Source organism: [Mycobacterium] manitobense (assembly GCF_025821665.1).
Lineage (GTDB): Bacteria > Actinomycetota > Actinomycetes > Mycobacteriales > Mycobacteriaceae > Mycobacterium > Mycobacterium arseniciresistens.
Window position 1 is genome coordinate 110533 of sequence record NZ_JACKSJ010000148.1, and the last position, 115343, is coordinate 225875.

General features: G+C 67.5%; 106 protein-coding genes and 1 tRNA gene (1 of these 107 running past the window's edge). 45 read left to right on the forward strand and 62 right to left on the reverse strand.

The genetic code is table 11. From position 1 onward, the window contains the following. Position 1: 1 nt before the first annotated feature. Positions 2–1447, reverse strand: a complete 1446-nt coding sequence (locus H7I41_RS18200) for a sensor histidine kinase (RefSeq protein WP_372503767.1) — start codon at positions 1445–1447, stop codon at positions 2–4. Between the two features lie 16 nt (positions 1448–1463). Further along, a complete protein-coding gene (locus H7I41_RS18205; protein ID WP_264014001.1) occupies positions 1464–2189 on the reverse strand; it encodes a response regulator transcription factor in 726 nt (241 codons plus the stop codon). An 88-nt stretch (positions 2190–2277) separates the two neighbouring features. On the opposite strand from H7I41_RS18205, the gene H7I41_RS18210 reads away from it, so the two are divergent. After that, the gene (locus H7I41_RS18210) at positions 2278–3018 is read left to right on the forward strand and encodes an MlaD family protein (RefSeq protein ID WP_264014002.1); all 741 of its coding nucleotides are present in this window, start codon (positions 2278–2280) and stop codon (positions 3016–3018) included. A 3-nt stretch (positions 3019–3021) separates the two neighbouring features. Here H7I41_RS18210 and H7I41_RS18215 read toward each other — a convergent pair whose 3' ends face one another. Continuing rightward, complete coding sequence (locus tag H7I41_RS18215) at positions 3022–3345, reverse strand: hypothetical protein (RefSeq protein WP_264014003.1); 324 nt, start codon at positions 3343–3345, stop codon at positions 3022–3024. 46 nt (positions 3346–3391) lie between these two features. Here H7I41_RS18215 and H7I41_RS18220 point away from each other — a divergent pair. Continuing rightward, a tRNA-Thr gene (locus tag H7I41_RS18220) sits at positions 3392–3463 on the forward strand. Between the two features lie 52 nt (positions 3464–3515). Continuing rightward, positions 3516–3920 carry an HNH endonuclease gene (locus H7I41_RS18225; RefSeq protein WP_264014004.1) on the forward strand — a complete coding sequence of 135 codons (405 nt, stop codon included), beginning with the start codon at positions 3516–3518 and terminating at the stop codon, positions 3918–3920. Between the two features lie 22 nt (positions 3921–3942). Here H7I41_RS18225 and H7I41_RS18230 read toward each other — a convergent pair whose 3' ends face one another. Next, entirely contained in the window at positions 3943–5115 is a 1173-nt protein-coding gene (locus H7I41_RS18230) for an aromatic ring-hydroxylating oxygenase subunit alpha (RefSeq protein ID WP_264014005.1), read from the reverse strand. A gap of 94 nt (positions 5116–5209) precedes the next feature. On the opposite strand from H7I41_RS18230, the gene H7I41_RS18235 reads away from it, so the two are divergent. From H7I41_RS18235 to H7I41_RS18250, 4 genes are all read left to right on the forward strand, one after another. After that, entirely contained in the window at positions 5210–5845 is a 636-nt protein-coding gene (locus H7I41_RS18235; protein ID WP_264014006.1) for a TetR/AcrR family transcriptional regulator, read from the forward strand. Between the two features lie 302 nt (positions 5846–6147). Further along, positions 6148–6468, forward strand: a complete 321-nt coding sequence (locus tag H7I41_RS18240; RefSeq protein ID WP_264014007.1) for a hypothetical protein — start codon at positions 6148–6150, stop codon at positions 6466–6468. Next, entirely contained in the window at positions 6465–6887 is a 423-nt protein-coding gene (locus H7I41_RS18245) for a heme-binding protein (RefSeq protein WP_264014008.1), read from the forward strand. Before H7I41_RS18240 ends, H7I41_RS18245 begins: the two co-directional genes overlap by 4 nt. 104 nt (positions 6888–6991) lie before the next feature. Next, positions 6992–8950: a serine/threonine-protein kinase gene (locus H7I41_RS18250; RefSeq protein WP_264014010.1), complete on the forward strand. Its 1959-nt coding sequence runs from the start codon at positions 6992–6994 to the stop codon at positions 8948–8950. Between the two features lie 30 nt (positions 8951–8980). Here the strand turns inward: H7I41_RS18250 and H7I41_RS18255 are convergent, their stop codons facing one another. Together H7I41_RS18255 and H7I41_RS18260 are read right to left on the reverse strand one after the other, a co-directional pair. Continuing rightward, a complete protein-coding gene (locus H7I41_RS18255) occupies positions 8981–9136 on the reverse strand; it encodes a hypothetical protein (protein ID WP_264014011.1) in 156 nt (51 codons plus the stop codon). A 5-nt stretch (positions 9137–9141) separates the two neighbouring features. After that, the gene (locus tag H7I41_RS18260) at positions 9142–9861 is read right to left on the reverse strand and encodes a cutinase family protein (RefSeq protein WP_372503768.1); all 720 of its coding nucleotides are present in this window, start codon (positions 9859–9861) and stop codon (positions 9142–9144) included. Between the two features lie 123 nt (positions 9862–9984). Here H7I41_RS18260 and H7I41_RS18265 point away from each other — a divergent pair, with 123 nt between their 5' ends. Together H7I41_RS18265 and H7I41_RS18270 are read left to right on the forward strand one after the other, a co-directional pair. Further along, positions 9985–10980, forward strand: a complete 996-nt coding sequence (locus tag H7I41_RS18265) for a TIGR03885 family FMN-dependent LLM class oxidoreductase (RefSeq protein ID WP_264014012.1) — start codon at positions 9985–9987, stop codon at positions 10978–10980. Next, positions 10977–12656 carry an alpha-amylase family protein gene (locus H7I41_RS18270; protein WP_264014013.1) on the forward strand — a complete coding sequence of 560 codons (1680 nt, stop codon included), beginning with the start codon at positions 10977–10979 and terminating at the stop codon, positions 12654–12656. The genes H7I41_RS18265 and H7I41_RS18270 overlap by 4 nt, the downstream gene beginning before the upstream one ends. On the opposite strand, the gene H7I41_RS18275 is transcribed toward H7I41_RS18270, so the two are convergent. From H7I41_RS18275 to H7I41_RS18285, 3 genes are read right to left on the reverse strand one after another with little or no spacing between them, the layout of a single operon-like run. Beyond that, positions 12653–13501 (reverse strand): EamA family transporter, encoded by an 849-nt coding sequence (locus H7I41_RS18275; RefSeq protein ID WP_264014014.1) that lies wholly within the window; start codon positions 13499–13501, stop codon positions 12653–12655. The genes H7I41_RS18270 and H7I41_RS18275 overlap by 4 nt on opposite strands. A 10-nt stretch (positions 13502–13511) precedes the next feature. After that, positions 13512–14768 (reverse strand): spinster family MFS transporter, encoded by a 1257-nt coding sequence (locus tag H7I41_RS18280; protein ID WP_264014015.1) that lies wholly within the window; start codon positions 14766–14768, stop codon positions 13512–13514. Further along, positions 14765–15637 carry a DKNYY domain-containing protein gene (locus tag H7I41_RS18285; protein ID WP_264014016.1) on the reverse strand — a complete coding sequence of 291 codons (873 nt, stop codon included), beginning with the start codon at positions 15635–15637 and terminating at the stop codon, positions 14765–14767. Before H7I41_RS18285 ends, H7I41_RS18280 begins: the two co-directional genes overlap by 4 nt. A gap of 787 nt (positions 15638–16424) precedes the next feature. On the opposite strand from H7I41_RS18285, the gene H7I41_RS18290 reads away from it, so the two are divergent. From H7I41_RS18290 to H7I41_RS18310, 5 genes are read left to right on the forward strand one after another with little or no spacing between them, the layout of a single operon-like run. Continuing rightward, positions 16425–18755, forward strand: a complete 2331-nt coding sequence (locus H7I41_RS18290) for a UDP-glucuronate decarboxylase (protein WP_264014017.1) — start codon at positions 16425–16427, stop codon at positions 18753–18755. A 54-nt stretch (positions 18756–18809) separates the two neighbouring features. Next, entirely contained in the window at positions 18810–20297 is a 1488-nt protein-coding gene (locus tag H7I41_RS18295) for a sugar transferase (RefSeq protein WP_264014018.1), read from the forward strand. Continuing rightward, positions 20298–22472 carry an acyltransferase family protein gene (locus H7I41_RS18300; RefSeq protein WP_264014020.1) on the forward strand — a complete coding sequence of 725 codons (2175 nt, stop codon included), beginning with the start codon at positions 20298–20300 and terminating at the stop codon, positions 22470–22472. Continuing rightward, on the forward strand, positions 22469–23413 hold the full coding sequence (locus H7I41_RS18305; protein WP_264014021.1) for a Gfo/Idh/MocA family protein: 945 nt from the start codon (positions 22469–22471) through the stop codon (positions 23411–23413). The genes H7I41_RS18300 and H7I41_RS18305 overlap by 4 nt, the downstream gene beginning before the upstream one ends. Next, entirely contained in the window at positions 23410–24519 is a 1110-nt protein-coding gene (locus H7I41_RS18310) for an FAD-dependent oxidoreductase (protein WP_264014023.1), read from the forward strand. Before H7I41_RS18305 ends, H7I41_RS18310 begins: the two co-directional genes overlap by 4 nt. Before the next feature lie 7 nt (positions 24520–24526). Here H7I41_RS18310 and H7I41_RS18315 read toward each other — a convergent pair whose 3' ends face one another. From H7I41_RS18315 to gmd, 9 genes are read right to left on the reverse strand one after another with little or no spacing between them, the layout of a single operon-like run. Next, positions 24527–25351 (reverse strand): polysaccharide lyase family 20 protein, encoded by an 825-nt coding sequence (locus tag H7I41_RS18315; protein WP_264014024.1) that lies wholly within the window; start codon positions 25349–25351, stop codon positions 24527–24529. A 1-nt stretch (position 25352) separates the two neighbouring features. Beyond that, positions 25353–26120 carry a polysaccharide lyase family 20 protein gene (locus H7I41_RS18320; RefSeq protein ID WP_264014025.1) on the reverse strand — a complete coding sequence of 256 codons (768 nt, stop codon included), beginning with the start codon at positions 26118–26120 and terminating at the stop codon, positions 25353–25355. A gap of 1 nt (position 26121) precedes the next feature. After that, positions 26122–26622 (reverse strand): acyltransferase, encoded by a 501-nt coding sequence (locus H7I41_RS18325; RefSeq protein WP_264014026.1) that lies wholly within the window; start codon positions 26620–26622, stop codon positions 26122–26124. Continuing rightward, the gene (locus H7I41_RS18330; RefSeq protein WP_264014027.1) at positions 26619–27755 is read right to left on the reverse strand and encodes a glycosyltransferase; all 1137 of its coding nucleotides are present in this window, start codon (positions 27753–27755) and stop codon (positions 26619–26621) included. The genes H7I41_RS18325 and H7I41_RS18330 overlap by 4 nt, the downstream gene beginning before the upstream one ends. A 16-nt stretch (positions 27756–27771) precedes the next feature. After that, positions 27772–29007, reverse strand: coding sequence for a lipopolysaccharide biosynthesis protein (locus tag H7I41_RS18335; RefSeq protein ID WP_264014028.1), 1236 nt, complete (start codon positions 29005–29007; stop codon positions 27772–27774). Beyond that, complete coding sequence (locus H7I41_RS18340) at positions 28965–30212, reverse strand: O-antigen ligase family protein (protein WP_264014029.1); 1248 nt, start codon at positions 30210–30212, stop codon at positions 28965–28967. The genes H7I41_RS18335 and H7I41_RS18340 overlap by 43 nt, the downstream gene beginning before the upstream one ends. Positions 30213–30241: 29 nt before the next feature. Next, the gene (locus tag H7I41_RS30345) at positions 30242–32446 is read right to left on the reverse strand and encodes an acyltransferase family protein (protein ID WP_264014030.1); all 2205 of its coding nucleotides are present in this window, start codon (positions 32444–32446) and stop codon (positions 30242–30244) included. Between the two features lie 27 nt (positions 32447–32473). After that, positions 32474–33502, reverse strand: coding sequence for a GDP-L-fucose synthase family protein (locus H7I41_RS18350; RefSeq protein ID WP_372503769.1), 1029 nt, complete (start codon positions 33500–33502; stop codon positions 32474–32476). After that, entirely contained in the window at positions 33456–34451 is a 996-nt protein-coding gene (gmd, locus tag H7I41_RS18355; protein ID WP_264014032.1) for a GDP-mannose 4,6-dehydratase, read from the reverse strand. The genes H7I41_RS18350 and gmd overlap by 47 nt, the downstream gene beginning before the upstream one ends. Positions 34452–34782: 331 nt before the next feature. Between gmd and H7I41_RS18360 the strand changes: the two genes are divergently transcribed. After that, complete coding sequence (locus tag H7I41_RS18360; protein WP_264014033.1) at positions 34783–36306, forward strand: tyrosine-protein kinase domain-containing protein; 1524 nt, start codon at positions 34783–34785, stop codon at positions 36304–36306. A 1-nt stretch (position 36307) separates the two neighbouring features. Next, the gene (locus tag H7I41_RS18365) at positions 36308–37549 is read left to right on the forward strand and encodes a glycosyltransferase (RefSeq protein ID WP_264014034.1); all 1242 of its coding nucleotides are present in this window, start codon (positions 36308–36310) and stop codon (positions 37547–37549) included. On the opposite strand, the gene H7I41_RS18370 is transcribed toward H7I41_RS18365, so the two are convergent. Both H7I41_RS18370 and H7I41_RS18375 read right to left on the reverse strand, forming a co-directional pair. Further along, positions 37538–38443, reverse strand: coding sequence for a CE1 family esterase (locus H7I41_RS18370; protein ID WP_264014035.1), 906 nt, complete (start codon positions 38441–38443; stop codon positions 37538–37540). The two genes, H7I41_RS18365 and H7I41_RS18370, sit on opposite strands and share 12 nt — an antisense overlap. Positions 38444–38614: 171 nt before the next feature. Then, a complete protein-coding gene (locus tag H7I41_RS18375; RefSeq protein WP_264014036.1) occupies positions 38615–39706 on the reverse strand; it encodes a DegT/DnrJ/EryC1/StrS family aminotransferase in 1092 nt (363 codons plus the stop codon). 332 nt (positions 39707–40038) lie between these two features. Here H7I41_RS18375 and H7I41_RS18380 point away from each other — a divergent pair, with 332 nt between their 5' ends. From H7I41_RS18380 to H7I41_RS18395, 4 genes are read left to right on the forward strand one after another with little or no spacing between them, the layout of a single operon-like run. Continuing rightward, positions 40039–42456 (forward strand): xanthine dehydrogenase family protein molybdopterin-binding subunit, encoded by a 2418-nt coding sequence (locus tag H7I41_RS18380; RefSeq protein WP_264014037.1) that lies wholly within the window; start codon positions 40039–40041, stop codon positions 42454–42456. Between the two features lie 2 nt (positions 42457–42458). Further along, entirely contained in the window at positions 42459–43172 is a 714-nt protein-coding gene (locus H7I41_RS18385; protein WP_264014038.1) for an SRPBCC family protein, read from the forward strand. Next, entirely contained in the window at positions 43169–44071 is a 903-nt protein-coding gene (locus H7I41_RS18390) for an FAD binding domain-containing protein (RefSeq protein ID WP_264014039.1), read from the forward strand. The genes H7I41_RS18385 and H7I41_RS18390 overlap by 4 nt, the downstream gene beginning before the upstream one ends. After that, a complete protein-coding gene (locus tag H7I41_RS18395; RefSeq protein WP_264014040.1) occupies positions 44064–44567 on the forward strand; it encodes a (2Fe-2S)-binding protein in 504 nt (167 codons plus the stop codon). The genes H7I41_RS18390 and H7I41_RS18395 overlap by 8 nt, the downstream gene beginning before the upstream one ends. Here the strand turns inward: H7I41_RS18395 and H7I41_RS18400 are convergent. From H7I41_RS18400 to H7I41_RS18410, 3 genes are read right to left on the reverse strand one after another with little or no spacing between them, the layout of a single operon-like run. After that, positions 44548–45003, reverse strand: a complete 456-nt coding sequence (locus tag H7I41_RS18400) for a YdeI/OmpD-associated family protein (protein WP_264014041.1) — start codon at positions 45001–45003, stop codon at positions 44548–44550. The two genes, H7I41_RS18395 and H7I41_RS18400, sit on opposite strands and share 20 nt — an antisense overlap. Further along, positions 45000–45599 (reverse strand): UbiX family flavin prenyltransferase, encoded by a 600-nt coding sequence (locus H7I41_RS18405; RefSeq protein ID WP_264014042.1) that lies wholly within the window; start codon positions 45597–45599, stop codon positions 45000–45002. Before H7I41_RS18405 ends, H7I41_RS18400 begins: the two co-directional genes overlap by 4 nt. Beyond that, the gene (locus tag H7I41_RS18410) at positions 45596–46090 is read right to left on the reverse strand and encodes a hypothetical protein (RefSeq protein WP_264014043.1); all 495 of its coding nucleotides are present in this window, start codon (positions 46088–46090) and stop codon (positions 45596–45598) included. The genes H7I41_RS18405 and H7I41_RS18410 overlap by 4 nt, the downstream gene beginning before the upstream one ends. A gap of 41 nt (positions 46091–46131) precedes the next feature. On the opposite strand from H7I41_RS18410, the gene H7I41_RS18415 reads away from it, so the two are divergent. From H7I41_RS18415 to H7I41_RS18435, 5 genes are all read left to right on the forward strand, one after another. Further along, the gene (locus H7I41_RS18415; protein ID WP_264014044.1) at positions 46132–47022 is read left to right on the forward strand and encodes an NAD(P)-dependent oxidoreductase; all 891 of its coding nucleotides are present in this window, start codon (positions 46132–46134) and stop codon (positions 47020–47022) included. 114 nt (positions 47023–47136) lie between these two features. Continuing rightward, positions 47137–48666 (forward strand): PucR family transcriptional regulator, encoded by a 1530-nt coding sequence (locus H7I41_RS18420; protein ID WP_264014045.1) that lies wholly within the window; start codon positions 47137–47139, stop codon positions 48664–48666. A 121-nt stretch (positions 48667–48787) separates the two neighbouring features. Then, on the forward strand, positions 48788–50050 hold the full coding sequence (locus tag H7I41_RS18425; protein ID WP_264014046.1) for an NAD(P)/FAD-dependent oxidoreductase: 1263 nt from the start codon (positions 48788–48790) through the stop codon (positions 50048–50050). Between the two features lie 122 nt (positions 50051–50172). Further along, on the forward strand, positions 50173–50637 hold the full coding sequence (locus H7I41_RS18430) for a GreA/GreB family elongation factor (RefSeq protein ID WP_264014047.1): 465 nt from the start codon (positions 50173–50175) through the stop codon (positions 50635–50637). Positions 50638–50992: 355 nt separating this feature from the next. Then, on the forward strand, positions 50993–51772 hold the full coding sequence (locus tag H7I41_RS18435) for an SPW repeat domain-containing protein (RefSeq protein ID WP_264014048.1): 780 nt from the start codon (positions 50993–50995) through the stop codon (positions 51770–51772). On the opposite strand, the gene H7I41_RS18440 is transcribed toward H7I41_RS18435, so the two are convergent. The 3 genes from H7I41_RS18440 to H7I41_RS18450 are packed head-to-tail and all read right to left on the reverse strand — an operon-like array spanning position 51773 to position 54192. Beyond that, positions 51773–52399, reverse strand: a complete 627-nt coding sequence (locus H7I41_RS18440; RefSeq protein ID WP_264014049.1) for a trimeric intracellular cation channel family protein — start codon at positions 52397–52399, stop codon at positions 51773–51775. It lies immediately after the preceding gene. A 25-nt stretch (positions 52400–52424) separates the two neighbouring features. Beyond that, complete coding sequence (locus H7I41_RS18445; protein WP_264014050.1) at positions 52425–53252, reverse strand: SDR family oxidoreductase; 828 nt, start codon at positions 53250–53252, stop codon at positions 52425–52427. 46 nt (positions 53253–53298) lie between these two features. Further along, a complete protein-coding gene (locus tag H7I41_RS18450) occupies positions 53299–54192 on the reverse strand; it encodes an enoyl-CoA hydratase (protein ID WP_264014051.1) in 894 nt (297 codons plus the stop codon). Positions 54193–54310: 118 nt separating this feature from the next. Between H7I41_RS18450 and H7I41_RS18455 the strand changes: the two genes are divergently transcribed. Together H7I41_RS18455 and H7I41_RS18460 are read left to right on the forward strand one after the other, a co-directional pair. Continuing rightward, entirely contained in the window at positions 54311–54475 is a 165-nt protein-coding gene (locus H7I41_RS18455) for a hypothetical protein (protein WP_264014052.1), read from the forward strand. Beyond that, a complete protein-coding gene (locus H7I41_RS18460) occupies positions 54476–55933 on the forward strand; it encodes an alpha,alpha-trehalose-phosphate synthase (UDP-forming) (protein ID WP_264014053.1) in 1458 nt (485 codons plus the stop codon). Here the strand turns inward: H7I41_RS18460 and H7I41_RS18465 are convergent. From H7I41_RS18465 to H7I41_RS18520, 12 genes are all read right to left on the reverse strand, one after another. After that, positions 55930–56418 carry a mammalian cell entry protein gene (locus H7I41_RS18465; RefSeq protein WP_264014054.1) on the reverse strand — a complete coding sequence of 163 codons (489 nt, stop codon included), beginning with the start codon at positions 56416–56418 and terminating at the stop codon, positions 55930–55932. The two genes, H7I41_RS18460 and H7I41_RS18465, sit on opposite strands and share 4 nt — an antisense overlap. Further along, positions 56418–57110: an Rv1363c family protein gene (locus H7I41_RS18470; protein ID WP_264014055.1), complete on the reverse strand. Its 693-nt coding sequence runs from the start codon at positions 57108–57110 to the stop codon at positions 56418–56420. Before H7I41_RS18470 ends, H7I41_RS18465 begins: the two co-directional genes overlap by 1 nt. Next, the gene (locus H7I41_RS18475; protein ID WP_264014056.1) at positions 57110–58891 is read right to left on the reverse strand and encodes an MCE family protein; all 1782 of its coding nucleotides are present in this window, start codon (positions 58889–58891) and stop codon (positions 57110–57112) included. The genes H7I41_RS18470 and H7I41_RS18475 overlap by 1 nt, the downstream gene beginning before the upstream one ends. Continuing rightward, positions 58891–60087 carry an MCE family protein gene (locus tag H7I41_RS18480; RefSeq protein WP_276009074.1) on the reverse strand — a complete coding sequence of 399 codons (1197 nt, stop codon included), beginning with the start codon at positions 60085–60087 and terminating at the stop codon, positions 58891–58893. Before H7I41_RS18480 ends, H7I41_RS18475 begins: the two co-directional genes overlap by 1 nt. Then, a complete protein-coding gene (locus H7I41_RS18485) occupies positions 60084–61541 on the reverse strand; it encodes an MCE family protein (protein ID WP_264014057.1) in 1458 nt (485 codons plus the stop codon). The genes H7I41_RS18480 and H7I41_RS18485 overlap by 4 nt, the downstream gene beginning before the upstream one ends. Then, a complete protein-coding gene (locus H7I41_RS18490; protein ID WP_264014121.1) occupies positions 61538–62584 on the reverse strand; it encodes an MCE family protein in 1047 nt (348 codons plus the stop codon). The genes H7I41_RS18485 and H7I41_RS18490 overlap by 4 nt, the downstream gene beginning before the upstream one ends. Then, positions 62577–63611, reverse strand: a complete 1035-nt coding sequence (locus H7I41_RS18495; RefSeq protein ID WP_264014058.1) for an MCE family protein — start codon at positions 63609–63611, stop codon at positions 62577–62579. Before H7I41_RS18495 ends, H7I41_RS18490 begins: the two co-directional genes overlap by 8 nt. After that, entirely contained in the window at positions 63611–64801 is a 1191-nt protein-coding gene (locus tag H7I41_RS18500) for an MCE family protein (protein WP_264014059.1), read from the reverse strand. Before H7I41_RS18500 ends, H7I41_RS18495 begins: the two co-directional genes overlap by 1 nt. Before the next feature lie 18 nt (positions 64802–64819). Beyond that, positions 64820–65674, reverse strand: coding sequence for an MlaE family ABC transporter permease (locus H7I41_RS18505; protein WP_264014060.1), 855 nt, complete (start codon positions 65672–65674; stop codon positions 64820–64822). Continuing rightward, positions 65671–66432 (reverse strand): MlaE family ABC transporter permease, encoded by a 762-nt coding sequence (locus tag H7I41_RS18510; protein ID WP_264014061.1) that lies wholly within the window; start codon positions 66430–66432, stop codon positions 65671–65673. Before H7I41_RS18510 ends, H7I41_RS18505 begins: the two co-directional genes overlap by 4 nt. A gap of 265 nt (positions 66433–66697) precedes the next feature. Further along, positions 66698–67600, reverse strand: a complete 903-nt coding sequence (locus H7I41_RS18515; protein ID WP_308214637.1) for a 3-oxoacyl-ACP reductase — start codon at positions 67598–67600, stop codon at positions 66698–66700. A 28-nt stretch (positions 67601–67628) separates the two neighbouring features. Further along, positions 67629–67820 carry a ferredoxin gene (locus H7I41_RS18520; RefSeq protein WP_264014062.1) on the reverse strand — a complete coding sequence of 64 codons (192 nt, stop codon included), beginning with the start codon at positions 67818–67820 and terminating at the stop codon, positions 67629–67631. 176 nt (positions 67821–67996) lie between these two features. Between H7I41_RS18520 and H7I41_RS18525 the strand changes: the two genes are divergently transcribed. Genes H7I41_RS18525 through fadD17 form a run of 3 tightly spaced genes read left to right on the forward strand, consistent with a single transcriptional unit; the run spans position 67997 to position 71798 of the window. Further along, positions 67997–69178, forward strand: a complete 1182-nt coding sequence (locus H7I41_RS18525) for an acyl-CoA dehydrogenase (protein ID WP_264014063.1) — start codon at positions 67997–67999, stop codon at positions 69176–69178. Positions 69179–69192: 14 nt separating this feature from the next. Continuing rightward, positions 69193–70284 (forward strand): acyl-CoA dehydrogenase family protein, encoded by a 1092-nt coding sequence (locus tag H7I41_RS18530; RefSeq protein ID WP_264014064.1) that lies wholly within the window; start codon positions 69193–69195, stop codon positions 70282–70284. 2 nt (positions 70285–70286) lie between these two features. Then, on the forward strand, positions 70287–71798 hold the full coding sequence (gene fadD17, locus H7I41_RS18535; RefSeq protein ID WP_264014065.1) for a long-chain-fatty-acid--CoA ligase FadD17: 1512 nt from the start codon (positions 70287–70289) through the stop codon (positions 71796–71798). Here the strand turns inward: fadD17 and H7I41_RS18540 are convergent. After that, the gene (locus tag H7I41_RS18540) at positions 71779–74046 is read right to left on the reverse strand and encodes a molybdopterin-dependent oxidoreductase (protein WP_264014066.1); all 2268 of its coding nucleotides are present in this window, start codon (positions 74044–74046) and stop codon (positions 71779–71781) included. The two genes, fadD17 and H7I41_RS18540, sit on opposite strands and share 20 nt — an antisense overlap. 34 nt (positions 74047–74080) lie before the next feature. Here H7I41_RS18540 and H7I41_RS18545 point away from each other — a divergent pair, with 34 nt between their 5' ends. Further along, on the forward strand, positions 74081–74836 hold the full coding sequence (locus H7I41_RS18545) for an AraC family transcriptional regulator (RefSeq protein WP_264014067.1): 756 nt from the start codon (positions 74081–74083) through the stop codon (positions 74834–74836). Here H7I41_RS18545 and H7I41_RS18550 read toward each other — a convergent pair. Then, positions 74773–75171, reverse strand: coding sequence for a VOC family protein (locus H7I41_RS18550; protein ID WP_264014068.1), 399 nt, complete (start codon positions 75169–75171; stop codon positions 74773–74775). The two genes, H7I41_RS18545 and H7I41_RS18550, sit on opposite strands and share 64 nt — an antisense overlap. 146 nt (positions 75172–75317) lie before the next feature. Between H7I41_RS18550 and lpqN the strand changes: the two genes are divergently transcribed. Beyond that, positions 75318–76043 carry an envelope biogenesis lipoprotein LpqN gene (gene lpqN / locus H7I41_RS18555; RefSeq protein ID WP_264014069.1) on the forward strand — a complete coding sequence of 242 codons (726 nt, stop codon included), beginning with the start codon at positions 75318–75320 and terminating at the stop codon, positions 76041–76043. 9 nt (positions 76044–76052) lie between these two features. Here the strand turns inward: lpqN and H7I41_RS18560 are convergent, their stop codons facing one another. Together H7I41_RS18560 and H7I41_RS18565 are read right to left on the reverse strand one after the other, a co-directional pair. Further along, positions 76053–77183 carry an NAD(P)H-dependent flavin oxidoreductase gene (locus H7I41_RS18560; protein ID WP_264014070.1) on the reverse strand — a complete coding sequence of 377 codons (1131 nt, stop codon included), beginning with the start codon at positions 77181–77183 and terminating at the stop codon, positions 76053–76055. Between the two features lie 36 nt (positions 77184–77219). Continuing rightward, the gene (locus H7I41_RS18565; protein ID WP_264014071.1) at positions 77220–78872 is read right to left on the reverse strand and encodes a medium/long-chain-fatty-acid--CoA/3-oxocholest-4-en-26-oate--CoA ligase; all 1653 of its coding nucleotides are present in this window, start codon (positions 78870–78872) and stop codon (positions 77220–77222) included. Positions 78873–78941: 69 nt separating this feature from the next. Here H7I41_RS18565 and H7I41_RS18570 point away from each other — a divergent pair, with 69 nt between their 5' ends. Both H7I41_RS18570 and H7I41_RS18575 read left to right on the forward strand, forming a co-directional pair. After that, the gene (locus H7I41_RS18570; protein ID WP_264014072.1) at positions 78942–79742 is read left to right on the forward strand and encodes a crotonase/enoyl-CoA hydratase family protein; all 801 of its coding nucleotides are present in this window, start codon (positions 78942–78944) and stop codon (positions 79740–79742) included. A gap of 130 nt (positions 79743–79872) precedes the next feature. Beyond that, positions 79873–80709 (forward strand): type IV toxin-antitoxin system AbiEi family antitoxin, encoded by an 837-nt coding sequence (locus H7I41_RS18575; protein ID WP_264014073.1) that lies wholly within the window; start codon positions 79873–79875, stop codon positions 80707–80709. Between the two features lie 69 nt (positions 80710–80778). On the opposite strand, the gene H7I41_RS18580 is transcribed toward H7I41_RS18575, so the two are convergent. The 3 genes from H7I41_RS18580 to H7I41_RS18590 form a co-directional block, all read right to left on the reverse strand. Further along, positions 80779–81990 carry a cytochrome P450 gene (locus H7I41_RS18580; protein WP_264014074.1) on the reverse strand — a complete coding sequence of 404 codons (1212 nt, stop codon included), beginning with the start codon at positions 81988–81990 and terminating at the stop codon, positions 80779–80781. Next, the gene (locus H7I41_RS18585) at positions 81987–82667 is read right to left on the reverse strand and encodes an acetoacetate decarboxylase family protein (RefSeq protein WP_264014123.1); all 681 of its coding nucleotides are present in this window, start codon (positions 82665–82667) and stop codon (positions 81987–81989) included. The genes H7I41_RS18580 and H7I41_RS18585 overlap by 4 nt, the downstream gene beginning before the upstream one ends. 113 nt (positions 82668–82780) lie before the next feature. Continuing rightward, a complete protein-coding gene (locus H7I41_RS18590; RefSeq protein WP_264014075.1) occupies positions 82781–83812 on the reverse strand; it encodes an LLM class F420-dependent oxidoreductase in 1032 nt (343 codons plus the stop codon). Positions 83813–83864: 52 nt separating this feature from the next. Here H7I41_RS18590 and H7I41_RS18595 point away from each other — a divergent pair, with 52 nt between their 5' ends. The 7 genes from H7I41_RS18595 (at position 83865) to H7I41_RS18625 (ending at position 90744) form a co-directional block, all read left to right on the forward strand. After that, positions 83865–84857, forward strand: coding sequence for a Zn-ribbon domain-containing OB-fold protein (locus tag H7I41_RS18595; RefSeq protein WP_264014076.1), 993 nt, complete (start codon positions 83865–83867; stop codon positions 84855–84857). Positions 84858–84869: 12 nt separating this feature from the next. Continuing rightward, positions 84870–85934, forward strand: a complete 1065-nt coding sequence (locus tag H7I41_RS18600; RefSeq protein ID WP_264014077.1) for a thiolase family protein — start codon at positions 84870–84872, stop codon at positions 85932–85934. 4 nt (positions 85935–85938) lie between these two features. Next, positions 85939–87111 carry a thiolase family protein gene (locus tag H7I41_RS18605; protein ID WP_264014078.1) on the forward strand — a complete coding sequence of 391 codons (1173 nt, stop codon included), beginning with the start codon at positions 85939–85941 and terminating at the stop codon, positions 87109–87111. A 109-nt stretch (positions 87112–87220) separates the two neighbouring features. Beyond that, positions 87221–88339, forward strand: coding sequence for a class C beta-lactamase (gene ampC / locus H7I41_RS18610; RefSeq protein WP_264014124.1), 1119 nt, complete (start codon positions 87221–87223; stop codon positions 88337–88339). A gap of 115 nt (positions 88340–88454) precedes the next feature. Beyond that, complete coding sequence (locus H7I41_RS18615; protein WP_264014079.1) at positions 88455–89630, forward strand: 3-ketosteroid-9-alpha-monooxygenase, oxygenase component; 1176 nt, start codon at positions 88455–88457, stop codon at positions 89628–89630. Then, positions 89627–90088: a hypothetical protein gene (locus H7I41_RS18620; RefSeq protein WP_264014080.1), complete on the forward strand. Its 462-nt coding sequence runs from the start codon at positions 89627–89629 to the stop codon at positions 90086–90088. Before H7I41_RS18615 ends, H7I41_RS18620 begins: the two co-directional genes overlap by 4 nt. 17 nt (positions 90089–90105) lie before the next feature. Continuing rightward, positions 90106–90744, forward strand: a complete 639-nt coding sequence (locus H7I41_RS18625; RefSeq protein ID WP_264014081.1) for a sensor domain-containing protein — start codon at positions 90106–90108, stop codon at positions 90742–90744. A gap of 4 nt (positions 90745–90748) precedes the next feature. On the opposite strand, the gene H7I41_RS18630 is transcribed toward H7I41_RS18625, so the two are convergent. The 3 genes from H7I41_RS18630 to H7I41_RS18640 all read right to left on the reverse strand — a co-directional run bounded on the left by H7I41_RS18630 (position 90749) and on the right by H7I41_RS18640 (position 93885). Further along, on the reverse strand, positions 90749–91894 hold the full coding sequence (locus H7I41_RS18630; RefSeq protein WP_264014082.1) for a sulfotransferase family protein: 1146 nt from the start codon (positions 91892–91894) through the stop codon (positions 90749–90751). Positions 91895–91970: 76 nt separating this feature from the next. Then, a complete protein-coding gene (locus tag H7I41_RS18635; protein WP_264014083.1) occupies positions 91971–92753 on the reverse strand; it encodes an SDR family oxidoreductase in 783 nt (260 codons plus the stop codon). 4 nt (positions 92754–92757) lie between these two features. After that, a complete protein-coding gene (locus H7I41_RS18640) occupies positions 92758–93885 on the reverse strand; it encodes a hypothetical protein (protein ID WP_264014084.1) in 1128 nt (375 codons plus the stop codon). Between the two features lie 89 nt (positions 93886–93974). Between H7I41_RS18640 and H7I41_RS18645 the strand changes: the two genes are divergently transcribed. After that, positions 93975–94883, forward strand: coding sequence for an IclR family transcriptional regulator (locus H7I41_RS18645; RefSeq protein WP_264014085.1), 909 nt, complete (start codon positions 93975–93977; stop codon positions 94881–94883). Here H7I41_RS18645 and H7I41_RS18650 read toward each other — a convergent pair. From H7I41_RS18650 to H7I41_RS18670, 5 genes are all read right to left on the reverse strand, one after another. Beyond that, on the reverse strand, positions 94876–96954 hold the full coding sequence (locus tag H7I41_RS18650) for a RecQ family ATP-dependent DNA helicase (RefSeq protein WP_264014086.1): 2079 nt from the start codon (positions 96952–96954) through the stop codon (positions 94876–94878). The genes H7I41_RS18645 and H7I41_RS18650 overlap by 8 nt on opposite strands. A gap of 41 nt (positions 96955–96995) precedes the next feature. After that, positions 96996–97694, reverse strand: coding sequence for a PAQR family membrane homeostasis protein TrhA (gene trhA / locus H7I41_RS18655; protein ID WP_264014087.1), 699 nt, complete (start codon positions 97692–97694; stop codon positions 96996–96998). Positions 97695–97842: 148 nt separating this feature from the next. After that, positions 97843–98901 (reverse strand): 4-hydroxy-2-oxovalerate aldolase, encoded by a 1059-nt coding sequence (gene dmpG / locus H7I41_RS18660; protein ID WP_264014088.1) that lies wholly within the window; start codon positions 98899–98901, stop codon positions 97843–97845. After that, positions 98898–99827, reverse strand: coding sequence for an acetaldehyde dehydrogenase (acetylating) (locus H7I41_RS18665; RefSeq protein WP_264014089.1), 930 nt, complete (start codon positions 99825–99827; stop codon positions 98898–98900). The genes dmpG and H7I41_RS18665 overlap by 4 nt, the downstream gene beginning before the upstream one ends. 15 nt (positions 99828–99842) lie before the next feature. Then, complete coding sequence (locus H7I41_RS18670) at positions 99843–100628, reverse strand: 2-keto-4-pentenoate hydratase (RefSeq protein ID WP_264014090.1); 786 nt, start codon at positions 100626–100628, stop codon at positions 99843–99845. Between the two features lie 73 nt (positions 100629–100701). Here H7I41_RS18670 and kstD point away from each other — a divergent pair, with 73 nt between their 5' ends. The 3 genes from kstD (at position 100702) to H7I41_RS18685 (ending at position 104577) form a co-directional block, all read left to right on the forward strand. Further along, on the forward strand, positions 100702–102408 hold the full coding sequence (kstD, locus tag H7I41_RS18675; protein WP_264014091.1) for a 3-oxosteroid 1-dehydrogenase: 1707 nt from the start codon (positions 100702–100704) through the stop codon (positions 102406–102408). Continuing rightward, positions 102408–103268 carry an enoyl-CoA hydratase ChsH3 gene (gene chsH3 / locus H7I41_RS18680; protein ID WP_264014092.1) on the forward strand — a complete coding sequence of 287 codons (861 nt, stop codon included), beginning with the start codon at positions 102408–102410 and terminating at the stop codon, positions 103266–103268. Before kstD ends, chsH3 begins: the two co-directional genes overlap by 1 nt. Before the next feature lie 169 nt (positions 103269–103437). Next, positions 103438–104577: a right-handed parallel beta-helix repeat-containing protein gene (locus tag H7I41_RS18685; RefSeq protein ID WP_264014093.1), complete on the forward strand. Its 1140-nt coding sequence runs from the start codon at positions 103438–103440 to the stop codon at positions 104575–104577. Between the two features lie 5 nt (positions 104578–104582). On the opposite strand, the gene H7I41_RS18690 is transcribed toward H7I41_RS18685, so the two are convergent. The 9 genes from H7I41_RS18690 to H7I41_RS18730 all read right to left on the reverse strand — a co-directional run. Further along, positions 104583–105614: a glycosyltransferase family 4 protein gene (locus tag H7I41_RS18690; RefSeq protein ID WP_264014094.1), complete on the reverse strand. Its 1032-nt coding sequence runs from the start codon at positions 105612–105614 to the stop codon at positions 104583–104585. Further along, positions 105611–106750: a glycosyltransferase gene (locus tag H7I41_RS18695; protein WP_264014095.1), complete on the reverse strand. Its 1140-nt coding sequence runs from the start codon at positions 106748–106750 to the stop codon at positions 105611–105613. Before H7I41_RS18695 ends, H7I41_RS18690 begins: the two co-directional genes overlap by 4 nt. 8 nt (positions 106751–106758) lie before the next feature. Further along, complete coding sequence (locus H7I41_RS18700; RefSeq protein WP_264014096.1) at positions 106759–107964, reverse strand: O-antigen polymerase; 1206 nt, start codon at positions 107962–107964, stop codon at positions 106759–106761. Positions 107965–108088: 124 nt separating this feature from the next. Beyond that, complete coding sequence (locus H7I41_RS18705; protein ID WP_264014097.1) at positions 108089–109174, reverse strand: hypothetical protein; 1086 nt, start codon at positions 109172–109174, stop codon at positions 108089–108091. A gap of 251 nt (positions 109175–109425) precedes the next feature. Continuing rightward, positions 109426–110868, reverse strand: a complete 1443-nt coding sequence (locus H7I41_RS18710; protein ID WP_264014098.1) for a lipopolysaccharide biosynthesis protein — start codon at positions 110866–110868, stop codon at positions 109426–109428. A 24-nt stretch (positions 110869–110892) separates the two neighbouring features. Next, positions 110893–112035, reverse strand: coding sequence for a glycosyltransferase family 2 protein (locus H7I41_RS18715; protein WP_308214638.1), 1143 nt, complete (start codon positions 112033–112035; stop codon positions 110893–110895). Continuing rightward, positions 112035–113630: a sugar transferase gene (locus H7I41_RS18720; RefSeq protein ID WP_264014099.1), complete on the reverse strand. Its 1596-nt coding sequence runs from the start codon at positions 113628–113630 to the stop codon at positions 112035–112037. Before H7I41_RS18720 ends, H7I41_RS18715 begins: the two co-directional genes overlap by 1 nt. Beyond that, positions 113627–114553, reverse strand: coding sequence for a hypothetical protein (locus tag H7I41_RS18725; protein ID WP_264014100.1), 927 nt, complete (start codon positions 114551–114553; stop codon positions 113627–113629). Before H7I41_RS18725 ends, H7I41_RS18720 begins: the two co-directional genes overlap by 4 nt. 37 nt (positions 114554–114590) lie before the next feature. Further along, positions 114591–115343 carry the 3' portion of a class I SAM-dependent methyltransferase gene (locus H7I41_RS18730; protein WP_264014101.1) on the reverse strand. The gene runs 522 nt beyond the window's last position, so the window shows 753 of its 1275 coding nt (coding positions 523–1275); its start codon lies off the right edge, out of view; it ends in the stop codon at positions 114591–114593.

A 115343-nucleotide genomic window follows, 5' to 3' on the forward strand; every position in this document is an offset into this window, starting at 1 on the left:
GTCACACCCGCGAGGAGTTGTCCGCCGAACTCGCCGCCACCGGCGTCTCCGAGATCCGCGGCAGCTGCACACGGAACCGGCAGCCTTCGCCGGGCGCGGTGGAGACGGTGACCGTCCCGCCGTGCGCGAACACCAGCGAGTCCACGATCGACAGCCCAAGGCCGGTGCCGCCGCTGGCCCGGGCCCGCGACGAATCTGTCCGGTAGAACCTCTCGAACACCCGCTGCGCGTCCTCCGGACTCATACCGGGACCCTCGTCGCACACCTCGAGCACCGCATCGTCGCCGTCGGTGCCGACCCGCAGCGCGATACCGGCGGTCTCCGGGGTGTGCTGCAGCGCGTTGGCGACGAGATTGCCGAGCACCTGACGCAGCCGGGCCTCGTCCCCGAGCACCTCGGGCGTGCCCGGACCGTCGAACACGTCCAGGGTGATCGAGCGCTTCGGCGCGATCGACCGCGCGTCGTGCACCGCGTCGGTGGCCATCGCCAGCAGATCGACCCGGCGCTGCTCGAGCGGGCGCTGCGCATCGAGACGCGCCAGCAACAGCAGATCCTCGACGAGCAGGCCCATCCGTCGCGACTCGCTCTCGATGCGGCTCATCAGCATCTCCACATCGCGGGCCGCGCCCTGGCGGTACAGCTCGGCGAACCCGCGGATCGTCGTCAACGGGGTGCGCAGTTCGTGGCTGGCATCGGTGATGAAGCGGCGCATCCGCTCCTCGGAGGTGCGGGCGTCCTCGGCCGACGACTCCGACGACGCCACCGCGCGCTGGATCTGGGCGAGCATGCCGTTGAGCGCCAGCGACAGTCGGCCCACCTCGGTGCGCGGGTCGCGCTGCGGGACCCGGCGGTCGAGCTGGCCCGCGGCGATGGCGGCCGCCGTCTCCTCCACTTCGGTCAGTGGCCGCAGGCTGCGGTGCACCACGGCATAGCCCAGTACTCCGAGCACCAGGAGCACCGCGGCGCCGATCCCGGCCTGCGACCAGACCAGCGCTCGGACCGTCGACTGCACGTCGGACAGATCGACGGCCACCGTGGTGACGGTGCCGTCGGGCCCGCGCACCGTCATCGCGCGCCAGGTCACGTTCGAGTGGTTGACCGAGTGGACGGTGACCGGTTCGGGGCCCACGTCGTTGTCGTCGGGCAGCACCGGTTCGGCGTCACGGTCGTTGACCGCCATCCACATCCGGCCGTCCGGGTCGACGCCACGGACGTAGAAGTTCGACGGCGGCCGGGCCGGGTTCGGCCCCTCCGCGGGCATCGACGACGACCGGGCGGGCGCCTGCGCCCATCCGCGCGACGCCTCGAGCAGCGTCTGGTCCACCCGGTTCTCCAGGCTGTGCCGCATGATCGTGGTGACGGCGATGCCCGAGGCCAGCAGGCCGCAGGCCACCAGTACCAGGGTGGCGGCCACCAGCCCCACCCGCAGCGGCACGCCCTGGCGCACTATCGGCGCCGCCGGCTCATCGCGGTTCGCGCAGGACGTAACCCACGCCGCGCAGCGTGTGCAGCAACCGCTTGTCGCCGGTGTCGATCTTGCGCCGGAGGTAGGAGACATAGGACTCGACGACGTTGACGTCGCCGCCGAAGTCGTACCGCCAGACGTGGTCGAGGATCTTCGGCTTCGACAGCACCGTGCCCGCGTTGATGATGAAGTACCGGAGCAAAGTGAACTCGGTCGGCGACAGCGACACCGGTTCGCCGGCCTTCCACACCTCGTGGGTGTCCTCGTCGAGCTCGATGTCGGCGAAGGTCAGGCGCGCGCTGCGCGGCTCCTCGACGCCGTGTCCGATGCGGCGCAGGATCACCCGCAGCCGCGCCACCACCTCTTCGAGGCTGAACGGCTTGGTGACGTAGTCGTCGCCGCCGAGCGTCAGGCCCGCGATCTTGTCCTGCAGTGAATCGCGCGCGGTGAGGAACAGCGCGGGCGCGTCGATGCCGTCGGCCCGCAGCCGGCGCAGCAGGCCGAAGCCGTCCATTCCGGGCATCATCACGTCGAGGATCACGGCGTCGGGATGGACCTCGCGGGCCTTATCCAGCGCCGCCGCGCCGTTGGACGCGGTGTGCACCTCGAAGCCCTGGAACTTCAGACTCACCGAGAGCAGTTCCACGATGTTGGCCTCGTCGTCGACGACGAGGACCCGCGCTTCCGGAACGGGCTCGGTCATTGCAGGCATCGCCATGGTCATCAGAGTCCTCCCTCCGCCTATCGTCATCCTGCGGGTCGGCTGTGGACTTCCTGTGAATCGACGCTTGCGCTGTTCATACACTGGTCAGATGAACCTGGCCAAGAACCTGGTCGACCTCGCGACCGCACCGGCACGGGTGGGACTCGCCGTCGCGGAGGTATCGTTGGGCGCCGCCACCGGCGCGGTGGGACTGGCGCAGCGCACCCTTGGCGAAGCAGGCACGCAGACGAGGACGGCCCCCAATTCGATGGCGCACCTACTGGGCATCGACGAGGCCGTGCAGCGTGCCAACCGCCTGGCCCGGCTGATGGACGACGACCAGCCGCTCGGGCGGGCCCTGACGCCGGGCGGGCCGATCGACCGGCTGCTGCAGCCCGGCGGCGTGGTGGACAAGCTGACCATGCCCGGCGGCGTGCTGGACCGGCTGACCAAGGAGGAAGGCGGCCTGATGCGGGCCATCGAGCCCGGCGGGCTGGTCGATCAGCTGCTCGACGAGGACGGCATCGTCGATCGGCTGCTGGCCGAGGACGGATTGGCCGACCGGCTGCTGGCCGAGGGTGGGCTGGTGGAGAGGCTGACCGCCCGCAACGGCCCGCTCGAGCAGTTGGCCGCCGTCGCGGACACCCTGAACCGATTGGCGCCCGGACTGGAGGCACTCGAACCGACCATCGAGGCCCTGCGCGACGCGGTGATCACGCTCAGCCAGGTCGTCAACCCGCTGAGCAACATCGCCGACCGCATCCCGTTCCCGGGCCGCCGGCCGCGCAACCGGCCCTCGCCGACGCCCACCGTGGTGCGCTCGCAGCGCATCGTCGAGGCCGACGAGTAGGGGTCAGTCCTCGGCTTCGAGGTCTCGCACCGCGGCGCTGACCGCGTCGGCGTCCGGCGGCTGACCATCCCACCTCTGGAGCAGCAACACGATCGCGCCGCGCAGGATGCGGACGTAGTCGTCGACGTCGTCGGAGCTCTTGTAGGACTTGATGCGACCGGCCACCTCGGGTGCGAGCGGCTCGAGCGAGGTGGCGATGGACGTCGCGAGAGTGCCCTCCGTCCCCGCGCTCTGGTCGAGCAGCGTCAGCAGCCGCTCGACCCTGTCCCGCGGTAGCGCGGGGTACACATGCGGGAAGTCGGCCAGCAGATCGTCCTTGACAGTCACGGGCAGCGGGTTCCCCGCGAGCGCAACCCGGTAAACTCTGGCCGTCGCCTCCTTAGCTCAGTGGTAGAGCGTTCGCCTTGTAAGCGGAATGTCATCGGTTCAATCCCGATAGGAGGCTCCGCGATCCGGCGACCGTTGGTCTGTCGGTGGCCCGTCGTAGCGTCCGACACGTGAGACAGTGCCGCGGCTGTGGTTCACCGCTCTCGAAGCGCAGCCAGAAGATCTACTGCAGCAATGCCTGTCAGGCGACGGTCCGGCGTGACACCGGTACGCGACGTTGGCTCGAATCCGGCGAGGCTTGGCCAGGCACCAGCCGCGGCCACTACATCCGGACGTACATCGCCGCCGCCCAGTCGGGTTGCTGTGCGATCTGCGGTGGCGCCAGCGTGTGGCTCGGTCTGCCGCTGGCCTTCGTGCTGGACCACATCGACGGCGACCCGACCAACAACCGACGGGAGAACCTTCGGCTCATCTGCCCGAACTGCGACTCGCAGCTCCCGACCTTCAAGAACCGCAACCGCGGCAAGGGGCGCCACTACCGCAGGCAGAGGTACGCCGACGGCCAGTCGTACTAGGCAGGGCGGCGCCGCCGCCGCTTCACTGCAGCGCGACGCCGAGTTCCTGGGCGAACACCTTGATCATGTGTTGGACGCCGATCTCGTTGCGCCCGATGATCATGTGGTCGTGCTGGCCGTGCCGCACGCCCTCCCCGCACTGGGGCAGCATCGCGAAGTCCTCGTCCCGCACGGCAGCGTGGACGTTCTCGTACACCTCGTCGTAGGCGGCGCGCATCGCATCGTCGACAGCCGGCACGCGACCCATCCAACTGTGCCGCACGGTGCACCTGGTCGGAGCGCCCGCCGGAAGGATGTCGATGATCTCGACGCCGACCGGGCTGTTGGCCAGGATGAGATTCGGATACACCCAGTAGATGATCCCCATGTTGAGGTGTGGCTCCCACGATCCGCTCGGGTCGGCATCCAGGGCGGCGATCCAATTGAAGGGGAATCCCATCCGGTGATGCTTGCCGTATTCATCGTAGAGCGACGTATTGGCCAGCGTGTTCTGGCCGATCACGCTCTGCCCGTGCACGAATGGGAAGTGATAGGCCTCTGCGAACGCCTCCAGCGCGCCCTTCCACGAGACGTTCGACTCGAATTCCCGCTCAGTGTGGTAGCCGTACGACGCGTAGTTCATCGACGCGAGTTCCGGGCCGAGCGGCCCGAGATGTGCGGCGACGTCGATGGACGCATCGGCGGTCAAGACTGCCCAGATGAAGCCGTGCCGCTCCTCGTTGGGTAATTCGACCAATCCGTAATCGGCCTTGGTCATCGAATCGAATCCGGCGCTGCCCGGAACGGTGATCAGTTCACCGGTGTTGCGGTACGTCCACGCGTGATACGGGCACGTGAACCGTGATGCGCTGCCGGTGCCGCAGGCGGGCATCGCCCCACGATGGCGGCAGTAATTGAGGAAGACATGGCCCTTGCCGTCGCGGTCGCGCGTCACCAACAGCGAATCACCCAGCACCGACCGGACCACGTAGTCGTTGGCGTCGGGAATCTGCGCCGAGGGCAGGATCGCCAACGGCACCCGTCGCAGGATCTGCGATTCCTCGATCTCGGTGATCTTGGCATCGCGGTAGTAGTGCAGCGGTACGCGCAACTCGCGGTCCGCCATGTCGGTCGTCTTGCCGAGCGCATGCCCGAGCGCGCGCCGCGTGAGTTCTACGTCCTGGTTGCCTGCCGGATTTCTGACGGTCCTCGTCATGGCCTCACCCCTTCGTTCCATGGTCGCCACCTGAACATACACATGCTCCTATCTGTATGGTCACAGTTCGACGCGGGGATGACACCATGCCTTGGTGCGCAGACACGGCTGGGCGGGAGACATCCCCGTCGACGACGAGGCGGCGGTGAATCGCATCCTCGACGCGGCGCGCGCCCGGATCGACGAGCAGGGCACGGTGAACGTGTCGGAGGTTGCGACCGCGCTCGGTGTCACGCGGCAGACGGTGTACCGCTACTTCCCGACTCTCGACGCGCTGCTGACGGCAACCGCGATCTCGGCGGTCGGCGGCTTCCTGGACCGACTGGCCGGCGACCTGCAGTCGATCACCGACCCCACCGCCGCCGTCGTCGAGGGAATCGCGTACACGCTGGAAACACTTCCGTACGACCGTTATCTCGGTCTGGTGATGCAACCGGGGAAGGCGAGCGCCTTCGCCGCGGGGGTAACCTCGGAGGTCGCGATCTCCTTCGGTCGCTCGATTCTGCAACGCTTCAACGTCGACTGGGTGGCCGCCGGCTTCAGCGGTGACCGCCTCGACGAACTCGTCGAGTTCATGCTGCGGACCCTGCAGTCATTCATCCTCGACCCCGGAGGCCCGACCCGCCACGGCGACGAGCTGCGGTCGTACCTCCACCGGTGGATAGCTCCCGCCGTTCAGGAGCGCTCACGTGCGGCTACCGCGACACCGTCGGGCAATGCCCCGAATTGAACGCAGAACGAGTGACTCGGGCGAATCAGCATCGTTGGTTGTACGGCAGGAACAATCGCAGCGCCGATTCTCGGATATCCAGAACACGACTTCTCTTCACCAACTGGAAATCGCTTCGTCTGCGACGAAACGCTAGCACTACGAACGTCTTTGCCGACGCTCAGTCGCTCTTCGAATGATCAACGAGCACCTCGGCTTCAGTTTCGGCTCGATTGGCGGATCACCACCCGCATTCGACTCAACGTCCTATGCTCCCGCTGTAAGGGCGCCTGCGCCCGCGCATCCGACGAACTGGAGCTGTCATGCGATCACAGCGGCGCTACCTGACGTGGGGGGTGGCCGCCGCGGCGGTCCCCATGGCGGTCATCGTCACCGCGCCGCCGGCGGAGGCGGACTGCACATACTCGGGCGGGACGACGATCTGCGCGCAGGGTGACGTGCGCGGCGCCAACGGCGTGCCCCGAGCAGCCACCCCGGTGGTCCCCTACCCGTGTGAGAACGACTGGTACTGCAACAGCGGCTGGGATCTCGACATCGCTTGGGATCCTGGGATCGATCGTCCGGATCGTCCCGACCGCCCGAATCGCCCCGGCGGCGGGGGTGGCGGCGGAAGAGGACGATGAGCCCCGACACGACCGGCCAACCCATCGATCAAGGAGACACGATGTTGCCTGCAACCCGCCCAGGACGCCGCACAGCGATGGGAGTGGCCGGTTTCGGCGCTCTGGCTTGCGCCTTCGCGATCGCCACTGGATCCGCTGGCGCACAGCCTCTTCCGCCGGCCCCGATCCCTCCTCCGTGCACCGCCGCCGAGCTGGCCCGGGTCATGTCCGGCGTCACGTTCGAGACGTCGAACTACCTCACCCTCAACCCGCCCGTCAACGACTTCTTCACCAGCCTCAAGGGCCAACCGAAGAACGAGATCGGCGAGAAGGTCCAGGTGTATCTCGACGCCAATCCCGCAGTCCGGCAGGAACTCCAGCGCATCCGGCAACCTTCGGTCGATTTCCGTCAGCGCTGCGGGGCGCCTGTCACACCCTGACCATCGAAACGTGGCGAGGGCGCGACCCATCACATCAGCGCGGCAAACTCGCAGGCTGGAGCCACCGCAGCCGCTAGGATCTAGGTGACCTGAACGAGGTTGCCATGACAGATCCGACTGCCGACTACCCGGCCGAGTTGACCCGCACTCAAGCGACGCCCTACTTCGGCGAAGAGACCGAAGGCCGCACCGGGACATTCGGTCCAGCGCCTGTCGTCGGCCCGTGCACCCATTTCACGGAGGTCGAAGTCGGCCAGCGGCTCGACGACTTCGACCTGCTCATCGAACTCGGCAGCGGCGCCTTCGCGCGTGTGTTCCTGGCCCGGCAACTCTCGCTGCAGCGGCTCGTGGCGGTCAAGATCTCCGAGAACCTGGGCCACGAACCACAAACCCTCGCCCAGCTCGACCACGACTACATCGTCCGGGTGTTCGACCAGCGGATTCTCCCCGATCGCGACTGGCGGCTGCTGTACATGCAGTATCTGCCCGGCGGAACGCTGCTCGACCTCGTCGAAGCGGTGCACCGTGCGGGCCGGCCACCTGACTCCGGTCAGGCGTTGATCGACGCGGTCGACAGCGCACTGGAGTCGCGCGGCGAGATCCGGCCCACCGAATCTGCCACCCGGGCAGAGCTCGCGGACCTCACGTGGCCGGAGACGGTCGCCTGGCTGGGGAAGAGACTCGCCGAGGCGGTGCACTACGCGACGTCACGCGGCGTCCTGCACCGCGACATCAAGCTCGCCAACGTCCTGCTCGCCCCCGACTGCACCCCGAAACTCGCGGACTTCAACATCAGCTTCGCCCGCAACGTCACCGGCGCAAGCCCGTTCGACTACTTCGGCGGCTCGCTGTCCTACATGTCGCCCGAGCAGCTGATGGCATGCCGGCCCGGACACACCCAGGACGCGGCAGATCTCGACACCCGCAGCGACAACTTCTCGCTGGCGGTCGTGTTGTGGGAGCTGCTGACCGGCGTGAAACCGTTCGACGACTCCACGGCGCAGGCCGCGAGGGCGGACTCCGGCGGGTCGATCGGCGACACCACCGCACTCGAACTCATGTTGACCGCCCGGGCGCAGGGGGTTTCGGCGTCCGCGCTCGCCGCACTCCCCGCGGACTGCCCCGCCGCGCTGCGTCGCGTGCTGTTGAAGGCACTCAGCAGCGATCGCGATCAGCGCTGGGCCTCGGGCGCCGAATTCGCCGAGCAACTGCAGTTGTGCCTCGATCCGCATGCTCGTGACCTGGTAGATCCCCCTGCGCAGAGTTGGCGGCTGCGGCTGCGGCCCTATTTCCTGCCGATCGCCACGCTGGCCATCCTCATTCCCAATGTGCTGGCCAGCGCGTACAACATCGGACACAATCAGCTGCTCATCGTCAGCCAGCTGTCCGAGCACGCCCAGGCCCGGTTCATGGTGGTCACCACACTGGTCAACCTGATCTTCTTTCCGCTGGGCGGCGCAGTGCTGATCTACTGGTTCCGCTACGTCATCTGGGTCCCGCGGCGCCTGCGACGTGGGCCGCCGCCGCCGGCGGAGGCCTTGGCCAGAGCGCGTCACGACTGCCTCGTCGCAGGTGACCGGGTGGTGTTCGTCGTGTTCGGCCTGTGGTTCCTGTCCGCGCTGGCGTTTCCGTTCACCATGCAGTTCGCCGCCGGTGGGATCCCGGGCAGGTCGGCGATCCACTTCTTCGGGTCGGTCACGGTGTGCGGCGCGATCGCAATTGCATATCCGTTCTTCCTGGTGACCTTCTACGTCGTTCGCAGCGTCTATCCGGAACTGGTGGCACACGGGCAGACGGACCCGCGGGAGGCCGAGCAGCTCCGCGCACTGAGCCGTCGGCTGCCCCGCTATCTGGCGGTTGCGGCCTCGGTGCCCCTGCTCGGCGTCGTGGCCGTGAGTTTCCTGACCGCCGCGGAGATCGCCGAAGTCATCGTGCCGATCAGGGTGCTCTGTATCGGGGGGATCGCCGCGTTCGTCCTCGTGTACTGGCTGTCGCGGCTGATCGAAACCGACATCCAGGCGCTCGAGCGGGTGATCCGACACCGACCGCCACATCAGCTCTGACGATCGTTCGATCGAGGCAGCGCAGCGCCCTCAGTTCTCGTCGGCGATTTGATGACGGCTCTCGTGCTGACCCGGCGCACTCGGGTCCTCACCCTGATGCTCGAACAGCTCCTGCTGTTCGCGTTGCTCGTCGGTGACCTCGGTGGCGTCCTTCGGCCGGGCCGACGGGTCGTTGGGTTCGGTCATCGGCGTCACAGCCGGCCGACGACGAACGACGCTGCCTGCGCGGTCATTCCGTTCACGCCGTAGAGCGCGTGGGAAAGAGACGGCTGACCGCCGGGAGTGCCGTCGCAGATCGTGTCGCCCTGGGCGCACAACTGGGTGGTCTTCGGAGCGTACAGCGGGCCGATCACGATGGGCGGTGCGCCGTAGCTGCGCAGGAACGGCTCCGACGGCGCGCCGAACAGCGTCACCGCCGCGACGTGTTCGGCGATCTCTGGTGCCAGCGGCTGCGGGATGTACGACGCGTATGCGGGCGGGATGTCAGCGGGAACCGACGCGGAGGTGGTGTAGCCGGCAACCGCCGCGCCCTGGGAGAAGCCACCGAGCACGATGCGGGTGTCCGGGCAGTTGGCGGCAGTCGCCTGGATGTGGCCGCCCGCGTCCCTGATGCCGTCGACGACCGTCCGCGCGAAGTCGACGCCGCCGGAGAAGTTGTTGCTGGCCGGGTAGTTGACGGCGTAGACGTTGACCGTCCTCGGCGCCGCCTGGTTGCGCAGCGCGTCGACGAAGGACTGGCCGACGCCTCCGACGCCGGGCGCCTCACCCGTGCCGCGGGCGAAGACGACCTCGACATCTGGACACGGCTGCGCCGTTGCCGCCGGGGCCGGCGCTCCCACCAGCATCGAGGCCACGAAGGCCACCGCGGCCATCACAGCCGCCGCGCGGCCGGCCATGTCTCTGCGCTCCATCGCACACTCCTTCTTCCGATCAGGAAGTGTCGTCATACCCCGAACTTTGCTGACGCAACCCGCGAACCCGCGGCCGTCACAACTACCTCGCAGCGACCTCGCAGAAACGGGTATGCCCCGACCATGACGGTCATCGGCTTCCACTGCTCCCACGAGCAGATCGACCCAGCCCAGCTACTGCGCGACGTCCAGCACGCCGAACAGGCCGGCTTCACCGCCGGCATGTCCTCCGACCACCTGAGTCCGTGGAGCGAGCGGCAGGGCGAGTCCGGATTCGCCTGGGCCTTCCTCGGCGCCGCGCTGGCCACCACGAATCTGCCGTTCGGCGTGGTCAACGCTCCGGGGCAGCGCTACCACCCGGCGATCATCGCCCAGGGCATCGCCACGCTGTCGCAGATGTTCCCTGGGCGGTTCTGGGCGGCCCTCGGTTCCGGCGAGGCGTCCAACGAACGGGTCACCGGTGACGTCTGGCCACGTAAAGAGGTGCGCGACCAGCGGCTGATCGAGTGTGTCGACATCATCCGGCGACTGCTGCACGGCGAAGAGGTCAGCCACGACGGCCTCGTCCAGGTCAACCGCGCCCGGCTGTGGACGCTGCCAGACGCCGTCCCGGATCTCGTCGGCCCTGCCGTCACCCCTGAGACCGCCGCCCGGCACGCCGCCTGGGCCGATGCGCTGATCACCGTCAACCAGGACCGCGACACACTGCGCAAGGTGCTCGACGCGTACCGCGACGCCGGCGGTCGCGGACCGGCCCGGCTGCAGATCCACCTCAGCTGGGCGCCCGACGAGGCCACCGCGGAGGCCATTGCCCACGACCAGTGGCGCGGCAACGTGTTCCCGCCGCCCGTCTGCTGGGACACCGAGAGCGTCGAGGCGTTCGACGCGATCGGCGAGGATGTCACCGTCGACCAGGTCAGGAAGTCGGTGAACATCTCCAGCGACCTCGGCAGGCACGCCGAGTGGCTGCACGGATATCTCGAGCAGGGCTGGGATGAGCTCTACCTGCACTTCGTCGGCCAGCATCAGAAACCGTTCATCGACGCGTTCGGCGAGCACGTGCTGCCGCAGCTCTCCCCGACGGCCCCCGCACCGGCCGCCGAGGCGGCGAACGCATGAGGCGGGCTGACACCGGCGACCTCTGGTACAAGAACGCCGTCTTCTATTGCGCCGACATCGAGACCTTCTACGACTGGGACGGCGACGGCTGCGGTGACATCCGCGGAATGACCGAGCGCGTCGAGTATCTCGCCGATCTGGGCGTGACCTGCCTGTGGCTCATGCCCTTCTACCCCACCGGCCGCAAGGACGACGGCTACGACATCATCGACTTCCTGAACGTCGATCCCCGCCTGGGAACCCTCGGCGACTTCGTCGAGCTGGTCCGCACCGCCAAAGCGCACGGTATCCGGGTGATCATCGACTTCGTGATGAACCACACGTCCGACGCCCACCCCTGGTTCAAGTCCGCCCGCCGCAGCAAGGACGACTCCTACCGCGACTACTTCGTCTGGACCGACACCGAGCCGCCCGACACTTCGAAGGACGTCGTCTTCCCTGACCAGGAGGACAGCCTCTGGGAGCTCGACCCCAAGACCGGCGAGTGGTATCTGCACCACTTCTACAAGCACCAGCCCGACCTCAACATCGAGAATCCCAAGGTCCAGGAGGAGATCTCACGGACCCTGGGCTTCTGGCTGCAGCTGGGGGTCTCGGGATTTCGCGTCGACGCCGTGCCGTTCCTGTTCGCGAAGGACGCCGTCCCCGGCCGGCCGGACCCGTTCGATCCCTACGAATACCTCGGCGACGTCCGGAATTTCGTCAACCGCCGCGTCGGTGACGCCGTGCTGCTCGGCGAGGTCAACGTGCCCTATAAGGATCAGAAGGCGTTCTTCGGCGGCGCCGACGGCGACGGCCTGAACATGCAGTTCGACTTCATCGGCATGCAGGCGATCTTCCTGTCGCTCGCCCGGGCCGACGCCCGCCCGATCGCCAAAGCACTGCGGCAACGGCCGAAGCTCGACATCACCAGCCAGTGGGCGAACTTCGTGCGCAACCACGACGAACTCACCCTCGACAAGCTGAGCGACGACGAACGCCAGGAAGTCTTCGACGCGTTCGGGCCCGACGAGGACATGCAGCTCTACGGCCGCGGGCTGCGCCGTCGGCTGCCCGCCATGCTCGGTGGCGATCAACGGCGGATGAAGATGGCGTACTCGCTGGCGTTCTCCCTGCCCGGCACACCGGTGCTGTTCTACGGCGAGGAGATCGGTATGGCCGAGAATCTGGACGTGCAGGGACGATTCGCGGTACGCACCCCGATGCAGTGGACCGGCGGACCCAACGGGGGCTTCTCCCGCGCCGGCAAACGGCGCCTGCCGCGTCCACTGCCCGACGGGATGTACGGCCCCGATCGCGTCAACGCCGCCGATCAGCGGCACGACCACGAGTCGTTCTGGTGGTTCATGCGCAACCTCATATACACCTACCGGCAGCAGCCCGAGATCGGCTGGTCGACTCCTGAAGTGCTCAAGCAGCCCCACACCGGAGTGCTGGCACACGTCTGCCGGGAGGCCGAGTCGGACTGGTTGATGCTGGCGCTGCACAACTTCGGCGCGGACAGCTGCATGGTGCCCGTGCAGCTCGAGGACGAGGGCGGCTGCCTCCTGGTCGACCTGCTGCACGGCCTCACCGAGCATCAGCTCGACAGCAAGGGCCGCATCGAGATCGGCTTGGAACCCTACGGCTACCGGTGGTTGCGACTGCGCCGCCCGGACGACGACCCGATCATCTAGGCGGGCGGCCCAGCGTCGGTCGGCCGCGCCCCGACCACCAGCGCGGCGATCACCAGGGCGATGCCGATGATCTCGGCGGCCGTCGGAACCTGCAGCAGCACAACGGCTCCGACCACCGCCGCGGTGGTGGGCAGCAATGACAGCAGGAGGGCGAACCGCGCGCGTCCCACCCGCGCGAGCACCAACTGGTCCAGCGCGTACGGGATCGCCGTGGACAGCACACCGATACCGGCGCCGAGCAGCCAGGTTCGCGCGTCGAGGAACACCGACGCGTCGGCCCGCGCCTGGCCGGCGATGATCACCGGCGCGATGACCACCGCGGCGATCGCCATGCCGACCGCGAGGGAGTCGAGGCCCTGTCCGGCGTCGGCCACGATCTTGCCCATGACGATGTAACCGGCCCACATCGCCGCCGACGTCAGCGCGAAGGCGACACCGAGCCAGGAGGCATCGAACTGCACACCGGCCAGCAGGATCACGCCCGCGCACACGAGGACGACGGCGAAGACATCTCGCCGATGGCGGAAACCCAACGCTGCCACCAGGACCGGGCCCAGGAATTCGATCGCCACCGCTGTGCCGAGTGGTATCCGCGCGATCGCCTCGTAGATGGCGATGTTCATGCCCGCGGTGATCAGGCCGAAGCACCCCGCGGCGGCCAGGCCGCGCCGCGTCCACGGCAGTCGCCATGGGCGGCGCCACGCGCAGAGCAGGGCTGCCGCGGTCGCAACCCGGAGCCAGGCCACCGTCGACGGTTCGGTGGTGTCGAACAGGAAGACCCCGATTGCCGCCCCTAGGTACTGCGACACCGCGCCGACGACGAACAGCAATGGCACCCAGGGCATGACGGCCCGGTCAGGTGACGCGCACGAGTTCGGCGACGAATCGCCGGCTCGCCACGACGTAGCAGGCGACCGCCGCGAGTTGCATCACGGGAACCACGAGCAGCAGCGCACGGCCGAGGGACACGGCGCCGAGTTCGGCCGTCAGCGCATCACTGATGACGCCGGTGACGAACGGGCCCGCACTGCCCAGGATGGCGCCGAAGAACAGGAAGATCGCTGATGCGGTGGCACGCTGCTCGGGCGCCGCCAGTCGCTGGATCGCGGCGATCGACGGCGCCATGTAGGCGGTTCCGACGATGTAGCTCAACGCAATGCACCAGACCGCAGTCAGCCGGCTCTCCACCAGGAACGCCGCAACCGAGAAGGGCAGCAGCGCTGCCGTCATCGCCGCAACCAACCACAGCAGCCAGCGCGGATCTCTGGCCGACAGCCGGTCGGCGACCCGGCCGACGAGCAGCAGACCCAGGATGCCCGACAGCCCACTGGCGATCCCGTAGTGCACCCCTACCTCGCCGAGCGACATGCCGTGCGTGCGGATCAGGAATGCAGGCGCGAAGGTGGTGAGCGCATAGCCCGCGACCGAGATGCAGGCGGCACCAGTGACGACGGCGATGAAACTGGGTTTGCGCAGCAGGTCCCAGGGCCGCGCCGGCCCCTGCCCCGGCCCGGCGGGCAGTGCCGGCATCGCCTGACGCCGGCCGAGCACGACGAGCACCAGCGGAGCGACGACGACGCTGATCGCGCCCATCACCACGAACGCGGTGCGCCAGCCCAGTGACTGCGCGAGCAGGCCGCCGCCGAGCAGGCTGGCCGCGCTGGCCAGCGGGATCGACAGGGTGATGACGGCCAGCGGTGCGGCACCGCGTTCCGGCGGGAAGTTGCGCGCCACATACGCGTGGGCGGCCGGGGTGCTGCCCGCCTCACCCACCGCGACACCGATCCGGGTGAGCGCGAGTTGCACGCCGGACGTCACCGCCCCACCGAGCATCGTCGTCGCGCCCCACAGAGTCAGACACGACGACACCACCAGCCCGAACGCACCGCGGTCGGCGATGCGGGCGATGAAGAGCCCGAGGACGGCGTAGACGGCGAGGAACCCGAACCCGTTGATCACGCCGATCGCGGTGTCGGACAGCGCGAGATCCTTCTTGATCGGTTCGGCGAGCACCGCGGGCAGGAAGCGGTCGGCGTAGTTCAGGGTGCCGACGACGGCCAGCAGCACCACGGCAGCCCACGCGCGGCGAGGGGGATGACCGTCGACGCTCACCCGGCGAACGATATCGACGTCGCCGAGCAATTCGTCACGGCCACCCCGGGCGGGAACGACGCGGGATCCGCGCCGGCGATGACGGCGTCGCGGTAGTAGGCGCGGGCCCGATCCGACGAGCACTCGAAGTCGGCGTTCAGCACGCGGAACGACGCCGGGTCGGCGCCCGGAACGGGCTTGCCCATCCAGTACGCCCGGGTGTCGTCCTTTGCGTAGGGACCCTCCAGCGGACGGAACGTCGCGGCGTCCGCGCCTGCGACCGCGTCGGCGAAGTAGTAGACCTGCCGCGCGTCCTGCCCGTAGGCGCCCTGCAACACGCGGAATGTCGCCGGGTCGGCGCCGGCGATGACGCCGCCGTTGACGTGCACTGCGGCACTGTCCTTGGTGAACAGGTAGGACCCGGTGTTCGAGACGATCGCGAAGTTGGCTGGATCCTGGGACAGGACGCGACCGTCGCTCCAGTACACCGCGCGGTCGTCGCGGGTCAGGTCGCCGTCGAGCAGGGCGAAGTGTGCGGGGTCGTCGCTGACGATGCGGTCGCGCCGGAAGACGTGCGACCGGTCCCTGGCGAAGTCCTGGCGGTCGAGCAGTTCGAAGCTGCCCGGGTCCGCCTCCTCGAGACGCCGGCCGTCGACGTAGACGCTGCCCCGGTCACGCGCGAAGGTCCGGTCGAGCGCTTGGAACGACGCGGCGTCGGCGCCGGCCATCTCGACCGCCTCACCGGGGAACGCCTCGAGGTAGAACACCGTGTCGTCGCGGACGTGGTAGCCCGCGGCGTCGAACAGCGAGTGCGGCGGCTTCCCGCTGCCGCAGGCCGCGACGATCAGGCCGAGCGTGACCACGCATGCCGCGGCGACCGGTCTGCGCATTCGATGATCGAAGCACCCCGCCGGCCGGCGCGTCGATCGATCCGCCGGAACATGCGGCGATGTCGGCGGCAGTCCGCTTTCAGTGGCAAAGGACGAATGGTCCGTCCCAAACCTGCGATGAACTCGTAATGGACGTTTGCCTCCCCTTCGCCAAAAAATAACACTGGCGTAATAAATTGCGGTTTCGCGCGATGCCGGAGCGCCGTGATCGGCGACGCTTGCAAGCAAGACCCAGGGGGCGGCGGGATGATAGCGTCGTCCCGGCAATCGCGCCGGGCGTTCGCCGAAATCACCGAATTTGAGTCGGAGCGTCGTTTCGGGCCACTGCCCCATGACACCGACCTCGAAGGCGCAGCGTCGCGCGGCGGCCGGCCGGGGCGCCTCGCGAGAAGCTTGTATAGGCTTTGAACAGGTGTTATAGCTCTTCCAGACGAATGAGACCGCCAACGGCATCGCGGAACCGGTATCGGTTCCAGGTGGTTCTACGTGCAGTCGGACGCAACTCAACCCGTTCAGGTAACGGTGCAATTTCGTTGCCATCGGTGCCGTGCGATGTCCGTGAGCGTAAACGCCGCCCGCACCACAGCTCCCCACGCACCACACTCGAGAACCATCGCCACGCTATTGATCTTGTTTTCAAAGAAAATTTGCCATGATCACAAATCGGCTTGTTCTTTAGCGCGCGTAATCCACCGAAACGCGCTAAAGTCACGCGCGGGGGCAAACTTTTGGCCGGAGGTGCCATCGCGGCGGCGTCGCCGGAGCGGTGGTAGACGAGGAGGGGACCATGCGTCGACGTGCGGTATTGACCGGAGGGGCGGGGTTCGTCGGTTCCCACCTGGCGGAACGCCTTCTGGAACACGACATCGACGTCGTCTGTCTCGACAACTTCGTGACCGGAGCGCCGGAGAACGTCGCCCACCTCCAGGGACGCGACGGATTCCGCCTCCTCAAGGTCGACGTCTCCGACTACATCTCCATCCCGGGGCCCGTCGACTATGTGCTGCACTTCGCGTCACCGGCATCACCCGTCGACTACGCGGAACTGCCGATACAGACCATGAAGGCCGGTTCCGTCGGCACGCTGCACACGCTGGGCCTGGCGAAGGACAAGGGCGCACGCTACCTGCTGGCGTCGACCTCGGAGACCTACGGCGACCCGCTGGTCCACCCGCAGCCCGAATCATATTGGGGCAACGTCAATCCGGTCGGCCCGCGCGCCTGCTACGACGAGGCGAAGCGATTCGCCGAGGCGTTGACCACGTCCTACCGGGTCAAGCACGGCGTCAACGCCGCGATCATGCGGATCTTCAACACCTACGGTCCCCGGATGCGGCCGCGCGACGGGCGGGCCATTCCCAACTTCGTCGGCCAGGCACTGTCGAACGTGCCGATCACCGTGCATGGCGACGGCAGTCAGACCCGCTCGGTGTGCTACGTCGACGACCTGGTCGACGGCGCCCTGCGGCTGCTGTTCTCGGACCTGTCGGGCCCGGTGAACGTCGGCAACCCGCATGAGATGACGGTGCTGGAGCTGGCGAACCTGGTCCGCGAACTCACCGGTTCGCAGTCTCCGGTGGAGTTCACCGACCGCGGCCAGGACGATCCGTCCCAGCGACGGCCCGACATCGGACTGGCTCGCAGGGAGCTGGGGTGGGAGCCCAAGGTCGACGTCCGCGACGGCCTGCTGCAGACCATCGATTGGTTCCGCGACCGTGCCGACGAAAGGTCACAAGCCGGCTTCCCTGCGGCGCGACGCCCCATCCTCGAGGTCGAACAGGACCGCCCGCGGCACAAGGTCGCGGTGATCGGCACCGGCTACGTCGGCGCTGTCACCTCAATCTGTCTGGCGTCGCTGGGTCATGTGGTGTGTGGGCTCGACGCGGACCCGGCGAGGGCCGGCCAGCTCAACGACGGTCAGGCGCCGTTCCACGAGCCGGGCCTGCCCGAGATGCTGACCGCGACCCTCGGCACCGGCCGGCTCAAGTTCACCGACCAGCCGACCGAGGCGTTGACCGATGCGGACTTCGTCTTCCTCTGCGTGGGCACTCCGCTCGGCCGCGACGGGTCACCGGACCTGACCCAGCTCGAGAGCGCGATCCGGTCGCTCGCACCGCATCTGCGTCCCGGCGTGGTGATCGTCAACAAGTCCACCGTGCCCGTCGGCTCCGGCAACTGGACCCGCACGATCCTCGAAGAAGCCCTGCCCGGCGGGCGGCAGACCTTCTTCCATGTCGTCTCCAACCCCGAGTTCCTGCGTGAGGGAAGCGCTATCGAGGACTTCCTGTACCCGGACCGGATCGTGCTCGGCGGCGACCCCTCCGACGTGAACCGGGTCGCCCAGCTCTACCAGCCGGTGGTCGACCAGTCCTTCGACGCCGGCCGCCGCAACCACCGGCCGACGTTGATCACCACCGAGCTGGCCTCAGCGGAGATGATCAAGTACGCGGCCAATGCCTTCCTTGCCACGAAGATCAGCTTCGCCAACGAGATCTCGCAGCTGTGCGAGCTGGTCGGCGCAGATGTGCGGGAGGTGCTTCCCGCCATCGGAGCCGACCGCCGGGTCGGCAACGCGTTCCTCAATCCCGGTGTCGGCTGGGGAGGTTCGTGCTTCGGCAAGGATGTGGCCGGCCTGATCTCGACGGGCCAGGAGTACGGCTACACGCCGTCCATGCTGTGCGCGACGGTCGAGATCAACCAGGCGCAGCGCGCGACGGCGGTGCGCAAGTTGCAGCGGGAGCTGCACGTGCTCAAGGGACGCCGAATCGCACTGCTCGGGCTGACCTTCAAGCCGGGGACCGACGATCTGCGCGATGCACCGGCATTGGACGTGGCCAAGCGGCTACTGGCCGCCGGAGCGGTGATCTCGGCGTTCGACCCCGTGGTCAAGTCGCTGCCGGACGAGTACGCGGCGATCCGACTTGCCAGCGACCCCTATGACGCGGCCGACCGGGTGGACGCGTTGATCCTGATGACCGACTGGCCGGAGTTCCGCTTCATCGACGCCGCCGCGTTGCGACGCGTCATGCGCGGCGACCTGGTCGTCGACGGCCGCAACTTCCTGCCGCAAGCCGCTTTCGTCGGTTCCGGCCTTCGCCTCATCGGCTTCGGCTGGTGACCGCACAACAACTCAACTCCGCCACCACACTCCCGAAAGTTTCCAGGAGTCATCATGACCAGTGAGGCCATTCTCGCCAGTCGAACCACATCACCCGCCATGCCGGTGCCCGCCGACATCGCCCCGCCCTCGGCTGTGCTGCCGCTCAACAACACCCGGCCGGCGCCTGCAGCCCCCGAACTGGGTCAGCGACACCGCTACCTGTTGCGGATCGCCGACGTGGTGGCGCTGACCGCGTCCGCCGCGCTCGGTGCGACGGCGCTCAATCTCGTCAGCCCGGTCAGGGCCGGCAACCTCGGCCTGCGCGACCTCGTCGTCACCGTGCTGGCGATGGTGGTGGCCCTGCACCTGCACGGGCTGTACCGCAGGCCCGCATCGCGATTGCGGCCGAGCGGCTGGTGGCGGCCGACGGTGATCGCCCGCTGCCTGCCGACGGCGGCGCTGCTCGCGCTCGGCGCCGACGCCCTGCTGTTCCACGGCGGCCGGATGACATTGACCTCGGCGGTGGCGATGACACTGCCCGCCGTCGCCCTGGTGCCGTTCGGACGAGGGCTGATGGTGCGGATGTTCGACACGCCGACCGTCACCCGGATCGTGGTGGTCGGCACGGGACCGATATCCGACCGGCTGACGGCGCGACTCAGCAGATGCGCCGACACCATCGTGGTCGGTCACGTCGACGACAACCCGGCACCGGGCTCCTCGGTACTCGGCGGCCTGGCCGATCTGCCCGATGTCTGTGCGGACCACCGCGTGGACCGCGTCATCGTCGCCTTCCCGAACGCGACCGACCAGGACACGCTCGACTCGCTTCGCATGCTGCTGGGTCAGGTGCCGGTGTCGGTGATCCCCCGGTTCTTCGAACTGCACAACTGGCGCAGTGAGGTGGAGGAGCTGCACGGGCTCGCTCTCATGCACGTGCCCGCGGCGTCGCTGGGCCTCAGCGCCCGGACTCTCAAGCGGGCCATGGACATCACGCTGGCGTCGTGCGCGCTGGCCGTGGTGGCGCCGCTCTGGCTGGTGATCGCCGTGGCCATCCGACTGGACAGCCCGGGACCGGTCTTCTTCCGCCAGGAGCGCATCGGACGGGCCGGGAAGCCGTTCCAGATCTTCAAGTTCCGCACCATGACCGACGGCGCCGCAGCACAACTGGACGCCGTCGCGCAGCACAACAAGGTGGACGGCCCACTGTTCAAGGCGGAGAACGATCCCAGGGTCACCCGCGTCGGCGGACTCTTGCGCCGCACCAGCCTCGACGAACTGCCGCAGTTCCTCAACGTCGTGCTCGGTGACATGTCGCTGGTCGGCCCGCGGCCGCTGCCCACCGACATGGCCGACGGACTCGACGGCGCCGCGCTGACCCGCCTCGATGTGTGTCCGGGCATCACGGGGCTCTGGCAGGTCTGCGGTCGCAGCGACCTCAACTACGCCGATCTGCAGCACCTCGACTCGGTGTACGTCCGGTCGTGGTCGCTGCTGTGGGACCTGCGGATCATGCTGCAGACGCCCCGGGTCGTCTTCGAGCGCAAGGGTGCGTACTAGATGACGCAGGTCGCCAGGGTCGAGACGGCCGAGGACCAACCCAAGGTCCGCGCCGGCTACCGGCCCGACATCGAGGGGCTGCGGGCGGTCGCGATCATCCTGGTGTTGCTCGCCCACGCCGGAGTGAGCCAACTCGAGGGTGGATACGTCGGCGTCGACGTCTTCTTCGTGATCTCCGGTTTCCTCATCACGCAGATGCTCGTCCGCGAGGTCCGCTCCACCGGGCGGCTCCGCGTCCGCCGCTTCTATGCCCGCCGGGCCCGGCGTCTGCTTCCTGCATCGGCGGTGACGCTGGTGGCGTCGGCCCTCCTGGCATGGTTGTTCCTGCCCCAGAACCGCTGGGTGAACACCGCTTACGACATCATGTTCAGCGCGGTATACGCGATCAACTGGCGATTCGCCGAAGAGAGCGTCAATTACATGCGGGCCGATGCCGCTCCGAGCATCGTGCAGCATTTCTGGTCGCTCGCCGTGGAGGAGCAGTTCTACATCCTGTGGCCGTGCCTGCTGATCGCGGCGGCGTTCTTCGCCCGGTTGGCTCGCCGTCGCAGCCTCAACGGCGCAATGCTGTGCGCACTTGCGCTCGTGGGTCTGCCGTCGTTGGCATGGTCCATTTACTACACCGAGACGAGCCCCGACAGAGCATATTTCGTGTCCACCACCCGGGTGTGGGAGCTCGCGCTCGGGGCGGCGGTGGCGATACTGGCGGTCAACGGACGAAACCTCCCGCGGGGCCTCGCCGTACTGGCCGGGTGGGCGGGTATTGCCGCGATCATCGCGGCGGGCGTCTTGTTCACCACCGAGACCCCGTTCCCCGGTTACTGGGCATTGGTCCCGACGCTGGGTACCGCGGCCGTCATCGTTGCGGGTCTCTCCGCCGACGGCAGGGGAACGGGGTCCGTCGGCTGGATCCTGTCCACCGGCCCGATGGAAACGGTCGGCCGCCTGTCGTACTCGCTGTACCTGTGCCATTGGCCGATCATCGTCGTGGCCACCGCCGCGCTGGGAACACTCGACACCGTCACGGGACTGATCGCGGTGTCCGCGGCCTTCATCCCTGCTTATCTCCTGCACCACCACGTCGAGAATCCGATCCGGTTCTCCCAGGCGGGATTGCAGTATTCGGGCCCGATGCTGAAGCTCGCCGCCGTCACCACGGTCGTCTCGTTGACCGCTGGAATGGCTCTCTACATCGCGAACTGGCCCCCCGCACCCCCGTTCGTGCCGCCCGCGATCACGGTGATGAACGGCGCCGGCACGACGAGTCCCGTCAGCCAGACCGGCGGCACACAGAACGCACAGCCGGTCGACAAGTCGAATCCCAATGCGATCCTCGGCGCTTCTCTGCTCCGCGATGATCCGCTCAACGATCCCAACGGGGCGCCGAAGGACAAGTCCGCTCACATCGTCCCCGATCCCCTGGTGGCGAACGAGGACTACACCCAGTGCACCCAGGTGATCGAGAGCGCTGAGGTGCGCTCATGCGCATACGGGAAACAGGACTCCGATGTCATCGTCGCCGTCGTCGGCGACTCGCACGCCAATCAGTGGGTGCCCGGACTGGCCAAGGTCGCCGAGAAGAAGGGCTGGGCGTTGGTGGAGTACACCAAGGCCGCATGCTCGTTCAGCGACGTCCCGGTGGCCACCAAGGACCAGAAGCCCTATCCCTCGTGCAACGAGTGGAGCGCGGCGGTGCTCGACCAGCTGATCAAAGAAAAGCCGACGATGGTGATCACCTCTCAGTCCTCCAAGGGCGTGTTCGTCAACGGTGAGCTCCGGTACGACCCTGTGGGACGCAGTGCGCTCGCAGCGGGCCTGCGGCGGTCCTACGAGGCGCTCACGAAGGCGGGGATACCGGTCCTGGTGATCCAGGACAGCCCCGCACCCACCCAGGACATCCCGGACTGCGTGGAGGCCAACACGGACGAACTCACCGCCTGCGCCGCCGATCGCGCCGTGATGGTCCCCGACGACCACGGCTCCGACCAGATGGAGGCGGTCCAGGGGCTGGGCAATGTCCGCGTCGTCGACTTCAACGATGCGATCTGCCCGACCGACAAGTGCGCGGCAGTGATCGGCAATGTGCTCCTCTACCGCGACAACAGTCATATGACCGGGACGTACGTGCGCACGCTCGTGCCGTTCCTCGACAAGCGGATATCGCTGCCGCAATGAACGTCCTGACCTTGCCGCCCAGCAGTCAGCCCGACAGCTCCTGCCTCTTCTTCGGGGCAGGCAACTGGGGCCGCAATGTCATCACGGCGTTCACCGCGTGCGGCGCCACCGCGAGCGGGTTCGCGGTGAACGGGACCGCGTCGACTCTGACGTGGCTGTCCACCGCCCATCCCGGGGTGCCAGTGTCGACCGACCCCCGGCAACTGCTCGCCACCGACGATGCCCCCACCGTGGTGATCACGACGCCGAAGGAGACGCATGTCGCCCTGGCGGAGCTGGCACTCTCCGACGGCAGACACGTGTTCGTCGAGAAACCGATGGCGCTCGATCCCGCCGACGGCCGGCGCTTGACCGCAATGGCGGAGAACCGTGGGCTGGCGCTCTTCACCGGGTTCACCTACCTCTACCACCCGGCCGTCGAGCGGTTGCGCGCCGCCGTCGGCCCGGATGACGTTGCGGCACTGCGGTTCGCGTGGCACCGCCCGGCACTCGAAGGCCCGGTCGAGTGGGAGTTGCTCCCGCACGACGTGGCATTGGCCATCACGCTCACCGATGAGATCCCGCATGCGATCTGCGTGTCCGGCGGTGGAGACACCGCCCGATGCTGGTGGACCACGTCCCGCGGGGCCACCGTGTCGATAGAGCTGACGGGCGCAGGCCCGGGGCCGAAACGCAAGCAGCTGACGTTGACGACCGCATCGGGTGAGTCCTGGGAGTGGTCCGACCACCGGCTGCGGCAGACGCCGGACGGGAACCGGCCACCCGGTGCAGACCCGGTCGACGCACAGTTCGCACCGAACCTTCCCCTCCTCCGCGAGGTGCAGTGGTTCCTCGACCATCGCACCGACCGCCGCGCGATGCGCACCGACATGTCGCTGTCCGTCGCCGTCACCGATCTCATCAAACGCGCGTTATCCACCCGACAGGAGCGTCCCGCATGATCTCCAAACCCATCACATTCGGCCGTGTCGCGGTCGTCGGTGCCGGCGTGTTCGGCGTGTCCGCCGCTGTGCGGTTGGCTGAAGACGGCTGGGAGGTGGACGTTTTCGAGGCGCAGCGCTCCATCATGAACGGGGCGACCGGCAACAACGTCTTTCGGCTGCACCGCGGATACCACTATCCGCGCAGCCTCGACACCGCGCTGGAGACCAAGGAGAGTGTGACCTCGTTCCTCGCGGAATACGGGGCGGCGGTCATCGATTCCGAGCAGCACCTCTACGCGGTGAGCCGTGTCGGCAGCAGGGTCACCGGCCAGGAATTCCTCGACCACTGCACCAGGGCGGGCCTGGAGTTCGAAGTGGTGAAGTCGCCGTTGTTGCGCGAGGACACCACGGAACTCGTCATCAGGGCAACCGAGTCGCGAATGGATCCGGTGCAGCTGAAGAACATCGGGTTGCGCCGGCTGGCGGAGTCAGGCGTGCGTCTCTACGGCGGCGTCGAGGCCGGACCCGATGTGGTGGACCACTACGACTACGTGGTGCTGTGTGGCAACGCACGCTCGAATGCGCTGATGCGAGCATGGGGCATCACACCACCCCGCCGTCAATTCGAGGTGTGCGAGGTCGCCATCATGAAGGGTGCGGCGTTGGGCGACACCGACATCGTCGTCATGGACGGACCGTTCAACTCGCTGTCCCCATACGGCCGCCGAGAAGACCTGCACATCCTCTACGACGTCGAACACAGCGTGCATCACCGGTCGATCTCGGAGTCCTTCGAGCCGCCCGAGGCGTATCGCGACCTGCTGACGAATCCGTGCGGAGAGCCCTCGGCGCTCACCGCTTTCGATGCGATGCGCGAGACCGCCAGCAGGTTCGTCAACGGGCTCGACGACGCCGAGTACTGCGGCTCACTGTGGAGTGTGCGTACCGTCCTGGCCGACGTCGACGCCACCGACGCGCGCCCGACGATCGTCAACTGGGTGGCGCCGACGGTCATGACGCTGTTCTCGGGCAAGCTCGTCACCGCCGTCACCGCGGCCGACACCGTGGTCGACGAGATGCGTTGCAAGCTGATGGAAGCGCCGCACTCCCTGGCCGCGGTCTGAGAACTCGCTACGGGGCGGTCACGCGCAAGCCGTCGTGCCAGACGATCTGCGTCCCGGAGCTGCCTGCATCCCGGTACACCCCTTGTTTGAGGTAGGCGGGTCGATCGCTCAGTGTCGGGCGGCTGTGCCGGGGCACGGCCAACACCCCGTCCTGCCAGACCTCCACGAAACCGATCGCGGGGTCAGCGGAGAACTTGGCATGCAGGACGTAGTCCGTCCACACGCCGGGGCGCACCGGCCCGATCGGACGGCGGTAGGGAATCGAGGGACCGTCACCCCCGAGTTCGAGCGTGTTCGCCTTGGACACCTGCAGGGTGAGCGGCGGCGATGAGTCGTCGCCCGGCAGCCACTGCATGAGCACGAACCAGCTGTCGCTGCCGCCACGCGGATTCTGAAACGTCTCGTCGAATTTCACCGACAGTTCGTAGAACCGCTCATCGCCCTCGGCGACGGCGGCACCCCTGGTCCGACCGTCGTCGGTGCGCACCTCCGCTCGCTCGCCTCCACCGAACGGTGGGACGTCGCCGTCGCGCACCTCGAAGCGAGCCGCACTCGGGTGGCCCGGCCCACCGTCGCCGACGCAGGCGCTGTACTCGCAGTACTCGCCCGGCGGCTCGTTCCAGTCACGGACATGAAGTGTGGCCCACTGGCTGAGGTCACCGGTGTCGTAATCGCCGGTGAACACCACACGAGACCCCGCGGGCACCAGGCATGCGTCGGCGGCGTCGCGGGGAGTCGCGCACAGCGGCGACGCAGGGGCCGGCGGCGCCGCGCAGCCGGCAGCGAGCCAGGAAAAGCAGATGACGGCTGAAACGATGGCCGCGCTACGCATGTCAGGGCGCCGTGACGCGGAGGCCGTCGTGCCACACCACTTGCGTACCACCGGCATCGGCATCACGGTAAATGCCCTGCTTCAGGTAACTGCTCTCGGTGGTCATCGTCGGCCGGTTGTACCTCGGGAGCACCAGCAGGCCGTCGGCCCACGCCTCGACGAATCCGACCGATGGGTTCTTCGAGAACTTCACGTGCAGTATGTAATCGACCCATTCGCCGGGCCGTACCTCACCGATCGACCGGTGGTACCTGCGGGGCACTCCGTCACCGCCGAAGTCGAGGGTGTTGCTCTCCGAAACCTGTAGCGCGAGCGCAGGGGCGCCGTAGCCGAACCACTGCATCACGATGAACCAGCCCGCGCTGGACACCCGCGGATTGCGGAAACTCTCGTCGAATTTCACCGACATCTCATACCAGCGCTCGTCACCCTCGAAGGCGTAGCCGCCGCTCGAGGGACCGTCCCCGGTGCGCACCTCCGCACGCTCTCCGCCGCCGAACGGCGGCACGTCCCCGTCCCGTACCTCGAATCGGGCGGCAGTGGAGTGTCCTTCGCCGTCGTCATGGACACATGCGCGATAGGTGCAGTAGTCGCCGGCGAACTGGCTCCAATCCTGGGTCTGCAGCGTCGCCCACTGGGTGAGGTTGCCGGTGTCATAGTCACCGACGAACACCACCCTTGATCCGACCGGCACCCGGGGCGGCTCGGTGGCGCAGCCCGCCGCCGTCGCCAGGACGGCGGCCGCCAGCGCGGCGGAGCGAAATCGCATGTCACCTCGTCCGGATCACATGGGCCGGCCGGCCGGCGACCACTGCGTTGGACGGTACGTCATGTAGCACGAGGCTGCCCGCTCCGATCACGGCGCCGTACGCCACCACCACGGAACCCAGGATGATCGTGCCGTTGCCGACCAGATTGTCGCCCTCCAGGACGATGTGCGTGCCCGGCATGCCGCCGCCGGGGTAGATCGGCGTCCCGGCGGGGGGAATCACATGGTCATCGCCGATGAAACACACCCGGCTGGAGATCAACACGCCGGACCCGATGGTGACATCCACCTCACAGAGCAGATCGCGCCCGATCCGGACATCGTCACCGACCCGGAAGAAGTTCGGGCTCAGAACATGTGCTCCGCCGCCGATCGAGAAGTTCTTTCCGACACGGACTTTCCTGCCGCTCATCACATGCATGCGGAGCAGGCGACCCTTGCGCACAGCCGTGCGGAGCGGCACCAGACGGGGTGAGATGGCCCGCTCGGCGGACGTCGTCAACCGCGCCTCGCCAGCGCGAGGAACGGTTCGACCATCCGGTCGGCCGAATACTTCGACCGCGCGAGCCGGGCCATCTGCGCGCAATCGAACGACCAGGGCTCGCGGTAGAGCGACCTGATGGCCTCGCAGCAGCCTGCCACGTCGTCGGTCTCGAACACGATGCTGTTGCTCGCATCGAGAGCCTCGATCTCGGGCGCGTGCGGATCATCGCGCGGATACAGTACGGGCACACCGAAGTACAGCGCCTGCGTGGCATTCAAACCGATGTATCCGGGGGCGAGAAGTCCACGGCAGCGCTGAAAGATCGGTGCCAACTGGTCGAGGTCGCTGACCCAGCCGTAGCACCGGACCTGCGCATCCAGGCCCGATTGCGCCACGCGATCGGCGATCGCACACTCCATCGGCCCCGACCCCACGATGTGCAGGACGGTGTCCGCGGGCAAGGCGGCACGGGCACGCTCGAACGCCTCGAGGCCCAGCAGCGGCTTCTTGTCGGGGACCAGGCGGCCGATCATCACCAGATCGGGACGGTCGGCCAACTCGCCCACCTCGAATTGCGACATCTGCTCGATCGAGTACAGCGAATTGCGCGCGGGCATCACGTTCTTCCGCGGGAACAGGGCCTGCAGCTCCGCGGCCTCCGTCTCCGTATACGTGATCAGCTCCGAGCACAGGCTCTCCATCACCCGGCGAATGCGGTTGTGTTCCGGTCGAGGTCCGCGCCGTGAGTGCGCATGCCCCCACGCGGCAGTGCCGCGCAGGGTGAGCAGCCGGCCGATCAACAGCAGCCACGAGGTCAGATTGCGCGGGTTGATCTCGATCACCAGGTTCCTGGCGAGGAATCCCCGCAGCAGGCAGCCGTGCTGCCACACCGCCCGGCGCCCGGCCAGGTAGCGGTTGCGCCCGGTGCGGGTCACGATGGGCGATGCGACATCGGTGACGACTCCGTCGCCGAATTGCGCGTCGCCGACCAGGAGCAGGATGTCCTCACCGGACAGTTCGAGCGCGCGCACGAACTCCTGGCGGTACGACGGCATCGCCAGTTGCGTCACGACCAGATCGCGTCGGCGCCGCACAGGAGTGTGCGCGCGGACCCGGTCGCCGGTCACCGAACGAATCGTGTCACTGGTCATCGGTCGTTGTCCTCCATCAGTGAGCGAGAACCGTTGTCGGTGCTTGCTGCCGCTTCAGCCGGTAGGCACCGGCCATCAGGACGAACTGCAGCGCGTAACCCACCGCCACGGCCCACGCGGCGCCGATCCCGCCGTGTATAGAGCCGAGTACCGCGATCAGCACCAGCGTGGTCAGCGCGCTGGTCCACACCGCGGCCGCCACCCGGGAGGCGCGATCGACGGCGTGCAGTCCGCTGGCGAACGCCGACGACATGGCGGCGAACACCAGGCTGCCGATCACGATCTGCACCACAGGCACGCTGGCGCTGTACTCGTCGCCGAGCAGTAGTGGGATCCAGTGGTTCGCCGTCATCGCCAACGGTGTGAACACCGCACCGGTGACGAGTCCCAGCACCGCGACCGCCCGGAGCGTCAGTGTCTCCTTTGTGGTCGCGAGGCGGGCCAGCAGCAGCTGTGTGTAGGTGCCGGGAACCAGGAGCAGGGCCGGCACCAAACGGGTGGCCGGCGCGAAGATGCCGGCGACGGCGGTGCCGGCCGCGAAGGACAGCACGGCGACGTCGATCTGTCGGACTCCCTGACCCGCGATGGCAGCCCAGAACGGCCGGAGCATCCGCCAGGTGGTTCCGTCGGGACGCGCCTCCCTCTGACCGGCCGCCGTCTCGTCGGCGACTTGCCGGCCGAGGTACAGGTTCGCGACTCCGGCGGTGATCAGCATGGAGAACGAGAACGCCCACACGAGATTTGCGGTCGAGGCGAACAGCAGAACCGCCAGCAGGGTGGGCAGCCTGCGCAGCAGGAACGCCGCGCCGACGGGGACCTGCTGGTTCCTCGACATGAGGTAGGCGCTGCTGACCTCCAGTTGGCGCTCGAGTGGCACCCACAGGCACAGCGGTAGGCATGCGACGAGCACGGCGGACCCGGTTGCGATGGCGAACGCCACGAGCACCGGAACCGAGATGAGCATGGTGGCCGCGGAGAGCATGCGCCCGGCGCGAAGGATCTTGATGATCGTCGTGGGGTCGTCGTGATGCCGGCCCACCGCGTAGGTGGCGCCACCGTCGGAGATCAGGTTGAGCGCCATGAGTGCGCCCAGCACCGCGGCGAATTCGGCGAAGTCGGACGGCCCGAGGCTCCTGGCGAGCACCAGCAGACTCAGCGCCTGCGCGGCCGTGGACGTGATGCGCGCGCCGCCGACCAGGCCCAGGGCCCTCAACATCGTCGTGCGCCGGCCGACGTTGACTTGGTACGCCACTGCCAGACCAGGAAGATCATGAACGCCACGGGAATCCAGTAGTACCGGTTGTAGATTCCCGGCGCCGTCTGCGCGAAGGCCAGTGCCGCCACGAACGCGGTGGCGACGACGCCGTGCAGGACGTTCCTCGGGTCGCGGCGCAGACAGTAGCGCGCGGCGAGTCCAGTCGCTATCACGACGCCCAGGAAGGCGAGCACACCACCGGCGGTCCAGGTCCCCAGGAAGTTGTTGTGCACGGTGAAGCGCTTCATCAGGACGTTGTCGTCGATCAGCATGCCGTTGCCGATGATGGGTGACTCGCGGATCTCGTCCATCGCACGACGAGCCAATTCCATTCGCGTTCCCGCGGTGTCGTATTCGGCCTTGGTGGTGGTGAAGCCGGTGGTCCGCAGCAACCGTTCGATCGGGTTGAGGGCGCCGAGGCCCTCCAGCTGGCTGAGTACGAACACGATGATCACCGACCCGGCGGCGGTGACGATGGTCGCGCGACCGAGGTGGATCGCCCGTGACAGCAGCAGGAACAGGACGGCGGCGAGCATGCCGAGAATTCCGCTCACACTGCCGCTGAGGATCAAACCCGTCGTGCAGATGGCCAGGATGCCGAAAGCGAAGATGCGGAAGCGTTTCGTCACTCCATTGCCGAACGCAGCGAGTGCCGCTGCGGCGGCCATCACACTGATGCCGGCGAGGTCGTTCTGGTGGGTGGTGATGCCGGTGAACCGCCCGTCGACAGTCACCTGACCACCCGGGATCACGTCACCGAAGAGAAGCTGGACGACGGCGCCCAACCCGCACACCGCCGCGCCGATCAGCCACCAGGCGACCGCCCGCGTCACGTGTCGCTGTTCGACGAGCAGGTTCAGCAGGATCCACGGCACGATGACGACCATGTAGACCAAGCGAGCCAGGATGCTCAGGCTGCCGACGGGATCGCTGCTGGCAGCCGAGGCCACCGCGCCGCCCACCACCAGCAGGGCGGCCGCCAGCCACAGCATCGGGGGGACCTGCCGGGGCGGACGCCGCATGGACAGCAGCGCGCAGAACCCCGCCCCCGCCATCAGGATGTCGCCGATCGGCAGCGCCAGCGGACCCCTCAGCAGCAACAGCGAGGTCAGCGCGAGCCCCGGGTAGAGCAACGCCCGGCCCAGGATGAGCAGGCCGTCGCGCTGCGGGCCGTCGGACGTCGGCGGTGAGCTCGCCGGCATCCGCTCGATGGGATCGCCGCGCTGAAGGGTCACTTTGTCGCGGCGCCGATCTCAGCGTCGAGCCTCGGCGACAGGGTCCGGACATAGGTCCCTGTCAGGTGGCTCGCATCGCGGTAGACCAACACGTTGCCGATGACCGCGGCGCACTGCTCCGTCGGGCAGATGGCTCCGTTGAGGTCGATGATGGTGACGTCGTCGAGCCCGGCCTTCGCTTCGAACTGCTCCGCGCCGAGATCGCCGGGCACCATCTTCGACCGGTCACCGGCGCACTTGGTGAGCTTGTCCGGATTCTGTTGTACGCATTCGGGTATGTCGAACGTCGGGGTCGGCGTGTCCTGGATGACCACCACCGGGATACCGGCCTTGTTCAGCGCCTCGTAGTTGCGCCTGAGGCCCTCCGCCAGCGCACTGATGTTGGCTGCGTCGAAGTTGGCCTGCCCGTCGAGTATCACCCGCTTCTTGATGCTGCTGGTGATCATCATGGTCGGCTTCTCCGTGGTGAGCAGCTTGTCGAGCAGGGACCTGCCCCACTCCTGGCAGGACGGGTACGGGTCGCCGTCCTTGGTGGTGGTCAGGACGTCGGCGAAGGAACACGCGGCCTTGGTGTACTCGACGAGCTTCCAGCCTCGCGCCGTGGCGACCTCGGCGAGGCCGGGCACCCACTGATTGGCATGGGAGTCACCGACGACCGCCACCACCGTCGAGGAGTCCTTCTTGCCGTAGACACACGACATCACGTCGCTGTTCTCTTGTGTCTGAGTGCAATCGGTGTAGTCATTGGCCGCGACGTTCGGCGCCGGAACGATCGAGGCGGACTGATCCTTCGGCGCGCCGTTCTGATCGCCCAGCGGTTTCGGGCCGAGCGCACCCGCGCCCACCACTGCCTTCGGGTCGAGATTCGCCTGCGGACCGGCGGCGCTCTGGTCGGCCGACGAGTCCCCCACCGCGACCTGGCCGATCGTCGGCGGCACGAACGGCGGCGGCGGCGGCCAGTTCGCCATGTACAGACCCATGCCGACGATCAGCGACACCACCGTGGCGACACCCGCAGCCCGCAGCATGTGCGCCGAGGTCGGGAACAGGTTGCGAGAGTATCGAATCGGATTCTCCACGAACCGGTACAGCAGGTAAGCCGGTATCGCCGACGCCGTCACCGTGATCAATCCCTCGACCGGGGTGAGCGGCCGCCCGAGTGCTGCAGCGGTGAACATCAGCACCGGCCAGTGGCACAGATAGAGCGAGTACGACATTCGCCCGACGACCTGCATCGGCGCGGTGCCGAGCACCGCCACCGGTCCGGCGCGGCCCGCGGTGAAGCCGGCGAAGATGATCGCCGCGGTGCCGAGGCACGGGATCAGGGCCCAGTAACCGGGATAGGGAAATTCCGTCGTGATGTAGAACGCCCCGGCGAAGATGGTGACCAAGCCGGCCCAGCCGACCACGATCGCGGCCGGCTTCGGCAGCTTCCAGGCGGTGAACGTGAGCATGGCCAGTGCGCCGCCGAGGGCGAATTCCCATGCTCTGGTGGTGGTGACGAAGTAGGCCTTGGCCGGGTTCTCCACCGAGTAGTACACCGACCACAGGAATGACGGCACACCGACGAGTGCGAATGCAGCGAGCAGCGCCGGACCCATCGCGCGCCGCCCGCGCTGGAACGTGCGGGCGGCGGTGTAGGCCAACAGGCATGGCCACAACAGGTAGAACTGTTCCTCGACCGACAGTGACCAGAAGTGTTCGAGGATGCTCTCCGTGGAGTTCTGGGAGAAGTAATCCGTGCTCTCCGCGGCCAGTCGCCAGTTCATGCTGTACGTCGCGGTGGCGATGATGTCCTGAGCGGTGGGAATCCACCGGCTGCGCGGCAGCAGCACGATGGTGAGAACGGCGACAGCCACGAAGACCACGGTGGGCGCGGGCAACAGCCGTTTGGCACGGCGGCCGTAGAAGCGTCGCAGTTTCAGACGCCCCGTCGTCCGCAGCTCCTGGACGAGCAGTTGCGTGATGAGGAAGCCCGAGATGACGAAGAACACGTCCAGCGACACGAAGCCGCCGGGGAAGAACGGCACGCCGGCGTGCCACACCATGATCATCAGGATGGACAGGGCGCGCAGCCCCTCGATGTCCTTGCGGTGAGCACCCGCCTTCGGGGTGGCGACCGCGGTCGCCTTCTTACGTGTCGGGCCTGCGGGCGGCTTGTCCTGCGCGGCGGCGGGGCCGCGCTCCACGGTGTACGTCACCGTCGCCCCTCTTCTGCGTAAGTGATGTCAGGCATCTCGACCCCCCGGGGCACAGGCGACCGGCCGCTCGCCGGCGGCATTGGCCCGGAACCACTCGTAGGCCTCACGGATGCCCTCGTCGAGTTCGATGCGCGGTCGCCACCCGGTCGCGGCGATGCGGGAGACGTCGAGCAGCTTGCGCAACGTCCCGTCAGGCCGGGAGGTGTCCCAGGTGATACGGCCCGTGAATCCGACCGCCGCGGCGACGTGTCCCGCCAGCGCTCGAATGGTGAGATCCTCTCCCACACCGATATTCACGATCTCCGGGTCGTCGTAGGTGTCGAGCAGGTGCACGATGGCACGGCCCAGGTCGTCGGCGTGCAGGAACTCCCGGCGCGGCTCGCCGGACCCCCACAGCACCACCTCGTCCCGGTTCTCTTCGACCGCCGTGTGGAACCGGTAGATCATGCCGGGAAGTACGTGTGAGTTCTCCGGGTCGAAGTTGTCGCCCGGGCCGTAGAGATTGGTCGGCATCGCCGCGATCCACGGCAGTCCGTACTGCCGGCGCACCGCGCGCAGGTGGGTGATGCCGGCGATCTTGGCCACTGCATAGGCCTCGTTGGTCGGCTCGAGCGCACCGGTCAGCAGCGACGACTCCGGAATCGGTTGCGGCGCGTGTTTGGGGTAGATGCAGGACGACCCGAGAAACACCAACCGGGGCACCTGGAGCTCGCGAGCGGCATCCATCACGTTCACCTGGATGCGGACGTTGTCGGAGAGGAACTCCGCCGGCGACGCGTCGTTGGCGGCGATACCGCCCACTCGCGCCGCCGCCAGCACCACCACGTCCGGCCGCAGATCATGCAGGTAGTCGAATGTCGCCGCGCGGTCCCGCAGGTCGAGCTGCGAAGAACCGACACCTGCGATGTCGTCGAATCCGGCCGCCACGAATGCGCGCTGAATCGCAGAACCGGCCAGGCCCCGGTGGCCGGCGATGTACACCCTCGCGTCCCGGTCGAGGGGCGCCACGTCAACCACGGCTTCGGACTTCCGCGAGCGCCAGCTCGCTGTCGGCATCGACCATCAGCCGCGCCAGATCCGGCGCGAGCACCTTGGCCTTCCAGCCCAGCACTTCCCGCGCCTTCGACGGGTCCCCGATCAAAGAGTCCACCTCCGATGGACGCAGGTAGCGATCGTCGAACTTGACGTAGCGCTGCCAGTCCAGCCCGGCGTGGTCGAACGCGAACTGGACGAAGTCCCGCACCGAGTAGGCGGTGCCGGTGGCGACCACGTAGTCATCAGGTCGTTCGGCCTGCAGCATCAACCACATGGCCTCGACGTACTCCTTGGCGTAACCCCAGTCGCGGACGGCGTCGAGGTTGCCCAGATAGAGGTCGCAGTCCAGGCCGGCCTTGATCCGCGCCACCGCGCGGGAGATCTTCCTGGTCACGAACGTCTCGCCGCGACGGGGTGATTCGTGGTTGAACAGGATGCCGTTGACCGCGAACATGCCGTACGCCTCGCGGTAGTTGCGGGTGATCCAGTAGGAGTACACCTTGGCCGCCCCGTACGGACTGCGCGGCCAGAACGGCGTGTGTTCGTCCTGCGGCGGTGGGCTCGCGCCGAACATCTCCGAACTCGACGCCTGGTAGAACCGGCAGTTCAGGTTGATCATCCGGATGGCCTCGAGTAACCGGGTGGTCCCCAGTCCCGTGGTGTCGCCGGTGAACTCAGGCTCGTCGAAGCTCACGCGCACATGGGACTGGGCGGCGAGGTGGTAGACCTCGTCCGGCTTGATCCGCTGCAGCAGGGTCACCAGACGCGACCCGTCGGTCAGATCGCCGTAGTGCAGGAAGAAGCGAGCACCCTCCACGTGGGGGTCGGTGTAGATGTGTTCCAACCGTCCGGTGTTGAAGGTCGATGCGCGGCGGATCAGCCCGTGCACCTCGTAGCCCTTCTCGAGCAGGAGTTCCGCCAGGTAGGACCCGTCCTGCCCGGTGACCCCGGTGATGAACGCCCGTTTCATATGTTGCACTCCCGCCCCGTTCGTCACTTCGATGCCGCGCTGGCAAACGATCCCCTGGTTGCAGTGCTTACACGGTGATCAAGGCTTACGCGAACGGAACAGCAATCTTTTACCTCGATTTTTCGAGATCGTTTTATTACCTCAGGCGTAAGAAATTGACTTCGCACGAAAATCTCGGCAACTTTCGCCGCAAAACCGGCCAACATGCGTTTCGTGGCTTATCGTTGCGCACGGGGCGGGACTCGGCTTGGCCGCGGCATGGCGGTCGCGTAGTGAAAAAAGAATACGAATCAACGGCACTGCCGGATGTCCGGCACCGATGGGGGAAATCGTGGATCTTCGCTCCTACCTCGCCATATTGGCCAAGCGGGCGTGGCTGATCGTCAGTGTGGTGGTGATGTGCCTGGCGGCAGCTGCGGGTTCGATCCTGCTCATGACGCCGACGTACCGCGGCGACGCGCAGTTGTTCGTGTCCACGCAGATCAGCTCGGGCAATCTCAACCAGGAGCTATTCCAGGGCAGCAACTTTTCGGCAGAGCGTGTCAAGTCCTACTCACAGCTCGTCACCAGCCCGACGGTGCTCGATCCGGTGATCGCGGAACTGAGCCTGCCGCTGGACGCTCGGCAATTAGCCGATCATGTTTCGGCGAAGGTTCCGCTGGAGACGGTCATGATCGACATCTCCGCGACATCGGACTCGCCGGAGATCGCCGCCGCGATCGCCAACTCCGTCGCCAACAGCCTGGCCAAGGTGATCGGGGAACTGGAGTCGTCGGAGACGAGGGGCTCGTCCCCGGTCAAGGCCACGGTGGTGACCCCGGCCATGGTGCCGGCCTCGCCGACGTCGCCCAGCATTCCGATCAACCTCGGGTTGGGACTGCTGGTCGGACTCATCGCCGGAGTGGGGCTGGCGGTGCTGCTGGAGAAGCTGAACACCAGCGTCAAGGACACCGCTGATCTCGCGGCGGTGACCGACATCCCGGTGCTGGCGCACGTCGTTCGTGACACCCGTCGCGGTGCCACCGCCATCGTGCGCGACGACCATCTCGGCAGCCGTAGCGAGGCCTACCGGCAGTTGCGGACCAACCTGCAGTTCGCCGCCGTGGACCGGATGCCGAAGGTCATCGTCGTCACCAGCGCGCTCGCCGGCGAGGGAAAGAGTTCGGTGGCAGGCAATCTCGCGGTGGCGATGTCACACGTCGGCGTGCGGGTGTGCCTCGTCGACGGCGACCTCAGACGGCCGTCTGTGGCCAGCTACTTCAAACTCAATGCACCTCTCGGTCTGAGCAATGCACTGGTCGGCCGCGCCAGCCTGGACCAGATACTGCAGCCGGTGGACAACGGGTTCGCCGTCATCACCAGCGGCCCGGTGCCACCCAATCCGGCTGAGCTGCTCAGCTCCAAGCGGTTCCCGGGGTTGCTGCGCGAACTCACCGAGAAATTCGAGGTGGTCCTGATCGACGCGCCGCCCACGCTGCCCGCGGCGGATGCGGTGGTGCTGGCCGCTCTTGCCGACGCCGTGCTGTTCGTCGTCCAGGCGGGCAAGACGACCATGCCGCAGATGCAGCGGGCGCTCAAGAGCCTGGAGCAGGTGAACGCCCGAGTGCTCGGCACCGTGCTCAACATGGTGCCGTCGAGGAATGCCGGCAAGAGCCGGTACTGGTACGGCACCGGCTACACCTACCGGCCGCATGCCAGGCCGGTCGACACGGCCATCACCGAACCACGCAGGAATCCGCCGAGGCCCGCGCCGCAGGTACGCAACGGGACACCACCGGAGCACGCGACGTCGACGATGGTGAAACCGCCACGGCAGAACGGGAACGATCCGCACGTTCCGCCCCGGACGGACTGACATGGTGGCGGGCGGCCTCGACGTCCTCCTTGTCAGCTTCTACTACGAGCCCGAACCGACCGGGATAGCGCCTTACGCCGCCGGATTGGCCCGCGGGCTGGTCGAACGGGGACACCGGGTCCGGGCCGTCGTCGGGTACCCGCACTACCCGCAGTGGAAAATCGCCGAGGGATACCGCGGGTTGCGGATGCGCGAGGTGATCGACGGCGTCGATGTCACCCGGGTGCGTCACCCTGTCCCGAGCACCTCGACCGGCGTCGGCCGCATCGCGATGGAAGCGGCGTTCGCGTCCCACGCCGCGATGATCCGCGGCCGCAGGCCCGACGTCGTGCTGGCCGTCAGCCCCGCATTACTCAGTGTGGCAACGGCTTTGACGTGGCGCCGGGCGGGCCGGACCGCGGTGGGAGTCATCACCCAGGACATCTACTCGCGTGCCGCCGTGGAGACCGAGGCGCTCGGTGGCCGCGGCGCGGGCGCGGTGGCCCGGCTCGAGCGTCGACTGTTGTCGCGGGTCGACGGCGTCTCCGTCATCCACGACTTGTTCGGCGACGTGGTCACCGAGCTGGGCATCGATCCGGCGAAGATCACCGTCATCCGCAATTGGAGTCACATCGCCGAACCCGCGCGCGACAGATCGGCCTCCCGCCGCCGGCTCGCCTGGCGTGATGACGAGGTGATCGCGCTGCACGCCGGCAACATGGGCGAGAAGCAGGGGCTCGAGAACGTCGTCGACGCAGCGCGCATCGCGCAGAAGGAGTCGCTGCCCATCCGTTTCGTGCTTCTCGGCGATGGGGCACGGCGGCGGGCACTCGAGTCGCTCGGTTCAGGGTTGAGCACCCTCGAGTTCCTCGATCCGCTTCCCGACGGCGAATTCGAGAACGCGCTCGGCGCCGCGGACGTGCTCATCCTCAACGAGAAGCCCGGTGTCGCCGAGATGAGTGTGCCCAGCAAGCTGACGTCGTATTTCGCGGCGGGCCGGCCGGTGGTGGCGGCCACCGACCCACGCAGCGGGTCCAAGCGGGAGATGCAGGCGGCCGGCGCCGGTACCTGCGTGGAATCGGGCAAGCCGCAAGCTCTCCTCGACGCAGCACTGCGCACGGGTGAAGACCGAGGGGGAGCGAGTCGGCTGGGCAGCCGGGGACGCGAGTATGCCCGCCAAGTGCTTTCCCGTTCCAGCGCACTGGACGCCTACGAAGCCTGGATAGAGGAACTGCGGTCCCGAGCGCGCGCGTCAGCTCACTGACGGCGCGTTCACATTGCCGAGCCGGCTCCACAGGAACCCGGTGCTGTCCCACGGATCGGTGGTGGTGCCTGCATCGCCGCCCGAGCCCGGCCACCCGTGGTCTTCCCCGTCGATGACATCACGCACCACCTCGCGGCCGTTCGCACACGGCCACGTCGTCACGGTCGCCGGCGGCTCCGACTGCACCATGGGTTTGGGTGAACAGCTCGCAGCCCGGATGAACGGCGCCAACGCCTCGTCGATCGACGGATACACCAGATTGTTGCCCGGTCCGCCGACACTCGTCCCGCCGGCGACAGGGACGACCGCGTCCTGTGCGCCGTGCACCGCGACCACAGTCAACGGCGCCGGGTCCGGGCACGGCACCGTCAGCGCACCGGCGACGATGCCGATGCCGGCGAGATCTCCCGGCCGCGAACATGCCCAGGCGTACGAGAGCATCCCTCCGTTGGAGGCGCCGACGGCGAACACACGCCTCGGATCGACGTCGTCCTCCGCGATGAGTCGGTCCCGCAGTTCGTGCAGGAAGGCGACGTCGTCGACTTTCGGGCTGTTGTACTTGCGGCAGCAGAAGCCGGCGTTCCAGCGGCCCTCGAGCGCGTCCGGATAGGCGACCACGAATCCGTACCGTTCGGCGAGGCCGTCCCAGCCGAACGACTTTCGCGCCTCTTCGGCAGATCCGTTGGCGCCGTGCGAGACGACCACCAACGGCGCACCCGATCCCGCGGACGAGGGGTGGTAGACGATCGCAGAGCGCTCACCCGCCGGTCCGGGCAGGGCGATAGTCCGGTCGTCGGCGGAACCGCAGGCCGACACCAGGCCGAGCAGGAGGGTGAGCGCGAAGCTCAAAGCCAGTGCCGCCGGCAGATGCCGGCTCAGTGCTCTGCGCTGCATTCGGCTGGTCCCCCGTCGCTCACGCCGGCGCGGTGCCAGCTATCAGGCGCTCGACGAGCCGAAGTGCCCCGCCACCTCGGTCCGCCCGCACGAAACACATTGTCGCCGATCGTACCGTTGCTCGCACGGCGCAACGCGTTTAACGGAAACTCGTCTCCCGGCAAACAACAGTCAGGCCGCGTGGACCCGCCGGACGATGTCGGTGATCGAATCGATGTCCGACGGCGTGAGGCCATCGTGGACGGGCAGGCAGATCCCTTCTGAGAAGAGTTGTTCGCACACCGGCAGCGCGCCGCGCGCATACTTCCGCAGCGCAGGCTGCCGATGCAGCGGATAGAAGAACGTACGTGTCTGCACGCCGGCCGCCTCAACCGCCGCCACGACGGCGTCACGTCGGTCACTGCGCATCGCGAACCGGAAAGGGATGTGGTCGGATCCGCGTTCGACGCCCATCACGGTGATGCCCGTGACCTCGCTGAGGTTCGCGACATACCGTGCGTGGTTGCGGCGCTTGGCGCCGGCGATGGCGGGCAGCTTGCGCAGTTGCCCCAGGCCGACGGCGCACTGCAGATCGGTGACCCGGAAATTCATGCCGAGGGCGTCGTGGACGAATGTCCCGCTGCTGAGCCGACCCTGGTTGCGCAGCAGGCGAAGCCGGTCGTAGAGGGCCTCGTCCCGGGTGAGTACGACACCGCCCTCACCGGTGGTCACGGTCTTGTCCGCGAAGAACGAGATCACGCCGACGTCGCCCCACGTGCCGGCGTGCCTGCCGCGATAGTGCACGCCGTAGGCCTGCGCTGCGTCCTCGATGACGCGCAGTCCCCGCGATTCGGCGAAATCCTGGATGCGGTCGGCCTGCGCGGAATGACCGTAGATGTGGACGGGCATCACGGCCACCGTCCTGTCGGTGACATGCCGGTCGAGGGCATCCACGTCGAGATTGAAGGTGATCGGGTCGACGTCGACGAACACCGGGTGCAGGCCCGCGAAGATCGCCGCCGATGCCGAGGCGAAAAAGGTGAACGACGGGATGAGGATCTCGCCGCCGGGCGGCAGGTCGAGGGCGAGCAGGCTGAGGAACAACCCGAGGGTGCCATTGGGGGCGAGCACCGCGTAGCGCGAACCGGTGCACTGCTTGATCTCCGCCAGGAACTGCTCGGCGCACGGCCCTTCGGTCAGCCAACCGCGTTCGACGGTGCCGCACAACGCGGCGATCTCGTCGTCGTCGAACTGCGGCTGGACCTGCTTGATGCGCCAATCCACGACAAGGCCCCCTTTGCCGGATCACTACGGATCGGATGTCTCCCCCAAGACCTGACGCCAGGCTACCCGAGGAATTCGGATCATTTCCGCTGTTTGAGGCATCGAGCATGTAAAAGCTGCGAAAATCCTGTGAGGTTGCGACGCCGCTGCGTGACGTTGCTATCACGATCAAATGCCGCCGGGGCGCATGCGGAAACGGGACTCTCCCCTTCTGGCATGCGCATTGTTCAACTACGATAAGCAGACTCTTGAGCGGTGCCCGCCAGCCCGTGCGGGCGTGCTTACGCGCAGAAGTTCCGACAGCATTCTCGACGGATGAGGAGTGACCGACGATGACGTCAACGTCGACGGAGACCGTCGCCACCCGCTATTCGGGCACCCGGCACGCCCGCGTCGAGGACAACCGCCTGCTGACCGGCCGCGGCACGTTCGTCGATGACATCCAGCGCCCCGGCATGCTGCACGCCTGCTTCGTCCGCAGTCCGTTCGCCCGCGCCACCATCAAGGGCATCGACACCGCCGCGGCACTCGCGATGCCGGGGGTGCGGGCCGTTCTCACCGCCGCCGACATCAACGGCGACGCCGTGGAGGCCTGGCACGCCGTCGCGGGCAAGGACATGCCGGACACCCCGCGCCCGCCGCTGGCCGAGGGCCAGGTGAAGTTCGTCGGCGACCCCGTCGCGCTCGTCGTCGCCGAATCCCGCTACCTCGCCGAGGACGCCGCCGACGCCGTCGAGGTCGACTACGAACCGCTGCCCGCCGTCGCCGACTTCCGTGTCGCCGTCGGCGGCGCCGAGGCCGGCGTTGCCGTGGTGCACGACGAGTACCCGGACAACGTCGCGGGCGGCATGGGCGGCGCGCCGCCCGACGAGGAGACGTTCAGCACCGCGGCATGCGTTGTCGCGGAGAACATCTATCAGCAGATGCACGTGCCGGTGCCGATCGAGACGCGCGGCATGGTCGTCGAGTGGACGGCCACCACGGGGGAGCTGACCCTGTGGGGTTCGACGCAGACACCGCACGAACTGCGCGCGTTCTGCGCCCGCCTGCTCGGTATCCCCGCCAGCAAGGTGCGGGTGATCATGCGCGACACCGGTGGCGGCTTCGGCCAGAAGGTCGTCCCCATGCGGGAGGACATGGTCATCATGCTCGCGGCGCGCAAGGTGCCAGGGCCGCTGAAGTGGATCGAGGACCGCCGCGAGAACCTCATGTCGGCCGGCCAGGCACGTCACGTCGACGGCACCGCGCGGATGGCGTTCGACGACGAGGGCAACATCCTGGCTGTCGACATCGACTTCGTCCAGGACATCGGCGCCTACCCCACGCCGTATCCGGTGCTGACCACCGCGGCCATCGGCATGTTCTATCCGGGCCCGTACCGGGTGCCGAAGGCCAGCTTCAATTACAAGACCGTGTTCTCGAACACCGCAGGGCTGCATGCCTATCGCGGCCCGTGGCAGTACGAGACGCTGGCCCGCGAGATCATGTTCGACATCGCCGCGCGCAAGCTCGGGATGGATCCCGTGGAACTTCGCAGGCGCAACATCCTGCGCGGGGACGAGATGCCGTACTTCAACCCCAACGGCATGCCGTACGACCACGTCGCCCCCGCCGACACGTTCGAGCAGGCGGTCAAGATCCTCGACCACGAGGGTTTCCGCAAGGAGCAGGCCGAGGCACTCGCGCAGGGCCGCTACATCGGGCTGGGGTTCTCCGCCTACATCGAGCCGACGGGTGCGGCGACCGGTCACCTGGCCACCGAGGGCTGCACCATCCGGATGGAGTCCACCGGCAAGATCAACGTCTACGTCAACGGCGGGTCCACTGGAAACAGCCTGGAGACCACGGTCGTTCAGCTCACCGCCGACGCGCTGGGTGCCGACATCGACGACGTCTCGACCATCCAGGGTGACACGGCGGTCACCCCCTACGGGGCCGGGACCCAGGGCAGCCGCAGCGGGCCGATGACGGCGGGCGCGGTGAACGAGGCGGGCACCATCCTGCGCGGGCAGATCGCCGCGATGGCCGCGCACCGACTGGGTGTCGAGGCCGGCGACATCGAGCTGGGCGGGTCGACGGCGTACGTCCGCGACGACCCGGACAAGTGCGTGACATTCGGCGACATCGCCTACCGCGCGCATTACGAGCCCGCGCAGCTGCCGCCGGGGATGTCGGCCTCGCTCGAGGCCACCGCGCGGTTCACGTCGCCGCCCGAGGCGATGATCCACTGGGCCAACGCCACTCACGCCTGCACCTGCGAGGTCGACATCGACACCGGCCAGGTCACCCTGACGCGCTACATCGTCAGCGAGGACGTCGGACCGATGATCAACCCCAACGTGGTCGAGGGCCAGGTGGCCGGCGGCACCGTGCAGGGCATCGGCGGTGCGCTGCTCGAGAGCCTGGTCTACGACGCCGACGGGAATCCGTTGTCCTCCACCTTCGTCGACTACCTGCTGCCCACCGCGACCGAGGTGCCACCGATCGAGTTCGGCCACGTCGAGATCCCCGGCCCGGGCGTCGGCGGCTACAAGGGTGCGGGCGAGGGCGGCGCCATCGGGTCGACACCCGCCGTGATCAACGCCGTCAACGATGCGCTGGCGCCGCTCGGCGTCACGGTGACCACGTTGCCCGCGAGCCCGGCGACGATCGTAGAACTGCTGGAGAACGCTTCTCGCGGGCAGGAGCGCCGGGGGCACCTCCCGCTTGCGGGGGCCGACCGGGAAATCAAAGGAAGAGAGGACCACTGACTGTGGAGCTGACCAACGAATTCCGCGTCGCGGTGCCCGCCGCCAAGACCTGGGAGGTGCTCACCGACGTCGAGCGGGTGGCGCCGTGCCTGCCGGGCGCCACGCTGCTCTCCGTCGACGGCGACGAGTTCACCGGCGCCGTCAAGGTCAAGGTCGGCCCGATCACCGTGTCGTACAAAGGCATTGCGGCGTTCGAGGAGAAGGATGCGACGGCCCGGCGGGTGGTGCTGCGCGCCACCGGCAAGGAGACGCGCGGGAACGGCAGCGCGGCGGCCGTCGTCACCGCCCAGTTGAAGGACGAGGGTGACGCCACCTCCGTCTACATCAGCACGGATCTGCAGATCTCCGGCAAGGCGGCGCAGTTCGGCCGCGGGGTGCTGGCCGATGTGGCAGGCAACCTGATCGGCCAGTTCGCGAAGTCGCTGGAGGCCAGCGTGCTCGGCGACTCGACGCCGGCGGCCAATGCACCGGCCGGCGCCGGGGCCGACGCACCATCGGCGGCGGGCGTAGCGGCCGTCGCGGCCGATGCAAGTGACTCGGTGGACCTGCTGAAGGTCGTCGCCCTGCCGATGGCGAAGCGGGCCGCGCCGGTGCTGGCCGGCCTGGCGGCCGGGCTCAGCGTCGGACTCCTGGTGGGCAGGCGCAGGCGCGCACACCCGGCGGCGGTGCTCGCCGACGACCTGCAGGCGGCACTGACCCGGCTGCTGTCGTCATGAAAGCCGCCCCGTTCGAATACCACCGCCCCGGCTCGGTCAAGGAGGCGGCCGAACTGCTCGCCGAGTACGGCGACGACGCCAAGATCCTCGCCGGCGGGCAGAGCCTGGTGCCGATGCTGGCGATGCGGTTGACGCACTTCGAGAACCTGATCGACATCTCCCGCGTCGCCGAGCTGCAGGGCATCGACCTGGACGGCGACGACGTGGTGATCGGCGCGGGCACCCCGCACGCCTTCGTCGGCATGGACGATGAGGTCGCCGAGTCGGCGCCGCTGCTCACGCTCGCCACGCCGCACATCGGGCACTTCCAGATCCGCACCCGCGGCACCCTTGGCGGGGCGATCGCCCACGCCGATCCCGCAGCCGAGTACGCCGCCGTCGCCCTGGCCCTCGACGCGCAGATGGACGCGGTGTCGGCACGGGGCACTCGCCGGATCGCGGCGTCGGAGTTCTTCACCGGACTGTGGGAGACCTCGCTGGCCGCCGACGAGATCCTCACCTCGGTCCGGTTTCCCGTGTGGGGCGGCCGCACCGGTTACGCCATCGAGGAGTTCGCGCGCAGGCACGGCGATTTCGCGATCGCCGGCGCGGTGGTGGCCGTCGAGGTGGACGGCGACGACCGCGTTGCGCGGTGCGGCATCGGGTTGCTCGGCCTGGGATCCACGCCGGTGCGCGGTTCCGCGGGCGAGGAGGCGATCGTCGGGCGTCCGGTCACCGAACTGAGCGCCGACGAGATCGGCCGCATGACCATGTCGGCCCTCGAGGACGTCCCGGCCGATCTTCAGGGATCCGCCTCATACCGCCGCCGCGTCGGCGCCGCGATGGTGTCACGCGCGTTGCACTCGGCCATCGCAGAGGCCACCAGCGAGGAGAGGACGGAGGTGACGCTCAGTGCATGAGCTACCGGTCGAGTTGAACGTCAACGGGATCGAGCACCGCGGCATCGTCGAACCGCGGGTCACGCTCGCCGACTTCCTGCGCGAGCAGTGCGGCCTGACGGGCACACACCTCGGGTGCGAGCACGGTGCATGCGGCGCCTGCACGGTGCTGCTCGAGGGCCAGGCCGTCCGGTCGTGCCTGATCTTCGCGGTCCAGGCCGACGGCCAGGAGGTCACCACCGTCGAGGGAATCGCGGAGCCCGGGGGTGAACTGTCACCGGTGCAGTCCGCGATGCGCGACTGCCACGGACTGCAGTGTGGTTTCTGCACACCGGGATTCGTCACCTCCATCACCGCGCTGCTGCGTGACAACCCCGACCCCACCGACGCCGAGATCCGCGAGGGCCTGTCCGGCAACTTCTGCCGGTGCACCGGATACCAGGGCATCGTCAACGCCGTGCACCAGGCCGCCGAGAGCACTCGCGCCGCGAAAGAGGTCAGCCCGCAAGCGCTGTGACGACCGCAGCGATGCGGCGGGCCCGCGTCTCGGCCGTCTTGGCGCCCTCGACGCTGGTGACATGCGCCTTGCGCCTACTCGGCGACAGCTTGTCCCAGGCCGCGGTGAGATCCGACTCCGCGAGCGCGGCGGCGAGGTCGGCGGGCACCTCGACGATGCGGGGCGCGGTGTCCAACGTCAGCGTCACCTCGACGACGTCCCCGCCGCCGATGCCCGATTCGGCGCGGCGCTGTGCGCTGAACGGGATGAGGAACTTCCCGCCCATCGGCGCGATCGTCGAGCGGTACCGGTAGCCGTTCACCGACACGACTACCGGCGGACGTTTCCCGGCGCCGAGGGCGTCGACCACCTCGGCGGGCACCTCGATCCCGGTGTTGTTGCCGTCCTGGAGAATCGTGGTGGAGAACGTCTGTGCCGATGGCGGGGATCCGGTCATGGTCGCTGCCTCATCACGGTGCCGTCCCAGCGTGGCGTCTCCCCCGACACCAGGCCGATCTGGTCGAGCGCCCGGGTGACGATGTGGTCGACGGCCTCGTCGAGGGTCTTCGGCCGGTTGTAGAAGCCCGGCACGGGCGGCACGATCGAGGCGCCCATCCTGGCCAGCTTGAGCATGTTCTCCAGGTGGATCTCGCTGAGCGGCGCCTCGCGAACCATCAGCACGAGTCGCCGGCGTTCCTTGAGCACGACGTCGGCGGCGCGGGCGATCAGGTCCTCGGCGTAGCCGTTGGCGATGGCCGCCAGGGTCTTGACACTGCACGGCGCGATCAGCATGCCCTCCGTGCGGAACGATCCGCTGGAGATGCTCGCGCCGAGATCGCCGGGCTTGTGCACCACATCGGCCAGCCCGCGCACCTCGGGCATGGTCCAGCCGGTCTCGTGCTCGAGCGTGCGCGCCCCCCACGCGCTGATGACGAGGTGAGTCTCGACCTCGAACTCGCGCAGCCGCTCGAGCATCCGGACACCGAGGATGGAACCGCTCGCGCCGGTGATCGCGACGACGACCCGTGGGCGGTCGGTGCGCGGCGTCGTCACGCGAGTACCTTCAGCCGGTCCACCTGCCGGGTCCACCGTTCGACCACCGCCCCGGCGTCGTCGAGCCGGTAGGTGATCCCGGAGGTCAGTTCGGCGTAGGCGACCCGGTCCTCGTCGACCCGGCAGACTTCGCCTGCGAAGAAGGCAAGGTCCACATCGCCGCCTGCGCCGGGTGCCGGGTCCGGGTCAACGCGGCGCACCTGCACGCGGATCTTGTAGACGGTCGCGTCGCACACCACGTGCAGCATCGCCCGCCCCGATGCGGTGAGCGCCGCGGTGCTGCCACTGTGTGCGTGCAGCGCCAACCGGATGTCGGCACCCGACGTGCTGAGCACCTCACCGACCGACAGCAGCGACAGCCGCGGCCACCCGTCGTCACCCACCGTGAGGATCGAAATCGTCTGACCCACTTTGGCACCGAGACCGGTACCGTCGATGAGGGCGGCCACCGGTGGCGGCAGCGTCGCCGCCGCCTCCGACTGTCGGTCCATCATCTGAGCTTCCCACGGATCGGTCCGGTAGAAGTGGTGACATGAGAATCGGTTTCGTCGGTCTGGGCAACATGGGTTCGGGTATGGCGTCGAACCTGCTGCGGGCCGGCCACGAGGTCACCGCGTACAACAGGTCGCAGGACAAGGTCGACGCGCTCGCCGCCGCGGGCGCGCGGCCCGCCCGAACCGTGGCCGAGGCGTGCGACGCAGAGGTGGTCGTCTCGATGCTCGCCCATGACGGGGCCGTCGAGGCGGTGACGTTCGGCGACGACGGGATCCTTGCGTCGCTGCCTGCCGGGGCGGTGCACGTCTCGGCGTCGACGATCAGCGTGGCGCTCAGCGAGCGGCTCACGGCCGCACACGGCGACGCCGGGCAGGGCTTCGTCGCGGCACCGGTGTTCGGACGGCCGGAAGCGGCGGCCGCCGCCAAGCTCTTCGTCGTCGCCGCCGGGTCGCCGGAGGTGGTGGCGGCGATGTCGCCGGTGTTCGAGGCGATCGGCCGGCGCACGTTCACGGTCGGAGACGAGCCCAAGACGGCGAACCTGGTGAAACTGAGCGGCAACTTCCTCATCGCGTCGGTCATCGAATCGGTCGGCGAGGCGATGGCGCTGGTGGGCAAGGCCGGCGTGGACAAGCAGCAGTATCTGGAACTGCTGACGTCCACACTTTTCGACGCGCCCGTCTACCACACCTACGGAGGGCTGTTGGCGCGCCAGGAGTTCGAGCCGGCGGGCTTCGCGGCCGAGGGCGGACTCAAAGACGTCCGGCTGGTGCTGGCGGCCGGGGAGAGCCTGCAGGTGCCTCTGCCGATCGCCAGCCTGCTGCGCGACCGATTCCTGACGTTGCTCGCCCTCGGCGGCGGCCACCTCGACTGGTCGGCGATCGGCGCACTCGCAGAGCGGGATTCGGGAGGTGACGCCCCGACGGCGTGAACCACTGATCAGCGCACTCCGGGGCGCAATCCCCCGATGCGCGTAGGACGTGGGGCTAGCCTTGACCGTAGGCACACACGGTCTGTCGCAGCCGCGACGCCAGAGGAGCAGCGTGTGGTCACTTTGGACCGATTGGTGAATGTACTGGGCGCCTACGGCGTTCGGCTGCGGTCATGCCCCATTCCGCGCTCCACCGGGTTGGCCGGCGTCGTGGTGCACGAGGACGTCGACGGCCGGACCGTCGTCGGTGACGTGTTGTTGGCCATCGGCGCCGCCTCGGTGGCCGAGGCGGTGCGGTGGGCGGCGTCCGCCCGCGCGGCGGCCGTCTTCGTCCGCGACACTTCGGCGGACGACACGGTGGCCGACGGCGGCCCGGCCGATGTCGCGGTGCTGGCGGTGGACCCGGCGATGTCCTGGAGCGAACTGGCCGCCGTGGTCTACGGCCTCGTGCTCGAAGGCCGCGAGACCGACTCCGGTCGCGGACCCACGGACCTGTTCGCACTGGCCGACAGCCTCGCCGAGGCGACCGGCGGCGCGGTCACCATCGAGGACCCGCTCTCGCGCGTGCTGGCGTACTCCATGGTGCAGAGGAATGCCGACGACGCACGCACGGCGACGATCATGGGCAGGCAGGCACCCGAGCGCCTTCGCGAGTTCTTCCACCAGCGTGGGATCTCCGCGCATCTCGCGGTGTCCGACGAGCCGCTGTTCGTCGGCGCCGCTGCCGATCAGGGCCTTTCCGGCCGGATGGTCGTGGCCGTGCGCTCGGCGCGGGTGCTGATGGGTTCGGTGTGGGTGTCGTGCACGGCTCCATTGGAGGGCAAGGCACTCACCGCTCTGACCGACGGCGCCCGCACGGTGGCACTGCATCTGCTGCGGTCCCGGGCCAGCGCGGACCTCGAACGCCAGGTGGAGTCGGAACAGGTGATCCGGCTGCTCGACGGCAGCGCCGACGCGACGGCGTCGACCAGCAGGCTCGGGCTGCCGCAGGGCCCGATGCGGGTCATCGCGCTGCAGGCGTTCATCGCCGCCGACCGCGATGCCCCGCTGCTGATGCTGTTCGACCGCGCCACGAGTGGGTTCGGCTGGTCGCGGCCCGGTCGCAGCGCACTGGCCGGGAACACCGTCTACACACTGCTGCCCGGTGAGCAGGCCGCCGCGGCTCGCCGCTGGGTCGCCGGAGTGCGGGCGGCACTGCCCGACCGGGTGACGGTGGTGGCGGGCATCAGCAAGCCCGCAGCAGTACCGGACCTGCCGGCGGCGCGCCAGGAGGCCGACGAGTGTCTGGCGCTGCACGAGACGCGGCCGCCGGCAACGGAGCCCCCGGCCTACGACGAATCGTGGGACGAGATCGTGCTGGCCCGGCTGCGGATGGCGGCACGCTCGGGTCGATCGCCGGGCCGGGGGCCGGTGGCCGAGCTGCGCCGCCATGACCACGCCAACGCCACCGAATACGTGGCCACGCTGAGGGCCTGGCTCGAGGCCCTCGGTGACCCCACCGAAGCCGGCGAACGCCTGGGAGTGCACGAGAACACCGTGCGCTACCGCCTGCGCAAGATGGCCGAGATCACCGACCTGCAGCTGGACGACGCACGCAAGCGGCAGGCGATGTCGATCGAACTCGCGGCCGCCGAGACCGACTGACCCCGCGCTGAGTCGGCGTTGTCGCATCGGCACAACGCCGTCGAAGCGGGTTGTCGGTTCGGGGCAAGCCACGTGGTGGCCCCGCACACCACCATGGGAGTGACACCTGAGGAGGTATGTGATGGCCGGCAATGAGCGCATCGACGGCGGACCGCGATCGGCGATCGTGGTCGGTGCAGGCATCGTCGGGCTGTCCACGGCGTGGTTCCTGCAGGAGCGCGGCGTCGAGGTCACCGTGGTCGACCGCACCGGTGTGGCCGCCGGAGCGTCCTGGGGCAACGCCGGCTGGATCGCGCCCACGCTGACCCTGCCGCTGAACTCCCCCGCCACGCTGCGGTACGGGCTGCGCGCGCTGCGCGACCCCGCCGCACCGCTGCACATCCCGCTCGCCGCGGACAGCGGGCTGGGACGCTTCCTGTTCCAGTTCGCCGCCAGCTGCCGACGGTCGACGTGGCGACGCGCGGTGCGCGCCAACCTGCCGCTCAACGAAGAGTGCATCGAAGCCTTCGACGTGCTCGTCTCCAACGGGGTAGACGCACCGGTGACCGATGCCCCCGTCACCGCGCTGTTCCGCAGCGCCGACGAGGCGCGGCACGTGCTGGCCGAACTCGACGGACTGTCCGAAGCCGGCCAGTCGGTGGACGTCACCCACCTCAGCGGTGCAGCGCTGCGCGAACAGGTGCCGCTCGCCTCGCCGGCGATCACCGCCGCGATCAATGTCAATGGACAGCGCTTCATCGACCCGGGCCGCTTCGTACACGCGTTGGCCCGCGCCGTCGTCGACCGCGGCGCCACGATCCACACTGCGGAGGTCCAGGGCGTCTACAGCAGTGGAAGCGGCGCGGAAGTGTTTCTGCGCGACGGCGATCCCATGACCGCGGACGCCGTGGTCGTCGCCACCGGCGCGTGGCTGTCCCGGTTGGCCGGCCGACTGCGCGTACCCGTGCAGTCCGGGCGCGGCTACTCGTTCACCGTGCCCGTGGACCGGCCCTTACCGGGACCCTTCTACCTCCCCGGCATCCGGGTGGCGTGCACGCCCTACCGCGACGGGTTGCGCGTCTCGGGAACGATGGAGTTCCGCGACCCCTACGAACCGGCGGTGCCAGCACGCGTGGGCGCCATCGTCGCCTCGGCCGGCTCACTGCTCGAGGGTGTCCGCTGGGCCGAGCGCACCGACGTCTGGGTCGGGCCGCGGCCGGTGACGCCCGACGGTCGACCGCTGGTCGGCGAGATGTCCCGCAACGTGTACGTGGCGGGCGGACACGGCATGTGGGGCCTGGCGCACGGACCGGTCACCGGGCGTCTCCTCGCCGAACAGATCACCACCGGCAAGCAACCGGACGCGCTGCGCGAACTCGACCCCCTACGCCGCACCGGTCGCTGAGTCTCTGTGGCACAGCGTTTTCGACCCTTTGACCTCGGCCCACACGGGCCCGCGAGTCGTCAGGGGCGGAGCTTCTCCTTCGCCCGCCCCTGACGGCAATCCCCGAACCGGAAGGAACCCGCATGATCGAGAAGCACACCGTCTGGCTGTCGCCGCAGGCCCATGAGCACCTGCAGCACGAACTGGCCACACTGCGCCGGCTCACCACCAGCACGACCGGCGACGAGGACACCGACGAGAACGCTGCCGCCGTCCAGGCCGCCCGGCGAAGCCGCATCCAGCAGATCCACGACCTGCTGATGAACGCAGTCGTCGGCGAGGATCCGCCCAACGATGGCATCGCCGAACCCGGCATGGTGGTGACCGTCCGCTACGACGACACCGGTGAAACCGACACGTTCCTGCTCGGTGTGCGCGGTGCCGAATACGGCGAGCTCGACGTCTATTCCGTGCAGTCACCGCTCGGCGCCGCGATCGTCGGGGCCCGCCCGGGACACCAGTGCAGCTACACCACGCCCAACGGGAAGACCATGATCGTCACGATGCTCAGGGCCGTCCCCCACGGCATCCACAGCCTCACCGGCTGATCTCTGCGCCGGCCGCTTGTCGGTCGGCGACAATCGACGACGACGATGTTGTCCGCTCGGCGCAGGCAGCCGGGCGGCTGTGTCGACGACAATGGAGTGTGTGGCCAGCAGGTTTTCGGCCACCTATTTTCCGCGACTGCGCCACGCCATACGCGACAGGCCGTGCGACGCGAATCAGTTCGCACCGTCGCACGCTGAGCACAGTCGCGATGACCAACGAACACACGAGGAGGCGAAAACCCCATGTATGCCAACGCTGACATCTGGATCGAGCGATGGGAGGCCGAAGGCGGCGCGCTGTCTTAGCGCACCCACGGCCCAGACGAACGAAAGAACCCGTAGTGAGGAGCGAGAAGTGAAGAGACCAGGCAGACTTTGGACGAGTCTGGTGGCGCTGGTGGTCGGCATCGGCGCCGTCATCGGAGCGTTCGTGTTCTCGTCGACTCAAGTGGGGCAGGGCTTCACGCTCGGACTGGGTGCGTTCATCGTCTTCTTCGCCTCGATGTCACTCCTCGCCCGAGACCCCGTCCCGGGACACTGGGGAGTCCTGGTCGCGGGTCTGACATTGGCCGTCGTGCCGTGGCTCGGCGCGGGCTTCGTCCCCGACCGCGGCGCCGCGTGGACCGCCGGGGTGGCCGGCGTGCTGGCCCTGATTTGCGGCGGCATCGGCTGGGTGACCGGCGACCCGCCGACCAAGCTCGGCGTCAACGAGTACGGCAGCCGCGAAGTGCGGCCCGGCGTGATCGCGAAGTGGCTCAGTGGTTCTGCCCTGGCGCTGGGCGCCGTCGCGGTGGTGCTGGCCGCCACGTTCGTCCGCACATCGTCGGCAGCGACCGTCGTCATCGCCGGCGCAGGCGTCCTCATCGCGGTGACGGCGCTGTGGTCGCTGCTCGCCGCCGATCCCACCCGCGACTACTTCAAGCTGTCCGTCGTCGGACTGGCGCTGTTCATGGCGCCGTGGGTGGTCGGCTTCACCGCCGGAGTGGGCGCATGGACGGCGTGGTCGCTCGGCTTCGCCGCGACGGCGCTCGGAGTGGCCGGATACCTGCGCGGCGAGTACCTCGACGCGGCCACGGTGGTCCGCGACGATGCCCGCACCCGCTACCGCGAACGCGTCCACGCGGCGGCCCGGTGATCAGTGTCGCCCGGGCGGCCGCGGCGCGTGCAGATCGAACCGGACGCCGACCATGCGGACGGTGAAGCAGACCGCCGCCGCGGCGAGTGCCGCCACCGTGCCGCGGTACCCGAGGCCGTAGGCCGCCGCCGCACAGCCCGCCCCCAGCAGCGCTGGAATGGCGTACAGCTCGCTGCGCAGCACGACCGGTACCCGGCCGATCATCACGTCCCTGATCGTTCCCCCGCCCACGGCGGTGATCGTGCCGACGATCATCGCCTGTGGTACACCGAATCCCATGTCGAGCGCCTTCACTGCGCCCAGCACCGCGAACACGCTCAGCCCGACCGCGTCCAGGACGGTGATCACAGTGGCCAGCCGCTCGAGCACGTGGCTCAACGCGAAGGCCGTCAGGCCGCCGGCCGCCGCAAGCGCCAGGTAACGCCAGTCGACGAAGGTGGCAGGCGGCAGGTCGTCGAGCAGCACATCGCGGATCGTGCCGCCGCCAAGACCGGTGAACATCCCGAGGGTGATCACCCCGAAGATGTCGAGGCGTTCGGCGCGTATCGCGGTCAGCGCGCCGTTGAGCGCAAAGGCGAACGTGCCGGCCAGGTCGAGCACCAGTAGTAGCGGTACATCGGCCGGCATGGCGCAGGTATACCGTGCGCGGCTGTTACTTGGCGACCACTCCGCGCAGACCGTCGGCACCGAACAACTGCTCGAGCATGCCGGACATGTCCGGTCCGCGACGCAGGCCGTGGCCGCCGTCGACGTTGATCACCTGCCCGGTGATCCACTCCGCGGCGTCGCTGAGCAGGAACACACAGAGGTTCGCGATGTCGGTGACCTCGCCGAAGCGGGGCAGCGGAGTGCAGGCACGGTAGTCCGCCGACACCTCCGGGGACTCCAGGATCGGGCCAACCAGGTCGGTCTGGATCAGGCCGGGACGGATGCCGTTCACGCGCACCCATGACGGGCCGAGCTCGTCGGCGGCCAACATCATGATGTGGTCGAGCGCCGCCTTGCTCGGACCGTAGGCGCCGAACCAGCGGTGGACGTTGCTCGACGCGATCGACGAGATCCCGACGAACGATCCGCCGCCGCCGCGGACCAGGTCGCGCGCGGCGTGCTTGAGCACGTACATCGTGCCGTTGACGTTGAGGTCCACCGTGCGCCGCCAGGCGTCGGAGTCGATCTGCGTGATCGGACCGATGGTCTCCGAACCGCCCGCGCTGTGCACCACGCCGTGCAGGCGCCCATGCCAGGCGGTGGCCGCGTCGACGAGGCGGGCCGCCTCGTCCTCATGGGTGATGTCGGTCGGCTCGTAACGCACCGAGTCATGACCGCCGAGCTCTTCGGCGACGGCAGCCAGCCGGTCGGCGTTGCGACCGGCCAGCATCACCCTGCCACCGGCCGCCACCACCGCGGCCGCCACGCCCTTGCCGATGCCGCTGCCACCACCGGTGACCACGTACGTCCGACCCGCCAACGACAGCTGCACCGCGACCCCTTAAGCCAGGTTTACTAGAACAGGTTCTAGTTATACGTCACGGCTGATCGCGCCGGGCCGGCTTCGGTGCGCCGAGCGTCCGCCAGTCCGGGACATCGGGCGGCAGGCCGAGCGGCAATCGGTTCTCGTTGTGCGCGGCCCAGTGCGCGTGGCCGAGTTCGTGGATGTGAAAACCGTGCCGAAGCGCCTCGGTGAACCCCATCGCGTCGCTGGCCGCGTTCACCGAATCCTTGATCAGCAGCGCCGCCATCGTGGGCCGTTCGGCGATCCGGCGGGCGAACTCGAGTGTCTTGTCCGTGAGCTCCTCGACCGGGAAGATCTTGGACACCATGCCCAGCCGGTAGGCGTCCTCGGCGTCGATCGAATCACCGGTCAGCAGCAGCTCTTTGGCCTTGCGGGGACCGAACTCCCAAGGGTGTGCGTAGTATTCGACGCCCGGCATCCCGAGCCGGACGCCCACCACATCGCTGAACTTCGCGTCGTCCGCGGCGACGATGAGGTCGCACGCCCAGATCAGCATCAGCGCGGCGGAGATGGCGTTGCCCTGCACCTGCGCGATGGTGATCTTGCGCAGATCGCGCCAGCGCTTGGTGTTCTCGAAGTAGAAGTGCCACTCCTGCAGGTACAGCTTCTCCATCGAGGCGGACCGCGTCGCGCCGTGTGAGCGGAATGTCGGATGCTGGTCGGGCCCGGGCTTGCGCTCGGCGAGGGCCGCCTCCGAACCCAGGTCGTGTCCGGCCGAGAAGTTCTTCCCGCGGGCGGCCAGGATCACCACGCGCACCTGGTCGTCGGCCTCCGCGCGGGTGAAGGCCTCGTCCAGCTGCACGAGCAGGGTGCGGGACTGCGCGTTCTGGGATTCCGGCCGATCGAGCCAGATGCGGGCTATCCGGCCCTCGTCGAGGGTTTCGTAAGTCACCTGCTCATCGGCCATGGCAGGCACATTACGGGCACCGCGCGGCCCGCCTTCACGCAGTCGCGGCCATGATCAGCCACACCCTGTAGTAACAGGCGATGAACCGTACGCCCGTGAAGTCGCCTAGAGTTGGGGTATGCCCGCAAAAACTGAAGCCGCCGAGCTCGGCGACGTCGAACCACTGGCCGACAGCACTGCCCGTCAGGCCAGGCAGGTGGTGGCCGCCTACGCCACCGATGCCGACGAATGCCGGGTCTTCCTCTCGATGCTCGGCATTGGACCGTCGAAAATCGAGGCGTAGGTGTCACCGGAGGCCGGCGCACAGTCCGACTCCGGGGACTCCGACTTCGTCGTCGTGGCCAACCGGCTGCCGATCGACATCGAGCGCCACCCGGACGGCACCACGACCTACAAGCGGAGCCCCGGTGGCCTCGTCACGGCGCTGGAGCCGCTGCTGCGTAAGCGGCACGGGGCGTGGATCGGCTGGGCGGGCGTCCCCGACAGCGACGAAGACCCGATCGACGACGACGGCCTGCAGCTCTACCCGGTGTCGCTGTCGGCCGACGACGTCGCCAAGTACTACGAGGGATTCTCCAACGCCACGCTGTGGCCGCTCTACCACGACCTGATCGTCAAGCCGATCTACCACCGCGAATGGTGGGAGCGCTACGTCGAGGTCAACCGGCGGTTCGCCGAGGCCACCGCACGTGCGGCGGCAAAGGGCGCGACGGTGTGGGTGCAGGACTACCAGCTGCAGCTGGTGCCCAAGATGCTGCGGATGCTGCGGCCCGACCTCACCATCGGATTCTTCCTGCACATCCCGTTCCCGCCGGTCGAGCTGTTCATGCAGATGCCGTGGCGCACCGAGATCATCGAGGGTCTGCTGGGCGCCGACCTGGTGGGCTTCCACCTGCCCGGCGGCGCGCAGAACTTCCTGATCCTGGCCCGCAGGCTGGTCGGGGCCAACACCTCACGCGGCAACGTCGGTGTGCGATCCAGATTCGGTGAGGTGCAGGTCGGCTTCCGCACCGTCAAGGTCGGCGCGTTCCCGATCTCCATCGACTCGGCCGAACTCGACACCAAGGCACGGAACCGGGAGATCCGGCAGCGGGCCCGCGCGATCCGTGCCGAGCTCGGGAACCCCCGCAAGATCATGCTGGGTGTCGACCGGCTCGACTACACCAAGGGCATCGACGTCCGCCTGCATGCGCTGTCCGAACTGCTCGACGAGAAACGAGTGGACCGCGACGACACCGTGCTGGTGCAGCTGGCGACCCCGAGCCGGGAACGCGTCGAGAGCTACATCGCGATGCGCGAGGACATCGAGCGTCAGGTCGGCCACATCAACGGCGAGCACGGCGAAGTCGGCCACCCCATCGTGCACTACCTGCACCGGCCGATTCCCCGCGACGAGTTGATCGCGTTCTTCGTCGCCGCAGACGTCATGCTGGTCACGCCACTGCGCGACGGCATGAACCTGGTGGCCAAGGAGTACGTGGCCTGCCGCAGCGATCTCGGTGGCGCGCTGGTGCTCAGCGAATTCACCGGCGCCGCAGCCGAACTGCGACAGGCGTACCTGGCCAATCCGCATCACCTCGAGGGCGTCAAGGACGCGATCGAGGCGGCGCTGAACCAGGCGCCAGAGGAGGGCAGGCGCCGGATGCGCGCGCTGCGCCGGCAGGTGCTCGCCCACGACGTCGACCGGTGGGCGCGGGCTTTCCTCGACGCGTTGGCCGACACCGAGTCACCGCGCGCCTAGATCGGCGTGATGTAACTGATCAGCCACTTCCCGTCGATTCGTTCGTACTCCACCCGCAGTCGTGCGCCGTCGTAGATCGGTTGGTCGCGATTCGACTTCTCGGACACGGTGCGGTTGATGTACACCATCACCGCTGCCGAGTTGCGCTGCGCATTCAGGACTCCGACGCCGACTACGTTGGCTTGGCTGACTACCTCTCGCTCCCGCGCCTGCGGAATGATGTCGGCGTTCGCCCTCTGCTCGAATTCCCTTCGATAGTCGGGCGTGAGCAGGTTGTAGGAATCGATGAGGTTGCGCTCGACCGTCTTGTAGTCGTAGGTGAATACCGTCGGGATTTGTTGCTGCGCAAGTGGTCCGAGTTCGTCGCGGGCCGACTGCTCTCCACGCGTCTCCACCCGCTGCCAGTAGAGGCCACCACCCACGGCGGCCAGGCTGACGAACGCAACCGCCATCAGCCCGATGATTCCGCTGACGAGCCAGCGCATCAGTTGCCGCCGTTGGGATAGTTGAGGTCGTAGGCCGTCATCCGCCCGTCGTCATCCTCGTGCACGACGATGCGCAGCCGGTACGGCTGCGATGGCCTGTTGTTGCCGTCCATGTCGCTGGCCGTGACCCGAGCCGACACCAACACCGCCGCGTTCTTACTGATGTCGTCGAAGCTTTCCAAAGCAGCACCGTTGATCACCGTCTCCGAACTGCCGCCGGTGTCCCGGAAAATCGCCTTGAGGTTCACCACGTTGTTGTTCTGGCTGAACATGTCGCGCAATGGCCCGCTGGTGCCGTCGTAGAAACGGTCGACACTCTCGTCGATGGTGTCCTGCCTGAAGCTGAACATGTTCACCACGGTCTGTGTCGCCGTGTCGACGAACCGCTGGTTGCGTGCTTGCGTTGCTTCCGTGTGTTGTTTCTGGACGATCAGTACCGCCACTGCAACGCCGAGAACACTCGTCGCGACGAGCCCGGACACCAAAGCAACGACTGCGACCAGCCGTCGGTGCGGCATCCGGCGTGGCGGGGGCGCAGCCTTCCGGAACTTGCGTGCAGACGTTGCACCGGTCGGCTTCGCGGTCTCAACGCGCGCAACGGCGGCCTCGGCGGCTTTACCGTTCGCCGGCCCTGCAGGCCGGGAAGCGCGGCGACGTCGGGCCTGTTCCGGACGGGCCGAAGTAGGCGTCATCAGGTCTGCCTCGGATAGAGCATGAGATCAACCCAATTCTCCTGCGGCCGCATGTCAGCGACACCGGGGGCATACACCCCGCTACCGCCGGCCGGATCGACGAAAACCCCGGTGTTCTGGTCATACGTCCCGTAAGCCGCCCCGCTCGCCTGCGGCACCGGCGCATCGGGTGGCGGCGGAGCTGCGGGTGGCGGCGGAGCTGCGGGGGCTTGTGGCAGAGCCGCGGTGTTGTAGGGCCCAGCGAATATCGGCGGCGGTGTTGGAGGACCGTTGATCGCCGGCCCGACCGGCGGCGGTGGCCATGCCTGCGGGTACGGCGCCGGCGGTATCCACGCCGTCAGCGGCGGTGGCGGTGGGCCATCGTTCGGAGGCGGAATGTACGGCCACGGTTGATGTGGCGCCGGCCCCGGGCCGGTTTGGACCCCGGGCGGTACCAAGCCCGGCGCGACGGGGTATCCCGGGTCCGGGTCGTTCTCCGGTGGAATATAGGGAAACTTGTTGGGCGGGAAGATGTTGCGCCCATCCTCGGGCGTGTCGTCCTCCAGGACGTCCATCGGTGTACCGATCGGCACCGGCGGACCGCGCCACGGGCTGTTACCGATCGGGACATAGCCACGGGGGTCGCGGCACAACTGGATCGTCGGCGCGCGCTTGCCGGGGAACTCCTGACAGGGATAGTTTCTCGCGCCGCGCACAACCATCGGATCGTTCTGCGCGACTTTGCAGTACAAGTCGTTGGGTAGCTCGCGCAGCGTGGTGTCGCCCGGCGTGCGAATCTCCGACGGCGGTAAGAATCCAGTGTTGCACGGCGGCGGATCATTGATCGAGATCTTGAAGTCCTGCTTGCCACCTTCGTCCGCGGGAAGTTGGCCGCCGATCGTCAGCAGCGATGCCTGCAGGGCAGGAAAGATGACCAGCGCCTGTTCGATCGACCTGTGGTAGATGACGCCGACGCGGCCGAAGTTGGCCAAGTTGGCCGCGAGCACCGGGAACGAGGGCCGAATGCCCGCAAACGTCTCGCCGGCTTCGGCGGCCGCCGCCGGTGCCTCCGCAAGCAGCGCACGCAGTTGCGGATCGGCGTTGGCCAATTCGGTGGTCAAGCGCGCAAGGCCGTCGGCCGACGACCGGATGTCGTCGCCACTGCGAATCTGCGCCTCGAGGAACGGTTCAGCCTGGTCGATCAGCGTCGCGGTCTGCGGCCAACTTGCGTTGGCCTCGTCGATCAGCGCCCGTGCCGATTGGATGAGTCGCGCCAGTTCGGGCCCTGAGCCGTTGAACGCGTCGAACGTCTCGCGAAGGAGGTCCTGGATGCGAGTGTTGTCGAGGCTGTTCACCAATTGGTCTGCCTCACCCAGCAACTCGGCGACGTCCTGCGGTATCGCCGTCCGTTCCTTCGGGATGGTTGCACCGTTGTGCAGCAACGCCGGCGAGGGATCGGCGGGCGGAACGAAATCAACGTATTGTTCGCCGATCGCAGACACACTCTTGACGGTGGCGGTCGAGTTCGCCGGAATCTTGACATCGCTGTTGAGTTCCATGCGCGCGGCGACGCCGTCGTCGGTCAACTCCACGGCCTGGACGCGGCCGGCTTGCACGCCGCGATAGGTGACATTGGCGTTCTCATACAGCCCGCCACCGGCGACGAATTCGGCCGTGACACCGTACACACCGACGCCCAGCCGGGCGGGTACACGGAGGTAGAAAAAGGAGATCGCGCCGACGGTGACCACGGTCACGAGAGCGAAGATCATCAGTTGGATTCGCGCGGTTCGGTTGAGCATTACTCGGGCGGCACCTCCTGGCCCGACGCGGTACCGGGCGGGATCTTGAACGGATCAGCGGCCTGCCCGGACAGGTTCGCCATCTCACCGGTCAAGAACTCCGGCGGGTTGACGACTTCGGCGAGGCGCTTCATGTTCGGGTCGAAGAACGACGTCGTGAAGATGGTCTCGCCGAGCCGGCGGATGGTCAGATCGAATGTGGAGAAGATGTTGAAGTAGTCACCCCTGGCCACTCGATGCAGATTCTTGCCCGGGAACGGGAAGGTCGCCAGGCTGTCCAGCGAGGAGACGAGGTCCGCACGGTTGTCATTGAGCGGCTTGATCACCGCGTACAAGTCGATCAAGTCCTCCGCGAAATCGTCCTTGGTTTCGGCCAGGATGCGTGATCCGACGGTGGCGAAACTCTGCAGTGCGGCGAACGCGTCAACGATGTTCGTCCGATTGTCGTTGAGCACGCGCAACGCTGCCGGAAGGGTGTCCAGGGTCCGGCCGAGACTGTCCTTGCTGCGGGCGAGGACTCCGGCGAAGCGGTTCAGGCCTTCGACAGCGGCGATGATGTCGTCGGTCTGCCGGTTCAACGACGCGGTCAGCTCGGCGAGCCGCGGGATCAGGCCCGCGAACTGGCCCTCACGGCCGGCCACCCCGTTGTAGACCTCTTGGGTAATATCCTGCAGCGCACCGAGATTGCCCTTGTTGACGACCACACCCAAGGCGGACAGCACTTCCTCGGTAGTGGGGTAGCGGCCGCCCTGGCTCCACGGGATCTCCGACCCGTCACGTAGCTCGCCCACCGGCGCTTGATCGGCCGGAGCCGATAGCTCGATGTGCTGCGAACCCAACAGTGATGTCTGCGCGACCCTGGCCGTTGCGTTGGCCGGCAGCCGGACTTCGCGGTCAAGGGACAGTTGCACCGCAGCATAGAAGCTGCCATCTGCCCGCTGCACAGCCTCGACCCCCGACACGCTGCCGACGGTGACGTCGTCGACCATCACGGGCGAGTTCTGCGGCAGAGTGGCAACGTCGGGCAGCTCCACGGCGATGGTGTAGGCGCCCGCGCCGTGACCGGCCGTGCCGGGCATGTTCAGGGAGTTCAGCCCGCCGAACTGGCACCCGGTGAGCAGGACGACGCCGGACCCGATGGCCACCATGCGCCTGCTCACGCGGCCACAGTTGATGGTCAATGACTTTCGCGTCATCCTCCGCCTCCGTGTTGTTGCGGAGCGACCGGCTGCACCGGCGCGCCGATCTCGGCCGGAAGCGGACCGGGCGCAGCTGGTGCTGGCGGCGCACCCGGAGCCGGACCGGGCGGCGGACCACCAGGCGCTGGACCGGGCGGCAGTACCACCGGACCGAGTGTGTACGGCTGCGCAGGCGGCGGCGGGCCGGGAACCGGGTTCGGGGGCAGCAGCAACGATGTGGGATCTCCTCCCTCACCGGCACGGGGCGGGAACCGCCCATCGCTGGGGATCCACTCGAGGTGTGGGATGTAGGTCTGCGCCTTCGCCTCGGTCGCCGGGGTGTCGTAGATCACCTGGCCCTTATACGCGGTGATCGTGTTGATCCCGTGCGCCATGAAGGGCGGGTAGTTCACCGCCAGGCGCTTGAGCACCGGAGCCATCCGCTGGCGGCAGATCTCGGATCGCTTGTCATAGTCGGGCATCCCCGCCGCGTCGAAATTGCCGCAGATGAACTGCACCGGATTGGCGAACTCCGGCAGGCCCAGAAGACCATTCGCGGTGCCCTGCGCCGGGTTGTAGATGTTGTAGAAGTTCGCCATCGCGTTCGGCAGGACGTGGAGTATCTGCTCGACGTCGTCAGTCTGGGTTGTCAGGATGCTGGTGAAGTCGGTCAGCCTGTTGACGTTGTCGATCAGCACCGCGTTGTTCTCGTCGAGGAAGCCGCGGACGTCCGACAGGGCCTGGTTGAGACTGCCCAAGGTGTCGTCCAGCCCCACCGCGCTGTCGGCCAACACCTGAGAGACCGAGGCCAAATGCCCGCTGAACTGCACGATTTGCTCGTTGCTCCTCGACAGCGCGTCGACCAGGATCTGCAGGTTCTTCACCGTGCCGAACAGGTCCATGCGTGAGTCGCCCAGCCGCCCCGCAGTCTGCGACAATTCGCGCACGGCTTGTCGAAACGAGTCGCCGTTTCCGTCGAAGGTATCGGCGGCCTGATTGACGAAGCTACTCAACGGGCCGTGAACTTCGCCCGCCGACGGTCCGAGTTGCCGGCTGAGCCTGGTCAGCTCGGTCTTGACGTCGTCCCACTCGACCGGCACGGCGGTGCGGCCCAACTCGATGGTGCCGCCATCCTCCATTGCCGGACCCTGACTATAGGTAGGGGTCAGCTGAATGAACCGGGCAGCCACGAGGTTCGGTGCAATGACCACCGCGCGAGCGTCGGCGGGCACTTTGACGTCTTCCTTCACCCTCATGGTGATCTTGACGGCATCGGCCTGCGGCGAGATGGATTCGATCGAGCCGATGGGCACGCCGATGATACGAACCTCGTCGCCCGGATAGACGCCCGCCGCCGAGGTGAAGTATCCGACCACTGTGTACGTGGAGACTCGCGGCCACACCATGGAGACGCCACCGATCAGCGCAACCAGCAGCGCGGCGATGACGCCGTAGCGCAAGAGGCGGCTCACGGCGACTTCGGCCTTATTATCAGCCGCTCGTTGATGAACCCGCGCAGAAGGTCGGCAAGGCTGTCCGGAATCTTGCCCGGTTGGAAGTAGAGATCCAGTAGCAGGGCCGACTGAGTAGTGTTGGGTATCGCATTGGGCAGGTTGACCATGAAACCCGAGCCGGAGGCGACCGACTCGCCGAGCGCAGTGGCGTAGCCCGGCAGACGCTTCAGCGCCTCACTGATGTGTTCACGGCGTTCGAGCAGGTTGTCCAACACCAAATTCAGTCTCCTCAGGGCGGGGCCGAATTCGCGGCGGTTATCGGCGACGAACCCCGAGATCTGCTGTGACACATCGTCGATGCCGGCGATCAGACTGCTCAGGGCGGCCCGTCGCTCATCGAGCGCGGCGAAGAGCTGATTGCCGTCGGTGATGAGCTGGTTCACCTGACCGGCCCGGTCTGCGAGCACCGCCGTCACCGACCTGGCGCGTGTCAACAGCTGGCCCAGCGCTTCGTCGTTGGCGTTGATGCTGCGCGACAACGTGGCCACCCCGTCGAGCGTGCGGCGCAGCTCGGGCGTCGCGTCGCGGAACGAATCGGTCAGCACCTGCAACGCCTGGGTCAACTGGTCCTTGTCGAGCACACCGGAATTCTGACCGAGATCCTGCAGCGCCATGTTCAAGGTGTACGGAGCAGTGGTGCGGCTCAGAGGAATCGATGTCACCGACCCGCCACCCTGCGGGACGATCCCCAGCGACCTCTCCCCCAGAACGGTCTCGGTCCTGATCGATACGAGAGTCTGATCGCCGAGCCTGACCTTGCGGTCGACGGTGAATGCCACCTTTGCGGCGTCGCCGGCGAGGCCGACTTCGGTCACTTTGCCGACCGTGATGCCGGAGATGTTGACGTCGTTGCCCGGCGAGATACCACCTGCGTCGGCGAAGAACGCCTCGTAGGACTTGCCTTGCGGATAGAACGGCAAGCTGGTGTAGCCGAACGCGACGATCACGACACACGCCACGACCGCGATCCCGAAGATGCCCGCCCGGATGGTCTTATCCATTGTCTGAACACCTGCCCTTCGACGGGTCCGGCACGCCACCGATCGGCAGGAAGATGTCGCTGCCTGCTGGGCCGTTGAATTTCAGCGTCACCGTGCAGATGTAGTAATTGAAGTATGACCCGTACGCACCAAGGGAATTGAGCCGCAGATAGTTCTCGGCCAACGGTTCGATGACTCGATTGACCTCATCCTTGCGATTGTCGAGCTCGGTCGCCAGCGGACGAAGGTTCTCGAGCACGCCCTGCAGCGGCCGTCGCGAATTGGCGAGCATGTCGGTCAGATCCGCTGAGGCGGATGCCAGCGGCGGAATGGCCCCTGCGATCGGGTCCCGGCCCTCCGCCAGTCCGCTGACCAGCTTCTGGAGCTCGTCCACGCTGGCATCGAACTCGACGCTCTTCTCGTCGATGGTCCCCAGCACCTCGTTGAGATTCCGGATCGCCTCGGAGATCACCTGATAGCGATCGCCCAGTGTCTGGCTGAATGTTCCGGTTTCCGAGAGCAATCGAGACAGCGCACCACCCTCGCCTTGCAGCGATTCGATGACCGCACCACTTATCTGGTTGATCTGCTCGCCATCGAGACCCTTGACCACAGGGCGCAAGCCACCGAGCAGAGCATCGAGATCCAAGGCCGGCTGGGTCTGGTCGATGGGAACCATGCCACCCGACGGCAACTTCCGAAGCTCGCCCGGACCCGAGGTGATCTCCATATAGCGGTCGCCGACGAGGTTCTCATAGCGGATCGCGGCGCGCGTCGAGGTGTACATCTGATACTTCTTGTCGATGTTGAACGCCACGTCAACGGTGTTGTCGGGGTTCAGTTTCACATCGCCGACACTGCCCACCGGAACGCCGGCGATCCGCACGTCCTCGCCGCCCTTCAGCCGCGAGGCGTCGGCGAACGTGGCGTGGTAAGAGTTGCTCGATGCGAACCGGATTTCGCCGAAAACCACCACCAGACCGGCGGAGATGAGCAGCATGACCACCGCGAAGACGCTCACCTTGATCAGATTTCCCCGGCGGCTCATCAGAAGTCGTCTCGTTCTGCGAATGCCCCGTTGAACAAGAACTGGAAGGTACTCGGGGCGTCGACCTGCACCTCGGTGAACGGCTCGTAGGGAATGACGGCGTTGTCGGTGACCAGGAAGGGCGAACGGTAGAAGGAGCCGCCGAATTGCTTGCTGGGGAGGTTGGGTAGGCCGCGGCAGTTAGGACCACCCGACGCATTCACGATCGGCAGACTCTCTGGATACGTGTACGACGGCACGCCCAGCACGAAGCTGGAACTGACCATCGCGCCGGGTTTCATGCCACCGACGATGCTTCCACCCCGTTCGGCCCCCTTCTTGACACCCTGCACTATGCAGCCGAGTACCGGCGAATAGTCCCCCAGCACCGTCAACGGCGCTCGCAGCCGCTGGATCGCTGCGATGTAGTCGTCTGCCGCCGGCTCCAAGGTTGCGTATCCTTCGTTCGCCAAGCCGGTTGCCGCGAGCAGCGTCGCGTTGAGGTTCTCCTGCTCATCGACGATCGTGTTGCTGATGGTCGGCACGTTGTCGATCACGGTGACCAGATCGGGAGCGGCATCGCCGTAGATGTTGGCGACCGTCGCTGTCTGCGCGAAGTCCGATTCGACAGTGGGCAACTTCGGATTCAGTTGCGTCAGATACTGATTCAACCCTGCAAGGCTACCGCCGAACTCGTCACCGTGACCGCGCAACCCCTCGGCGATCGCCGATATGGTCGCGTTGAGATTCATCGGGTCGACCTTGTGCAGCACGTCGATCAGGGTCTGGAACAGCGTGTTTGCTTCCAGTTGCACGGCTTGGGCGGCGACGGTGGCGCCGGGACGCAACGGCGCATCCGACGGTTGCTCCGGCGACATGAAATCTACTGACTTCGCACCGAACACGGTGGTGCTGGCGATTCGTACCAGCGCGTTCGACGGGACGAAACGCAACTGGTCCTCGTTGATCGCCAGCGTCAACTTCGCCTGATCGCCCGTGTAGGCGATGTCTTCGACCTTGCCGATCTGGATACCGCGGTACTTGACCTTGGCTTCCTTGTCCATCACCAACCCGGCCCGCGGTGACATCACCGTCACGTTCTCGGTCGGGCTGAACGCCGCGGTATACGACAGATAAGTCAACACCGTGAACGCCACGATGATCGTCGCCAGCGCTGCGGCGGCGATCCTGATCGCGGTGGTCCTCGACACGACGTCTGCCCTCCCCTTCTACCCCGAGAGGTTGAAATTACCGGACGCGCCGTACACGGCGAGTGCAATGAACAAGGTGATGACGACCACGACAATTAGCGACGTCCGTACCGCTTGACCTACCGCGACGCCTACGCCAACGGGTCCGCCGGAGGCGTTGTATCCGTAGTAGGTGTGCACCAGCATCACCGCGACCGCCATCACGATGGCCTGGGCGAAAGACCACAGCAGGTCCGTCGGTATCAGGAACGTGTTGAAGTAGTGGTCGTAGAGACCGCCGGATTGTCCGTTGACGTAGACGGTGATCGTGCGGGCGGAGAAGAACGCAGCCAAGGTCGCCAGCGAGTACAACGGAACGATCGCGACCAACCCGGCGATGATGCGGGTGGACACCAGGTAGGAGAGTGAATGTATGGCCATCGCCTCGGTGGCATCGATCTCCTCGGCGATGCGCATCGCACCCAGTTGGGCGGTGGTGCCGGCGCCGATGGTGGCGGCGAGCGCAATGCCGGCGATGATCGGCGCAACGATGCGCACGTTGAGAAACGCGGAGAGGAACCCGGTCAGCGCCTCGATGCCGATGTTGCCGAGCGACTCGTAACCCTGGACCGCGATGACGCCGCCGGACGCCAGGGTCAGAAACGCCGCGACGCCGACCGTGCCGCCGATGAGCAGCAGCGCACCGGAGCCCAGCGTCATCTCGGCGATCAGCCGGAGTGTTTCCTTGCGGTAGTGCCCCAGCGCGTGCGGGATGTATCGGATCGACTCGGCGTAGAACAATGCCTGCTCGCCGAACGTGTCGACAGCCCGAGGCAGCCATCGGAACGCACGCCGGATTCGCAGCGACGCGTCGTAACTTCCGAGCTGACTCATTGGGTGATCCGAACGCCGATCGCCGTCATCAGCACATTGATCACGAAGAGGCAGATGAAGGCATAGATGACGGTCTCGTTGACAGCTTCTCCGACACCCTTGGGCCCGCCCTTGACGGTGAGGCCTCGGTAGCACCCGACCAATCCGGCCATGACGCCGAACAAAAGGGCCTTGACTTCTGAGATCACCAACTCGGGCAACCCGGTCAGGATGGTCAGGCCGCTGATGAACGCTCCCGGATTCACGCCCTGCAGGAGCACGGAGAACACGTAGCCGCCGCTCAGGCCGATCGCAATCACCAGACCGTTGAGCAACATGGCCACGACCGTCGACGCCAGCACCCGCGGCACGACGAGTCGTTGGATGGGATCGATGCCGAGCACCCGCATCGCGTCGATCTCCTCCCGAATGGTGCGAGCGCCCAGATCGGCGCAGATCGCAGTCGCCCCCGCGCCGGCGACGACGAGCACGGTCGAGATCGGACCCAGCTGGGTGACGGTGCCGAACGCGGTTCCGGAGCCCGACAGATCCGCGGCGCCGAGTTCGCGCAGCAGAATGTTGAGGGTGAACGCGACCAGCACCGTGAACGGAATCGAGATCAGCACCGTCGGAATGAGCGAAACCCTGGCGATCATCCAGGTCTGGTCGAGAAACTCCTGAAACTGGAACGGCCGACGGAACGTGGCTCGGAGAGTTTCGACGGACATCTGCATGAAACCGCCCACAGCCCGAGCCGGGACCGCGAGCTGTTCGAACAACCTCGGCTCCGTTCTCAGGGCGGGGGGAGTTGTCGGGATCTCGCCGTTGGCGAAAAACCCCGGACCGCTTGTGACGGCGGCCATTCCACCCCTGGTTTAAGCACTGCTCTTAGTGAGCCGGCTCATACTAACTAGAACAAGTTCGCAGTGTCAATGAACCGCAAAACCGGTCCATTTCGTTATATTCACGCTGGTCAGCGCCAGTGTGACACAGATCATTCTGAAACGTGTTCTAGTCGCATCGGCCGACTGACAACCGAGACTGTCAGTCTCGTGACTCCATCAGCTCGGTGGCGGAGAAGCCGCGCTCGGGATCCCGGTCAGCAAAGTATTCGCGCAGTGTCGAACTCAGCTCCACGGGGTCCCACGCGTCGGCGTCGGCGGTGAACTGATGCTCCGCGACCGGCGCCGCCACCAACGTGACAGTCGGACCATAGACGATGAAGAGTTGTCCGTTGACCCCTCCCGAGGCGGGTGACGCCAGAAACCGGACCAGGTTCACGACGTGGTCGGTCGACAGCGGATCGACCTGCCCCGTCGGCAGCTCCGGGGCGTCGCCGAAGACACCGGCGGTCATCGCGGTGCGGGCCCGCGGCGCGATGGCGTTCGCCCGCACGCCGAAGCGCTCGAGTGCGCGCGCCGCCGACAAAGTCAGCGCGGTGATGCCGGCCTTGGCGGCGCCGTAATTCGGCTGGCCGACCGGACCGGACAGGCCTGCCTCCGACGAGGTGTTGATGATGCGTCCGTAGACGGTCCCATCCCCGGCCTTCGCCTTGGACCGCCAGTAGGTGGCCGCATTGCGAGTGAGCAGGAAGTGCCCGCGCAGGTGCACGGCGATGACGGCGTCCCACTCCTCGTCGGACATGTTGAACAGGATTCGGTCGCGGGTGATGCCGGCGTTGTTGACGACGATGCCGAGCCCGCCGAGGCCGTCGGCCGTCTCCACCAGTTCGTCGGCGGTGGCGCGCTCACTGATGTCGCCGGCCACCGCGACGCCCTTGGCGCCGGCCGCGGCGATCTCGTCGAGCACGTCGGACTTGTCGAGCGCCGCGGCGATGTCGTTCACCACGACCGACGCGCCGGCCTGCGCGAGCCCGATCGCCTCGGCGCGGCCCAGCCCGGCGGCCGCGCCGGTCACGACGGCGACCCGTCCGGACAGATCGGTCACGTCTGAATCAGTCAATTTATGAATACCTCTAGTCTTTCCGGATCAGGGCGGCACGGGGGCATTCGGCGACGGACTGCTCGGCGACGTCCTCCTGGTCGGCGGGCACCGGATCCTGCTTGACGACGGCATAGTCCTCGTCGTCGAGATCGAACAGATCCGGGGCAATCCCCACGCAGACCGCATTGCCCTCGCAACGGTCCCGGTCGACTTCCACTCGCATGACAACCTCCTTGCAACCGCTGTTCGGACGGCCCGCCCGTGACGAAGGGTCAGAATACGACCCCGGCTTCAGGCGCGTGTGCAACACCGGCCTGGACCCCAAGACTAGAACGTGTTACAACCAGGTGGATACCAGGGTGCCCACGGCAGGGTGCCGACAAGTGAGGATTCACCGCCATGCGGATCGGCTACAGCCCCGAACAGGAGGAGTTGCGCCGCGAACTGCGCGCCTACTTCGCCAAGCTCATGACGCCCGACCGGGCCGAGGCACTCGCCTCCAACGACGGCGAGATGGGGCGCGGCAACGTCTACCGCGAGACCGTCGCGCAGATGGGCAGGGACGGCTGGCTGACGCTGAACTGGCCGACGGAGTACGGCGGCCAGGGCCGCCCGCCCATCGACGCGCTGATCTTCACCGACGAGGCGGCGATCGCCAACGTCCCGGTCCCGTTCCTCACCATCAACAGCGTCGCGCCGACCATCATGGCGTTCGGCACCGAGGAGCAGAAGAAGTTCTTCCTGCCCCGCATCGCCGCCGGGGAACTGCACTTCTCGATCGGCTACTCCGAACCCGGCGCGGGCACCGACCTCGCCTCGCTGCGCACCACCGCGGTGCGCGACGGCGACGACTACCTGATCAACGGCCAGAAGATGTGGACCAGCCTGATCGCCTACGCCGACTACGTCTGGCTGGCAGTGCGGACCAATCCGGAGGCCAAGAAGCACCGCGGCATCTCGATGCTCATCGTGCCCACCACGGCCGACGGCTTCTCCTGGACGCCGGTGCACACGATGTCGGGCGTCGACACCAGTGCCACCTACTACCAGGACGTCCGGGTCCCCGCGACGAATCTCGTCGGCGAGGAGAACGCAGGCTGGAAGCTGGTGACCAACCAGCTGAACCACGAACGCGTCGCCCTGGTCTCCGCCCAACCGATCTATGTGGCGCTCAACGCGGTCCGCGACTGGGCGCAGCACACCAAGGACGCGCACGGCAACCGCCTGATCGACTCGGAGTGGGTGCAGCTCAACCTGGCCCGGGTGCACGCCAAGGCCGAGGTGCTCAAGCTGGTCAACTGGGAACTCGCTTCCGCCGGCGGCGCCGGTCCCTCGCCCGCCGACGCCTCGGCGGCCAAGGTGTACGGCACCGAGCTGGCGACCGAGGCCTACCGGCTGCTGATGGAGGTGCTCGGCACCTCGGCGACGCTGCGGGCCGACTCCCCCGGCGCACTGCTGCGGGGGCGCATCGAGCGGATGCACCGCTCGGCGCTCATCCTGACCTTCGGCGGCGGCACGAACGAGATCCAGCGCGACATCATCGGCATGGTCGCCCTCGGCCTGCCCCGGGTCAACCGGTAGGAAAGGGCCTCGAAATGGATTTCACGACAACCGAAGCCGCCGACGACCTCGGCGGCCTGGTCCGCACCATCACCGAGTCGGTGGTCACCCCCGAGCACCAGCGCGCGCTCGACAAGCAGGAGCACCGCTTCGACCGGGAACTGTGGCAGAAGCTGATCGACGCCGACGTGCTGAGCACCACCGCCCCCGAGTCGCTGGGCGGCGGCGGTTACGGGGTGCTCGAGGAAGTGGCGGTGCTGGTGGCCCTGGGCCGCCAGCTGGCCGCGGTGCCGTACCTCGAATCGGTGGTACTGGCCGCCGGTGCGCTCGCCGCGTTCGGAACCGAGGCGCTGCAACAGGAGTGGGCGGCGCCCGCGGTCACCGGCGGCAAGGTGCTCACGATCGCCCTGGACGGCGAGATGGGCGAAGGTCCGGTCCGTGCGACGGCGAGCGGCGGGAACCACACCCTGACCGGCACCCGCACCCAGGTCCCCTACGCGCCGGTGGCCGACGCGTTCCTGGTGCCGGCCGAAACGGACTCCGGCACCACGGTCTTCCTGGTGAGCAAGGACGACCCGGGGGTCTCGGTGCGCGCGCTGGAGACCACCGGACTGGGCAGCGTCGGATACCTGGAGTTGCAGGGCGTCGACGTCGGCGGCGACCGCGGACTCGGCGACGCGGTGTCGTGGCTGACCGCGAGGTCCATGCTCGGCCGAAGTGCCTTCCAGCTCGGCGTGCTGGAGCGCGCGCTCGAGCTGACCGCCGAATACGCCAGGGAGCGCGAGCAGTTCGACCGGCCCATCGGCAGCTTCCAGGCGGTGTCGTCGCGGCTCGCCGACGGCTACATCGACATCAAGGGCCTCCGGCTCACCCTGACCCAGGCGGCCTGGCGGCTGTCGGAGGACCTCGCGTCCGACATCGACGTCGCCAGTGCGGCGTTCTGGGCGGCCGAGGCCGGCCACCGGGTCGCCCACACGACGGTGCACGTGCACGGCGGCGTCGGCATCGACATGGACCACCCGGTGCACCGGTACTTCCTGGCCGCCAAGCAGACCGAGTTCGCGGTCGGCGGCGCCACCGGTGCGCTGCTGCGCATCGGCCGCGAGCTGGCCGACACCCCGGTCTGACCGTGGACGGCGGGCCGACCGTCGGTCGACTGCTCGAACCGTTGGCCGAGGTCGACGACCGTGGTGTGTACGCCGACGACTCGTTCGTCAGTTGGCGGCAACACCTGGCCGACGGCGCGGCACTCGGTGCGGCGCTGCGGGCGCGGCTGGACCCGAACCGCCCGCCGCACATCGGTGTGCTGCTGGGCAATACGCCGTTCTTCTCCACGGTGCTCGTCGCCGCGGCCTTGACTGGGCTGGTGCCGGTGGGGCTCAACCCCACTCGCCGCGGCGCCGCACTCGCCCGCGACATCGACCGCGCCGACTGCCAGCTGGTGCTCGCCGACGACGCGGGTCCGGTGCCAGACGGGGTGGAGTTCGTCGACGTCGGGTCGACGGCGTGGGCCGACGAGCTGGCCGCGCAGCACGGCACCCCGGTGCGGTTCGCCGACGTCGCGTCCGACGACCTGTACATGCTGATCTTCACCTCCGGCACCAGCGGTGAACCCAAGGCGGTACGCGTCACTCACGAGAAGGTGGCGTTCCCCGGCCGGATGCTCGCCGACCGGTTCGGCCTCGGCCCGGCGGACACGTTCTACCTGTCGATGCCGCTGTTCCACTCCAACGCGATCATGGCCGGCTGGGCGGTGGCCGCGGCCGCCGGCGGGTCGATCGCGCTGCGGCGCAGGTTCTCCGCCTCGGCTTTCATGTCCGACGTCCGCCGCTTCGGCGCCACCTACGCCAACTACGTCGGTAAACCGCTGTCCTACATCCTCGCCACGCCGGAGCGCGACGACGACGCCGACAATCCGCTGAAGTTCCTGTACGGCAACGAAGGTGCGCCGCGCGACCTGGACCGCTTCGCGCGGCGGTTCGGCGTGGTGGTGGTCGACGGCTTCGGGTCCACCGAGGGCGGGGTGTCGATCGCGCGCACGCCGGACACCCCGGACGGCGCACTCGGGCCGCTGACCGACGAGGTGGCCGTCGTCGACGTCGAGACCGGCGAACCATGTCCACCCGGCAAGATCGGCGAACTGGTCAATCCCCGCGGGCGCGGCCAGTTCCGCGGCTACTACAACGACCCAGACGCCGAGGCCGTACGGATGGCGGGCGGCATGTATCACAGCGGTGATCTCGCCTACTGCGACGAGAACGGTTTCGTGTACTTCGCCGGCCGGCTCGGCGACTGGATGCGCGTCGACGGCGAGAACCTGGGCACCGCGCCGATCGAGCGGATCCTGGCGCGCCATCCCGACGTCGCCCACGTGGCCGTCTATCCCATTCCCGACCCGACCGTCGGCGACCAGGTGATGGCCGCGCTGGTGCTGAGTCCCGGTGCCGGCCTCGATACCCCGCGACTACGCGAATTCCTGTCAGCTCAGGACGATCTGGGCCCCAAGCAGTGGCCGTCGTTCGTCCGCATCACCGCCGAACTGCCCCGCACCGAGACGTTCAAGGTGCTCAAGCGGCAGTTGTCCGCCGAAGGCACCGATTGCGCCGACCCGGTATGGGAGATCAGCCGGCCGGCGCGCTGACCCGGCACGGCACCCCGTTCACCACATGGGTGTTGCTCGGGACGTCGATGACGTCGACCGGGTTCAGCAGATTCGAGTTGACACCCGGATGGGCGTTGGCGACCTCGAGCCGGGTGCCGGGCCTGCCGTGGCCCCACCCGTGCGGCAGGGACACCACGCCGGGCATCATCTCGTCCGATGTCTCGACCGGTATCTCGAGTGAACCCGCGCTCGTCGTGACCACGGCGAGGCCCCCGTCCGCGACGCCTGCCGAACGGGCGTCGTCGGGATGGATCAGCAGCGTGCAGCGGTCGCGCCCGCGCATCAGGGCCGGGACGTTGTGCAGCCACGAGTTGTTGGATCTCAGGTGACGCCGGCTGGTCAACACCAGATCCGCGCTCGTGCGGTCGATCCGGTCGAGCAGGCGCGGGATGTCGTCGGTGATCCATGGGTGGATCAACTCGATCCGGCCCGACGGTGTGGTGACGGCCTCGTCGAGGCGCCCGCCGTCCAGTTCGGCCAGCCGTAGTCCGTCGGGGTGGGCGCGCACCGCGTCCAACGTCAGTCCGCCGGGCCGCAGGCCCAGCTGATCTCCCCACGGCCCCAGACGGATTCCGAGGTCCGCGAGCCTCGCCGGTCCGACGCCGGACAGCGCCGCGAACGCCTCACCCGGGTCGCGTCCCGTCAGCGGTGTTCCCGGCTGGTCGCACATCGCCGACAGCAGCCCGGTGGTGTACATGTCGTCCATCGCCGCCACGTCGACCTCCGGAACCGGAACGCCGAGCGCCGCAGCGCCCAGCCGCAGCAGGATCTCCCATTCCGCCGGGCGGCCCGGGTCGGGCGGGAACACCGGCTCCGACCACTTGAGACACGACGCGACGGCGTACATCCAGTACAGGTCGTCGCTGTGCGCGCGTTCGAGCGGCGACAGCCCGGGAAGGATGACGTGCGCGTGCCGGGTGGTCTCGTTGAGCCAGTTGTCGACCGCGATCATCGCGTCGAGCTTCGGCAGCGCCATGTCGAGCCGGCGTGCGCCGGGCGCCGAGATCACCGGATTGCCCGCCACCGTGATCAGCGCGCGGATGCGGCCCTCCCCCGGGGTGTCGATCTCCTCGGCGAGGCAACTGAGCGGGAACTGCCCGAGGACTTCCGGAGCGCCGCGGACCCGGCTGCGGAAGCGGCCGAATTCCCAGCGCTCACCTGTCTGATCGGGCGGCCTCATGAACATCGGCGAGAACACCGCGGGTTTGGCGAACACCGCCCCGCCCCGCCGGTCGACCGCCCCGAGCGCCACGTTGACGACGAACACCAGCCAAGTGGTCAGCGTGCCGAACTCCTGTGTGCAGGTGCCGATCCGGCTGTACAACACGGGCGACTGCGCCGCGGCGAGGCCGGCGGCGATGCGCCGGATGGTGGCTGCCTCGATGCCGGTGGCCGCGCTGACCCGCTCCGCGGTGAAGGGATCGGCGAGCGCGATCGCCTCGTCGAGCCCGTCCACCTTGCCCTCCAGATGCGCGGGTCGCCGGATGTCGCCGTCGGCGGCCAGGATTCGCAGAATGGCGAACAGCAGCAGCGCGTCGGTGCCGGGGCGGATGGGCACCCACTCGGTGGCGCGGTCGGCCGTGGGGGTGCGGCGCGGATCGACGACGACCACGGTGCCGCCGCGGCGACGGATGTCGGCGAGGTGTCCCATCACGTCGGGCGCGGACAGCATCGAGCCCTGGGAGGCAGCGGGGTTCGCGCCGAGGATGACGAGGTGGTCAATGCGCTCGAGGTCGGGGATCGGCGCGTTCCACATCCCGCCGAACAGCAGCGTGCCCACCACGTTGAGCGGCCACTGGTCGACGGTTCCCGGCGAGTAGTACGCGGGCATGCCCGCCGCTCCGGCCATGCCGACCAACGCGCCGATGTAGGAGGCGAGATCGAGGTTGTGCGCCACGGGATTTCCGACGTAGACGCTCAGCGCCTTGGCGCCGTCCTCCTCCAGCACCGGCCGCAGCCGCCGCTCGGCCTCGGCGAACGCCTCGTCCCATCCGACCGTGCGGTGCACACCGTCGCCGCCCTTGACCATCGGCATCCGCAACCGGTCGGGGTCCTCATGCAATTGCCCAAGTGTGGTGCCCTTCGGGCAGAGGTGGCCGCGCGACCACACGTCGTCTCCGTTGCCGCGGATGCTCAGCACCCGGGAGTCGCGCACCAGGACCCGCAGCCCGCACATCGCCTCGCAGAGCGGGCACGTCACGCGGTGGTCGGACACCTCACTGGACATGTGTCCAGGTTATGGGTTCGGGTCCCGTCCCGCGGTGGGTTGGCCGAAGCGCGGCGGCGGTAACGTCGACGGGGTGGGCTACCACGAATTCCCGCCGCCGCGCCGGCTTCGCGATCTGGTCGAGTGCGGATGGACACGCGAAGGGTCCGCCGAGCCGGGCAGGGTACTACCCGACGGATGCATGGATCTCATCCTGATGGACGGCCGCGTGGTCGTCGCCGGACCCGACACAGGCGCACACCACAGCGGCCCGCACCGGGAGACGGTGCGCGGACTGCGGTTTCGACCCGGCGTGCTGCCCCGGCTGCTGGGTGTCCCGGCGTCCGAGCTCCGCGATCACCGGGTGCCGGTGGCCGACCTGCGACCCGACGTCGCCGACCGGCCGCTGCTGGTGACGACCGACGCACTGGCCGCCGGCGAACCGGGCACCGAGACGGCGCCGTGGTCGCTGCCGGTGCTGCTCCACGTCACCGCACGCCTGGCCGACGGTGCGGCGGTGTCGGCGGTGGCCGCCGAGGTGGGCTGGTCCGCACGAACCCTGCAGCGGCACTGCGCGGCGGTGTACGGCTACGGCCCGGCGGCGCTGCGGCGGGTGCTGCGGTTCCGTCGTGCGGTGCGTCTGCTCGGCGACGGACTCGCCGCAGCCGAGGTCGCCGCGCGCGCCGGTTACGCCGACCAGCCGCACCTGCACCGCGAGGTTCGCACGCTGGCAGGCGTCGGGGTCGCTCAGCTGGGCAGCGGCGCGAACAGGTCCACCGATGTGCCGTCGGGGTCCGTCACGGTGGCGTAGCGCTGCCCCCACGGCGCGTCGAAGGGCTCGAGAGCGCCGGGATGACCTGCCGTGGTGAGCCTTTCGTACAGCGCATCGACCTGGTCGGGTGAGCCGACCCGGAATGCCAGCGCCACCCGGCCCGCCGCGACCGGCGGGGTCCACCCCGGGTGCATCCCGGCGATGGTCTCTTCGGTGTCGAACGCGAGCAGATTGCCGCCGGGCAGTTCGGCCTCGACGTGCGGGGCGCCTTCGGGTTCCGGGACGGCCAATCCCAGCAGGCGGTAGAACTCCAGCGTCCGCCGCAGGTCCTTCGCGACGATCTCGATCGTGGTTCCGGTGAGCGCGATATCCATACCGGTCACGTTAGGGACACCGGCGCGAACCGTCGTGAACAAATCGGACAGCCCAGGCAACCCGGGTGAGCTACGCTTCGCTCGCACTCGACAAGTTTGCGGTGTTGTCGTTGTGTCCCGCGTTTCCACTCCATGGAGGTCGATTGATGAAAACCAGCGGCATAACTGGAGCGGTGGCCGCGGCCGCCGTCCTCGGGCTCGCCCTGTCCGGCTGCGGCTCGGACACCGAGCCCGCCGCCTCGAGCACCAGCAGCGCCACCAGCAGTGAGAGCCCCTCCAGCACACCCTCTTCGGCAGCGGCCGCGCCCGGCAAGCTGCGCATCGCGCCGCGCGACGAGGACGCCGCCGGCGCCAACCCGACCATCGCCAGCTACATCGCCGAGAACGGCATCAAGGAGACGCCGGTCAAGATGGGCGACCCCGGCGCGCCCGTCATCGACCTCCCGATCCCCGAGGGATGGGTGACCGCCGGCGATCAGACGCCCGAGTGGGCCTATGGCGCGATCGCCTACACCGGACCGGAATCCGAGCAGTACCAGCCGTCGATCGTGGCGTTGGTGTCCAGGCTCGAGGGCAATGTCGACCCGCAGGCCATCATCGATCTCGCGTCGGGCGAGCTGAAGAACCTGTCCGGCTGGTCGGCGATGAACGAGGGCGAAACGAGCACTCTCGGCGAGTATCCCGCGTTCCAGCTGGGCGGGACGTGGGTGCAGGACGGCGTGACCAAGCTGGTCGCCCAGAAGACCGTGGTGATCCCCGGTCCCGACGCGGTGTATGTGCTGCAACTCAACGCGGACTCACTCGAGGATCAGGGCATGGTGCTGGCCCCGGCGACAATGGACATCGACGAGAAGACCACGATCACGTTCTGAGCAGGCCGGTCAGCTCCCGCGGATCCCGTCGAGCCGCCTGCTGGCCTCCTCGAAACCCGTCACCAGTTCGGCGATGATGTCGGCGACGGGCCGGATCTCGTTCATCCGTCCGACGATCTGGCCCACCGGCATCGACACGGTTGCGGGGTTGTCTGACTCGTTCATCCGCTGATGCGCCTCGCTGACGAGGATGTTCTGCAGCGGCATCGGCAGCGGGTCCGGCGCGTCGGGCGCGTCCCAGGCGTCGGTCCACTTCGTCTTGAGCAGCCGGGCCGGCTTGCCGGTGTAGATGCGGCGCCGGACGGTGTCGGCCGACGTCGCGGTGAGCATCGCCTCCTGGATCACCGAGACGCCGGACTCGCGGCGCACGCCGAGGTCGTACTCAGCGGACGTCAGGAACGCCGAGCCCATCCAGACACCCTGGGCGCCGAGCGCGAGCGCCGCGGCCACCTGCCGGCCGGTGCCGATGCCGCCGGCGGCCAGAACGGGATTTCGGTGGCCTTGCGCGCGCAGTCCATCCACGACCTCCGGCCAGAGGACCATCGAGCCGATCTCACCGGTGTGACCGCCGGCCTCGTGGCCCTGCGCGACGACGATGTCGACACCGTTCTCCGCATGCCGCAGTGCGTGTTTGGCCGAGCCGGCGAGTGCGGCCACCGGGACTCCGGCCTCGTGCGCCTGGTCGATGACGTCCTTCGGCGGCGAGCCGAGCGCGTTGGCGATCAACTTGATCGGGTGCTTGAGTGCCACCTCGACGTGGCTGCGGGCCACCGAGTGCAGCCATCCGAGCACGCCTTCGGAGCGCTCCTCGTCCTCGGGCAGCGGCGGCACGCCGAGGTCGGCGAGCGTCTTGTCGACGAAGTCGCGGTGGCTCTGCGGGATCAGCTTGTTGATGTCGACTGACGTGCCCTCGGTGGGGATCTTCGCCGGCATGACGATGTCGACGCCGTAGGGCAAGCCCAGAGTGTTCTCGTCCATCCACTGAAGGACGTTCTCGAGTTCGTCGGCCTCGTTGAAGCGCACACATCCGAGCACGCCGAGGCCGCCGGCACGGGTTACCGCCGCCGCCACCTTCTCCGACGGCGTGAAGACGAAGATCGGGTACTGGATGCCGAAGCGATCGCACAGCTCGGTTCTCATGCGCCTGTCATCTCCCCCGTCGCTTCGCTCGCCCTGTCATGCTCCCGCTCCCACGTGTTTGGCGTGCACCTCGTCGGCGGCGCGCTCCTCGGTCAGGTCCTTGGCCCACCGGTAGTCCGGCTTGCCCGCGGGTGACCGCTTGATCTCGTCGACGTACCAGAGGCTGCGCGGCACCTTGTATCCCGCGATCTCCTTGCGGACGAACGCGTCGAGGTCGGCCAGCGCCGGGCGGCTGCCCCTGCGGGGATGCACGACGGCGGCCACGTGCTGCCCGAAGCGCGGGTCGGGCACACCGACCACCAGCGCGTCGAACACGTCGGGGTGTCCCTTGAGTGCGGCCTCGACCTCTTCGGGGTAGATCTTCTCGCCGCCGCTGTTGATCGACACCGATCCGCGGCCGAGCATCGTCACCGTGCCGTCGGCCTCGACCTCGGCGTAGTCACCCGGGATCGCGTAGCGCACACCGTGGTAGACGCGGAAGGTCTGCCGGGTTTTCTCTTCGTCCTTGAAGTAGCCCACCGGGATGTGACCGCACTTGGCGATGATGCCGCGCTTGCCCGATCCGGGCTCGACCTCGTTGCCGTCCTCGTCGAGCACCTTGGTGTTCTTGTCGATCGTCACGCGCGGGCCGCCGGTGTGGGACTCCCCCTTGGCCACCACGCTGGTGCCGCCGAAGCCGGTCTCCGAGGACCCGATCGAGTCGGTGATGATGCGGTTGGGCAGCAGCTCGAGGAACTTCTCCTTGATGCTGGTGGAGAACAGCGCCGCGGTGCTGGCGAGCAGGAACAGGCTCGACAGGTCATAGGTGTTGCCGTTGTCCTGGTGCGCCAGAAGCGCATCCAGAAGCGGGCGCGCCATCGCGTCGCCGGTGAAGAAGAGCAGGTTGACCTTGTGCTTCTCGATGGTCCGCCACACCTCGTCGGCGTCGAATTCCGGCACCAGCACCACGGTCTGCCCGGAGAACAGCGCCATCCACGTCGCGGACTGGGTGGCGCCGTGGATCATCGGCGGGATCGGGTAGCGGATCATCGGTGCGTTCTCGGCGGCCTGCTTGGCCAGGTCGTACTCGCCGGCGATCGGCTCACCCGTCGCGAAGTCGGTGCCGCCGAACAGGACCCGGTAGATGTCCTCGTGGCGCCACATCACGCCCTTGGGGAAGCCGGTGGTGCCCCCGGTGTAGAGCAGGTAGATGTCGTCCTCGCTGCGCGGGCCGAAGTCGCGTTCGGGCGACGCCTGTTCGAGGGCGGCGTAGAACTCGACGCCGCCGTAGCGCTGGAAGTCGTCGTCGGACCCGTCCTCGACGACGAGGATCGTCTTGACGTTGGGCGTCTCGGGCAGCACGTTGGCGACGCGGTCGGCGTAGCGGCGCTCGTGCACCAGCGCGACCATGTCGGAGTTGTCGAACAGGTACTTCAGTTCGCCCTCGACGTAGCGGAAGTTGACGTTGACCAGGATGGCGCCGGCCTTGACGATGCCCAGCATCGCGATCACGATCTCGATGCGGTTGCGGCAGTAGAGCCCGACCTTGTCGTCCTTCTTCACCCCCTGCTCGAGCAGGTAGTGCGCCAGCCGGTTGGCCCTCTCCTCGAGTTGGCCGTAGGTCAGCGTTTCGTCGCCGCTGATCAGGGCGACACGGTCAGGCACGGCGTCGATGGCGTGCTCGGCAAGATCGGCGATGTTCAGGGCCACGATCCCTAAACTAGAACGTGTTACATTTCGTGACAAGTCTGTGGTTGATCGGTGGGAAGGCGGATACCTGTGAGCGAGCCGGAAAAGGGCCCCGACGCCCTCATTGAGCAGCGCGGACACACTCTGATCCTGACGCTCAACCGGCCCGAGGCGCGCAACGCGCTCTCGACCGAGATGCTCTCGATAATGGTCGAGGCCTGGGACCGCGTCGACAACGATCCGGAGATCCGGACGTGCATCCTCACCGGCGCCGGCGGCTACTTCTGCGCGGGCATGGACCTCAAGGCCGCGACCAAGGCACCTCCCGGCGATTCCTTCAAGAGCGGCGCCTACGACCCGTCGCGCATCGACGGCCTGCTCAAGGGCCGCCGGCTGACCAAGCCGCTGATCGCTGCCGTCGAGGGACCCGCCATCGCGGGCGGCACCGAGATCCTGCAGGGCACCGACATCCGCATCGCCGGCGAGAGCGCCAAGTTCGGCATCTCCGAGGCCAAGTGGAGCCTGTATCCGATGGGCGGGTCGGCCGTGCGCCTGCCGCGCCAGATCCCGTACACCATCGCGTGCGACCTGCTGCTCACCGGCAGGCACATCACCGCCGCCGAGGCCCTGCAGTACGGCCTGATCGGCTACGTCGTGCCGGACGGCACCGCACTGGACAAGGCACTCGAGATCGCCGAGGTGATCAACAAGAACGGTCCGCTCGCCGTGCAGGCCATCCTGCGGTCGATCCACGAGACCGAAGGCCTGCACGAGAACGACGCGTTCAAGATCGACACGAAGATCGGCATCGAGGTCTTCATCAGCGACGACGCGAAGGAAGGCCCGCGGGCGTTCAAGGAGAAGCGGGCGCCCAACTTCCAGATGAAGTAGGCGGCTCTCACGGCTTCCGGTCGTGGGTCGCCCCGGCGCGCGAGTGTGAATCCTTGGCGGGTTCAGGGCACTTTTTCCGCCCAGGTTTCACATTCGCGACGGTGTCGGTCGGTGTCGGCACACTTCTGCCATGGAGACGCCGTTCATCGGGGGTGAGGCGCTGACCGGCGGTGTGCTGACCCGCCATCAACTCCGCAGTCGTCACACCGCGCTGTATCCCGGCGTCTACGTACCTGCAGATGCGGAGGTCTCGGCACGGCTGCGTGCCGAGGCGGCGTGGCTGTGGTCACGACGCCGCGGAATTCTCGCCGGCCGATCGGCTGCGGCGATGCACGGCACCAAGTGGCTGGATCCCCGAGCGCCGGCCGAATTGCTCTACGGGAATCGACACCCGCCCCGAGGCATGAGCACGTGGGCCGACGCCATCGCGGATGACGAGCTGACCACGATCGACGGCATGGTCGTCACGACTCCGGTCCGCACGGCGCTCGACCTGGCATGCCGTTATCCGCAGGGCCCGGCTGTCGCCGCGATCGACGCACTGGCGAATGCCACTCACCTCAAAGTCGCCGACGTCGAACTCCTCGCGGGGCGGTACCGAGGCCGCCGCGGCATTCGGGCGGCGCGTCGGGCTCTCGCGCTCGTGGACCCGGGCGCCGAGTCGCCGCGAGAGACGTGGCTACGACTCCTCGTCGTCCGCAACGGCTTCCCGCCGCCGACCACACAGATCCCCGTTCGCGACCGGTACGGCGTCCTGGTGGCCGTGCTCGACATGGGCTGGGAGGACATCAAGGTCGCGCTCGACTACGAAGGCGCCCACCATCGCGGACCCATCCGCTTCAATAAGGACATCCACCGCCACGACGCCGTCACCGAACTCGGCTGGACCGACATCCGGGTCACGTGCCAGGACACCGAAGGGGGCATCATCTGTCGGTTACAGGCCGCCTGGGATCGCCGAATGTGAAGCGTTGGCGGGAATCCGGCCCGAATCCCGCCACAGTTTCACATTCGGCGCGGACGCGGCGGAGACGACTCAGAGCACCCGCGCGGTCGGCGTGAACACCACCGGCATCGCCTCCGGCCCGCTGACGAAGTTGGCCGCCCGCAGGGGCACCGTCGCGCCGTCGGCGAGGCGCAGGTCGGGCAGCCGCTGCAACACCTTGGTCAGCATCAACCGCAGCTCGAGGCGGGCCAGCTGATTGCCGAGGCAGAAGTGCGTTCCGAAGCCGAAGGCCAGGTGACTGTTCGGATTGCGATCGATCCGGAAGTTGTCGGGATCGCCGAACACGTCCTCGTCGAAGTTGGCCGCCTCGAACATCAGCATCAGCTTCTCGCCCTGCTTGAGCTCGGTGCCGTGGAACTCCGTGTCGGCGGTCAGCGTGCGGCACATGTTCTTCACCGGCGAAGTCCAGCGCAGGGTCTCCTCGATCGCGCCCGGCAGCTTCTCCACGTCGGCGCGCAGGCTCTCCCACTGGTCGCGGTGGCGCAGCAGCTGCTCGGTGCCGCCCGACAGCGTGTGCCGGGTGGTCTCGTCGCCGCCGATCAGGATCAGCAGCGTCTCCATGACGATCTCGTCGTCGGCCATCATGGAACCTTCGACCTCGGCGTGCACCAGCACCGAGAACAGGTCGTCGGTGGGTTCGGCCCGCCGCTTGGCGATGACGTCCATGGTGAACGCGGTGTAGGCGGCGAAGGTGTCCATCAGCTTCTGCACGGTCAGCTCGTCGACGTGCGAGCTCAGCCCGCACACCAGGTCGTCGGACCACTGCAGCAGCATGTCGCGCTCTTCGGGGAGCACGCCGAGCATGTCGCCGATCACCGCCATCGGCAGCGGCGCGGCGATGTCGCGGACGAAGTCGCACTCGCCGCGCTCGCAGACCGCGTCGATCAGGGTGTCGCAGAGCCGCTCGATCGACGGCACCTTGTCCATCACGCGCTTGCGGGTGAAGCCGGAGTTCACCAGCTTGCGCCGCAGCACGTGCGCCGGATCGTCCATGTCGATCATGTACGGCATGCCCGGCTGGTCGGGGCGGATGCCGCCGGTCGACGAGAACAGCTCGGGGTTGCGCTCCGCGTCGAGCACCGCGGCGTGCGTGGTCGCCGCGGCCAGGCCGTTGCGATCCCGGAACACCGGCTGGTTGGCCCGCATCCACCGGTAGGCCTCGCGGGCGGCGGGCCCGTCGGCGTAGAAGTTGCCGTCGGCGAGGTCGACGTCGGGCTTGGTCGTCGGGAGCGTCTGTGTCATCGGATCTCCTGGGCGTCGCCGAAGGTCATCTCGACGTTGCCAGACGATTGGCTGGCGAACGCCCGTTTCGGCAGACCGAGCGACCGCAGCTCGTCTGCGTAGGGATGGTCACCGAGTCGCAACCGCGCGCCGCCGAGGCGGACCCGCATCCCGGAGTTCCGCATCTCCCAAGGGATCTCGCGGGTGACGCCGTCGCGGTGGCTGAAGGTGGTGAGCACCTGGGGCTTGGCGGTCAACGCCGAGGGGATCGGCACGCCGCTGCGGAACTCGATGCCCGCGATGAGCTTCCCCTCCTCGCTGACGTCGAAGTCGAAGCCGCCCGTCTCCCGGACGGAGAAGTCGGCCATGATCTTCGGGAAGCCCCAGATGCGTTGTCCCGCTTCGAGGGTGAAGCCCTGGTTGACCGGCAGGTGATGGATGAACGCGGCGGCCGACTGCATCGACGCCAGCCCCTTCAGGGTCTTGCCCGGCGGGCTGACCATCACCGCCGTGCCGAACTCGCGGTACTTCCCGAGGTCGCCGTCGTGGTACCGGACGAGCATCAGCATCACCACCGCGCGGCCCGGCCGCAGCTCGAACACCTTCAGCCCGCTGTAGTCGATCAACCGCTGCGCGGCGGCCGCGTCGACGGAGAACATCGCGACGTGGGTGTCGGCCCTGCGGATACGCACCGGCATGGTCAGCGTGGTGCCCTGGATGGTGTATGTGGAGCTCTCCCCCGAGACAGGGGTGGTGTCGGTCACACGTTGAATCTAGAACGTGTTCTAGACAGCTTGCAAGAAGTGTCTACTCAGACCAGGGCGGCGAGATCACGAATCTGCTCGGTCGACCGCGCGCCGATCACCATCATCGTGACGCCGGAGGCCTCCCATGCCTTGATCTGCTCCTCGACGAACGCCAGGTCACCGACGATCGCCGAGTCGTCGACCAGCTCGTCGGGGATCGCCTTGGCGGCCTCGTCCTTGCGGTCGGACCGGAACAGCCGCGTCACGTCGTCGACCACCTCGGAGTAGCCCATCCGGCGGTAGACGTCGGCGTGGAAGTTGGTGCCCTCGGCGCCCATCCCGCCGACGTAGAGCGCCAGGTGCGGCTTCATCAGCTCCATCACCGCCGGCCGGTCGTCGGTGACCACCACCTGCGCCGTCGCGCAGATCTCGAAGTCCTCGCGGGTGCGGCGCGCGCCCGGCCGGGCGAAGCCCTCGTCGAGCCACTCGTTGTACATCCCCGCGATGCGCGGCGAGTAGAAGATCGGCAGCCAGCCGTCGCAGATCTCGGCGGCCAGCGCCACGTTCTTCGGCCCCTCGGCGCCGAGCATCACCGGGATGTCGGCACGCAGCGGGTGGGTGATCGGCTTGAGGTTCTTGCCCAGTCCGGTGGTGCCCTCGCCGGTCAGCGGCAGCGGGTAGTGCGGGCCGTCGCTGTGCACCGGCGCCTCGCGCGCCCACACCTGGCGCAGGATGTCGATGTACTCCCGCGTGCGCGCCAGCGGCTTCGGGAACCGCTGGCCGTACCAGCCCTCCACGACCTGCGGCCCCGAGACGCCGAGGCCGAGGATGTGCCGACCGCCGGACAGGTGGTCGAGCGTCAGCGCGGCCATCGCACAGGCGGTGGGCGTGCGCGCCGACAGCTGGATGACCGACGTGCCCAGCCGCATGCGGGTGGTCTCGCGACCCCACCACGCCAGGGGGGTGTAGGCGTCCGAGCCCCACGCCTCTGCCGTGAACACGGTGTCGAAACCGGCGTCCTCGGCCGCTGCGACGAGTTCCGCGGCGTTCTCCGGCGGCTGTGCGCCCCAGTAGCCGAGCTGCAGTCCCAGTTTCATCAGTGCCACCCTGTTCTTGAAACCATAGTTAGAACCTGTTCTACTCGATGCCGTGACCGCCAGCCAAAGCAGCCCGGCCCTGATCGACCAGCATGAGAAGCCGCTCTCCGCGCCGCTGAGACTGTCTTTCGACTACACCCGTTCAGTCGGACCACTCCTCGGTCAGTTCTTCACGGCGCTGCGCTCGCGGCGCATCCTCGGCGTGCGCGGCACCGACGGGCGCGTGCTCGTGCCACCCGCCGAATACGACCCGGTCAGCTACGAACAGCTGACGGAGATCGTACCGGTGGGCGAGGTCGGCACGGTGGTGTCGTGGACGTGGCAGCCACAGCCGCTGGAGGGCCAACCGCTGGACCGTCCGTTCGCGTGGGCGCTCATCACGCTGGACGGCGCCGACACCCCGATGCTGCACGCCGTCGACGCCGGGTCGTCCGACGCAATCAGCGCCGGCACCCGGGTGCGCGTGCACTGGGCCGACGAGCCGGTGGGCGCGATCACCGACATCGCCTACTTCGAGCTCGGCGACGAGGCCGAACAGCACCCCGACGTCACCGACGACCGCGAACCGGTGACGGTGCAGGTGTCCCACAGCAGCATCGAGATCCAGCACACCGCGTCGCTGCCGGAGAGCACGTTCCTGCGGGCGCTGGAGGAGGGCAAGCTGCTCGGTGCGCGCACCGGCAAGGAGGGCAAGCTGTATTTCCCGCCGCGCGAAGCGGATCCGGGCACCGGCCGGCCCACCACCGAGTTCGTCGAGCTGCCGGACAAGGGCACCGTGACGACGTTCGCGATCATCAACATCCCGTTCGCGGGTCAGCGCATCAAGCCGCCGTACGTGGCGGCCTACGTGCTGCTCGACGGCGCGGACATCCCGTTCCTCCACCTGGTCACCGAGATCGAGGCCGCCGATGTGCGGATGGGGATGCGGGTGCAGGCGGTGTGGAAGCCCCGCGAGGAGTGGGGCCTTGGCATCGACAACATCTCGCACTTCCGGCCGACGGGTGAGCCCGACGCCGAGTACGACACCTACAAGCACCACCTCTGAGGGGCGCACACAATGACTGGCTCGAATGATGTTGCAGTGGTGGGCTTCGCGCACGCCCCGCACGTGCGCCGCACCGACGGCACCACCAACGGCGTCGAGATGCTGATGCCGTGTTTCGCCGAGCTCTACGAAGACCTCGGCCTCAAGCAGACCGACATCGGATTCTGGTGTTCGGGGTCGTCGGATTACCTTGCCGGCCGCGCGTTCTCGTTCATCTCCGCGATCGACTCGATCGGCGCCGTGCCGCCGATCAACGAGTCCCACGTCGAGATGGACGCCGCATGGGCGCTCTACGAGGCCTACATCAAGATCCTCACCGGCGAGGTCGACACCGCGCTGGTGTACGGCTTCGGCAAGTCCAGCGCCGGCGTCCTGCGCCGCGTGCTGGCGCTGCAGACCGACCCGTACACCGTCGCGCCGCTGTGGCCCGACTCGGTGTCGATGGCCGGCCTGCAGGCCCGCCTCGGCCTCGACGCCGGCAAATGGACCGCCGAACAGATGGCCCAGGTGGCACTCGACTCGTTCGCCGTCGCCGAGCGCACCGATCGCGAGCAGCCCGCCGAGAGCGTCGACGAACTGCTCGCGCGGCCGTACTTCGCCGATCCGTTGCGCCGCCACGACATCGCGCCGATCTCCGACGGCGCCGCCGCGATCGTCCTGGCCGCCGGCGACCGCGCCCGTGAGCTGCGCGAGAACCCGGCGTGGATCACCGGATTCGAGCACCGCATCGAGACGCCGATCCTGGGCGCCCGCGACCTCACGACGTCCCCGTCGACCGCGGCGTCGGCGAAGGCCGCCACGGGTGGCGACGCCGGATCGATCGACGTCGCCGAGCTCTACGCGCCGTTCACCCACCAGCACCTGATCCTCAAAGAGGCGATCGGGCTGAACGGCTCGACGAAGATCAACCCGTCCGGCGGCGCGCTGGCCGCCAATCCGATGTTCTCGGCGGGCCTCGAGCGCATCGGCTTCGCGGCGCGGCACATCTTCGACGGGTCCGCGCGACGGGTACTCGCCCACGCGACGAGTGGCCCTGCATTGCAACAGAATCTGGTCGCAGTCCTGGAAGGCCGGTAACACGATGGGTAAGCAACTCGCTGCGGTGCTGGGCACCGGCCAGACGAAGTACGTCGCCAAGCGCCAGGACGTGTCGATGAACGGCCTCGTCCGTGAAGCGATCGACAGGGCGCTCGCCGACTCGGGATCGACGTTCGACGACATCGACGCCGTGGTGGTCGGCAAGGCGCCGGACTTCTTCGAGGGCGTGATGATGCCCGAGCTGTTCATGGCCGACGCCGTGGGCGCAACGGGCAAGCCACTGATCCGGGTGCACACCGCCGGTTCGGTGGGCGGGTCCACCGGTGTGGTCGCCGCGTCACTGGTGCAGTCCGGCAAGTACCAGCGCGTGCTGACGATGGCCTGGGAGAAGCAGTCGGAGTCGAACGCCATGTGGGCGTTGAGCATTCCGGTGCCGTTCACCAAGCCCGTCGGCGCCGGTGCCGGCGGCTACTTCGCACCGCACGTGCGTTCCTACATCCGCCGGTCGGGTGCGCCGACGCACATCGGTGCGATGGTCGCGGTGAAGGACCGCCTCAACGGCGCCAAGAATCCGCTGGCGCACCTGCACCAGCCCGACATCACGCTCGAGAAGGTGATGGCCTCGCAGATGCTGTGGGACCCGATCCGGTTCGACGAGACGTGCCCGTCCTCCGACGGCGCCTGCGCGATGGTGATCGGCAACGAAGAGATCGCCGACGCCCGCGTCGCCGAGGGGAATCCGGTGGCGTGGATCCACGCGACCGCGCTGCGCACCGAACCACTCGCCTACTCGGGCCGCGACCAGGTCAACCCGCAGGCCGGCCGGGACGCCGCCAAGGCGCTGTGGAAGGCCGCGGGCATCACCAGCCCGATCGACGAGATCGACGTCGCCGAGGTGTACGTGCCGTTCTCGTGGTTCGAGCCGATGTGGCTGGAGAACCTCGGCTTCGCCCCCGAGGGTGAGGGCTGGAAGCTCACCGAGGCCGGCGAGACCGCGATCGGCGGACGGATCCCGCTCAACCCGTCGGGCGGTGTGCTGTCGTCCAACCCGATCGGCGCCTCGGGCATGATCCGCTTCGCCGAGGCCGCGATCCAGGTGATGGGTAAGGCGGGCGAGCACCAGGTGCAGGGCGCCCGCAAGGCGCTGGGCCATGCCTACGGCGGCGGTTCGCAGTACTACTCGATGTGGGTCGTCGCCGCCGACAAGCCCGCCTGACGCACGCGGGGCAGGGGCGCGGCCGGTAGCGGCTACCTTGGGGCGGACGACGGACCCGACCCCGAGGAGAAGCTCCGTGCGAGTGCTCAGAATCCTGCTTGCCGCGGCGATGCTTGCCGCTGTGGCACCGGCCGCGCCGGCGGGCGCCGAACCGGGGACCGTCGCCGCCGCGGTGGACCGCGCGTTCGCCCCGCTGATGGCCGAACACGGGATCCCCGGCATGGCCGTCGCCGTCACCGTCGACGGCCGCAGCCAGTTCTTCAGCTACGGCGTGGCGGCACGGGACACCGGGGCGCCCGTCACGCCCGGCACGCTGTTCGAGATCGGGTCGGTGAGCAAGACCCTCACCGCCACCCTGGCCGGGTACGCCGCCGAGACGGGCGCCCTGTCGCTCGACGACCACCCGGGCCGCTACCTGCCCGCGCTCACCGGCGCCCCCGTCGACGGCGCCACGCTGACGAATCTCGGCACCTACACCGCGGGCGGGCTCCCGCTGCAGTTCCCCGAAACCGTCACCGACGCCGCCACGATGACGGAGTACTTCCGGCAGTGGCGCCCGGCCGCCCCGCCGGGCCGGATCAGGCAGTACTCGAACGCCAGCATCGGGCTGCTCGGACACCTCAGCGCGAGGGCGATGGGCCGCGACTTCACCGACGTGATGCAGGCCGACGTCATGCCCGGACTCGGGTTGCCGCAGAGCTTCGTGCGTGTGCCGCCGCAGGCGCAGAACGCCTACGCCTGGGGGTATGACAAGTCCGACCGACCGGTGCGGGTCAATCCCGGCGTCTTCGACGCCGAGGCATACGGCGTGAAGTCCACCGCGACGGACATGATCCGGTTCGTCGAGCGCAACATCTCCCCCGACGGCCTGGAGCCCCGGTTGCGCCGGGCCGTCGAGACGACGCACGTCGGCCGTTACCGTGTCGGCCCGATGGTGCAGGGCCTGGGCTGGGAGCAGTACCCCTACCCCGTCGCCCTCGACCAGCTGCTCGCGGGCAACTCCACATCGATGGCGATGGAGCCCCAGCCGGTGGCGGCCCTGCCCCCGGAGCAGCCCGGCGCGCCCACCCTGTTCAACAAGACGGGGTCCACCGACGGCTTCGGCGCCTACGCCGCCTTCGTGCCGCAGCGCCGCATCGGCGTCGTCATGCTGGCCAACAAGAACTTCCCGATCGCCGCCCGGGTCACAGCCGCGCACGCGGTATTGGCCGCCCTGGACGGCGAGTGAGCAGTTCAGAAGGCCGCGGACATGGGTATGCCGCAGGTCACGGGCCAATCATTGTGCGAACGCGGGATAAAACTGTAACGTGTTCTAGTTAGAAGCCCAGATCTGGAGGTGCGACGTGGCTACTGATACCGCCGGCGCAGGCGTCCGCGAGATCGACACCGGAGCGCTGCCCGACCGGTACGCCCGGGGCTGGCACTGCCTGGGACCCGTCAAGGACTTCCTGGACGGGGAACCGCACGGTGTCGAGATCTTCGGCACCATGCTCGTGGTGTTCGCCGACTCCAAGGGCGAACTGAAGATCCTCGACGGGTACTGCAGGCACATGGGCGGCAACCTGTCCCAGGGCACCATCAAGGGCGACGAGGTCGCCTGCCCGTTCCACGACTGGCGCTGGGGCGGTGACGGCAAGTGCAAGCTCGTCCCGTACGCCAAGCGCACCCCGCGGCTGGCCCGCACCCGGGCCTGGCACACCGACGTCCGCGGCGGGCTGCTCTTCGTGTGGCACGACCACGAGGGGAACCCACCGCAGCCCGAAGTGCAGATCCCCGAGATCCCGGAGTTCGCCAGCGACGAGTGGACCGAATGGCGGTGGAACTCGATGCTCATCGAGCGCTCCAACTGCCGCGAGATCATCGACAACGTCACCGACATGGCGCACTTCTTCTACATCCACTACGGGTTGCCGACCTACTTCAAGAACGTCTTCGAGGGCCACATCGCGTCGCAGTACCTGCACAACGTGGGCCGTGCGGACATCAACGACATGGGCACCACCTATGGCGAGGCGCACCTGGACAGCGAGGCGTCGTACTTCGGCCCGTCGTTCATGATCAACTGGCTGCACAACAACTACGGCGGCTTCAAGGCCGAGTCGATCCTGATCAACTGCCACTACCCGGTCTCGCAGGACTCCTTCGTGCTGCAGTGGGGTGTCATCGTCGAGAAGCCCAAGGGCCTGGACGACAAGACCACCGACAAGCTGGCGCGGGTGTTCACCGAGGGCGTCAGCAAGGGCTTCCTGCAGGACGTCGAGATCTGGAAGCACAAGACCCGCATCGACAATCCGCTGCTGGTCGAGGAGGACGGCGCCGTCTACCAGATGCGCCGTTGGTACCAGCAGTTCTACGTCGACGTCGCCGACGTCACCCCGGACATGACCGACCGCTTCGAGATCGAGGTCGACACCACGGCCGCCAACGAGAAGTGGCAGGTCGAGGTGGAGGAGAACCTCAAGCGTCAGGAAGCCGAGAAGGAACCCGACGACGCAAAGGCCGAACAGGCCACGTCATGACGGGCGAGCGCCAGGAGGCACCGGACGTCGACCGGTTGGCCCGGTCGATGCTCCTCCTGCACGGCGCCCATGATGACGAGGACGACGTGCCGGCCGCGCCCAGTCGCGGATCCTGGTCCAAGGCACCGGATTTCGCCGCGGACCCGCGACGGGCCGAGGCGGTGCGCGAGGCCAGCCGTCGCGACCGTGAGCGCTACCTGACCTCGGGTCTGGTGTCCATCGACTGCCGGTTCTGCCACGTGGCGGTCGACGTGAAGAAGCTCGGCCCGGAACACACCGCCGTGCAGTGGAACTCCGCGGCTTCGCAGCGGTGCGCCTACTTCACCGAGATCCGGGAGTCCGGCGGCCACTCGGCCCGCTCACGCAGTTGTCCGAGGTTGGCCGACAGCATCAAACACGCCGTCGCCGAGGGTTGCCTCGAGGAGGTGTCGTCCGCCCCGTCGCCCGGCGACGGCTGAGCTGCGACACTGATCCCATGTTCAGGACCGCGGCGGCAGGTCTGCTGTGTGTCGCGCTTGGCGGCTGCACCCAGGTGGTGGACGACGCCCGTCCCCGCGCCGTGGTGCCCGTCGCTCCCATCACCGCTGGACAGGTCGGCGGGCTGCTGAGCGACAGGACCGCACCCGAGCACGAGTCGAACCTGTTCGTGACCGTCGAACCCGAGAGGTGCGCCGGCCTGGCGCAGGAGGTCGATCCGCCGTTCATCTTCAGTAGGACGCCCGCCGCGCACGACGGCGGTCAGTTCTACGGCGACCCCGCCCGTACCGTCTCGGTGCAGCAGATGGCCGCGGTGTACCGCGCCGACTTCGACACCGCCGCCGCCGTCGACGAGGTGAGACGCACCATCGACGCCTGCCGGGAGGACGACCTGGCGGTGATCACCATGGAGGGCAAGACGATTCAGTTCCGCCTGCTGCCTGCGCGCGAGTCGGGCTCGGCCCAGATCGTGCTGTGGTCCATCACCGGCGGGTGGTCGTGCGACAACGCCTTCGTCGCCGCGCACAATGCGGCCGTCGAACTCACCGCGTGCGCGCAGAAGAGCGGCTTTGACGTGCTGTCCGTCGCGCGGGACGCGCTGCAGCGCATCAACACCCTGGCCGACATGACGGTATGACCGTCTAGAGCCCGGCGAAGCGCTCCTTGACGATGTCGTCGGTCAGGCCGTAATCGGCCAGCGAGTACGTGTGCTTCGGCGCTCGGGGCCCCTTCTTGCTCTCGGCGTGGCTCCGCTCCATCGCGCCGCGCGCGGCGTCGGTGTACGGCAGGCCGAAGTGCCGGTAGATGCGCTCCACCTCGGCGACCGGTTCGGCGATGAAGTCGAAGTAGTCCATGTCGTAGAACTGCGCCGAGTCGTGTTGCGCCCGAACGGTGTTGAACCTCTCGAGCCCGCGCGACCAGGTCTCGAGCGAATCGGCGCCGATCTGCTGGCCGACGAACCGGTGCGACCAGCCCTCGGTGGTGTGCTGGGCCAGCGAGCACATCGACGCCATCAGCGTCTCCGGCGGCCGGTGGCACTGGATGACGAGCGCATCGGGATAGGTGGCGAACAGCGCGTCGAGCGCGAACAGGTGGCTCGGATTCTTGAGCACCCAGCGCTTCTCGGCGTCGTTGAGCCCGATCAGCTGCAGATTGCGCCGGTGCCGTTGATACGGCTTCGTCCAGTCCTGGCGGGCCAGCCACTGCGAGTACGTCGGGACGTGCGCCAGGGTCTCGTAGGACACCGAGTGCAGCGACTGGCGCAGCAGCTGCCAGCACTCCTCCACCTCGTCGGCGGTCATGTAGTGCAGCCCGGTGTAGTCCGGGTTCTCCTCGTGCGCCTTGGTGAACTGGGCGTCGAGTTGCTGGAAGACGGGGTTGTCCGCCCACGTCTCGCGCGGCGGCCGCGGCTGCGGGAACTCGGCCAGCCACAGCTCGAGACCCTGGTGGCCCGGGTCGGCGGAGAGCAGCCGGTGCAGGGCGGTGGTACCGGTCCGGGGCAGCCCGGTGACGAAGATCGGCCGTTCGATCGCGACGTCGGCGTGTTCGGGGTACTGCTTCCACGCCGCCTCCGAGACCAGCCGCGCCACAAGTGCGTTGCGGACGAAGAAGCGTTGCATCTTGCTGCCGAACTCGGTCAGGTCGGCATCGCGCTGGAAGGACTCGAGCAGCACGCCGAGCGCCTCGCGGTAGTTGTCGTCGTCGGAGCCGAAATCGTCGAGGCCGCAGGCCTTGGTGGCCGACGCGTGCAGATCCTCGACGGTGCCGACGTTGGTACGTGCGCTCATGGCTCGACTCTCACTCGCTCCGGTCCTCGCTCGTACCTCGCTGCGATCCTCACTCGCGTTCGTCCTCGCGCGGTGCTCACGCTTTGTACTCTCCGCAGTTGACGTCCAGCGCCTGTCCGGTGATCCCGCTCGACAGATCGCTGGCCATGAACAGGATCGCCGAGGCCACCTCGTTCTCCGTGGGCAGCCGCTTCAAGTCGGAGGCGGCTGCGGTGGCTCTGTAGATCTCGTCGACGGTGGTGCCGTACTTGCCGGCCTGGTGGGTGAAGTAACTCTCCAGCGTGCCGCCCCAGATGTATCCGGGCAGCACCGAATTCACCCGGATGCCCTGCTCGCCCAGTTCGGTGGACAGCGACTGGGACATCGCCAGCAGCGCGGACTTGGCCATCTTGTAGGCGCCGTACTTGGCCTGGGAGTGCCGTACCACCATCGAGTTCACGTTGACCACGGACCCGTTCGCCTCGGCCAGCGCCGGCGTGAAGCCCTGGATCAGCCGCAGCGCACCGAACACCGTGAGCTCGATCGCATCGCGCATGTGCTCGAAGGTGGTGTTGGCCAACGGCTTCATCGATGGAACGCGGAACGCGTTGTTGATGAGGACGTCGACCCTGCCGTAGGCCTCGAGCGTCTTCTCTACCAGGTTGGCCACCTGGGCGTCGTCGGTGATGTCGGTGCCGACCGATACCGCGCGCCGCCCCAGGTCGGTGATCTGCTTGGCGACGTCGTCCAGCCGTTCCACGGTGCGTGCCGCCAGCACCAGATCGGCGCCGTTCTCGGCGCAGCGGCGGGCCAGCGTCGTCCCCAGCGCCGGTCCCACACCGCTGATCACGACCACCTTGCCGTCGAGCAGTCCGGTCATCGGGTCATCCCACCATTCTGTTCTGGATCTGCCGCTGCCGCAGCGCGATGCGTTCGCGCCAGTCGTCCTCGGAGATCTTGTTCGTCTCGTGGAACGGCAGTGCGGAGGCGACCTTGTCGACGTCGACGATCTCCACCGACGGCCCGTCGGCCTCCGTCAGCTCACGCGAGAGGCGCTGCCACCGGAACTGGAGATAGCCCTTGCGGTGACCGAGGGTTTCGCACCAGTTCGTCACGCCGGGGTTGGCGTCGGCGACGACGATGCGGATCTTGCCGTCCGGGTCCGCCTGCGCCTGAGTGCCGTTCAGCGACGTCTGGTGGTTGATGTAGTCCAGCGAGATGTACCACAGGCTGCCCAGCTGGAAGCCCAGGTACGGGGCGTCGGACACCGGCAGGGTGATGACCATCGCCTGGTCCGGCGCGAGGTCGAAGCGACCCACCGACGAGTACTGCGTGGCCAGCCCACCGGGCGTCAGCCGTGGCGCGACCATCGTGTTGACCGGCAGGTTGTCGTAGAACCACTGCGGGAACTGCAGCCACGTCTTGACCCGCTGGACCAGTTGCTTGCCCGCAACGGCGTAGCGCTTCTCGATGAGTTCCTTCGTCAGCGGCGCAGGCGCGGTGCCCGCGGTGTCGGTGCGGGCGACGTTGACGTAGCCGCGCTCGGCCGACCAGTCGTTGTAGACCTCACGGATCAGCAACTGCGACGGGCTGTTCGGTGTGACCCGCCATTCGAAGGTGCCGTCGGAGGCGATGTCGAGTTCGCGGTCGTCGAAAGCGGCCTGGCTGGCCGGCACGTTGTCGTCGGTGTAGTCGCCCCCGAGCATCTGGAAGCTCAGATCGGTGGTGGTGCCGCGCTTGCCGGTGACGACGTACTCGTGACCCGGGTGCACCCGGGTGCCGAAGTACAGCGTGTCCGGGTTGTCCAGGCCCATCTTCGTGAACGGGCCGGTCCCCGACTGCAGGAACGGGTGGTCGCGGTCGTAGTCGAAGGCGAGGTGCGTGCAGGCGGCGATGCCGCCGGCGAGATACTGCAGACCCTCGAGCAGATCGGCTTCGGATTCGATGAACGGCGCTTCGGTGACGAGGCGCTCGGCCTCGGCGATCGCCTCGGCGAAGGGTGCGGAGTACACGCCTTGAAACTAGAACGCGTTCTAATGCTAGTCAATGGGCGTCGGTCGATCTGTGGTTCATATTTGGAACGACAAGGTACATTTCTGACATGTCGACGGCTCGCACATCACCGCCCACCGAACGCGTGGTGGCCGTGCTGGACTACCTCGCCGGCCACCCCCAGGGCCGGTTCGGGCTGTCCGACCTGGCGCGGCGCCTGCAGCTGAGCAAGCCCACGTGCCTGGGCATCGTCACCACCCTGACCGCGGCGGGATACCTGGTGCGCGACGCGCAGGACAAGACCTACCGGCTGGGCCCCGCGCTGATCGCGCTCGGGCACACCGCCCAGGAGTCGCTCCGGGTCAACCCCGCCGCGCGCGCCGAGCTGCGCCGGCTCTCGGCGGCCTACTCGGCGACGGCCGCGCTGTCGGCGGTGGTCGAGGACCGCATCACCGTGCTGGACCTGGTGTCGCCACCGGAGGCGAGCGCCCCGGTGCACGTGGGCCAGAGCTATCCGTTCGCGCCGCCCGTCGGGTTGATGTTCGTGCTCTGGGACGACGACGCCGTGCGGACCTGGCTGGCCAAGGAGCCGACGGTGCCGCTCCGCACGGACGACGACCGGCTGCAGCGGGTGATCGCCGAGTGCCGGGCCGACGGCTACCTGGTGGAGCGGCAGACCGCAGCCGGGCAGCGGCTCTACGCACTGACCGCGGGCATCCCGAGCACACTGCCCCACGAGTTGCGCGCGCTGCTCGGCGAGATGGTGTCCGACATCGGCGAGCGGGTGTACCTGCGGAGCGAGTCCGCCGGCGACGGGCGGCAGCGCCACGACGTCAGCGTCATCTCCGCCCCCGTGTACGACCACCATCAGCGCCAGGCCATGGTCGTCTCCCTGCACGTCGGCCGGTCGCTGAGCGCCGCCGAGATCGTCCGGCGGGCGCGCCGGCTGATGTCGTCCGCCGACGCACTGACCGTTCAGCTGGGCGGCGAGAAGCCTTCCTGGCCAGCGGTCAGCTGACCGCGGCCATCGCGAACGGCAGCACGGCGGGCGCTCCCCCGTCCCGCGCCACCCGGGCGGCCATCGTCAGCGTCCAGCCCGTGTCGGTGAGGTCATCGACCAGCAGCACCGGCCCGCCAACCGTCGACAGGTCCGGCGTCTCCCACGAATCGTTCAGCGCGGCAACGCGATACGCGGAGTTCGCGGCGCTCACCGGGCGACGGTCGGGCCGGTACCGCAAGGTGCCCAGGTTCTCGAGACGGCCCAGCTCGGCGAGCCTGCCGGCCAGCGACACGATCAGCCGCGGCCGCGCCACCGAGTCCATCGCCAGGACGGCGACGGGGCGTGTCTGCCACTCCCACGCGGCCAGCACGTCGACCGCGGCACGCACGACGTCGTCGCTCACCTCCTCGTCCGGCGCGTCGAGCACCGCGCGCAGCCGGGCGCCCCAGCCGAGATCGGTGAGCCGGCCGATCACCCGGCCCGGCTCCGGCCCGTCGCCGATGCGGCCGGACAGCGGCACGCCGAGCTTCGCCAGCCCGGACGGCCACTGCTTGCGCGGGGTGATCTCCACGCCCGGCCGCAGCAGCCGTTGCCGGGTGGCCTGTGCGGTCGCGTCGTCGACGTCGGCGCCGTAGTGACTGCCCGCGCAGTTGTCACACCGGCCGCAGCGCTCGCCGTCGGTCAGCTCCGGATCGTCGAGCTGACGGCGCAGGAACGTCATCCGGCACTCGTCGGTCGACTGGTACTCGAGCATCGCCTGTTGCTCACGCCGGCGCGCGGCGTCGAGGTTGCGGTAGCGCTCCTCGTCGTAGGTCCACGGCTCACCGGTGCCCACCCAGCCGCCCTTGACCCGCCGGACCGCCCCGTCGACGTCGAGCACCTTGAGCACCATCTCCAGCCGCGCGCGGTTCAGGTCGACGAGCGGTTCGAGCGCAGGAGTCGACTGCGGGCGGTCGGGCTCGAGCGCCCGCAGCACGTCGCGCACCATCGCCTCCGACGGGAACGCCACCGATGCGAAGTAGCGCCACACGTCCTGGTCCTCCCGGCCGGGCAGCAGGATCACCTCTGCCTGCGCCGTCGACCTGCCGGCGCGGCCGACCTGCTGGTAGTAGGCGATCGGTGACGACGGCGCGCCGAGGTGCACGACGAACCCCAGATCCGGCTTGTCGAAACCCATGCCCAGTGCGGACGTCGCGATCAGCGCCTTGACCTCGTTGGCGAGCAGGTCCGCCTCGAGCTGCTCGCGCTCGGCGGCCTCGGTGGCGCCGGTGTACGCGGCGACCGGGTGGCCGTTCTCCCGCAGCAACGCCGCCACGTCGTGCGCCTGCGCGACAGTCAGGGTGTAGACGATCCCCGAGCCGGGCAGCGACCCGAGGTGCGCGGCGATCCAGGCGGCCCGCTGGGCCGGGTTGCCCGCGTTCACCACCGACAGCCGCAGCGACTCCCGGTCCAGTCCGCCGCGCAGCACCACCGTGTCGCGGCCGCCCACGCCCAGCTGGCTCGCGACGTCGTCGACCACCCGGTCGTTGGCCGTCGCGGTGGTGGCGAGCACCGGGATGTCGGCGCCGAGGTCGGCGATGAGGGTGCGGATCCGGCGGTAGTCGGGCCGGAAGTCGTGGCCCCAGTCGGACACGCAGTGCGCTTCGTCCACCACGACCAGGCCCGCGTCGCGGGCCAGCGCGGGCAGCACCCGGTCACGGAAGTCGGGGTTGTTCAGCCGCTCCGGACTGACCAGCAGGACATCGAGGTCACCGGCCCCCACCCGGGCGTGGATCTCGTCCCAGTCGGTGACATTGCTCGAGTTGATCGTCGCGGCACGCACCCCGGCCCGCTCGGCGGCGGCCACCTGGTTGCGCATCAGCGCCAGCAGCGGCGACACGATGACGGTGGGACCGTGCCCGGCGGCGCGCAGCAGCTTCGCGGCGATGAAGTACACCGCCGACTTGCCCCACCCGGTGCGCTGCACCACCAGCGCTTGGCGCCGGTGCACGACGAGGGCCTCGATGGCCGTCCACTGGTCGTCGCGCAGGGTGGCGTGCGGTCCTGCCAGCTGCTCGAGAAGGGCCTGGGCCTCGGTCCGCGTCGCCATGCCGCAATCGTGCCTGGCCCCGGTGACAGCCCGACGGGCAGCTAGGCGATCACGAGCCAGATGGCGGCGAAGTGGCAGAGCGCCGCGACCGCGGTGAACGCGTGGAACACCTCGTGGTGCCCGAACGTGGTCGGCCACGGATTCGGCCAGCGCATGCCGTAGCAGACGGCGCCGATGTTGTAGAGCACCGCGCCGGCGATCAAGAGTGCGACGACCGTCAGGCCGGCACCGAGCAGCAGCGTCTCGGCGAACCAGATCGCCGCCCAGCCGAAGGCCAGATACAGGCTGACGCCGATCCACCGGGGGCCGGACGGCCAGGCCATCTTGAACAGCACGCCGGCCGCGGCGCCGGTCCACACGACCACCAGCACCTCGGCCCCGACCGACGGCGGCATGGCCAGCAGTGCGAGCGGTGTGTAGGTGCCTGCGATGAACACGAAGATCACCGAATGGTCGACGCGCATCATCCACTTCTGGGTGACCGGCGAGGTCCACCGCATCCGGTGGTACACCGCACTGACGCTGAACATCGTGATGATCGCGGCGACGTACACCAGGGCGGCCCAGCCGGCCGCTGTCGGCCGGTCACCGGTCCACGCGACCCCGATCAGCGCCGCGCCGCCGAGCACGGCGAGGAATGCGGCGACGACGTGGATCCAGCCGCGGGCACGGGGTGCGAGGAACACATCGCTGACCGGACCGCCGACGGGCTCCGGCATCTGGAGCGTTCCAGTCACCATAGATCGATCGTTCAGGGCGTCTCCGATGTCGCGGTAAGCCGGGTGTGCTCACGGCAACCATCGCAGGTGCGACAGCGATGCACACCATACCCGCAAACGACTGCGCGTCAGAACGGGACAGGCTGTGATGTCACAATCGAGACGTTGCTCAGCTCACCCCGGCGGCGGCGTCCTGCTCACGCTTGATCTCCAGCGCGATATCGATGAGCTGGTCTTCCTGGCCGCCGATCAGCTTGCGCTGGCCCGCGCGGTGCAGCAACTTGTGCGCGGGCACCCCGTAGCGCTCGGACTGGCGGATGGCGTGCTTGAGGAAACTGGAGTAGACGCCCGAGTAGCCCATGATCAACGCGTTGCGGTCCAACAGGCATTCGGCGGGCATCGCCGGTGCGACGACCTCCTCGGCCGCGTCGGCGATGTCGAAGAAGTCGATCCCGGTCTTCACGCCGATCTTGTCGAACACCCCGATCAGTGCCTCGACCGGAGCATTGCCCGCACCGGCGCCGAACCGGCGGCACGACCCGTCGATCTGCTTGGCTCCCGCCCGCACCGCCTCGATCGAGTTGGCCACCCCGAGCCCGAGGTTCTCGTGACCGTGAAAACCGACCTGGGCGTCGTCACCGAGTTCGGCGACCAGCGCGGCCACCCGGTCACGCACACCCTCGAGCACCAGCGCGCCCGCGGAGTCGACCACGTAGACGCACTGACATCCCGCGTCGGCCATGATGCGGGCCTGGGCGGCCAGCTTCTCCGGTGGGATCGTGTGGCTCATCATCAGGAACCCGACCGTCTCCAGACCGAGTTCACGGGCCAGCCCGAAGTGCTGGATCGAGACGTCGGCCTCGGTGCAGTGGGTGGCGATGCGGCAGATCGAACCGCCGTTGTTCTGCGCCTCCTTGATGTCCTCCTTGGTGCCCACCCCGGGCAGCATCAGGAAGGCGATCTTCGAGTTCTTCGCCGTCTCGGCAGCCAGCTTGATCAGCTGCTGCTCCGGGGTCTTGGAGAACCCGTAATTGAAGCTCGACCCACCGAGCCCGTCGCCGTGGGTGACCTCGATGACAGGAACGCCTGCCGCGTCCAGGGCGGCGACGATCGCACCGACCTCGTCGGTTGTGAACTGGTGGCGCTTGTGGTGGCTGCCGTCCCGCAGAGAGGTGTCCGTCATCCGGATGTCCCACATCGGGTCGAAATAGATCTCGTCGGTACTCATGCCTGGGCTCCAGATCCTGCAGAAAGGCTTGCTCCAAGTTTTTCTCTGGCGATCTCCTCGCCGACCTTGGTGGCCGCGGCGGTCATGATGTCGAGGTTCCCGGCGTAGGGCGGCAGGTAGTCACCCGCGCCCTCCACCTCGATGAACGTCGTCACCACCGCCTGCCCGCCGGAGTTCATCGACGGGTCGTCGAACTGCGGCTCGTTGAGCAGCCGGTAGCCCGGCACGTAGGTCTGCACCTCGGCCACCACGTCGCGGATCGACTGCGCGATCGCGTCACGGTCGGCGTCCTCGGGAATGGCGCAGAAGATGGTGTCGCGCATGATCATCGGCGGATCGGCCGGATTGAGGATGATGATCGCCTTGCCCCGCCTGGCGCCGCCGATGTTCTGCACCCCGGCGCTGGTGGTCTTGGTGAACTCGTCGATGTTGGCGCGCGTCCCCGGCCCGGCCGACGCCGAGGACACCGATGCCACGATCTCGCCATAGGGCACGTCCACCACGCGTGACACGGCATGCACGATCGGGATGGTGGCCTGCCCGCCGCAGGTCACCATGTTGACGTTCGGCGCATCAAGGTGCTCACGCAGATTCGCCGGCGGGATCACCCCCGGCCCGACCGCGGCCGGTGTCAGGTCGATCGCGCGGATGCCCGCCTCGGCGTAGCGCGGGGCGGCGTCGCGGTGCACGTAGGCGCTGGTGGCCTCGAACACCATGTCCGGCTTCTCATCCCGCGCCAGCAGCCAATCCACCCCCTCGTGGGTGGTCTCCAGACCCAACTTGCGGGCCCGCGCCAGACCCTCGGACTCCGGGTCGATCCCGACCATCCACCGCGGCTCCAACACATCCGACCGCAGCAGCTTGTACAGCAGATCGGTGCTGATGTTGCCCGATCCGACGATCGCGACTTGCAGCTTCTGCGGCATTGCTTCTCCCCTGGCTTATTCGAAACTCAGCTTGACTGAACCTAACCCGGCGAAGTCCGCGACGAAATGACTGCCGGGTGGTGCATCTATCGCACGTGTGCACGAGCCCGGCAGCACGATGTCGCCGGCCTTCAACCGAACGCCGAAGCTCTCGACCTTGCGGGCCAGCCACGCCACCGCGGTGACCGGGTTGCCCAGCACCGCGTCGCTGCGCCCCTCGGCGACGACCTCGCCGTTGTTGGTCAGCACCGCGTCGATGGCCTTGATGTCGATGTCCTTCGGCGACACCCTGGCCTCGCCCAGCACCCACCCCGCCGAGGACGCGTTGTCGGCGATGGTGTCGCACAACTTGATCTTCCAGTCGGTGATCCGGGTGTCGATGAGCTCGATCGCCGGCGCGAACGCGGCCGTCGCGGCGAGCACGTCCTCCTCGGTGCAGTTCGCCCCGGGCAGGTCGTCGGCGAGGATGAAACCGACCTCGACCTCGACCCGCGGGTAGAGATACCGCCCGGCCTGGACGGGAACATCCTCGTACACCTGCATCTCGTCGAGCAGATGGCCGTAGTCGGGTTCGTCGACGCCCATCATCTTCTGCATCGCCTCGGACGACAGGCCCACTTTGTGGCCGATCACCCGGGCTCCCTCAGCGACGCGCTGACGGATGTTGATCAGCTGGATCTCGTAGGCGTCGACGACGTCGATGTCGGATTCGCGGGCGGTCAGCGGGCTGATCGGAACGCGGCTCCGTTCGGCCTGCGCCAGGTCGGCGGCAAGCCACTCACGCACCTCGGCAGAGAGCATCTACCTGAATTCCCCTCGTTTCGTCGACCGGCGCAGTTGTGGGTCGGCCGGGCGATTCTATAACGTGTTCTACATGACCGGACAGGAGTACGATGTCGTCGTGGTGGGGAGCGGCGCAGCCGGCATGGTTGCCGCCCTCACCGCCGCTCACCAGGGCCTTTCCACAGTAGTCGTTGAGAAGGCCGCGCACTACGGTGGTTCCACTGCGCGGTCAGGTGGCGGCGTCTGGATCCCGAACAACGAGATCCTCAAGCGTGACGGCGTCAAGGACACCCCCGACGCGGCCCGCCAGTACCTGCACGCCATCATCGGCGACGTGGTGCCGGCCGAGCGGATCGACACCTATCTGGACCGGGCGCCGGAGATGTTGTCGTTCGTGCTGAAGCACTCGCCGTTGAAGCTGTGCTGGGTGCCGGGGTACTCGGACTACTACCCGGAGGCACCGGGCGGCAAGCCGACCGGTCGCTCCGTCGAGCCGAAGCCGTTCGACGCCAAGAAGCTCGGCGCCGACCTCGACGGCCTCGAGCCGCCGTACGGCAAGGTGCCGATGAACATGGTGGTCATGCAGCAGGACTATGTCCGGCTGAACCAGCTCAAGCGCCACCCACGCGGCGTGCTGCGCAGCCTGAAGGTCGGCGTGCGCGCGACGTGGGCGAAGGCGACCGGCAAGAACCTGGTCGGCATGGGCCGCGCGTTGATCGCCCCCCTGCGCATCGGCCTCCAGCAGGCCGGGGTCCCGGTGCGGCTCAACACCGCGCTGACCGACCTCTACATCGAGGACGGGGTGGTGCGCGGCGTCTACGTTGTTGATGCGCGGGACTCCACAAACGCCGAGCCCGAACTCATCCGGGTGCGCCGCGGAGTGATCCTGGGCAGCGGCGGGTTCGAGCACAACGAGCAGATGCGGGTGAAGTACCAGCGCGCACCGATCAGCACCGAGTGGACCGTCGGCGCCAAGGCGAACACCGGCGACGGCATCGTGGCGGCCGAGAAGCTCGGCGCCGCACTGGACGTCATGGAGGACGCCTGGTGGGGACCGACGGTGCCCCTGGTCGGCGCGCCGTGGTTCGCGCTCTCGGAACGCAACTCGCCCGGCTCGATCATCGTCAACATGTCCGGCAATCGGTTCATGAACGAGTCCATGCCGTATGTCGAGGCGTGCCACCACATGTACGGCGGTGTCTACGGCCAGGGATCCGGACCCGGCGAGAACATCCCGGCCTGGCTGGTGTTCGACCAGCAGTACCGTGACCGCTACATCTTCGCGGGACTGCAGCCCGGACAGCGCATTCCGCGCAGATGGCTGGAGTCCGGTGTGATCGTCAAGGCGGACACACTGGCCGAACTGGCCGGCAAGACCGGTGTGCCGGCCGACGCGCTGGAGGCCACGATCGCACGGTTCAACGGCTTCGCCCGCTCCGGCGTCGACGAGGACTTCCACCGCGGCGAGAGCGCCTACGACCGTTACTACGGCGACCCGACCAACAAGCCGAACCCGAACCTTGGCGAGATCAGTCACGGGCCGTACTACGCGGCCAAGATGGTGCCCGGCGACCTGGGGACCAAGGGCGGCATCCGCACCGACGTGCACGGCCGGGCGCTTCGCGATGATGGCTCGGTGATCGAAGGGCTCTATGCCGCAGGCAATGTGAGCGCCCCGGTGATGGGTCACACCTATCCGGGCCCCGGCGGGACCATAGGTCCGGCCATGGCGTTCGGCTACCTGGCTGCCCTGCACCTCGCCGGAGCCGCGCAGACATCCGGCGAGGCGGGGAACTGATGCCGATCAACCTGGACGAGGCGCTCGGAGCCGAGCTCGAACCCGACGAGTTCTCGTGGAGCAGCAGCGATGTGCAGCTGTACCACCTCGGCCTCGGGGCCGGCGCCGACCCGATGGACCCGCGCGAACTGCGCTACCTGACCGACGACACCCCGCAGGTGCTGCCGACGTTCGGCAATGTCGCGCAGAGCTTCCACATGACGAAGCCGCCGACGGTGCAGTTCCCGGGCATCGACATCGAGCTGTCGAAGGTGTTGCACGCCAGCGAGGCGATCTCGGCGCCTGGCCCCATTCCGGCGAGCGGCACCGGTGTGGCCGTCACCCGGTTCACCGACATCTGGGACAAGGGCAAGGCCGCGGTGATCTGGTCGGAGACCACCGTCACCGCACCCGACGGCACCCTGCTGTGGACGCAGAAGCGGTCGATCTTCGCGCGCGGCGAGGGCGGCTTCGGCGGCGAGCGTGGCCCCTCGACCAGCACCGCACCGCCCGAACGCGCACCCGACTTCGAACTGTCGATCCCGGTGCTGCCCCAGCAGGCGCTGCTGTACCGGCTCTGCGGCGACCGCAACCCGCTGCACTCCGACCCCGGATTCGCCTCGGCCGCAGGCTTTCCCAAGCCGATCCTGCACGGCCTGTGCACCTACGGCATGACGTGCAAGGCGATCACCGACCACGTGCTCGGCGGCGACGCCGCGGCCGTGGACACCTACGGCGCGCGCTTCGCCGGCGTGGTGTTCCCCGGTGAGACGCTCAAGGCGAACGTCTGGAAGGACGACGGACGCTACGTCGCGACCGTCGTCGCGCCCGGCCGGGACGACGCCGCGGTGCTGACCGGGGTGGAGTTCGTCCCGAAGTAGGACGTCGCGCGCTTTTGGCTCTCCCCCGCGGCGGCCTCGCTGCGTCATGTGTTTCCCTTACTCGCGCGCTTCGCCGATTACGGCCCCCGGCGCGTGGCGCCGTTTGCCATGTGCGTCGATGTCTGACCGAATCGATCGTTAAGCCACCCACTCCTATGTCATGCTGTAGGTGGTCTGGAGCGAAATGTATCGGTTGAGCCGCAGCAAGAATGACGTTCTGCGATCGTCGGCAGCGGCGGTCGTTGCGGTTCTTGCCGTCGCCGCGGGGCTGGCAGGCGATTGTGTTGCGGTTGGCGACCCACTCGAAGACAGTTCTGCACTCCTGCAACGAGAATTCGATCAGCTGAAACCCGGCGAGGCACTCACCTTGGACCGGGAGACGTTCAACCACGACAGCGTCCTTCATATTGACGTGCCGGGGGTGCGCATCGACGGAAACGGCGCCAGGCTGCAAGCCACCAATGACGAGACGTCGTCGGTGCAGATAACGGCCCCTGGTGTGACGCTCACAAACGTCACATTGTCGGCGCCCCCGAGCGGCCGGCGTTGGACCGGGCTCGATCAGCACAAGTTGGTGGTACGCGCGAACGACGTGACCGTGAGGGGCGTTGTGGTCGATGGTTCCGCCGCTGCCGGCGTGTTCGTACAAGGCGCCGAAAATTTTCGGATCGACGGCGTGACCGTCGAAGACACCCGCGCCGACGGCATTCACGTGACTGGTGGTTCCGGTAACGGGCAGATCAACAATCCCGCTACCGCCCGGACAGGAGACGACGGTGTCGCGGTGGTCTCGTACGCCGACGACGCGGCATCGTGCGCCGACATCGTGGTGAACTCGCCGGTCGTCAACGGCACTCGGTGGGGACGTGGCGTGTCGGTTGTCGGCGGGGAGAATGTATCGATCCGAAACCTGCACGTCGACGGAACGAGTGGCGCGGGGGTTTACATCGCCTCCGAGGGAGGCCCGCAGTATTACACGAGGTCAGCACACGCGATCGACGTATCGGGCGGTACCGTCACGAACGCTAATGTCAATCCCGGGGTCATCCAGGGCGCAGTCTTGGTCTATGCCGGCAATGCGAGCGAAGACGTCAGCAATGTCTCGGTTTCCGACCTCACGATCTCGAACACGGCCAAGACCGCCCAGCGCAACATCGGGATCGTGGTAGACGCCGGCACAGTGGGCGACATCGCTCTCCGCGGAATCCGTCTGGAGCAGACGAGTCTTCCAGCCCTCGACGCCAACACTCCGCCAAGTGGCTATTCGGCAACAGACTTCACGCTGGACGGCAATGCGATCGTGCCCTGACGTGATCATCTCAACTCCGCTAAGACACAACGCAGAATGGAATCGGCTGACTGCTTCCATGTGTACCGCTGCGCGTTGCGCGTGCCACGACGGCGCAGGTCGGCGGTCAGACGATCGTCCCGCTCGAGTGAATCGAGTGCGGAAAGCAAATGTGTCACGTCGTCGGGTGGAAAATATATTGCGGCGTCACCGCCGACCTCGGGCAACGACGCCGCGTTCGAACTGACGACCGGGCAGCACAAGCTCTGCGCTTCCAGTACCGGCAGTCCGAATCCTTCATATCGCGATGGAATCACCAGTGCTCGCGAATTTCGGTACAACCACACGAGTTCTGCGTCGGTGAGTCGGCCTGCGATAGTTGCCGTCTGCGCCGATGAAGACGCCGGTGCGAAGACATGCACACTGCCAGCGGTGCCGACGACGACGACCCGCCGACCCGAGGCAGTGATCGCGTCGACCGGACGGCTGACATTCTTGTGCTTCGCGAGGGTACCCACAACGATGTAGGGGTCGATGGGTACCGCCATGTCAGGCTTTTTCGGATCGACTCGAGCGAGCGAGTCTGCCGCGCAGCCCGCGATGATGAAGCGGTCGGCCGGGATGCCAAGGACGTCGGCGAGCTCCCGGGCGCTGAACGACGACACGGTTGCCAACTTGCGCGCCGATCTCGCCAGAACGAAATACATGACGAAATAGAACGCAACGAACGACTTACGAAAGGTGCGCGGGTACCGAAACGGCGTAGCGTCGTGCATCGTCACCAGCTGGCGCTTCTTCAGCAGGGGCGCGGGTCCAGCGAAGTTGAGTAACATCTCACCCCGCGTGGCCCAGGGCAGATACACCTGCTCGAACAGCACGCCGCGCAACGGCGCCCGACGAATCTCGAGCCGCGGGAGATTTGTCCAGTCGGGCAGAGGGGCGTCGTTCGGTAGGTGAAGTATGAGGTCGACCTCGGCCGCCTCGGCGATCGCCAGCGTGATCTCGGAGGCGTATCGCTGCGTTCCGGTGAGTGATTGGCTGAGCCACTTGCCATTCACGTGAACAGATTGCATGACGCGCCGATGTAGGGCGCATACAAGGTGCGCAGCGAAAGTTGTTGCATTTCATCGGAGTTGTCGGACAAGGCTGCCTTGGTCTCCATTACGGCGATTCTGCGCGGACGCTCACCGCACATGCCGAGCAGGGCCTCACACAACTGGTGTGGGTGGTCGATGACGACAGGCATATCCATTCCCGACAGGTAAGGACGGTTTCGTGCGATCACGGGTAGGCCCGCCGCGCTTGCCTCCAATATGGAGATGGGAAAGCCTTCCCACAGAGCGGTGTGGAGGTAGACATCGCACGAGGCAAGCACGGCCAGAGCCTCGCTCCGGGAAACCCATCCAGTGACTTCGATTCCCCGAGCGCGTAGCTGAGCGACATGTGCGGACTCGCCACCGCCAATCCACACCGCTCGCACATCCGGGCGCTGCGCCGTGACGGAAGCCACCGCATCGGCGAAGAAGGTGTGATCCTTCTGGTTTCCGAGCCGTCCATTCCCGGCAATTCGAATCGTGTCGTGTGCGTGAGTGTCCATCTGGCGCGCGAGGCGGGCCTGTCCGACATTCGGCACGACCGCAACGCGCGGACGACTGATGGGCCAGCGTGACAACTGCCCTTCGCGCGGCGAACACGATGCGTAACAGGTTGTGTTGAAGGACAGGAGCCACTCGACCGCGCGGAAGCACTGCCGGATCGGCCACGCCACATCCAAGCGCTCGAACGAGTAGCAATGTGGCGTGTAGACGATGGGGGTGGCCGACTTCCGCACCGACATGCGCACATACACTCCGGCTTTACTCGAGTGAGCGTGAATGATGAGGGGCCGGTCGCTGTTCGCGATGAACACACGGAGGAAGCGGATTCTCGCGTAATGGCCCGAGGGGAGCTCGGTGACCGTGACGAACCCGGCGAACTCCGCAGAACCCACCGCCGCCTCGGTGCGAGCCGAGTACACGAGATGATGGTCGGCAGCCGAGTAGTTCCTCACGTAATCGCGAATAGCCGCGGCGGTTCCGCTACCGAAAGATTCGGTGACGTGCACGATTCGAGGTCGCGCCGCAAGCGATGCGGCGGCGATGCTTCCTTCTTGGCCGCCGACGTGGCGAACAGAATGAGGAAGGTCCAAGGACACGTGGCGAGTCATCTCTGTACGCCGGACATCGCGCGTGTCGCGCCTGCCATCTGCCCAGCCATCAGGCTTTCGTGCCGGGTTACCCGCTTCAAGGTCATGGCCAACACGATCAGTGCGATCCAGGACGGAAAGAAGCGACCCTCGGCCCACTGCACATAACGCGGCAGTTCAATCAGACCGAAGAACAGAAGCGGGTAAGCCAACAGTCCGAACGCTTCACCATTCCGAAAGCTGCGGTACAGAAGTCCGGCGATGACACCGACGACAGCAAAATAGACCAGACCCAGGGTGACCCCGTAATCGAGGAAGGGAGCAGCGTAACCCGTTGAATTGTTGAACTCCGGATTGGCGTGATGATTCAGCAGCATCTCGTAGTCGGCATCGGTGGCCGGTCCGTTGCGTCCTGGGAGGTCACCCAGAACCCAGCTCTGGAGTCCTAGTTGTTGTAATCCAGGGGCTTCGTACAGAAAATCGACCGTACGGTCAGGCGCGCCGCCCGTCCGGGTGAGATGGGTGAGTTCGAGGAATCCGTTGTTGATCGCCGTCGCGTAGTAACCGGCGCCGCGCTCGACGGAGAACTGCAGCAGGCCGTCGTTATGTCCCCGGTAGAAGTTCCAGCTCCGGAAGTACTCGAAGCCGGCGAAGACGGCGATGCTGCCGGGAATCACGATGATCGGTGACCATTGGACGATGCGGGTGACCCTCCCATTCGTCGCCATGCGCATGCACGCGACGACGGCCAGGGGTACGACGAGTTCCACAATCGCGAGGCGTTCCGACCACAAGAACGCGCGCGGGAGCGCCATCGCCATGACGGCGCAGACCTTGATGACTTCAGCTCTCGATATGCGTTGCGCCAGAGACAAGCTCGAAACGATCACCGCAGGGCATCCGAATTGCGTCATCGTGGTGAGCCCCGGCACCGTGCCAACCGTGTCCTTGATCGCAGGTGACCCGCGATAGCCGGATGCTGCGTGCAGGTCGGTCACGTCGACGCCGGCGCGCACCAACATCACCGCGAAGCTGACTGTCCCGATCGTGGTAAGGCAGACCAGAACTGTGCTCGCCTTACCCAGCAGTGACACCGCTTTCGGGCTCAGGTCAGGCCATTCCCTCGCTGCGGACGCTTCCGTACCGATGGCAATCACCGCGCTGGCTGTCAAGGCCAGAGCCATCGCACCGCACAACATGAGGAGCAGTGCCGATCCGGTCACCGATTTCGGTGTGTTCCACAGCTCGCGGAATCGGTCGTCTCCGACGGCGGCAGTGAGCGATACCGACGCAGCGGCGACGGAGATGGAAACCGTAACAGGGGAAAGCCACCAGACGCCAGGCGGTCTAGCGCGCCGGTACATCCGCGAGGCCAGACTTGTGCGACACCGGCGTCTTCGCCTGGGCCGGCCAGTACGCCATGGTCGAATTGTGGGAACGGGTCGGACTCCACCACTGCCGATAGGTGAACACAGCCAGTAGAGGCAGCGAGCTCGAAGCAGTTGCCGAACGCACGGCGAGAATCTGCGGCACCGTGTCGACGTTCAGCCGGCCGACCACGATTAGGTCGGTGGCTGCACCGATGGCTTCCGCTGTCAGCGCCGAATCACCGATCGCTCCCGCATCGACGATCATCGCGCCTCCGCCGTTCTTCGCTGAAAGCATGAGGACAGACGCCCGATCCAGCCTCACGCGCGTCACTGATCCGTTCTCGGCTGCAGCGAATTCCAGAAGCGATGCCACGGTTTTGGTTTCAGAACGTCGAGACGCTCCGATCACGACGATCACACGGATCGGGGTTGACCCGCGGCACTGCGCATACAGCGTGCGCGCGAGGACTGCCCGGCCGTTCGCGGACTCGTGCGAGTCGCGTAGTTCCACCGCTGGCACGATGAGCCCATCGACCATGTCCAGGACCTCGGCCGCCGATCTCAAACGGTTCGATCGATTGCGGATGGCGGTCAGCCCCAGGATCACGAGAAGGCCGCCCACCAGGCCTCCGAACAGTACTGCGATCGCCAATGAGTTGTTCGCCGCGTCGTCGACGGTCGGCGTCTGAACGACCTCCAGCGCGACCGATTCCGCGGCCTGCAGCAGAATGACCTCCCGGAGGTTCTGCACCTCCACGGCCCGCGCGCCGTCGGTCGCACCGTCCGCACTTCGCTCCCATCCGTCGAGCCTCGGCAGCACGCTCGACAATTGCTCGTCGATACGTCGCTTCAACTGCCGCCGGTAGACGTCGATGGCCGTGTCCACAGCTTCCACCGCCGCGTCACCTGTCGGAGCAATCCCTGTGATGGTCAACACCGGCGACGTGCCGTTCTGGGTGACCAGCACGGTCGCGGGCGCCACCCTGCCCATGGCGCCGCCCACTGCGCGGGCGAAGCCGGGGCTCGACAGGTAGGCGACCTCGCCGGCCACGTAGCTTTCCACGCTCGCATCCGTGCGGGCGGCCGTTGCGCCTGATGCGAGCGCACTGAGGTCGGCCGTTGGGGCGATGCGGACCAAGGCGCTGGCGGTTGCTTCGCCGCTTTGTGCGCGACTGACCAGTCCACCGGAGACGGCTCCCACCCCGACGCCGACTAGCGCTCCGACGATGAGTAGTGCAATCCACGCTCGCTGTGCGGGACCGGAGATCGCCGCAGCCGCTGAGGGGTGAATTCTTGTGACTTCGTCGGACATGACTATGGCGCTCCGCCCATGGTTGAAGGGGTCCGTGACACCTGGAGCGAATCCCCGGGAACATGTCGGGGATCGCGCCGGCGGGACGAGCCGGTCGCGGAGGCGGAGTCTTCAAGGTCGTCGTCGCGATCCCTCACCAACTCGCGGAAAGCGCGGATCACGTGATGGTGCGCTCGCGGCGATGCTGAAAGCACCTTGCGCACTGTCATCCATTGGCAGATCGACTTGGCCATCACGCTCAAGCATGCAACGGTGGCAAGTGTTTTCGGGCCGCCCGCCAACGCTGCGGCCACGGCTGCGGGTAATGCCACCATCAAGACCGTCATCGCCGTTCGTGCTGCCGCCGCGATGTGTCCGCTGATCACGAGCAGCGTGACGCTGCCGTCGAAATACGCCTGGAAGATTCCGCTCGCGGCGAGTATGAGCAGCACTGCACTCGCGGAACGCATCTCGACCCCGTATGCCAGCTCCAAAATGAGCGGTCCCAGAAGAGCCAGCAGCAGAACGACACTGACCGAGACAAGGCTGTTGAGCGTAGCCACATTGGAAAGCATGCGAACCACCTGCGTTCTCCGGCCGGCAGCCCACAGGCGCGCGGCAGGCGGTGTAACCGCGAGCGCACAGAGGCTGTCAAGCAGCGTCACCTGTAGCGCGAGCATCGCCGCCGCCGAGTAATGCGTAGCGGCCAGCGGGCTGAACGCGGCTGCGGCCAGGAAGATGGTGCCCTGTCGCAGCATGAATTCGGAGAGATCCAGGATGAACAAGTGTGCACCTTGGCCCAGAGCCGTTTTGAGGTCCCGGATTCCGAAGGAGATCTCGAAGACGGCGACCTCCCGGCGGGCATGGACGCACGCAGCCGCGAACTGTATCCCGCTCACGGCGAGATACGCCCCCAACACCTCCAGCAACGACGGTCGGCTCGAGGTGAACACCATTAAAGCCACCAGCGGGAGCGCAAGCAGACTGCGAACGTAATGCATTGTCGCCATTGAGGCGCGCACCCGTCCGGCCGCCGCGAAGATGTCGCTGACCATCAAGCGCGTCGACTCAATCGCGATGAGAACGGAGGTGAGGATGAACGTCGGCACCAGGTCGGAGTCGCCGATCAAGGCGACGCAGCCGATCAGCGCTATCGCCGGCGCTGTAAGACACGACAGAACGACAGTCGCATGGAGATGTGTACCGGCGATCTGGCGTCGCTTCCGTGGGTCGCACTCGGCGCCCATGAGGCGAATGACGTTCTGGCCGAGTCCGAGACGGCCGACAAGTGGACCGAATGACACCGCTGCGAGAATTGCGAAGAATGCCGCGGCATCTCGCAGGGTCAGTTCCCGCACAACGATCACAGAGAGCAGGAAGGTCGACACGATGCCACCGGCCGCGGCGAACGCACGCCATGCGAAACTGCGACGCATCTCGCTGTTCGCGCCTTCGCTGCTGGTCACGGATACTCAACCTCAGAACGTGATTCAGAAGTACGCCGGGACCTTGAGGCCCGGGTCGAGCGGCTTCGCCGGGTGGACCACTCGCCGCCCGGCCCGCCACATGCTGCGCAGCCACCGCTTCTTGGCGAGGAATCCCAGGGGCGGCACCCATGTCGGAAGGCGGCGACGTTCGGCAGCGAAAGCGAAGGCGGTCTTGGCATCATCGCGGCCGTGAAGGAGTTGCGATAATCCGTACCAGTAGGCGTAGTCACCCATTGCACGGCGTGAAAGGGTGAGAAGTTCTCCGGCCCCTGGCAGAGCCGTTCCTTCGTGGGCGAAGAAAGAACCGAACGCGGCCTCATGGTCTTCGAAGTCGAGGACCCTTTGCTTGTTGTAGGGGGCCGACATCTCGGCGTCGTGAATCCTGCGGATACCGAGCACCCGATTGCAGCTGGCCACGTCTCCCACCATCGCCAACCGCAGGTACATCTCGAAATCGGCTGTGCGCAAGGCTGACCGATAGTGACCATCCGCGCCGGCCTCCTTCAATGCGGAGGTGCGAATGATCCATGCTGCGGATCCGACGTCGCAGAACGAGTCGAAGCAGGTTCTACGGATGAACTCCTCACCCTTCACAACGTTCCAGCGAGTCCGTGCGGCGTCGCATCGCCCCGAGTCGAGAAGTCCGTCGGCAAGCCTCGCCTCGACGCCGTATGCGAAAGCCACCTCGGGATGTTCATCCAGGAAAGCCTTCTCCAAGTCCAGCGCACCTGCCGGGAGGAGGTCGTCAGCGCCCAGGATCATGAAGTAGTCGGAGCACGCCCAGTCGATGGCCCGGTTGAAGGAGTGGTGCCAGCCCCGATTCTGCTCGTTCAGGACAACGGTGACACGGTCGTCCGCCGCTGCGATGCCTTGTGCGATCTCCCGGCTGCCGTCTGTCGACGCGTTGTCGATGATCAGAAGGCGAAGGCTCGGCACCTGCTGGCTGAGCACACTCGTAGCACAGTCGGAGAGATAAGTTCCGTACTGGTAGGAGGGGATGAAGACATCAACGGTGCTCGACGGGGTTCTTCTGATCATTGGTCGGCAGTTCCTGGCGGTATACGGCTCACACACCTCGCTGCCCGATACCGGACGATGCTCCGCTGCGTGATTGCTCATCGCGATGTTCCGTCTGTCCTTCGTCATCAGTAGGCGCCGTCGCGCTTCAGGACCGCGCGGGCGGTGCGCCAGACGATCATCAGATCCTGGACATACGACCAGTTGTCGACGTACGAGTGATCGAGCCGAATACGTTCGTCTTCGGATGCATCGGACCGACCCGAGATTTGCCACAAGCCGGTCATTCCGGGCTTGACAAGCCCCCTGCGCTCGACGAAGTCCTCGACCGACTGTCCCTCGCCGGGAACCAGCGGACGCGGACCGACAATGCTCATCTCGCCGCGTAGCACGTTGATCAGTTGAGGCAGCTCATCCATACTCGTCGCCCGAAGGACTCGACCCACGCGCGTGACCCTGCTGTCACATGCCGATTTGTAGAAGACGCCGGCGTCCTCAGTACCGGCCGGTCTGGCACACTCCAGATCCGCCGCGCCGACGATCATCGTCCTGAACTTCAGGATTCGGAATGGTCTGCCGCGATGTCCGACTCGAACTTGACGGAACAGGACCGGTCCAGGATCACCGAGTTTGACCGCGAGTGAACCGAGCACCATCAACGGCATCGCCGCAATCAACGCCGCGCTCCCGAACAACAAGTCGAACGTCCGCTTGGCCAAGGCCGAGGGCCCGTTCAGGTGGGGTGGAGCGATGTGGAACAGGGGCAGATTGTCGATCGGCGAAATCTTCAACCGGTGCCCCGCTATGTCAGTCACTCCCGGTACGACGATCAGCTCGATCCCCAGAGATTCCATCCGCCACGCCAACTGTTTCATCCTGCGATGGCCGAGGTGCTCGACGGCGGCGACGGCGAGCACATCCGCACCGGCCATGTCCACCGCGGACTCGACTGAGCAGTCACCTCCCAGCACCGGAACGGTGCATGACGGCGTGACCAACGATTCACCAACCGTCCCATCGAAGTCAGGAAGGCACGCGCCGACAATCCTGTATCCCGATGCGGGCGAGCGACGAAAGCTCTCACTGAGCATGCGAACGGAATCGGGCCTGCCGAGAACCACGACCCGGGTGACGAACTCACCCTTCATTCGTCGCCGCGCTAGACCGCGTCGTACGCAGTGCCTTCCGACGATCAGTCCGGAGACTCCCAGAACCAGTGCTGTAGCCAGATAGATGCGCGACATTCGCACATCGAAGAACAGACACAACACCGCCGTCAGACCGAAGATCCACGCCGACGCCGTCACGACACGCCGATACTCCTCGATGCCTATGCCCACCAGAGATATATCGCGAGTCTGCTGCAGTTCGAGCACCGTCAGCCAACACGCCAAGAGGATCGCCGAGAACAACGACAACCGGGGCCAGCCCGCGTCATCAGCCACCGCTACTGACATCCGGGATGCGATGACCTGTGCGATCAGAACCACAACGAGAAGGATTGCGGCATCCACCGCGAACGCGCGCCGACGGTGTGCGCGCCTCCATTGCCGCGCCTTGGCCTTCGCCTCAGGAGCGGCCGTCAACAACCGGTCTAGCGGGGCCGCGTTGACGCGTTTCAGCCTGCCGTGTCGCTTCGATGGCCTTCGGCCGGTCTCAGGGGGCGCCGCCGCCGTGAATGGCGTGGCGTCTCCAAGAGCCGAGAGATTCTCGATCGTGGTCATGTGCTGACCATCGACGGATCGAATGTGAGGACTCCCTGGGTGCTTCCGTTCAAGTCGTACATTGCGACGACCGCATCCGGCAGACGACTCCGAGTGTCGGCCCGCAGGTAGTCGCGGACGGACGTGCCAGTGCTCCGTGAATCGACGTTGTCCGGACCGGCGTGGGCGACGAGATCGTCGTGATGCACCGTTCGGAAGTCGATGCTCAACCTTCCGGTATCCGTCTTGTTGGGTACCGTCGAATGCAGCTGCGCCCCGGAGAAGCACAGGAGCGAAGCAGGGTCGCCCACCACTCTGAGGTTGGTCCCCGGGTCTTGGCCGGCGAGGGTAGGGTGCGGCCGCGGATCGTCCTTGACGTATGACGCCGCCTCCCGCCTCGACGTCTTGTTCCATTCGTAGGCATCGAAGGCGTCGCTGGTATTCGGCGCAGGCTGTTGCCAGAAGTCCGGATGAAACTGCATTCCGGTCACCGTCGAATTGCCGGCGATAGGTGTCCACCAGTTGTTCTGACACTGCGGCGCCGAATACCACGTATCGCGGTGGGCTCTGTAGTTGTAGCCGAGCCCAGCAGATAGGTACGCCGACGGCGGTACGACTCGCAACTTGGGGACGTCGAAGTAGGTCTTGGTCGGATCCGCTCCGAGATCGCCGAGGATGTCGCCGATGAGGTCCTTGGCTCTCGGGTGGTGTGTGAACGCGGGCTTGAGCTTCTTCAAGATGCCGACATATTCGCCGACCGACAGGTGACGGTGCGCGGTCAGCGGGTCGAGACGCCCGAAGGCATCTGCGATCATCTCGTACGCGAAGTCCGTCAATGCCTTGACCGACGGGCGCGGCGGAATGCAGAACACCTCGCCGGCGTAGAGGCGCAACCGCCGCTCGTTGTCGGTAAAGTTCGTTTCTGATGAAACGACAAGCGTCATTGTGCCCGTCCCTTCTGGGAGTGCTACGAGCGAAAGCTCACTCGATGATCGACAATTCGGGAATCGGGACGACGAACTTGCCGCCCCAGTCACGGATGAACGACATCTCAGAGGCGATCTCGGCGCTGAGGTTCCACGGGAGAATGAGGACGTAGTCCGGACGCGTCTCACGGATGTGCGAAGGCGCATAGATCGGCAGGTGCGTTCCCGGCAGGAAAAGTCCTTGCTTGTGTGGACTTCGATCCACCGTGTAGTCGACGAGGTCGCTCTTGACGCCACAGTGGTTGAGCAGCGTGTTGCCCTTGGCGGGTGCGCCGTATGCGACGACGCTGCATCCACTCTCACGCGCGTCGATGAGAAACCGGAGCAGGTTCCTCTTGACGCGCTGAACACGTTCTTGGAAACCGAGGTGGCCGTTGAGGTCGCCGAGGCCGGCCCGCCGTTCGGCATCTACCAGGTCGTGCACGCGCCGAGTTGTCCGGTGCCCGCCGAAGCGTCTGTGGCATGCGAAGATCCGCAGTGAGCCGCCGTGCGTGGGAATCTGCTCGACATCAAAGATCCGCAGCTCATTTACATCGAAGACAGTACGAGCAGTGAGCAGCGAGAAGTAGGAGAAGTGCTCGTGGTAAATGGTGTCGAACTGATTCTGCTCCATCAGTTGCAACAGATGCGGGAATTCCATCGTGATCACCCCCCCGGGAGCCAACACGACCGACATACCGCCGACGAAGTCGTTCAGATCAGGCACATGGGCAAGGACGTTGTTGCCGATGAGCAGGTCCGCGAGCCT

Coding starts and splice junctions, on each gene's coding strand:
- trhA (WP_264014087.1), bottom strand. CDS start 97,694: ATGGTGACTGGAACGCTCCAGATGCCGGAGCCCGTCGGCGGTCCGGTC.
- H7I41_RS18505 (WP_264014060.1), bottom strand. CDS start 65,674: ATGAGTCAGCTCGGAAGTTACGACGCGTCGCTGCGAATCCGGCGTGCG.
- H7I41_RS18475 (WP_264014056.1), bottom strand. CDS start 58,891: ATGCTCAACCGAACCGCGCGAATCCAACTGATGATCTTCGCTCTCGTG.
- H7I41_RS18400 (WP_264014041.1), bottom strand. CDS start 45,003: ATGACCGGATCCCCGCCATCGGCACAGACGTTCTCCACCACGATTCTC.
- H7I41_RS18210 (WP_264014002.1), top strand. CDS start 2,278: ATGAACCTGGCCAAGAACCTGGTCGACCTCGCGACCGCACCGGCACGG.
- H7I41_RS18720 (WP_264014099.1), bottom strand. CDS start 113,630: ATGACCACGATCGAGAATCTCTCGGCTCTTGGAGACGCCACGCCATTC.
- H7I41_RS18725 (WP_264014100.1), bottom strand. CDS start 114,553: ATGACGCTTGTCGTTTCATCAGAAACGAACTTTACCGACAACGAGCGG.
- H7I41_RS18525 (WP_264014063.1), top strand. CDS start 67,997: ATGCGGATCGGCTACAGCCCCGAACAGGAGGAGTTGCGCCGCGAACTG.
- H7I41_RS18425 (WP_264014046.1), top strand. CDS start 48,788: ATGGCCGGCAATGAGCGCATCGACGGCGGACCGCGATCGGCGATCGTG.
- H7I41_RS18265 (WP_264014012.1), top strand. CDS start 9,985: ATGACGGTCATCGGCTTCCACTGCTCCCACGAGCAGATCGACCCAGCC.
- H7I41_RS18560 (WP_264014070.1), bottom strand. CDS start 77,183: ATGAGAACCGAGCTGTGCGATCGCTTCGGCATCCAGTACCCGATCTTC.
- H7I41_RS18580 (WP_264014074.1), bottom strand. CDS start 81,990: ATGACACAGACGCTCCCGACGACCAAGCCCGACGTCGACCTCGCCGAC.
- H7I41_RS18480 (WP_276009074.1), bottom strand. CDS start 60,087: ATGACGCGAAAGTCATTGACCATCAACTGTGGCCGCGTGAGCAGGCGC.
- chsH3 (WP_264014092.1), top strand. CDS start 102,408: ATGCCGATCAACCTGGACGAGGCGCTCGGAGCCGAGCTCGAACCCGAC.
- H7I41_RS18715 (WP_308214638.1), bottom strand. CDS start 112,035: ATGACGAAGGACAGACGGAACATCGCGATGAGCAATCACGCAGCGGAG.
- ampC (WP_264014124.1), top strand. CDS start 87,221: ATGCTTGCCGCTGTGGCACCGGCCGCGCCGGCGGGCGCCGAACCGGGG.
- H7I41_RS18255 (WP_264014011.1), bottom strand. CDS start 9,136: ATGACCGAACCCAACGACCCGTCGGCCCGGCCGAAGGACGCCACCGAG.
- H7I41_RS18415 (WP_264014044.1), top strand. CDS start 46,132: ATGAGAATCGGTTTCGTCGGTCTGGGCAACATGGGTTCGGGTATGGCG.
- H7I41_RS18605 (WP_264014078.1), top strand. CDS start 85,939: ATGGGTAAGCAACTCGCTGCGGTGCTGGGCACCGGCCAGACGAAGTAC.
- H7I41_RS18250 (WP_264014010.1), top strand. CDS start 6,992: ATGACAGATCCGACTGCCGACTACCCGGCCGAGTTGACCCGCACTCAA.
- H7I41_RS18455 (WP_264014052.1), top strand. CDS start 54,311: ATGCCCGCAAAAACTGAAGCCGCCGAGCTCGGCGACGTCGAACCACTG.
- lpqN (WP_264014069.1), top strand. CDS start 75,318: ATGAAAACCAGCGGCATAACTGGAGCGGTGGCCGCGGCCGCCGTCCTC.
- H7I41_RS18665 (WP_264014089.1), bottom strand. CDS start 99,827: ATGCCGCAGAAGCTGCAAGTCGCGATCGTCGGATCGGGCAACATCAGC.
- H7I41_RS18260 (WP_372503768.1), bottom strand. CDS start 9,861: ATGGAGCGCAGAGACATGGCCGGCCGCGCGGCGGCTGTGATGGCCGCG.
- H7I41_RS18620 (WP_264014080.1), top strand. CDS start 89,627: ATGACGGGCGAGCGCCAGGAGGCACCGGACGTCGACCGGTTGGCCCGG.
- H7I41_RS18320 (WP_264014025.1), bottom strand. CDS start 26,120: ATGCGATTTCGCTCCGCCGCGCTGGCGGCCGCCGTCCTGGCGACGGCG.
- H7I41_RS18575 (WP_264014073.1), top strand. CDS start 79,873: ATGGAGACGCCGTTCATCGGGGGTGAGGCGCTGACCGGCGGTGTGCTG.
- H7I41_RS18625 (WP_264014081.1), top strand. CDS start 90,106: ATGTTCAGGACCGCGGCGGCAGGTCTGCTGTGTGTCGCGCTTGGCGGC.
- kstD (WP_264014091.1), top strand. CDS start 100,702: ATGACCGGACAGGAGTACGATGTCGTCGTGGTGGGGAGCGGCGCAGCC.
- H7I41_RS18310 (WP_264014023.1), top strand. CDS start 23,410: ATGATCTCCAAACCCATCACATTCGGCCGTGTCGCGGTCGTCGGTGCC.
- H7I41_RS18550 (WP_264014068.1), bottom strand. CDS start 75,171: ATGGATATCGCGCTCACCGGAACCACGATCGAGATCGTCGCGAAGGAC.
- gmd (WP_264014032.1), bottom strand. CDS start 34,451: ATGAAACGGGCGTTCATCACCGGGGTCACCGGGCAGGACGGGTCCTAC.
- H7I41_RS18490 (WP_264014121.1), bottom strand. CDS start 62,584: ATGGATAAGACCATCCGGGCGGGCATCTTCGGGATCGCGGTCGTGGCG.
- H7I41_RS18600 (WP_264014077.1), top strand. CDS start 84,870: ATGACTGGCTCGAATGATGTTGCAGTGGTGGGCTTCGCGCACGCCCCG.
- H7I41_RS18540 (WP_264014066.1), bottom strand. CDS start 74,046: ATGTCCAGTGAGGTGTCCGACCACCGCGTGACGTGCCCGCTCTGCGAG.
- H7I41_RS18520 (WP_264014062.1), bottom strand. CDS start 67,820: ATGCGAGTGGAAGTCGACCGGGACCGTTGCGAGGGCAATGCGGTCTGC.
- H7I41_RS18380 (WP_264014037.1), top strand. CDS start 40,039: ATGACGTCAACGTCGACGGAGACCGTCGCCACCCGCTATTCGGGCACC.
- H7I41_RS18330 (WP_264014027.1), bottom strand. CDS start 27,755: ATGACCAGTGACACGATTCGTTCGGTGACCGGCGACCGGGTCCGCGCG.
- dmpG (WP_264014088.1), bottom strand. CDS start 98,901: ATGAGTACCGACGAGATCTATTTCGACCCGATGTGGGACATCCGGATG.
- H7I41_RS18275 (WP_264014014.1), bottom strand. CDS start 13,501: ATGCCCTGGGTGCCATTGCTGTTCGTCGTCGGCGCGGTGTCGCAGTAC.
- H7I41_RS18205 (WP_264014001.1), bottom strand. CDS start 2,189: ATGACCATGGCGATGCCTGCAATGACCGAGCCCGTTCCGGAAGCGCGG.
- H7I41_RS18230 (WP_264014005.1), bottom strand. CDS start 5,115: ATGACGAGGACCGTCAGAAATCCGGCAGGCAACCAGGACGTAGAACTC.
- H7I41_RS18390 (WP_264014039.1), top strand. CDS start 43,169: ATGAAAGCCGCCCCGTTCGAATACCACCGCCCCGGCTCGGTCAAGGAG.
- H7I41_RS18430 (WP_264014047.1), top strand. CDS start 50,173: ATGATCGAGAAGCACACCGTCTGGCTGTCGCCGCAGGCCCATGAGCAC.
- H7I41_RS18305 (WP_264014021.1), top strand. CDS start 22,469: ATGAACGTCCTGACCTTGCCGCCCAGCAGTCAGCCCGACAGCTCCTGC.
- H7I41_RS18245 (WP_264014008.1), top strand. CDS start 6,465: ATGAGCCCCGACACGACCGGCCAACCCATCGATCAAGGAGACACGATG.
- H7I41_RS18465 (WP_264014054.1), bottom strand. CDS start 56,418: ATGCGCTGGCTCGTCAGCGGAATCATCGGGCTGATGGCGGTTGCGTTC.
- H7I41_RS18530 (WP_264014064.1), top strand. CDS start 69,193: ATGGATTTCACGACAACCGAAGCCGCCGACGACCTCGGCGGCCTGGTC.
- H7I41_RS18450 (WP_264014051.1), bottom strand. CDS start 54,192: ATGGCCGATGAGCAGGTGACTTACGAAACCCTCGACGAGGGCCGGATA.
- H7I41_RS18410 (WP_264014043.1), bottom strand. CDS start 46,090: ATGGACCGACAGTCGGAGGCGGCGGCGACGCTGCCGCCACCGGTGGCC.
- H7I41_RS18240 (WP_264014007.1), top strand. CDS start 6,148: ATGCGATCACAGCGGCGCTACCTGACGTGGGGGGTGGCCGCCGCGGCG.
- H7I41_RS18300 (WP_264014020.1), top strand. CDS start 20,298: ATGACGCAGGTCGCCAGGGTCGAGACGGCCGAGGACCAACCCAAGGTC.
- H7I41_RS18315 (WP_264014024.1), bottom strand. CDS start 25,351: ATGCGTAGCGCGGCCATCGTTTCAGCCGTCATCTGCTTTTCCTGGCTC.
- H7I41_RS18590 (WP_264014075.1), bottom strand. CDS start 83,812: ATGAAACTGGGACTGCAGCTCGGCTACTGGGGCGCACAGCCGCCGGAG.
- H7I41_RS18470 (WP_264014055.1), bottom strand. CDS start 57,110: ATGACGCCTACTTCGGCCCGTCCGGAACAGGCCCGACGTCGCCGCGCT.
- H7I41_RS18650 (WP_264014086.1), bottom strand. CDS start 96,954: ATGGCGACGCGGACCGAGGCCCAGGCCCTTCTCGAGCAGCTGGCAGGA.
- H7I41_RS18365 (WP_264014034.1), top strand. CDS start 36,308: ATGGTGGCGGGCGGCCTCGACGTCCTCCTTGTCAGCTTCTACTACGAG.
- H7I41_RS18670 (WP_264014090.1), bottom strand. CDS start 100,628: ATGCTCTCTGCCGAGGTGCGTGAGTGGCTTGCCGCCGACCTGGCGCAG.
- H7I41_RS18440 (WP_264014049.1), bottom strand. CDS start 52,399: ATGCCGGCCGATGTACCGCTACTACTGGTGCTCGACCTGGCCGGCACG.
- H7I41_RS18285 (WP_264014016.1), bottom strand. CDS start 15,637: ATGCGCAGACCGGTCGCCGCGGCATGCGTGGTCACGCTCGGCCTGATC.
- H7I41_RS18585 (WP_264014123.1), bottom strand. CDS start 82,667: ATGCCGGTGCGTATCCGCAGGGCCGACACCCACGTCGCGATGTTCTCC.
- H7I41_RS18270 (WP_264014013.1), top strand. CDS start 10,977: ATGAGGCGGGCTGACACCGGCGACCTCTGGTACAAGAACGCCGTCTTC.
- H7I41_RS18350 (WP_372503769.1), bottom strand. CDS start 33,502: ATGCCGACAGCGAGCTGGCGCTCGCGGAAGTCCGAAGCCGTGGTTGAC.
- H7I41_RS18290 (WP_264014017.1), top strand. CDS start 16,425: ATGCGTCGACGTGCGGTATTGACCGGAGGGGCGGGGTTCGTCGGTTCC.
- H7I41_RS18645 (WP_264014085.1), top strand. CDS start 93,975: ATGTCGACGGCTCGCACATCACCGCCCACCGAACGCGTGGTGGCCGTG.
- H7I41_RS18635 (WP_264014083.1), bottom strand. CDS start 92,753: ATGACCGGACTGCTCGACGGCAAGGTGGTCGTGATCAGCGGTGTGGGA.
- H7I41_RS18295 (WP_264014018.1), top strand. CDS start 18,810: ATGACCAGTGAGGCCATTCTCGCCAGTCGAACCACATCACCCGCCATG.
- H7I41_RS18370 (WP_264014035.1), bottom strand. CDS start 38,443: ATGCAGCGCAGAGCACTGAGCCGGCATCTGCCGGCGGCACTGGCTTTG.
- H7I41_RS18495 (WP_264014058.1), bottom strand. CDS start 63,611: ATGAGCCGCCGGGGAAATCTGATCAAGGTGAGCGTCTTCGCGGTGGTC.
- H7I41_RS18340 (WP_264014029.1), bottom strand. CDS start 30,212: ATGCCGGCGAGCTCACCGCCGACGTCCGACGGCCCGCAGCGCGACGGC.
- H7I41_RS18630 (WP_264014082.1), bottom strand. CDS start 91,894: ATGAGCGCACGTACCAACGTCGGCACCGTCGAGGATCTGCACGCGTCG.